The 112594-nt window shown below is 71.1% G+C and carries 100 protein-coding genes and 3 tRNA genes (2 of these 103 only partly in view); 39 read left to right on the top strand and 64 right to left on the bottom strand.

Annotated elements, in window-relative coordinates; genetic code table 11:
- Positions 1–584, bottom strand: the 5' portion of a protein-coding gene (locus tag HHX35_RS33130; RefSeq protein WP_182902602.1) for a TetR/AcrR family transcriptional regulator. 52 nt of this gene lie to the left of the window's left edge; 584 of the gene's 636 nt are visible here — the first part of the coding sequence; the start codon lies at positions 582–584; its stop codon lies beyond the left edge, outside the window.
- Between the two features lie 90 nt (positions 585–674).
- Here HHX35_RS33130 and HHX35_RS33135 point away from each other — a divergent pair, with 90 nt between their 5' ends.
- A complete protein-coding gene (locus tag HHX35_RS33135; protein ID WP_182902603.1) occupies positions 675–1796 on the top strand; it encodes a Gfo/Idh/MocA family protein in 1122 nt (373 codons plus the stop codon).
- A gap of 4 nt (positions 1797–1800) precedes the next feature.
- Here HHX35_RS33135 and HHX35_RS33140 read toward each other — a convergent pair whose 3' ends face one another.
- Together HHX35_RS33140 and HHX35_RS33145 are read right to left on the bottom strand one after the other, a co-directional pair.
- Positions 1801–2427 carry an NADPH-dependent F420 reductase gene (locus HHX35_RS33140; RefSeq protein WP_182902604.1) on the bottom strand — a complete coding sequence of 209 codons (627 nt, stop codon included), beginning with the start codon at positions 2425–2427 and terminating at the stop codon, positions 1801–1803.
- Positions 2428–2455: 28 nt separating this feature from the next.
- Positions 2456–2917: a MarR family winged helix-turn-helix transcriptional regulator gene (locus HHX35_RS33145; RefSeq protein ID WP_182902605.1), complete on the bottom strand. Its 462-nt coding sequence runs from the start codon at positions 2915–2917 to the stop codon at positions 2456–2458.
- A 120-nt stretch (positions 2918–3037) separates the two neighbouring features.
- Between HHX35_RS33145 and HHX35_RS33150 the strand changes: the two genes are divergently transcribed.
- Positions 3038–4549, top strand: coding sequence for an MFS transporter (locus HHX35_RS33150; RefSeq protein ID WP_182902606.1), 1512 nt, complete (start codon positions 3038–3040; stop codon positions 4547–4549).
- 11 nt (positions 4550–4560) lie between these two features.
- Positions 4561–5367 carry an alpha/beta fold hydrolase gene (locus HHX35_RS33155; protein WP_182902607.1) on the top strand — a complete coding sequence of 269 codons (807 nt, stop codon included), beginning with the start codon at positions 4561–4563 and terminating at the stop codon, positions 5365–5367.
- 111 nt (positions 5368–5478) lie between these two features.
- Here the strand turns inward: HHX35_RS33155 and HHX35_RS33160 are convergent, their stop codons facing one another.
- Together HHX35_RS33160 and nrdR are read right to left on the bottom strand one after the other, a co-directional pair.
- A complete protein-coding gene (locus HHX35_RS33160) occupies positions 5479–8370 on the bottom strand; it encodes a vitamin B12-dependent ribonucleotide reductase (protein WP_182902608.1) in 2892 nt (963 codons plus the stop codon).
- A gap of 119 nt (positions 8371–8489) precedes the next feature.
- Entirely contained in the window at positions 8490–8954 is a 465-nt protein-coding gene (nrdR, locus tag HHX35_RS33165; protein ID WP_076434421.1) for a transcriptional regulator NrdR, read from the bottom strand.
- A gap of 431 nt (positions 8955–9385) precedes the next feature.
- Between nrdR and lexA the strand changes: the two genes are divergently transcribed.
- A complete protein-coding gene (lexA, locus tag HHX35_RS33170) occupies positions 9386–10102 on the top strand; it encodes a transcriptional repressor LexA (RefSeq protein WP_167538760.1) in 717 nt (238 codons plus the stop codon).
- Between the two features lie 93 nt (positions 10103–10195).
- Here lexA and HHX35_RS44000 read toward each other — a convergent pair whose 3' ends face one another.
- From HHX35_RS44000 to leuS, 3 genes are all read right to left on the bottom strand, one after another.
- Positions 10196–11842, bottom strand: a complete 1647-nt coding sequence (locus tag HHX35_RS44000; protein WP_259405636.1) for a cellulase family glycosylhydrolase — start codon at positions 11840–11842, stop codon at positions 10196–10198.
- Positions 11843–12057: 215 nt separating this feature from the next.
- A complete protein-coding gene (locus HHX35_RS33180; protein ID WP_182902609.1) occupies positions 12058–15207 on the bottom strand; it encodes a S41 family peptidase in 3150 nt (1049 codons plus the stop codon).
- An 81-nt stretch (positions 15208–15288) separates the two neighbouring features.
- The gene (gene leuS / locus HHX35_RS33185) at positions 15289–17751 is read right to left on the bottom strand and encodes a leucine--tRNA ligase (RefSeq protein WP_182902610.1); all 2463 of its coding nucleotides are present in this window, start codon (positions 17749–17751) and stop codon (positions 15289–15291) included.
- Positions 17752–18191: 440 nt separating this feature from the next.
- On the opposite strand from leuS, the gene HHX35_RS33190 reads away from it, so the two are divergent.
- Positions 18192–19559: a hypothetical protein gene (locus HHX35_RS33190; protein ID WP_182902611.1), complete on the top strand. Its 1368-nt coding sequence runs from the start codon at positions 18192–18194 to the stop codon at positions 19557–19559.
- A gap of 27 nt (positions 19560–19586) precedes the next feature.
- On the opposite strand, the gene HHX35_RS33195 is transcribed toward HHX35_RS33190, so the two are convergent.
- Together HHX35_RS33195 and HHX35_RS33200 are read right to left on the bottom strand one after the other, a co-directional pair.
- Positions 19587–20861 carry a cytochrome P450 gene (locus HHX35_RS33195; RefSeq protein WP_182902612.1) on the bottom strand — a complete coding sequence of 425 codons (1275 nt, stop codon included), beginning with the start codon at positions 20859–20861 and terminating at the stop codon, positions 19587–19589.
- A gap of 62 nt (positions 20862–20923) precedes the next feature.
- Entirely contained in the window at positions 20924–21937 is a 1014-nt protein-coding gene (locus HHX35_RS33200; RefSeq protein WP_182902613.1) for a hypothetical protein, read from the bottom strand.
- 253 nt (positions 21938–22190) lie between these two features.
- Between HHX35_RS33200 and HHX35_RS33205 the strand changes: the two genes are divergently transcribed.
- Positions 22191–22610: a hypothetical protein gene (locus HHX35_RS33205; RefSeq protein WP_220506191.1), complete on the top strand. Its 420-nt coding sequence runs from the start codon at positions 22191–22193 to the stop codon at positions 22608–22610.
- Between the two features lie 9 nt (positions 22611–22619).
- On the opposite strand, the gene HHX35_RS33210 is transcribed toward HHX35_RS33205, so the two are convergent.
- Positions 22620–23888, bottom strand: coding sequence for a cytochrome P450 (locus HHX35_RS33210; protein WP_182902614.1), 1269 nt, complete (start codon positions 23886–23888; stop codon positions 22620–22622).
- A 148-nt stretch (positions 23889–24036) separates the two neighbouring features.
- On the opposite strand from HHX35_RS33210, the gene HHX35_RS33215 reads away from it, so the two are divergent.
- Entirely contained in the window at positions 24037–25563 is a 1527-nt protein-coding gene (locus HHX35_RS33215; protein ID WP_182902615.1) for a long-chain fatty acid--CoA ligase, read from the top strand.
- Between the two features lie 6 nt (positions 25564–25569).
- Here HHX35_RS33215 and HHX35_RS33220 read toward each other — a convergent pair whose 3' ends face one another.
- The 3 genes from HHX35_RS33220 to HHX35_RS33230 all read right to left on the bottom strand — a co-directional run bounded on the left by HHX35_RS33220 (position 25570) and on the right by HHX35_RS33230 (position 29397).
- Positions 25570–26826 carry a class I SAM-dependent methyltransferase gene (locus HHX35_RS33220; protein WP_182902616.1) on the bottom strand — a complete coding sequence of 419 codons (1257 nt, stop codon included), beginning with the start codon at positions 26824–26826 and terminating at the stop codon, positions 25570–25572.
- Positions 26827–26851: 25 nt separating this feature from the next.
- Positions 26852–28222, bottom strand: coding sequence for an FAD-binding oxidoreductase (locus HHX35_RS33225; protein ID WP_182902617.1), 1371 nt, complete (start codon positions 28220–28222; stop codon positions 26852–26854).
- Positions 28223–28410: 188 nt separating this feature from the next.
- Entirely contained in the window at positions 28411–29397 is a 987-nt protein-coding gene (locus tag HHX35_RS33230; protein ID WP_182902618.1) for a 2-hydroxyacid dehydrogenase, read from the bottom strand.
- A 75-nt stretch (positions 29398–29472) separates the two neighbouring features.
- Here HHX35_RS33230 and HHX35_RS33235 point away from each other — a divergent pair, with 75 nt between their 5' ends.
- From HHX35_RS33235 to HHX35_RS33260, 6 genes are all read left to right on the top strand, one after another.
- Positions 29473–30591, top strand: a complete 1119-nt coding sequence (locus HHX35_RS33235; RefSeq protein ID WP_182902619.1) for a CaiB/BaiF CoA-transferase family protein — start codon at positions 29473–29475, stop codon at positions 30589–30591.
- 175 nt (positions 30592–30766) lie between these two features.
- On the top strand, positions 30767–31414 hold the full coding sequence (locus tag HHX35_RS33240; RefSeq protein ID WP_182902620.1) for a nitroreductase family protein: 648 nt from the start codon (positions 30767–30769) through the stop codon (positions 31412–31414).
- A gap of 96 nt (positions 31415–31510) precedes the next feature.
- Positions 31511–32383 (top strand): ABC transporter ATP-binding protein, encoded by an 873-nt coding sequence (locus HHX35_RS33245; protein ID WP_182902621.1) that lies wholly within the window; start codon positions 31511–31513, stop codon positions 32381–32383.
- Positions 32380–33153: an ABC transporter permease gene (locus tag HHX35_RS33250; protein WP_182902622.1), complete on the top strand. Its 774-nt coding sequence runs from the start codon at positions 32380–32382 to the stop codon at positions 33151–33153. The genes HHX35_RS33245 and HHX35_RS33250 overlap by 4 nt, the downstream gene beginning before the upstream one ends.
- A gap of 30 nt (positions 33154–33183) precedes the next feature.
- The gene (locus HHX35_RS33255; protein ID WP_079316115.1) at positions 33184–33417 is read left to right on the top strand and encodes a helix-turn-helix transcriptional regulator; all 234 of its coding nucleotides are present in this window, start codon (positions 33184–33186) and stop codon (positions 33415–33417) included.
- Positions 33414–33983, top strand: a complete 570-nt coding sequence (locus HHX35_RS33260; RefSeq protein WP_182902623.1) for a hypothetical protein — start codon at positions 33414–33416, stop codon at positions 33981–33983. Before HHX35_RS33255 ends, HHX35_RS33260 begins: the two co-directional genes overlap by 4 nt.
- On the opposite strand, the gene HHX35_RS33265 is transcribed toward HHX35_RS33260, so the two are convergent.
- Positions 33965–34474 (bottom strand): GyrI-like domain-containing protein, encoded by a 510-nt coding sequence (locus tag HHX35_RS33265; RefSeq protein WP_182902624.1) that lies wholly within the window; start codon positions 34472–34474, stop codon positions 33965–33967. The genes HHX35_RS33260 and HHX35_RS33265 overlap by 19 nt on opposite strands.
- A gap of 104 nt (positions 34475–34578) precedes the next feature.
- On the opposite strand from HHX35_RS33265, the gene HHX35_RS33270 reads away from it, so the two are divergent.
- From HHX35_RS33270 to HHX35_RS33290, 5 genes are all read left to right on the top strand, one after another.
- Positions 34579–36018, top strand: a complete 1440-nt coding sequence (locus HHX35_RS33270; RefSeq protein ID WP_182902625.1) for a GuaB1 family IMP dehydrogenase-related protein — start codon at positions 34579–34581, stop codon at positions 36016–36018.
- Positions 36019–36101: 83 nt separating this feature from the next.
- Positions 36102–36797 carry a general stress protein gene (locus HHX35_RS33275; protein ID WP_220506192.1) on the top strand — a complete coding sequence of 232 codons (696 nt, stop codon included), beginning with the start codon at positions 36102–36104 and terminating at the stop codon, positions 36795–36797.
- 145 nt (positions 36798–36942) lie between these two features.
- Positions 36943–37317: an FKBP-type peptidyl-prolyl cis-trans isomerase gene (locus HHX35_RS33280; RefSeq protein ID WP_079316111.1), complete on the top strand. Its 375-nt coding sequence runs from the start codon at positions 36943–36945 to the stop codon at positions 37315–37317.
- A 191-nt stretch (positions 37318–37508) separates the two neighbouring features.
- Entirely contained in the window at positions 37509–39038 is a 1530-nt protein-coding gene (locus HHX35_RS33285; protein WP_182902626.1) for a glycosyltransferase family 39 protein, read from the top strand.
- Between the two features lie 52 nt (positions 39039–39090).
- Entirely contained in the window at positions 39091–40617 is a 1527-nt protein-coding gene (locus HHX35_RS33290; protein ID WP_182902627.1) for an ATP-dependent DNA ligase, read from the top strand.
- Positions 40618–40636: 19 nt separating this feature from the next.
- On the opposite strand, the gene HHX35_RS33295 is transcribed toward HHX35_RS33290, so the two are convergent.
- A complete protein-coding gene (locus HHX35_RS33295) occupies positions 40637–41176 on the bottom strand; it encodes a DUF1707 and DUF4870 domain-containing protein (protein WP_182902628.1) in 540 nt (179 codons plus the stop codon).
- A gap of 200 nt (positions 41177–41376) precedes the next feature.
- On the opposite strand from HHX35_RS33295, the gene HHX35_RS33300 reads away from it, so the two are divergent.
- The gene (locus HHX35_RS33300) at positions 41377–41727 is read left to right on the top strand and encodes a hypothetical protein (protein ID WP_139576300.1); all 351 of its coding nucleotides are present in this window, start codon (positions 41377–41379) and stop codon (positions 41725–41727) included.
- A gap of 7 nt (positions 41728–41734) precedes the next feature.
- Here HHX35_RS33300 and HHX35_RS33305 read toward each other — a convergent pair whose 3' ends face one another.
- Positions 41735–42817, bottom strand: a complete 1083-nt coding sequence (locus HHX35_RS33305) for a DUF4192 domain-containing protein (protein ID WP_182902629.1) — start codon at positions 42815–42817, stop codon at positions 41735–41737.
- A 219-nt stretch (positions 42818–43036) separates the two neighbouring features.
- Between HHX35_RS33305 and HHX35_RS33310 the strand changes: the two genes are divergently transcribed.
- Positions 43037–44629, top strand: coding sequence for an ABC-F family ATP-binding cassette domain-containing protein (locus tag HHX35_RS33310; RefSeq protein WP_182902630.1), 1593 nt, complete (start codon positions 43037–43039; stop codon positions 44627–44629).
- Here HHX35_RS33310 and HHX35_RS33315 read toward each other — a convergent pair.
- Both HHX35_RS33315 and HHX35_RS33320 read right to left on the bottom strand, forming a co-directional pair.
- Positions 44602–45441, bottom strand: coding sequence for an EI24 domain-containing protein (locus HHX35_RS33315; protein ID WP_182902631.1), 840 nt, complete (start codon positions 45439–45441; stop codon positions 44602–44604). The genes HHX35_RS33310 and HHX35_RS33315 overlap by 28 nt on opposite strands.
- A 10-nt stretch (positions 45442–45451) precedes the next feature.
- Positions 45452–46039 carry a nucleoside triphosphate pyrophosphatase gene (locus HHX35_RS33320; protein WP_139576296.1) on the bottom strand — a complete coding sequence of 196 codons (588 nt, stop codon included), beginning with the start codon at positions 46037–46039 and terminating at the stop codon, positions 45452–45454.
- Between the two features lie 56 nt (positions 46040–46095).
- On the opposite strand from HHX35_RS33320, the gene HHX35_RS33325 reads away from it, so the two are divergent.
- Positions 46096–47967, top strand: a complete 1872-nt coding sequence (locus HHX35_RS33325) for a CASTOR/POLLUX-related putative ion channel (protein WP_220506193.1) — start codon at positions 46096–46098, stop codon at positions 47965–47967.
- 19 nt (positions 47968–47986) lie between these two features.
- Here the strand turns inward: HHX35_RS33325 and HHX35_RS33330 are convergent, their stop codons facing one another.
- Both HHX35_RS33330 and HHX35_RS33335 read right to left on the bottom strand, forming a co-directional pair.
- Entirely contained in the window at positions 47987–48616 is a 630-nt protein-coding gene (locus HHX35_RS33330; protein WP_139576437.1) for a response regulator transcription factor, read from the bottom strand.
- 71 nt (positions 48617–48687) lie between these two features.
- Entirely contained in the window at positions 48688–50661 is a 1974-nt protein-coding gene (locus HHX35_RS33335; RefSeq protein ID WP_182902633.1) for a sensor histidine kinase, read from the bottom strand.
- A gap of 144 nt (positions 50662–50805) precedes the next feature.
- Between HHX35_RS33335 and HHX35_RS33340 the strand changes: the two genes are divergently transcribed.
- Positions 50806–51702 carry a CPBP family intramembrane glutamic endopeptidase gene (locus HHX35_RS33340; protein ID WP_182902634.1) on the top strand — a complete coding sequence of 299 codons (897 nt, stop codon included), beginning with the start codon at positions 50806–50808 and terminating at the stop codon, positions 51700–51702.
- Here HHX35_RS33340 and HHX35_RS33345 read toward each other — a convergent pair whose 3' ends face one another.
- Entirely contained in the window at positions 51703–52629 is a 927-nt protein-coding gene (locus tag HHX35_RS33345) for an alpha/beta hydrolase (RefSeq protein WP_182902635.1), read from the bottom strand. It abuts the gene before it with no gap.
- 149 nt (positions 52630–52778) lie between these two features.
- On the opposite strand from HHX35_RS33345, the gene HHX35_RS33350 reads away from it, so the two are divergent.
- Positions 52779–53654 carry a helix-turn-helix domain-containing protein gene (locus tag HHX35_RS33350; protein WP_182902636.1) on the top strand — a complete coding sequence of 292 codons (876 nt, stop codon included), beginning with the start codon at positions 52779–52781 and terminating at the stop codon, positions 53652–53654.
- A 24-nt stretch (positions 53655–53678) separates the two neighbouring features.
- Here the strand turns inward: HHX35_RS33350 and HHX35_RS33355 are convergent, their stop codons facing one another.
- Positions 53679–54230, bottom strand: coding sequence for a TetR family transcriptional regulator (locus HHX35_RS33355; protein WP_182902637.1), 552 nt, complete (start codon positions 54228–54230; stop codon positions 53679–53681).
- Positions 54231–54383: 153 nt separating this feature from the next.
- Between HHX35_RS33355 and HHX35_RS33360 the strand changes: the two genes are divergently transcribed.
- Positions 54384–57140, top strand: coding sequence for a helix-turn-helix transcriptional regulator (locus HHX35_RS33360; protein WP_220506194.1), 2757 nt, complete (start codon positions 54384–54386; stop codon positions 57138–57140).
- A 7-nt stretch (positions 57141–57147) separates the two neighbouring features.
- Here the strand turns inward: HHX35_RS33360 and HHX35_RS33365 are convergent, their stop codons facing one another.
- On the bottom strand, positions 57148–57921 hold the full coding sequence (locus HHX35_RS33365; protein ID WP_182902638.1) for an alpha/beta hydrolase: 774 nt from the start codon (positions 57919–57921) through the stop codon (positions 57148–57150).
- A 271-nt stretch (positions 57922–58192) separates the two neighbouring features.
- Between HHX35_RS33365 and HHX35_RS33370 the strand changes: the two genes are divergently transcribed.
- Positions 58193–59251, top strand: coding sequence for an alpha/beta fold hydrolase (locus HHX35_RS33370; protein WP_182902639.1), 1059 nt, complete (start codon positions 58193–58195; stop codon positions 59249–59251).
- 141 nt (positions 59252–59392) lie between these two features.
- On the opposite strand, the gene HHX35_RS33375 is transcribed toward HHX35_RS33370, so the two are convergent.
- Positions 59393–60832, bottom strand: a complete 1440-nt coding sequence (locus HHX35_RS33375) for a tannase/feruloyl esterase family alpha/beta hydrolase (RefSeq protein WP_220506195.1) — start codon at positions 60830–60832, stop codon at positions 59393–59395.
- A 521-nt stretch (positions 60833–61353) separates the two neighbouring features.
- Between HHX35_RS33375 and HHX35_RS33380 the strand changes: the two genes are divergently transcribed.
- The 3 genes from HHX35_RS33380 to HHX35_RS33390 all read left to right on the top strand — a co-directional run bounded on the left by HHX35_RS33380 (position 61354) and on the right by HHX35_RS33390 (position 62969).
- Positions 61354–61527 carry a hypothetical protein gene (locus HHX35_RS33380; RefSeq protein WP_220506196.1) on the top strand — a complete coding sequence of 58 codons (174 nt, stop codon included), beginning with the start codon at positions 61354–61356 and terminating at the stop codon, positions 61525–61527.
- A gap of 28 nt (positions 61528–61555) precedes the next feature.
- Positions 61556–62002, top strand: coding sequence for a VOC family protein (locus HHX35_RS33385; protein ID WP_182902641.1), 447 nt, complete (start codon positions 61556–61558; stop codon positions 62000–62002).
- Positions 62003–62126: 124 nt separating this feature from the next.
- Positions 62127–62969 carry an oxidoreductase gene (locus HHX35_RS33390; protein ID WP_182902642.1) on the top strand — a complete coding sequence of 281 codons (843 nt, stop codon included), beginning with the start codon at positions 62127–62129 and terminating at the stop codon, positions 62967–62969.
- A 78-nt stretch (positions 62970–63047) separates the two neighbouring features.
- Here the strand turns inward: HHX35_RS33390 and HHX35_RS33395 are convergent, their stop codons facing one another.
- The 3 genes from HHX35_RS33395 to HHX35_RS33405 are packed head-to-tail and all read right to left on the bottom strand — an operon-like array spanning position 63048 to position 66029.
- Positions 63048–64052: a hypothetical protein gene (locus HHX35_RS33395; protein WP_182902643.1), complete on the bottom strand. Its 1005-nt coding sequence runs from the start codon at positions 64050–64052 to the stop codon at positions 63048–63050.
- Between the two features lie 46 nt (positions 64053–64098).
- Positions 64099–64773, bottom strand: coding sequence for a peptidyl-tRNA hydrolase (locus HHX35_RS33400; RefSeq protein WP_310739479.1), 675 nt, complete (start codon positions 64771–64773; stop codon positions 64099–64101).
- Complete coding sequence (locus tag HHX35_RS33405; RefSeq protein WP_220506197.1) at positions 64770–66029, bottom strand: MFS transporter; 1260 nt, start codon at positions 66027–66029, stop codon at positions 64770–64772. The genes HHX35_RS33400 and HHX35_RS33405 overlap by 4 nt, the downstream gene beginning before the upstream one ends.
- Positions 66030–66100: 71 nt before the next feature.
- On the opposite strand from HHX35_RS33405, the gene HHX35_RS33410 reads away from it, so the two are divergent.
- The gene (locus HHX35_RS33410; RefSeq protein ID WP_182902646.1) at positions 66101–67063 is read left to right on the top strand and encodes a GlxA family transcriptional regulator; all 963 of its coding nucleotides are present in this window, start codon (positions 66101–66103) and stop codon (positions 67061–67063) included.
- Between the two features lie 23 nt (positions 67064–67086).
- Here HHX35_RS33410 and HHX35_RS33415 read toward each other — a convergent pair whose 3' ends face one another.
- Both HHX35_RS33415 and HHX35_RS33420 read right to left on the bottom strand, forming a co-directional pair.
- Complete coding sequence (locus tag HHX35_RS33415; RefSeq protein WP_182902647.1) at positions 67087–67293, bottom strand: DUF6203 family protein; 207 nt, start codon at positions 67291–67293, stop codon at positions 67087–67089.
- 45 nt (positions 67294–67338) lie between these two features.
- The gene (locus HHX35_RS33420; protein ID WP_182902648.1) at positions 67339–68043 is read right to left on the bottom strand and encodes an SDR family oxidoreductase; all 705 of its coding nucleotides are present in this window, start codon (positions 68041–68043) and stop codon (positions 67339–67341) included.
- Between the two features lie 117 nt (positions 68044–68160).
- Between HHX35_RS33420 and HHX35_RS33425 the strand changes: the two genes are divergently transcribed.
- On the top strand, positions 68161–68613 hold the full coding sequence (locus HHX35_RS33425; RefSeq protein ID WP_182902649.1) for a helix-turn-helix domain-containing protein: 453 nt from the start codon (positions 68161–68163) through the stop codon (positions 68611–68613).
- A gap of 75 nt (positions 68614–68688) precedes the next feature.
- On the opposite strand, the gene HHX35_RS33430 is transcribed toward HHX35_RS33425, so the two are convergent.
- The 3 genes from HHX35_RS33430 to HHX35_RS33440 form a co-directional block, all read right to left on the bottom strand.
- Positions 68689–69237, bottom strand: coding sequence for a nucleotidyltransferase domain-containing protein (locus tag HHX35_RS33430; RefSeq protein WP_220506198.1), 549 nt, complete (start codon positions 69235–69237; stop codon positions 68689–68691).
- A tRNA-Ala gene (locus HHX35_RS33435) sits at positions 69237–69312 on the bottom strand. The genes HHX35_RS33430 and HHX35_RS33435 overlap by 1 nt, the downstream gene beginning before the upstream one ends.
- Positions 69313–69383: 71 nt before the next feature.
- Positions 69384–69839 (bottom strand): rhodanese-like domain-containing protein, encoded by a 456-nt coding sequence (locus tag HHX35_RS33440; protein ID WP_182902650.1) that lies wholly within the window; start codon positions 69837–69839, stop codon positions 69384–69386.
- A 72-nt stretch (positions 69840–69911) separates the two neighbouring features.
- On the opposite strand from HHX35_RS33440, the gene ftrA reads away from it, so the two are divergent.
- Positions 69912–70880 carry a transcriptional regulator FtrA gene (ftrA, locus tag HHX35_RS33445; RefSeq protein WP_182902651.1) on the top strand — a complete coding sequence of 323 codons (969 nt, stop codon included), beginning with the start codon at positions 69912–69914 and terminating at the stop codon, positions 70878–70880.
- Here the strand turns inward: ftrA and HHX35_RS33450 are convergent.
- Both HHX35_RS33450 and HHX35_RS33455 read right to left on the bottom strand, forming a co-directional pair.
- Positions 70877–72316 (bottom strand): ATP-binding SpoIIE family protein phosphatase, encoded by a 1440-nt coding sequence (locus tag HHX35_RS33450; RefSeq protein ID WP_182902652.1) that lies wholly within the window; start codon positions 72314–72316, stop codon positions 70877–70879. The genes ftrA and HHX35_RS33450 overlap by 4 nt on opposite strands.
- A gap of 39 nt (positions 72317–72355) precedes the next feature.
- Positions 72356–73021 (bottom strand): class I SAM-dependent methyltransferase, encoded by a 666-nt coding sequence (locus HHX35_RS33455; RefSeq protein ID WP_182902653.1) that lies wholly within the window; start codon positions 73019–73021, stop codon positions 72356–72358.
- 179 nt (positions 73022–73200) lie between these two features.
- Between HHX35_RS33455 and HHX35_RS33460 the strand changes: the two genes are divergently transcribed.
- A complete protein-coding gene (locus tag HHX35_RS33460; protein ID WP_182902654.1) occupies positions 73201–74088 on the top strand; it encodes a dihydrodipicolinate synthase family protein in 888 nt (295 codons plus the stop codon).
- A gap of 8 nt (positions 74089–74096) precedes the next feature.
- On the opposite strand, the gene HHX35_RS33465 is transcribed toward HHX35_RS33460, so the two are convergent.
- Positions 74097–74750, bottom strand: a complete 654-nt coding sequence (locus HHX35_RS33465; protein WP_182902655.1) for a GntR family transcriptional regulator — start codon at positions 74748–74750, stop codon at positions 74097–74099.
- Positions 74751–74773: 23 nt separating this feature from the next.
- Positions 74774–76483: an IlvD/Edd family dehydratase gene (locus HHX35_RS33470; RefSeq protein WP_182902656.1), complete on the bottom strand. Its 1710-nt coding sequence runs from the start codon at positions 76481–76483 to the stop codon at positions 74774–74776.
- A gap of 89 nt (positions 76484–76572) precedes the next feature.
- Between HHX35_RS33470 and HHX35_RS33475 the strand changes: the two genes are divergently transcribed.
- Positions 76573–77727, top strand: a complete 1155-nt coding sequence (locus HHX35_RS33475) for a low temperature requirement protein A (RefSeq protein WP_182902701.1) — start codon at positions 76573–76575, stop codon at positions 77725–77727.
- On the opposite strand, the gene HHX35_RS33480 is transcribed toward HHX35_RS33475, so the two are convergent.
- On the bottom strand, positions 77724–78287 hold the full coding sequence (locus HHX35_RS33480; RefSeq protein ID WP_310739480.1) for an XRE family transcriptional regulator: 564 nt from the start codon (positions 78285–78287) through the stop codon (positions 77724–77726). The genes HHX35_RS33475 and HHX35_RS33480 overlap by 4 nt on opposite strands.
- A 67-nt stretch (positions 78288–78354) precedes the next feature.
- On the opposite strand from HHX35_RS33480, the gene HHX35_RS33485 reads away from it, so the two are divergent.
- Positions 78355–79065 carry an AzlC family ABC transporter permease gene (locus HHX35_RS33485; protein ID WP_182902658.1) on the top strand — a complete coding sequence of 237 codons (711 nt, stop codon included), beginning with the start codon at positions 78355–78357 and terminating at the stop codon, positions 79063–79065.
- Positions 79065–79373 (top strand): AzlD domain-containing protein, encoded by a 309-nt coding sequence (locus HHX35_RS33490; RefSeq protein WP_182902659.1) that lies wholly within the window; start codon positions 79065–79067, stop codon positions 79371–79373. The genes HHX35_RS33485 and HHX35_RS33490 overlap by 1 nt, the downstream gene beginning before the upstream one ends.
- A 68-nt stretch (positions 79374–79441) precedes the next feature.
- Here HHX35_RS33490 and HHX35_RS33495 read toward each other — a convergent pair.
- Positions 79442–79514, bottom strand: a tRNA-Ala gene (locus tag HHX35_RS33495).
- 93 nt (positions 79515–79607) lie between these two features.
- On the opposite strand from HHX35_RS33495, the gene HHX35_RS33500 reads away from it, so the two are divergent.
- Together HHX35_RS33500 and HHX35_RS33505 are read left to right on the top strand one after the other, a co-directional pair.
- Positions 79608–80522, top strand: a complete 915-nt coding sequence (locus HHX35_RS33500) for an RNA polymerase sigma-70 factor (RefSeq protein ID WP_182902660.1) — start codon at positions 79608–79610, stop codon at positions 80520–80522.
- Positions 80519–81682, top strand: coding sequence for an NAD(P)-binding protein (locus tag HHX35_RS33505; RefSeq protein ID WP_182902661.1), 1164 nt, complete (start codon positions 80519–80521; stop codon positions 81680–81682). The genes HHX35_RS33500 and HHX35_RS33505 overlap by 4 nt, the downstream gene beginning before the upstream one ends.
- A gap of 88 nt (positions 81683–81770) precedes the next feature.
- Here the strand turns inward: HHX35_RS33505 and HHX35_RS33510 are convergent, their stop codons facing one another.
- From HHX35_RS33510 to HHX35_RS33565, 12 genes are all read right to left on the bottom strand, one after another.
- Entirely contained in the window at positions 81771–83981 is a 2211-nt protein-coding gene (locus HHX35_RS33510) for an immunoglobulin-like domain-containing protein (RefSeq protein WP_182902662.1), read from the bottom strand.
- Complete coding sequence (gene araA, locus HHX35_RS33515; RefSeq protein ID WP_139576262.1) at positions 83981–85462, bottom strand: L-arabinose isomerase; 1482 nt, start codon at positions 85460–85462, stop codon at positions 83981–83983. Before araA ends, HHX35_RS33510 begins: the two co-directional genes overlap by 1 nt.
- Positions 85459–86118 (bottom strand): L-ribulose-5-phosphate 4-epimerase, encoded by a 660-nt coding sequence (locus tag HHX35_RS33520; RefSeq protein ID WP_079316089.1) that lies wholly within the window; start codon positions 86116–86118, stop codon positions 85459–85461. Before HHX35_RS33520 ends, araA begins: the two co-directional genes overlap by 4 nt.
- Positions 86115–87764, bottom strand: a complete 1650-nt coding sequence (gene araB, locus HHX35_RS33525; RefSeq protein WP_182902663.1) for a ribulokinase — start codon at positions 87762–87764, stop codon at positions 86115–86117. Before araB ends, HHX35_RS33520 begins: the two co-directional genes overlap by 4 nt.
- A 106-nt stretch (positions 87765–87870) precedes the next feature.
- On the bottom strand, positions 87871–89130 hold the full coding sequence (gene mmsB / locus HHX35_RS33530; protein WP_182902664.1) for a multiple monosaccharide ABC transporter permease: 1260 nt from the start codon (positions 89128–89130) through the stop codon (positions 87871–87873).
- Positions 89131–89135: 5 nt separating this feature from the next.
- Entirely contained in the window at positions 89136–90665 is a 1530-nt protein-coding gene (gene mmsA / locus HHX35_RS33535; RefSeq protein ID WP_182902665.1) for a multiple monosaccharide ABC transporter ATP-binding protein, read from the bottom strand.
- 50 nt (positions 90666–90715) lie between these two features.
- Positions 90716–91834 carry a multiple monosaccharide ABC transporter substrate-binding protein gene (chvE, locus tag HHX35_RS33540; RefSeq protein ID WP_182902666.1) on the bottom strand — a complete coding sequence of 373 codons (1119 nt, stop codon included), beginning with the start codon at positions 91832–91834 and terminating at the stop codon, positions 90716–90718.
- Between the two features lie 75 nt (positions 91835–91909).
- Positions 91910–92908, bottom strand: a complete 999-nt coding sequence (gene yjfF / locus HHX35_RS33545) for a galactofuranose ABC transporter, permease protein YjfF (RefSeq protein WP_182902667.1) — start codon at positions 92906–92908, stop codon at positions 91910–91912.
- The gene (locus HHX35_RS33550; protein WP_182902668.1) at positions 92905–93951 is read right to left on the bottom strand and encodes an ABC transporter permease; all 1047 of its coding nucleotides are present in this window, start codon (positions 93949–93951) and stop codon (positions 92905–92907) included. Before HHX35_RS33550 ends, yjfF begins: the two co-directional genes overlap by 4 nt.
- On the bottom strand, positions 93948–95459 hold the full coding sequence (locus HHX35_RS33555; RefSeq protein WP_182902669.1) for a sugar ABC transporter ATP-binding protein: 1512 nt from the start codon (positions 95457–95459) through the stop codon (positions 93948–93950). The genes HHX35_RS33550 and HHX35_RS33555 overlap by 4 nt, the downstream gene beginning before the upstream one ends.
- Before the next feature lie 75 nt (positions 95460–95534).
- Positions 95535–96530: an ABC transporter substrate-binding protein gene (locus HHX35_RS33560; RefSeq protein ID WP_285780904.1), complete on the bottom strand. Its 996-nt coding sequence runs from the start codon at positions 96528–96530 to the stop codon at positions 95535–95537.
- A 74-nt stretch (positions 96531–96604) separates the two neighbouring features.
- On the bottom strand, positions 96605–97591 hold the full coding sequence (locus HHX35_RS33565; protein ID WP_182902703.1) for a LacI family DNA-binding transcriptional regulator: 987 nt from the start codon (positions 97589–97591) through the stop codon (positions 96605–96607).
- Between the two features lie 254 nt (positions 97592–97845).
- Here HHX35_RS33565 and HHX35_RS33570 point away from each other — a divergent pair, with 254 nt between their 5' ends.
- On the top strand, positions 97846–101631 hold the full coding sequence (locus HHX35_RS33570; RefSeq protein ID WP_182902670.1) for an alpha-L-arabinofuranosidase C-terminal domain-containing protein: 3786 nt from the start codon (positions 97846–97848) through the stop codon (positions 101629–101631).
- 94 nt (positions 101632–101725) lie between these two features.
- Here the strand turns inward: HHX35_RS33570 and HHX35_RS33575 are convergent, their stop codons facing one another.
- The 8 genes from HHX35_RS33575 to HHX35_RS33610 all read right to left on the bottom strand — a co-directional run bounded on the left by HHX35_RS33575 (position 101726) and on the right by HHX35_RS33610 (position 109132).
- On the bottom strand, positions 101726–102778 hold the full coding sequence (locus HHX35_RS33575; protein ID WP_396781332.1) for a LacI family DNA-binding transcriptional regulator: 1053 nt from the start codon (positions 102776–102778) through the stop codon (positions 101726–101728).
- A gap of 161 nt (positions 102779–102939) precedes the next feature.
- Entirely contained in the window at positions 102940–103800 is an 861-nt protein-coding gene (locus tag HHX35_RS33580; protein ID WP_182902671.1) for a DMT family transporter, read from the bottom strand.
- 220 nt (positions 103801–104020) lie between these two features.
- Entirely contained in the window at positions 104021–104812 is a 792-nt protein-coding gene (locus HHX35_RS33585) for a dienelactone hydrolase family protein (RefSeq protein ID WP_310739482.1), read from the bottom strand.
- Between the two features lie 160 nt (positions 104813–104972).
- Positions 104973–105635, bottom strand: coding sequence for an SRPBCC family protein (locus HHX35_RS33590; protein WP_182902673.1), 663 nt, complete (start codon positions 105633–105635; stop codon positions 104973–104975).
- Between the two features lie 73 nt (positions 105636–105708).
- On the bottom strand, positions 105709–107070 hold the full coding sequence (locus HHX35_RS33595) for an MFS transporter (RefSeq protein ID WP_259405639.1): 1362 nt from the start codon (positions 107068–107070) through the stop codon (positions 105709–105711).
- 155 nt (positions 107071–107225) lie between these two features.
- Positions 107226–107612 (bottom strand): hypothetical protein, encoded by a 387-nt coding sequence (locus HHX35_RS33600; protein WP_182902674.1) that lies wholly within the window; start codon positions 107610–107612, stop codon positions 107226–107228.
- Positions 107609–107962: a hypothetical protein gene (locus tag HHX35_RS33605; protein WP_182902675.1), complete on the bottom strand. Its 354-nt coding sequence runs from the start codon at positions 107960–107962 to the stop codon at positions 107609–107611. Before HHX35_RS33605 ends, HHX35_RS33600 begins: the two co-directional genes overlap by 4 nt.
- A 75-nt stretch (positions 107963–108037) precedes the next feature.
- Positions 108038–109132 carry a glutamate--cysteine ligase gene (locus tag HHX35_RS33610; protein ID WP_139576248.1) on the bottom strand — a complete coding sequence of 365 codons (1095 nt, stop codon included), beginning with the start codon at positions 109130–109132 and terminating at the stop codon, positions 108038–108040.
- 145 nt (positions 109133–109277) lie between these two features.
- On the opposite strand from HHX35_RS33610, the gene HHX35_RS33615 reads away from it, so the two are divergent.
- Positions 109278–110663 (top strand): peroxidase, encoded by a 1386-nt coding sequence (locus HHX35_RS33615; RefSeq protein WP_182902676.1) that lies wholly within the window; start codon positions 109278–109280, stop codon positions 110661–110663.
- A 16-nt stretch (positions 110664–110679) separates the two neighbouring features.
- Here the strand turns inward: HHX35_RS33615 and HHX35_RS33620 are convergent, their stop codons facing one another.
- The 5 genes from HHX35_RS33620 to HHX35_RS33640 form a co-directional block, all read right to left on the bottom strand.
- A complete protein-coding gene (locus HHX35_RS33620; protein WP_220506200.1) occupies positions 110680–110913 on the bottom strand; it encodes a hypothetical protein in 234 nt (77 codons plus the stop codon).
- Between the two features lie 116 nt (positions 110914–111029).
- Positions 111030–111102, bottom strand: a tRNA-Ala gene (locus tag HHX35_RS33625).
- A 91-nt stretch (positions 111103–111193) separates the two neighbouring features.
- Positions 111194–111829: a histidine phosphatase family protein gene (locus HHX35_RS33630; protein ID WP_139576245.1), complete on the bottom strand. Its 636-nt coding sequence runs from the start codon at positions 111827–111829 to the stop codon at positions 111194–111196.
- A 25-nt stretch (positions 111830–111854) separates the two neighbouring features.
- Positions 111855–112259 carry a ribosome silencing factor gene (gene rsfS, locus HHX35_RS33635; protein WP_139576244.1) on the bottom strand — a complete coding sequence of 135 codons (405 nt, stop codon included), beginning with the start codon at positions 112257–112259 and terminating at the stop codon, positions 111855–111857.
- A gap of 131 nt (positions 112260–112390) precedes the next feature.
- Positions 112391–112594, bottom strand: the end of a protein-coding gene (locus HHX35_RS33640) for a transcriptional regulator (RefSeq protein WP_182902677.1). The gene runs 318 nt beyond the window's last position; 204 of the gene's 522 nt are visible here — the last part of the coding sequence; the start codon falls outside the window, past its right edge; its stop codon occupies positions 112391–112393.

Consider the following 112594-nt stretch of genomic DNA (forward strand, 5'->3'; position numbering starts at 1 on the left):
TCGAGCACGATCCGCAGGTTCCGGCCCCACTGCTCGTCCCCGGCCCGGAGTCTGAGCGTGCGCGGACCGGTCGCCACGGCCGCCAGCAGGAACGGCACGTCCTGCCAGGCCACGTCGGCCCGCATCACCCCGGCCTCCTGCGCGCGCTCCACCAGGAGCCGCAGGCCCTCCTGGATCTGGCCGAGAACCGGGTCGAGGTTCGGCCCGCAGGCGCCGCCCACGGCCTCGCGGATGCCGCAGCTCTCCGCACGCAGCCGCACGTACGCGGCGGCGAAGGTCTCGAATCCGCGCCAGGGGTCGGGGTCGGCGCCGGCGTTCGCGGCCAGGTCGGCCATTTCGGCGAGCACCTCGTCGAGGACCGCCTCCAGCAGCGCCTCGCGGGAGGACACGCGCCGATAGAAGGTCCCGATGCCCACACCGGCTCTGCGGGCGATCTCGTGCGCCGTGACCTCGACTCCGATCTCGGCCACCGCCGCCCGCGCGGCCTCCACCAGCCGCTCCATGTTGCGCCGCGCGTCGGCCCGGGGCGTCCGCCCCGGCTCCGCCGACAGCAGCACGCCGACCGCTCCGTCCCGACCGCTCATGAACGCAGCCTACCAACCGGACTCGGCGCGTCCGGTTATGCTAGGGTCGCAACCGGACGCACTGAGTCCGCTTATTGCGTGGAGGCGGAAATGAGCAGAATCCGTGTGGGCATCGTCGGCGCCAATCCCGAGCGCGGCTGGGCGGTGCGCGCGCACGTGCCGGCGCTGCGGGCGCTGCCGGACTACGAGATCACGGCCGTGGCGACCAGCCGGGAGGACAGCGCCCGGGAGGCCGCGCGCCGGTTCGGCGCCGAGCACGCGTTCACCGATCCCCGGGCCCTCGCCGCGCACCCCGAGGTGGACCTCGTCGCCGTCACGGTCAAGGTCCCCCACCATGCCCAGCTCGTCGGCGCCGCCCTGGAGGCCGGCACCCACGTGCTGTGCGAATGGCCGCTGGCGCGGACGACCGCCGAGGCGCAGGACCTGCTCGACCAGGCGCGGACGGCCGGCGTGCGGCACGCGCTCGGGCTGCAGGGCCGGTTCGCCCCCGCAGCGGCCTACGCCCGCGACCTGCTCCGGGACGGCGCGGTGGGCCGGGTCACCTCGGTGAACGTCCACTCGGCGGTCGGCAAGGGCGCGAGCGGAAGGCTGCCGTCCTGGTCGGCGTACACGGTCACCCGTGCCGGCGCGGCCGGGCTGCTCGAGGTCGTGGGCGGGCACACGCTCGACGTCGTGGAGCATCTCCTGGGCGGCGTCGCTTCCCTGTCCGCCGCCCTCTCCGTCCAGCGGGGGAAGTACGTCGTCGAGGAGAGCGGCGAGACGATCGAGGCCGACGCCCCCGACCAGCTCCTGCTCTCCGCCACCATGGCGAGCGGCGCGGTGGTCTCCCTGCACCTCCACAGCGGCAAGGTCACCGAGCCGGGCACGCGAATCGAGATCTCCGGCACGGAGGGCGACCTCTCCCTCGTGTCCACCGGCCCCGGCAGCCCGTACGGCGTGCAGATCAGTGAGCTGCGCCTCTACGGGACGGCGGGCGGCGCGTGGAAGGAGCTGCCGGTTCCCGAGGAGTACGTCCGGGTGCCCGGGGCGGCGGGCGACGCGCGCAACGTCGCCGAGCTCTACGCCGCGCTCGCCGCCGACCTCCGGACGGGCGGAGGGCGGGTGCCGGACTTCGCCCACGGCCTGCGCCTGCACGGTCTGCTCGACGCGATCCGCCGCTCCGCCGAGACCGGCACCCGTCAGACGGTCGTCCCCATCGGCGCCCCCGTCTGACCGGTCAGCCCCGGGCGAGGGCGTCGCGCAACTCGCCGGTCGTCAGGCGTACGTTGTAGGCGGGCTTGTCCCGCTGGAAGCGCCGCCCCTCCGCGAGCGGGCCCGCGTCGACCACGTCGAAGCCGAAGGAGTCGATCAGTTCGGCGACCGTCTTCTTGGCCTCGGCGTCGTCGCCGGCGATGGGCAGCGCCCGACGGCCGGCCGTACCCGCGGGCAGTCCCTGCTCGGCGAGGTGGACGTAATAGATGGAGTTGAACGCCTTGACGACGCGGGCTCCCGGCACGTGCGCGGCCAGCACCTGGCTATCGGTGGTCTCGCCCGCGTCGATCTCGGGGAAGTGACCGTCCCGCTCGAAGTAGTAGTTGTTCGTGTCGATGACGATCTTCCCGTCGAGCGGCTCGACGGGGACCTCCCGGTACCGCGCGAAGGGGATCGTGACGACCACGATGTCGCCCGCTTCCGCGGCCTCGGCCGCGGAAGCGGCGCGTGCGTCCGGGCCCAGCCGGGCCACGAGTTCGGAGAGCGTGTCCGGCCCGCGGGAGTTGCTCAGCACCACCGAGTGCCCGGCGTCGACCGCCAGCTTCGCCAGGGTGCCGCCGATCTTCCCGCTGCCGATGAATCCGATGACCATGGCTGCGGCAACACGCCCGCCGCCACGGTCATTCCCCGGGCGGGTCCTGCAGGACGACGACGGCCCGTTCCAGGAGATCCCGTAGCCGGTCGGCCTCGTCGGGCGTGAACTCCTCCACCAGCCTGCGCTCCACGGCAACGGCCGCCGCGTCGGCCTTGCGCAGCAGCGCCTGCCCGGCGCGGGTGAGCCGGGTGACGAGCACCTGGGCGTGATCGCTGGAGGGACGCCGCTCCACCAGCCCACGCGACTCCAGCGTCTTGAGCACGGTCGTCATGCTCTGCGGGGTGACCGAACAGAACCGCGCCAGCTTCGCCCCCGAGATGCCGGGCGCGAGCGACAGCGCGTACATCGCCGCATACTGCGGGACGGTCAGCCCGAACGGCCGCAGCACGCGGCTCTTCTCCACGATCAGCGCCTGTTCCGCGCGCTTGATGGCGTTGCCGGGCCGCCACGCCACCGCCTCGGCGATCCTCGCCTCCTCGGCTCCCATCACTACGCTCTCCCGGGCCGTCAGGGTTCTGACATGCGGACCCTACCACCGGTTTGACAGGCCTTCCGCTATTCATCCATCCTCTGATGTCCATCAGAGTTCTTATGGTTATCAGAGTCGATGCCTGCGGATCGTCCTGGCCCACGACGGCGGGCGCCGTCCCTCGCCGTGGTCTGCGCCGCGGTGCTGCTCGTCCCGGTGACCGCCACGGGCACCGCCGAGGCGCTCGGCGACATCGGCGCGGACCTGCGCGCCGGGCTGGACGCCACCCAGTGGGTGGTCAACGCCTTCTTCCTCACCTTCGCCGCGTTCATGGCGAGCACCGGGGCGCTGGCCGACCGGATCGGGCGGCGCAGGATGTTCGCCCTCGGCGCCGGCGTGTTCACGGCGTCGATGCTCCTGGCCGCCGCCGCCCCGGACATCGGCGTACTGATCGCGGCCAGGGCGCTCGCGGGCGCGGGCGCCGCCGCGGCCACCACCGGCGGCACCGCGCTGCTCGCGCACGCCTACCCCGCGGGCCCCGGCAGGACCAAGGCGTTCGCCTGGTTCGGCACCACGCTCGGCCTGGGACTTGCCTTCGGCCCGGTGATCGCCGGAACACTGGTCGGCGCCGTCGGATGGCGCAGCCTGTTCGCGGCGGCCGGGATCGCGCTGCTGCCGGTGCTGCCACTGAGCGCGTTGCCGGACGAGTCGCGCGCCCCCCTGGACGGCCCCATGGACTGGGGCGGGGCTGCCGCCTTCACCCTCGCGCTCACCGCCTTCACCTTCGGCGTGATCGAGGGGCCGGCTCTCGGATGGACGCACCCGGCGGTGCCGGCCGCCTTCGCCGCCTGCGCCGTCCTGTCGGCGGCCTTCGCCATGGCCGAACGGCGTCATCCCGCGCCGCTGGTGGATCTGTCGCTGCTGGCCCGGCCCCGGTTCGCGGCGATCGCGTCCATGCCGTTCCTGCTCGCCTTCGGCTTCGTCGCGCTGACGATCGTGCTGCCGCCCTACCTCATGGCCACTTCCGGTTACTCGGCCCGGCAGGCGGGTCTGACGTTGATGCTGCTGACCGGGCCGACGCTGGTGATGCCGCCCGTCACCGGCGCCCTGACCCGCCGCCTGTCGCAGCGCGTCCTGCTGGTGACCACGCTGCTGCTGGTCGGGGCCGGGACCGGTCTGCTGGCGGCGGTGCCCGCCGGATCGGGCCCGGCGCGACTCGCCGTGCCGTTGCTGCTGATCGGGACGGGTTTCGGCATGTCGCTGGCCGTGGTCGACGGGGCGGCGGTCTCCTCCGTCGAGCCCGCGCGGGCCGGCATGGCGGCAGGGCTGTTCAACACGGCCCGCATCACCGGTGAGGTCGTCGCCATCGCCGTGCTCGGCGCCATGCTGTCGGCGCTGACCCGGGCGAGCCTGACCGGCCGGTACGGCGAGGCGCGGGCGGCCCGGGCGACCTCCCGCCTGCTGCAGGGCGACCTCGCGGGCGCCGCGCCGGCGGGGGCCGGGCGGCTGGAGTTCGCCCGCCTGGCGAGCGCCGGCTACGCGGACGCCCTGCACACCGCCCTGTGGCTGCTGACCCTCCTGTCACTGGCCGGCGCGCTCGCCGTCGGTCTCCTGATGTCCGTCCGCGAACCCGCGCGGGTCACCACGTGAAAGGAACGACCATGCCTGTCGTCACCGTCGGCTCCGGCACCGTCAACTATCTCGTCACCGGAACCGGGCCCGGCCTCGTACTCGTCCACGGCACCGGCGCCACCGGCGAGACCAACTGGGCCCCGCTCATCGAGGCCGTCGCCGATCGCTTCACCGTGGTCGCCCCCGACCTGTCCGGCTCGGGCGCCACCGTCGACGGAGGCGGCCCGATCCACGTGGAGGACCTGGTCGCCCAGGTGCTCGGCGTGGCCGGGCACGCCGGCCTGGAGCGGTTCCACCTGGTCGGCCACTCGCTCGGCGCCGTCGTGGCGCTGGCGGCGGCCGGCATCCGGCCGGAGAAGGTGCTGTCGCTGACCGCGCACGCCGGATGGGCCAGGACCGACCCGTGGATGGCCTTCCAGATGGACCTGTGGATCCGCCTGGTGCGCACCGACAGGGAACTGCTCGCCCGGCTGCTCCAGGTGACCGCGATGGGCGACGCCACGCTGCGCGCCCGCTCACCGGAGGACTTCGAGCAGGCCGCCGCCGCGTTCACGGCCTCTCTCGACGGGACGGAGGAGGGGTTCGCCAGGCAGGCTCTGGCCGACATCTCCGTCGACATCACGGAACTGCTGCCACGCGTGTCCGCGCCGACGCTGATCGTCTCCAGCGCCGACGACCGGATCGTGCCGCCGCACCACCAGCGCGGGCTCCACCGGCTGATCCCGCACGCGGACCTCGTGACGGTCCCCGGCGGGCACGGCCTGCCGTTCGAGGACCCCGCCGCGTTCACCGCGGTCATCACCGACCACCTGGACCGCGTGACCGCTACGGTCTGAGGTTCCCGAAAACGATCGCACGGAGGTACGACAGTCGGATCGACGGATGCCTCCCACCCGAACCCGGGTGGGAGGCATCCGTCATGGAGAGACCACGCGCGATCGCCTGTCTCAGCTGCAGCCGCTGGTGCTGCCGCAGCCCTCGCAGACGTAGCAGCTGCCGGCCGGGCGCATCTTGGTGCCGCAGGTCATGCACAGCGGCGCGTCCGCCGTACGGCCCTGGTGGCTCTCCAGCGAGGCGCCGACCCGGCGCGGCTCCGGCACCGCCACCGGCACGACCTGCCCGGCGGACGGCCCCTCGGCGGGCTTGGCCTCGACGGGCGCGGACTGCGCCTTCTCGATGGGCGCAGACTGCGCCAGGGCGGCGGTGTCCACGTCCTGGAGCGCGGCCGGGTCCTCGCCGCGCTGCTGCGCGGCCCGCTCGGAGGCGGAGAAGATGCCCAGGGCCGCCCGGTCCTCGTACGGCAGGTAGTCGAGCGCGAGCCGCCGGAAGATGTAGTCCATCACGGACTGCGCCATCCGGACGTCGGGGTCGTCGGTCATGCCCGCCGGCTCGAAGCGCATGTTGACGAACTTCTGCACGTACGTGTCGAGCGGCACGCCGTACTGGAGGCCGATCGAGATCGCCACGGAGAAGGCGTCCATCACGCCCGCGAGCGTGCTGCCCTGCTTGGACATCTTGAGGAAGACCTCGCCCAGGCCGTCGTCCGGGTAGGACGAGGCGGTCATGTAGCCCTTGGCGCCGCCCACGGTGAAGCGGGTGGTGGTGCTCGGCCGCTGGTTCGGCATCCGCCGCCTGGTCGGCCGCGCGACCTCCACGACCTGGACGATCGGCTCCTTCTCGGCGGAGGTCTCGGCGGGGACCTCCTCGGAGGTCTTCTTCGCGACCGACAGCGGCTGGCCGACCTTGCAGTTGTCGCGGTAGACGGCCAGGGCCTTCAGGCCGAGCTTCCAGCCCTCCAGGTAGACCTGCTCGATGTCGTCCACCGTGGCCGACTCGGGCAGGTTCACGGTCTTGGAGATCGCGCCGGACAGGAACGGCTGGACGGCCGCCATCATCCGGACGTGGCCCATCGGGGCGATGGCCCGCTCGCCCATCGCGCAGTCGAACACCTCGTAGTGCTCCGGCCGCAGGCCGGGGGCGTCCACGACGTGGCCGTGCTCGGCGATGTACTCGACGATGGCCTCGACCTGCTCCTCGAGGTAGCCGAGCCGGCGCAGCGCCCGCGGGATCGTCTGGTTGACGATCTGCATCGAGCCGCCGCCGACGAGCTTCTTGAACTTCACCAGCGCCAGGTCGGGCTCGATGCCGGTGGTGTCGCAGTCCATCATCAGGCCGATGGTGCCGGTCGGGGCGAGCAGCGACGCCTGGGCGTTGCGGTAGCCGTTCTTCTCACCGAGCCTGAGGCACTCCTGCCACTGCCGGGTGGCCTCTGTGTGCAGGCTCTTGTCCATGTCGTCGAGGGTGCGCAGGTCGTCGTTGGCCGCGGCGTGCTTGCGCATGACCCGCTTGTGCGGCTCGGCGTTGCGCTGGTAGCCGTCGTACGGGCCGACGATCCCGGCGATCTCGGCCGAGCGGCGGTAGGACACGGCGGTCATCAGCGAGGTGATCCCGGCCGCGATGGCCCGGCCGCCGTCGGAGTCGTACGCGTGCCCGGTCGCCATGAGCAGCGCGCCCAGGTTGGCGTAGCCGATGCCGAGCTGGCGGTACGCCCGGGTGGTCTCGGCGATCTTCTGCGTCGGGAAGTCGGCGAAGGTGATCGAGATGTCCATCGCGGTGATGATCAGCTCGGTGACCTTCACGAAGGTCGCGACGTCGAAGGAGTCGTCGTCGCGCAGGAACTTCAGCAGGTTGATCGACGCGAGGTTGCACGAGGAGTTGTCCAGGTGGACGTACTCCGAGCAGGGGTTGCTGGCCGTGATGCGCCCGGTCTCGGGGCAGGTGTGCCAGTCGTTGATCGTGTCGTCGTACTGCAGGCCGGGGTCGGCGCACTCCCAGGCGGCCTTGGCCATCTTGCGGAACAGCGACCGCGCCTCGACCTCCTCGATGACCTCGCCGGTCAGCCGGCCCCGCAGGCCGAACTGCCCGCCGTCCTCGACGGCCCGCATGAACTCGTCGGAGACCCGCACCGAGTTGTTGGCGTTCTGGTACTGCACGGACACGATGTCCTTGCCGCCGAGGTCCATGTCGAACCCGGCGTCGCGCAGCGCACGGATCTTGTCCTCCTCGCGCGCCTTGGTCTCGATGAACTCCTCGATATCGGGGTGGTCCACGTCGAGGACGACCATCTTGGCCGCCCTGCGGGTCGCGCCGCCCGACTTGATGGTGCCGGCGGAGGCGTCGGCGCCGCGCATGAAGGAGACCGGGCCGCTGGCCGTGCCACCGCTGGACAGCAGCTCCTTGGACGAGCGGATGCGGGAGAGGTTGACCCCGGAGCCGGAGCCGCCCTTGAAGATCACACCTTCTTCCTTGTACCAGTCGAGGATCGACTCCATCGTGTCGTCCACGGCCAGGATGAAGCAGGCGCTCACCTGCTGGGGGGAGCGGGTGCCGACGTTGAACCACACCGGGGAGTTGAAGCTGAAGGTCTGGTGGATCAGCGCGTGCTTGAGCTCGTGGTCGAAGATCTCCGCGTCCTCCTCGGAGGCGAAGTAGCCGTTCTCGACGCCGGTCCTGGTGTAGACGCCCACGACCCGGTCGACGAGTTGCTTGAGGCTCGACTCGCGCTGCGGGGTGCCCACCGCCCCGCGGAAGTACTTGGTGGTGACGATGTTGGCCGCGTTGACCGACCAGAAGTCGGGGAACTCCACGCCGTGCTGCTCGAAGTTGACCGAGCCGTCCCGCCAGTTCGTCATCACGACGTCGCGCCGCTCCCAGCGGACCTCGTCGTACGGGTGGACACCCGGGGTGGTGAAGATGCGCTTCATCTTCAGGCCCTTGCGCGGGCGCTTGCCCGGCCGGCCCCCCACACCCGACACGGTGCCGCTCACGGTCTCCGTCATGACTTCCCCCTCCCAGGGCCCGATGGAGCCCCTTCTCCGACCACGCTCGTTATAACCACATCGTCGCGCCGCGCCGTCGCGCGCCGCCGCCCGCCTCGTCCCGGCCCCCCGGAAGGCGCCTACTCCTCGCCCACCGTGCTGTGGGCCGCGCGGAGCCGCTCGATCTCCGCCTCGAAGTCCGCCAGCGTCTCGAAGCTGCGGTAGACCGACGCGAAGCGCAGGTAGGCCACCTCGTCGAGGTCGCGGAGCGGGCCCAGGATGGCCAGGCCCACCTCGTGGGAGGCGATCTCGGCCGCGCCGGTGCCCCGGATGCTCTCCTCGACGCGCTGCCCGAGCTGGGCGAGGGAGTCCTCGCTGACCGGGCGTCCCTGGCAGGCCCGCCGCACGCCGGCGATGACCTTCTCCCGGGAGAACGGCTCGGTGACCCCGCTGCGCTTGCTCACCATCAGCAGTACGGTCTCCTGCGTGGTGAACCTGCGCCCGCACTCGGGGCAGGTGCGCCGACGGCGGATCGCCGCCCCGTCCTCGGCCGCACGGCTGTCCACGACCCGGGTGTCCGGGTGGCGACAGAACGGACAGTGCACTTCATCGCCTCCCTGAACGCACATCCGGAACACAAGGTGTGGTGAACTTACACAGCTGTGACTACTAGATGTTGTGGTCCAACCGTAGGAGCGCCCGACCTTGAACGCAAGTCGAACCGGCCCTGGGTGAGGAAGTGCCTGCTCGGCGCGCGTGTCGCACCTCCAGTCACGGCCGCGTCAACTGCCCCGCCCGTCGTGGAATACGCCCTTTACGCGCCTTTCCCTGCCGATTTCCGTACGGCTTCTGACCTGGGCGTACTACGACCAGAGAAGATCGGGTAAATCGAACACGGGATCGATCGAACTCCCGTACGATGAGACGGACGGCGAGATCGGCGATTTCGCTGGATATCGAACAATTGTTTGACGGTGATCTTGAATCGCGGTACGGTCGCTCTGTGCGACATGAGGAACACGGATTGAGAGGTGGCATCGTGAGTGACCGAAGTGAGCAAGCGGATGGCGTCAGCGACCTCGCGGTTCGCAGGCGCGACTCGCTTGGCCTCACCCCGAGGCAGCGGAAGATCCTCGAGGTGATCCGCGACTCGGTCCAGCAGCGCGGCTATCCGCCCTCCATGCGGGAGATCGGGGAAGCGGTCCAGCTGACCAGCACCTCCAGCGTGTCGCACCAGCTCACGGCGCTCCAGCGTAAGGGCTACCTCCGGCGTGATCCGCATCGGCCCCGGGCCCTGGAGGTCCGGCTGCCGGGCGAGCCGGTGCTGTGGGTGGACCCGGACGCCACCTCCGAGGAGGAGGCCGGATTCAACCGGCCCACCGCGGCCTACGTGCCGCTGGTCGGCCGCATCGCGGCCGGTGGTCCCATCCTCGCCGAGCAGAGCATCGAGGACGTGTTCGCGCTGCCCAAGCAGCTCGTGGGCGAGGGCACGCTGTTCCTGCTCCAGGTCTCCGGCGACTCGATGATCGAGGCCGCCATCGCCGACGGCGACTGGGTCGTGGTGCGGCAGCAGCCGGTCGCCGACAACGGCGACATCGTGGCCGCCATGATCGACGGCGAGGCCACCGTGAAGACGTTCAAGCGCAAGGACGGGCACGTGTGGCTGGTGCCGCACAACCCCAACTACGAGCCGATCCCCGGTGACGAGGCCACCGTGCTCGGCAAGGTCACGGCCGTCCTGCGCAAGCTGTAGCAGCAGCGGCTCGCCGGTTCCGGACGCCGCACAGGGACAAGCCCGGCGCTCACGAGAGCGCCGGGCTTGTGCTGTGCCGTGTTCGGTCCGCCGTCAGGAGGCGGTGCAGCTCACCGGCGAAGGAACGCCGTTGGTGCCCGACCAGCTGCCGTTGAAGCCGAAGGTGGACGAGGCCCCGGCGCCCAGCGCGCCGTTGTAGGACAGGTTCGTCACCGTGACGTTCGACCCGCTCGCGCTGAGCGTGCCGTTCCAGAGCTGGCTGATGCTCTGGCCGTTCGGGAAGGCCCACTTCACGGTCCAGGCCGAGATGGCCGAGGAACCCGCCTTCACCGTGACCTCACCCTGGAAGCCGCCGGAGTACTGGTTGACGACCTTGTACGTGGCCGTGCAGGTCTTCCCGCCCGGCGACGAGGGAGACGCGGACGGAGACGCCGACGGGGAAGCCGACGGGGAAGCCGACGGAGACGCCGACGGCGACACGCTCGGCGAGGCCGAGGGCGACACCGGCGGCGTCGGGTTACCGCCACCGGTCGGCGGGATCAGGTAGGGCGAGATGATGCTCTGCTTGGCCTGGTCGACCGTCGCCCAGTCGTCCTTCAGGATGCCGCCCGTGTCACCCGAGTTGGGGTTCCACGACCAGTAGGTGAACGACATGCCGTTCACCCCGCTGCCCATGTACTTCATGAGCTCCTGGAGCCAGATCTTGTCGGTGTTGCTGGCGAGCGTGGTGCCGAACTCACCCACCATGATCGGCGCGATGTTCTGCTTGTACAGGTAGCCGAAGTACTTGTCCCAGATGGCCGGCATGTTCGCCGGGTACGACGGGTCGTCGAACCACGCCTGGTGGTAGACCGACGTGGCGTACTCGTGGGGCGAGTAGACGAGCCGGTTGGCCACGTTCAGCCGCACCGGGTACTGGCCCGCCTTGGTGAGGTTGCCGCCCCACCAGCCGCAGTCCTCGTCGTTGCTGGTGTCGTTGTCCCAGACGTTGGACAGGCCGCCGCTCGGGCAGCTCACGCCCTCCACGAAGATCAGCCAGTTGGGCTGCACGGACAGGATGGCGTTGCCCGCACGCTCGGCCGCCAGGCGCCAGTCGCGCGACTCGTCGCCGCAGCCCCAGCAGGAGCCGGTCGCGTTCGGGTTGGTGCCGTCGGCGTGCGGCTCGTTGTGCAGGTCGGCCCCGATGACGGTGGTGTTGCCGGCGTAGTGCTGGGCCAGCGACTTCCAGTCGCTGATCCAGGTGGACTCGGGGACGCCCGAGGTGTACCACAGCGCCGTCTGGCCCGCGCTGGTCGGCCGGTGCCGGTCGAGGATGATCCGCATGCCCTTCTGGCCCGCGTAGTCCACGACCTTGTCGAGGATCTGCAGCGGGGACAGGCCGATCAGGTCGGGGTTGGAGTAGGTGTTGACGCTCGTCGCCTGCGCGCCCGGCTTCAGGGCGTCGTCCGAGAACGGCACCCGGATGGTGTTGTAGCCCAGGCTCGCCATGAGGTCGAGCTGGCTCTTCCACGGGTTGTTCGCCCACAACCCGTGGAAGGTCTTGTTGTCGGTCTCCATGCCGAACCAGTTGATGCCGGTCAGCCGGACCGTGGCGCCGGTGCTGTCGACGATCTTGTTCCCGCTGGTGTGCAGGTAGCCGGTGCCCGTGCCGGCGGCGTTCGCCGGCGACCCGGTGACGACGAGAACGGTCGCCGCCATCGCGGCGGCCGTCGCCAGCCCGCCGAGAATTCGTCTGTACAAGACGTGCCTCCCACGCGGGGCGCACGCCGACGCCGAGCCATACGGTCAGGCGCGCACCCCAGACCACCGCCGGAGCGGTGGTGGTCGCGGCATGCCCTGACCGCACGCCTACATCGATATGACTAGTTTGTGGCTCGGGCGTAATTTTGTCCGGAAGGCCAGCCGATCGTCAACGTCCCGTCACGGCACGATGCCGACGAGCTTCGGCGCCAGGATCACCGCAGCGGCGGCAACTCCGGCGGGGTGGCCGGATGCCTCTCCTGCAGCGCCGCCAGGGCCAGCTCCACCGCCCGTGCCAGCTGCGGATCCCGCCCGGCGACCAGGTCCTGCGGCGTCACGACGACCTCGACGTCCGGGTCGACGCCGTGGTTCTCGACGCCCCACCCCTCGCCTTCGAGCCAGAACGAGTACCGCGGCTGCGTGACGACGGTCCCGTCCACGAGCGAGTAGCGCGAGTCGATGCCGATCACGCCACCCCAGGTCCTCGTGCCCACGAGCGGTCCGATGCCACGGTTCTTGATCCCGGCACTGACGATGTCTCCGTCCGACCCGGCGAACTCGTCGGTGACCCCCACGATCGGCCCGCGAGGCGAGTCCTCCGGGTATCGCGCCGGCTCGTAGCCCCGGGCCAGCGACCACCCGGTCACCCGCCGCTGCAGTTTCTCCAGCACCAGCTCGGAGACATGCCCGCCGCCGTTGTCGCGGATGTCCACGATGAGCCCGTCGAAGCCCATCTCGACACGCAGATCCCGGTGGAACTGCGCCCACCCGGTGGACATCATGTCCGGCACGTGCAGGTAGCCGAGCCGCCCGCCCGACGCCTCCCGAACGAACGCCCGCCGTCCCACCACCCAGTCGTGGTACCGCAGCCGCGTCTCGTCCGCGACGGGCGTGACGACGACCCGGCGGGTCTCGCCGCCGGAACCGGGCTGGACGGTCAGCTCCACAGGCCGCCCCGCCGTACCGGACAGCAGTGCCAGCGGCCCGCGGACCGGATCGACCGGGCGCCCGCTCACGGCGACGATCGCATCGCCCTCCCGGACGGCGACGCCGGGCGCGAGCAGCGGCGAGCGGGCCTCGTGGTCGGAGGACTCCCCGGGCAGGATGCGGCTGATCCGCCACACCCCGTTCCCGTCCCGGGCGAGGTCGGCGCCGAGCAGGCCCTGGCGGCGCCGGGGATCGCGGCCGGCACCGCTCGGCCGCGCGTACGCGTGGGAGGTGGCCAGCTCGCCCTGGACCTCCCAGAGCAGGTCGATCAGCTCGGAGTAGGCGCCGATCCGCTCCACGAGGAGTGCGTAGCGGTCGAGCGTGGCCGGCCAGTCCACGCCGTTCATGTCCGCCCGCCAGAAGTGGTCGCGCATGAGCCGCCCGGCCTCGTTGTAGGCCTGCCGCCACTCGGCGACCGGGTCGACGGTCACGGCCACGCGGTCCAGGTCGATGGTGACGACCTCGTCGTCCTCCCCGGTCGCGCGGGTCTGCAGGCCGTTGCCGCCGCTGGTCACCAGGCGCGTGCCGTCGCCGCTGACCTCGAAGGCCGCGAACTCCCTGCCCAGCTCGCTGACCTTGCGCTTGACCAGGTCATAGCGTTCAAGGACCGGCTCGCCGGACTCGGTGCCGTCGCCGATCTCACCGGTGAGCGGATGGCGCAGCCACAGCAGGCCGCCCTTGGCGGCACGCAGGTTGGAGTAGGTGCCCGCGGGCACCGGCACGGGCACGATCCGCGCCGCCAGCCCGTCGGCGTCCACCTCGGTCGCACGCGGAGGGTCGGGCTTGCCGTCGTCCGTGGCAGCCTCACCGGTGTCGTCCTCCCCGCCGAAGCCGCGGCCCGCCAGTGAGGGATCGAACGGCGAGGGCGTCGTGGCCTTGAGCGGCACCAGGTAGGGCCGGCAACTGGTCGGGAAGGACAGGTCGAAGACGTGACTGTCGTAGACCGGGTTGAACGTGCGGTCCGACAGGAAGGCCAGGTACTTGCCGTCCATCGTGAAGGACGGGCTGTAGTCGTTGAAGCGTGGCGGGGTGACCTCGATCGCGGTGCTGCCGTCCACGCGGGCCAGCTTGAGGTGGCAGCGCCAGGGCTGATAGGCATGCGCCCACGCGAGCCAGGCCGAGTCCGGCGAGAACGTCAGGTGCTGCACGTCGCCGTGGGTGGTGCGGTCCACCTCGCGGATGTTCCCGGAGTCGAGATCGACCACCAGCAACCGTCCGTCGTGGGTGGCGACCGCGGCGTGTTTGCCGTCCGGCGCGGCGGCCAGGTCGAGCACCCGGCCGAGCCGACCGGCGGCCAGCATGCTGATCTCACCGCCAGGCGTGCCGATCTCCAACCCGTCCTCGCCGGAGGCGTCCGACACCCAGACGGCCCGGCCGGCGTCGTCAAGAGGCCGCGGCAGCCGTACCCGGACGCCGGGCTCGGCGCGCAGCGCGCCGGCGGGGCCGTCGCGGTGGGGCAGCCAGTGGGCGGTGCCGCGGATCTCGACCACACTGGCTCGCCCGATGCGGTCCGGCGCGAAGCCGCCGACGTCGTTCGGCGCCGGGTGCCTGGCCCTGGCCGGGCGCGGCCCGCTCAGGGTGATGTCCAGCTTGTACGGCTCGGCGTCCAGGCTCTCCAGCAGCCACAGGTCGCCGCCGAGACTGTAGACGACCCGGGAGCCGTCCGATGCGGCATGCCGCACGTAGAAGCCGCGGTGCGTGGTGTGCTGCCGCAGGTCCGAGCCGTCGGGCAGGCAGGAGTAGAGGTTGCCGTCGCCGTCGGTGTCGGCGAGGAAGGCCAGGCGCTCCCCCACCCACGTGACCGACCAGTGCTGCGCGGGGTTGTCGGCGAACAGGCGGGTGAACTCGCCGCCGCCCGTGGCGTCCACCCAGATCTTGGCCGCGGTGCCGCCCCGGTATCGCTTCCACTGCGACGGCTCGCGCCACACCGCCGAGACGGTCGCCACCCTGCGGCCGCTGACCGCGGCCTCGCTGACCCTGCCGTACGGCAGAGCCGTCGCCGGGCCGCCGTCCAGCGGAACCGCGTAGGCCCACTGCAGGGACCGTGAGCCGTGGCCCGCGGCGGTGACGGCCAGCACGTTCCCGTCCTCGGTCCAGCCGCGCACGCCCGTCATGCCGTTGCCCCAGTGCGTGAGCCGCTCGCCCTCGGCCCCGTCCAGATCGGCGGCGAACACCTCGGGATCGCCCTCGCGGGTGCTCGTCCACGCGATGCGCGTGCCGTCGGAGGAGAACCGGGGGTGGGAGACCGGCACCCGGTCGGCCGTGAACCGCCACGCCCTGCCGCCGCTCGTGGGTGCCAGCCAGACGTCGTCGTCCGCCACGAAGGTGAGGAGGTCGCCGTTCAGGTGGGGGTATCTCAGGTACGCACCATTCGCCACACCCGCACCCTATGCCGGGTGGCGGCGGCTCCGCCGTACCGGACAGGTTCGTTCACGGTACGGCGGAGCCGGGGTCACCCGCTACGGGACGATGTTGACGAGCTTCGGCGCCCGCACGATCACCTTGCGCGGCTCGCCGTCCAGGTAGGGCCGGACCTTGTCCGATGCCAGGGCCAGGGCCTGCAGGTCCGCCTCGGAGATGTCCGGGGAGACCTCCAGCCGGTCGCGGACCTTGCCCGCCACCTGCACCACGGCCGTGACCGACTCCTGGACCAGCAGCGCCGGGTCCGCCTCGGGCCAGCCGGCCTTGGCGACCGACGGCGCGTGCCCGAGCCGCTCCCAGCCCTCCTCCGCGACGTACGGCGCGACCAGCGACAGCATGATCGCCAGGGTCTCCGCGGCCTCGCGGACGGCCGGGTCGGCCGCGCCGGGCCCGGTGTCGATCGCCCGGCGGGCGGCCGTGGTCAGCTCCATCATGCGGGCCACCGCGACGTTGAACCGGTAGCTCTCGACGAGCTTGGTCACCTCGTCGATGGTCCGGTGGGTGACCTTGCGCAGCTCGACGTCGCCGCCGGAGAAGCCGATCCCCGGGGCGGACGCCGCACCGGCCTCGGCCATCACGCGGAACGCGCGGGCGAGGAACTTCTGCGACGCGGCCGGCGAGACGTCGGCCCAGTCGATGTCGTCCTCCGGCGGCCCGGCGAAGATCATCGTCAGCCGGACGGCGTCCACGCCGTACGCGTCGATCTGCTCGCCCAGGTCGACACCGTTGCCCAGCGACTTCGACATCGCCTTGCCCCGGTTGATCACCTGGCCCTGGTTGAGCAGGCGCAGGAACGGCTCGGTGAAGCCGACCAGGCCCATGTCGTGCAGGACCTTGGTGAAGAACCGCGAGTACAGCAGGTGGAGCACGGCGTGCTCGACGCCGCCGACGTACTGGTCGATCGGGCCCCACTTGCGGACCTTCTCGACGTCGAACGGCCCGCCCTCGAAGTGCGGGTCGCAGTAACGCAGGAAGTACCACGACGAGTCGACGAACGTGTCCATCGTGTCGGTGTCCCGCTGGGCGGGTCCGCCGCACTTGGGACACTCGACGTTGACCCACTCGGTGGCCGCGGCCAGCGGCGAGACGCCCTTCGGCTGCAGGGCCGCGCCGCGCAGGTCGGGCAGCGTGACCGGGAGCTGGTCGTCCGGCACCGGGACCTCGCCGCAGTCCACGCAGTGGATGATCGGGATCGGCGTGCCCCAGAACCGCTGCCGCGACAGCAGCCAGTCGCGCAGCCGGTAGTTCACCGCGGCCCTGCCGGTGCCGCGCTCCTCCAGGACCTCGATGATCTTCTGGATCCCCTCGGTCTTCGTCAGCCCGTCCAGCGGGCCGGAGTTGACCAGCGTGCCCTCGCCGGGGGTGGCGACGCCAGTCTCGCCCGGGTCGGCCAGGCCGGTATGCACGACGACCTTGACCGGCAGGCCGAACTTCCGCGCGAAGTCGAGGTCGCGCTGGTCGTGCGCGGGCACCGCCATGATCGCGCCGTGGCCGTAGTCGGACAGCACGTAGTCGGCCGCCCAGACCGGGATGCGCTCCCCGTTGACCGGGTTGATCGCGTACGTGCCCAGGAAGACGCCGGTCTTCTCCTTCTCCGTGGACAGCCGCTCGATGTCGGAGAGCTTGGCGACCTCGGCGCGGTAGGCGGCCAGCGCCTCCGCCTGCTCGGGGGCGACGATCTCCTCCGCCAGCGGGGCGTCGGCGGCCACGACGAAGAACGTCGCGCCGTACAGCGTGTCGGGGCGCGTGGTGTAGACGGTGACCGGCTCGTCGCGGCCCTCGACGCGGAACTGGACGTCGGCTCCGGTGGAGCGGCCGATCCAGTTGCGCTGCATGGTGAGGATGCGGTCGGGCCAGCCGCCCTCGATCTGCGCCATGTCGTCGAGCAGCCGGTCGGCGTAGTCAGTGATCTTGAAGTACCACTGCGTCAGCTCGCGGCGGATGACGTCGGCGCCGCAGCGCTCGCACTTGCCCGCCACGACCTGCTCGTTGGCGAGCACGGTCTGGTCCTGCGGGCACCAGTTGACCAGGCCGCCCTTGCGGTAGGCCAGGCCCCGATCGTAGAAGCGGGTGAACAGCCACTGGTTCCAGTGGAAGTACTCCGGGTCGCTGGTGTGCAGGCGCCGCGACCAGTCGAAGGAGATGGCGTACCGCTTGAACGAGTTCGCCTGGGTGTCGATGTTGGTGTACGTCCACTCGGCGGGGTGGGCGTTGCGCTTGATGGCCGCGTTCTCCGCGGGCAGCCCGAAGGAGTCCCACCCGATCGGATGCAGGACGTTGTAGCCCTTCTGGAACCAGTAACGCGCGACGACGTCGCCGATCGCGAAGACCTCGCCGTGCCCCATGTGGAGGTCGCCGGAGGGGTAGGGGAACATGTCGAGCATGTACTTGCGCGGCCTGGTGTCCGCGAGGTCCTCGACCGCCGCGAAGGGGTTCAGCTCCTCCCACCGCGGCAGCCACTTGGCCTGCAGCGCCTGCGGGTCGTACACCGGCTCGTCCACTTCCACTCCTCGCCAGGCGGCTGGAATCACTCAGATGAAGGCGCTCGCCGGGGGCAGGTCCCTGCGTCACGGTCCGAGGCAGCCGCGGTCTCCGCGCTCTCACGCTCCGAGACGGCTGCCCGCACAACAGGGCGGCGGCACGCGTGTCAAGCGTAGCGCAGACCGCAACCGGGACGCGGATCGATCTTGCGGGCTGACCTCGCGTGTCAAAGTGCGATACACGATGGTGATAGTTCCGTTGTGGGCTCTTATGTCCATTCCCCTACTGTGCTGCCGTGGCCAACTCATTCCCGCCCGCGGATTTGCCGATGCAGGACCCGCCCACCGACCCCACCGGTGAGCAGTTCCGCGAGGCATTCCGCGGTTTCGCTGCGGCAGCCCCCGGCGCGCATGAGATCATGCCAGGCACCCCTAATTCGGGCATGATCTCGGGAGGTACCGTGCCCACGGACCGCAGCGAACACCAGCGGGAGCCGGCGTGGCCGGAGATCCCGCCGGCCTGGCCCGAGGTGCCTCCGCCCTCGTCCTTCACCCCCACCGTCCGCTCCTTCGTGGAGGGGCCGCCGCAGCAGCCCGCGGACGCGACCGCGACCATGGCGGGCCCGCTTCCCGGCACGGCTCCGAGCCGGCCCGCCCCCGCGTTCGGCGGCCAGGACCGCTCCGGAAGCGCAGCGGGCTTCGGCGGCCCCGCGCCGGCCTACGGCACGCAGGGCCCCGCGGGCCCCGGTCAGGACCAGCGTCAATACCAGGGACAGGGGCAGGGGCAGGGACAGGGACAGGGGCAGGGGCAGGGGCAGGCCGGCCCGCACGGGGGCCCGTTCCCTGGCGGCCCGGACCGCTCCCGCCCCTCTTCTTCGCCGTTCACCCCTTCGGTCCGCTCGTACGCCGAGTCCGCCCCGCCCTCCTCCTCCGCGCCTCCCCCGCCCCCTCCCCAGCCGGAGGACCCGTACCGGCCGTTCGTGACGGCGGGACAGATCAGCGGACCGAAGACGCCTCCCGCGCACCGGCAGCAGGAGCTGTGGAACACGGTGTTCGGCGAGAACTACCAGGCCATCGACGAGTACGAGGAGGACGAATCCGGCCGGCCGGTCTGGCTGTACGCGCTGGTGGCCTCGGTCGTCGCCGCGCTCGTCGGGGTGCTCGTGTGGGCGTTCGCCGCCGGGCCGCTCAGCTCCGGCGACACGGCCGAGGCGGCGACGTCCGCGAAGCCCTCCTCTGTCAAGTCCGGCGCCACGACCAAGCCGCAGGCGCAGACTTCGTCACGGCTGCCTGTCTACAAGGGCACCGCCTCCCCCGTGAGCGGCGTGCTCACCGACACCGCGGGCCGGATCACGCTGCCCAAGCTCGGCGGCCCCTGGCAGGCTGACGCCGACCCGGCTCAGATCAAGGCGACGTACGGCTTCACCAGCAGGCAGTACGTGCCGGCCGGCATGACCACGAAGGGCAAGCGCGAGTTCGCCCTGGTGATGTCGGGCCCGCTGGCGCAGTCGCTGGCCGTGAAGTACACCACGCCCGACAACCTGGGCCCGGTCGTCAGCGCCGTGATGTTCCGGGCGCGGCAGACCCAGTTCCCCAAGGACAACAAGGTCACCAAGGTCGCCCAGCAGCGCCTGGCGCGCAACAACCTCACCGGCCTGGCCGCCGTCTACAAGGTGACCGCCGACGGCGGGGCCACCACGGTCGTGGTCGCGGCCGTGAACACCGGCGCCGACCTTCCCACGATCGTCTACATGGCCGTGCCCCAGCTCAAGGACGAGCTGCTCCCCGACATCAACACGGTCTTCCGGTCGATCAAGCCCCTCCGCTGACCACCGGCAGGACCGGGGTCCGACCGGTCAGAACTCGCAGGTCATGTGCTTGATGCCGTTGATGAAGCTGGACAGCAGGCGCTCCGGCTCGCCCGCCTCGATCTGGGGGACCCGCCGCAGCAGCTCGCGGAACATCGCGGTGATCTCGCGGCGGGCGAGGTGGGCGCCGAGGCAGAAGTGGGGACCCGGGCCGCCGAAGCCGACGTGTGGGTTGGGGTCGCGCAGGATGTCGAAGCGCAGCGGGTCGTCGAACACCCGCTCGTCGCGGTTGGCCGCCCAGTAATACAGCAGGACCTTCTCGCCCTTGCGGTAGAGGTTGCCGTTCATCTCGTGGTCGCGGGTGACCTTGCGGCGCATGAAGTTGACCGGCGCGGCCAGCCGGACGATCTCCTCGATCGCGCGCGGCGCCCGGCCCTCGAAGTCCTCCAGCCACAGCCGCCGCTGCTCCGGGTTGACCGTGAGCAGGCGCATGCCGTGCGAGATGGCGTTGCGGGTGGTCTCGTTGCCGGCCACGACGAGCAGGATGAAGAACGAGCCGAGCTCCTGGGCCGTCAGCCGCTCCCCGTCGATGTTGGCGTTGACCAGGGACGAGGTGAGGTCGTCGGTGGGCGTCTCCATCCGCAGCGCGGCCAGGTCCTGGACGAGCTGCTGCAGCTCCATCCCCGCGGTGAGCAGCGCGTGGGCGATGTCCTCGCGCTCGCTCACATACTCGGGGTCGGTGGCGCCGAGGACGATGTTCGAGCGGTCGAAGACGAACTGGTAGTCCTTCTCCGGGATGCCCATCATGTCGCAGATGATCTTCAAGGGCAGCCTGGCGGCCACCTCGGTGACGAAGTCGCACCCGGGGCCGGTCTCCAGCAGCTCGTCCACGATGCGCGAGGCCGCGGCGTCCACGTCGGACTCGAACTGTTTGATCATCCTCGGCGTGAAGGCGCGCGACACGATCCGCCGCAGGCGCGCGTGCCGCGGGTCGTCCATGTTGATCATCGAGCCGAAGTATTCGGCGAACTCCGCCGGCAGGTCCGGGATGTTGGTGGCCCCGCCGTCGCCCGAGCAGAAGACCTCGGGATTGCGGCTCGCCTCGAGGATGTCGGCGTGCCGGACGAGCGCGTGGTAGCCCGGCCCGGTGATGCCGCCCAGACTGAACTCGGGTTCCGGGAAGAAGGCCGGTTTGTCCAGGTCGCGCAGCAGCCGGAACGCGCGCTCCCGCTCCTCGTCCGGCCGGCCCCAGAATTCCCAGTCGTTCAGGTCGATGTCCGCCGCCGAGGTGATGGGCGCGCGCTCCGCGGGCTCCATGGTCATGGGCCGGCCCCTCCGAGGTGACTAGAACCAAATTCGGTTGTCAGTCTGCCACATCCGCCGGTTCAGCCACAGTGGGTCAGGCGGGCATGCTCGCGCCGGCAGCGCGGATCCCAGTGGGCACCAAACCGCATCAGTGAGGCGGCCAGCTCCGGGTGCGCGGCGGCCCAGACGTCGTCGAAGAGGAACCACTGCCGGTAACCGAAACGTTCGTCCATGTGGATCGCCATCTGGGCCAGGTGGTCGTCGCACCGGATGAGCGTGCGACCTGGGTCGCGTCCGTCCGCCGGGACGCCGTCCTCCAGCAGGCGCAGCGCATGCCCGTGCGCCCGGGAGTGCGGAGCACTGATCTCGGGCAGCCACTCCTCCAAAGGCCCCCAGCGGTTGCAGCGCTCCAGTGCGGGCCCGATGTCCTCGTCGCCGGGAGCGATCAGGGCGCGCAGGGCACACAACTCGCCGGAAAGGAGATCGGGGTCCGCCGCGCGCAGCGCCGCCGCGAGCCCGGGCAGCCGCACACCAGGAAACGCCTTCGGCCATGAACATCCCACGCTGGCGAAGGTGGCATGGAATGTGATCAGTACGGCATACGTCACGCCCTCCCCGCCGAGCGGCGCGGACGTGATGACGTCGACCGGCCCCGGAGGCGTGAACGCTTCCCGGGCGGGAGGCGCGTTCAGGGGCAGTTCCCAGTCCTCATGCAGGAGGTAGGCCCACCGATCCGGCTCGGATGCCACCACGTGGTCGTCCACGAAGAAGTACGCCAGCTCGACCTCGTCGTCATCGGTGAGCACCCGCACGCTGTGCCGGTCCACCCGCAGCGTCCGTTCGACGTACAGATGCTCCTTGAGCATCCGGCGCAACTCGTTATGGGTGCGGGGGGCCGGCAGCCCGGTCTCGAAGATGGTGTGCAGACCGTAGACGTTCGCGCCGAGTTCGCGCTCCACCCACTTGTACGCGTCCTCCGACGCGGCGTCATCCCATACCCTGCGAAACCAGTCGAGCACGGTGGCATCGGGGAAGTGCCGGACGAGCCGGCCGGACGGCCCCTCGTAGACGCTGCGGTAGACGAAGTAGACCACGCCGCCACCATCGCAGGCGGCACCGACAGAATCGACCGTGTGTAGCACGGGGACGCGCCATGAGCGTTCGCCATGATCAGGCTCGACGTCACACACGCGATGTCCACGAGCTCCGCCGCGTGATATCAGACGACGACCATGCGCCGTTGGGTCATGACACGACTGCAGGCCGGACGGACGGAGAGCCCAGGATTTCGGACCCGTCCCCGTCTCCCTCCTTGGCGCGTCTGCGGGCCGCCCGGACAGTTGGGCCATGACTCACACCACGCCTGAAAGGCACACCGGTGACCACCCCGCCACACGGCGATGGGGCCGTTTCGCCCTGCACTACCTCGAGATGGTGGTCGCGATGTTCGCGGGGATGTTCGCACTCGGCCTGCTGTGGTCCGCCCTGGGGATCGACCCCTCGTACGCCCGCGATCCCGAGCTCGCCTACCTGCTGATGGCGTTCGACATGTCGGCCGGAATGGCCGTCTGGATGCGCGTGCGCGGCCACGCCTGGGCTCCGGTCCTGGAGATGTGCGGCGCGATGTTCGTCCCGATAGTGCCGTTGTTCCCGGTCCTGTGGCTGGGCCTGATCGACGGCATGGGCCTGATGGTCGCGGCCCACGTCGCGATGTTCCCGCTGATGCTGGCGGCCATGTTCCGGCGCCGCGACGAGTACGCACACTGACGCGGGCGTTCAGAAGCGATAGCTCATGTGCTTGACGCCGTTGATGAAGTTGGACAGCAGGTAGGACGGCTCGCCCACGGAGCGGATGGCGGGCATGCGGTCGAACAGTTCCCGGAACATCACGGTGATCTCCCGGCGGGCGAGGTGGGCACCCAGGCAGTAGTGGGGGCCGTGGCCGCCGAAGCCGACATGGGGGTTGGGACTGCGGGTGATGTCGAAGACGTCGGGATCGCGGAAGACCGCCTCGTCCCGGTTCGCCGAGTTGTAGAACAGCAGGACCTTGTCCCCCGCGCGGTAGTCGTGGCCGTTCATGGTGTGGTCACGTGTCACGGTGCGCCGGAACTGGATGACGGGGCTGGAGTAGCGGACGATCTCCTCCACGGCGCCCGCGATGCGCCCGTCGAAGTCCTCCAGCAGCAGCGCACGCTGGCCGGGATGGTCGGTGAGCAGTTTGAGCCCGTGGGCGATGGCGTTGCGGGTCGTCTCGCTGCCCGCGACCACCAGCAGGATGAAGAACGAGCCGAGTTCCTGGGCGGTCAGGCGCTCCTCGCCGTTCACGAGCTTGCTCGTCAGGTCGTCGGTGGGCCGCCGGCGGCGCTCCCCGGCCAGGCGACGGGCCAGCGCGTTCAGGTCGTGCCCGGCCCGCAGCAGCGCGGCCAGGCCGCGGGCCGTGGTCCAGCGGCCGAAGGAGGCGTCCGGCCGGGACGGGTCGACGGTGACGCCCGAATACTCGGAGTCGGCGTTGGCCAGGATCGTGTTCGTACGGCGCAGCACCCGGTCGTGATGTCCGGCCGGGATGCCCATCATGTCGCAGATCACCCGTACGGGTAATCGGGCGGCGATCTGGGTGACGAAGTCGCCCGGCCCCTCTCGCACGGCCCTGTCGACGATCTCGCGGGCGGCCCGGCCCAGATCCTCCTCCATCTTGGCCAGGATGCGCGGGGTGAACGCCCGCGAGACGATCCGCCGCAGCCGGGCGTGCCGGGGATCGTCCATGTTGATCATGGAGCCGAAGTAGACGGCCAGCCAGCGCGGCATGTCGGGGATGCTGTTGGCCGTCGGCTCGCTGCTGAAGACGACGGGGTCGCGGCTCGCCTCGGTCACGTCGGCGTGCCGTACGAGCGCGTAGTAGCCGGGGCCGTGACCGATGAAGGGGATCTTGTTCTCGCGGAAGAAGACGGGCCGGCCGAGCGCGCGCAGGCGGCGGAACGCCTCGTGCCGCTCGGCCTGGGGCAGTCCCCAGAACGGGATGTGGGACAGGTCGACAGCCGTGTCCATGCCGCCCACTCTTGTGCGGGGGCACAGCCTCGTCAAGGGTCGAGAACACCCTTGTCACCGGACCCTCAAAATCCGCTCCCCGAGCCGTTACGCTGAGGTACCTACCGGTTGGTATGGACCGAGGGTCCGATAGAAGAGGGAGCGGCAGATGCTCAACCTGGCCGTCGTGCTGGAAGACAGCGCACGGGAGAAGCCCGACGCCACCGCGGTCGTCTTCGGCGACATGCGCCTGCCGTACTCGCTCGTGAACACCATCGCCAACCAGGTCGCCAACCTGCTGGTCTCACGCGGCATCGGCAGGGGCGACAAGGTGGCGCTGGCCTGCCCCAACCTGCCGTACTTCCCGTTCGTCTACTACGGGATCCTCAAGGCGGGCGCGACCGTCGTCCCGCTGAACGTGCTGCTGCAGGCCAGGGAGATCGCCTACCACCTGGACGACTCCGACGCCAAGGCCTTCTTCTGCTTCGAGGGCTCGCCGGAGCTGCCGCTGGGCCAGCGGGGCCGGGCCGGCTTCGCCGACGCCGAGCGCGCCGAGCACTTCTTCGTGCTGCCGGCCACGCCGTTCGCCACCGAGTCCGAGCTCGGCGAGACGCTGTGGGCGGCCCTCGAAGGGGTGTCCGGCGAGTTCGAGACCGTGCAGACCTCCGCCGACGACACGGCGGTGATCCTCTACACCAGCGGCACCACCGGCCAGCCGAAGGGCGCCGAGCTCACCCACCAGAACATGGTCATGAACGCCATCGCCAGCGACGAGATGTTCCCCCGGCAGACGGAGAACACCTACCTCGTCGCGCTGCCGCTGTTCCACTCCTTCGGGCAGACGGTGCTGATGAACGCCGGGTTCCGGCGCCGCGGCGCGCTCGTGCTGCTGCCGCGCTTCGAGCCGGCCGAGGCTCTCACGCTGATGAAGCGCGAGCAGGTCACGCTGTTCGCGGGAGTGCCGACCATGTACTGGGCCATGCTCACCGCCGTGCACGCCGGAACGGCCGAGGTGCCGTCCTCGCTGGTCACGGCGGTCTCCGGCGGCTCGGCGCTGCCGGTCGAGGTGCTCAAGGACTTCAGCGCGACGTTCGGCGTGGACATCCTGGAGGGCTACGGCCTGTCGGAGACCTCGCCCGTGGCCTCGTTCAACCAGCCGGGCAGGCCCGCGAAGGCCGGCTCGATCGGCACGCCGATCTGGGGCGTGGAGATGAAGCTGGTCGACGCCGACTGGAACACGGCCGACGACATCGGCGAGATCGCCGTCCGCGGCCACAACATCATGAAGGGCTACTACAACCGGCCCGAGGCGACGGCGCAGGTCATGAAGGACGGCTGGTTCCGCACCGGCGACGTGGCCCGGCGCGACGAGGACGGCTACTACTTCATCGTCGACCGGGCCAAGGACATGATCATCCGGGGTGGCTTCAACGTGTACCCCCGGGAGATCGAGGAGGTCCTCATGACCCACCCCGCGGTCTCGCTCGCCGCGGTCGTCGGGGTGCCCCACGACTCCCACGGCGAGGAGGTCAAGGCGTACGTCATCCGCAAGCCCGGCGCCACGACCACCGAGGAGGAACTGGTGGCGTGGTGCCGGGAGACGATGGCGGCCTACAAGTACCCGCGGATCGTGGAGTTCCGCGAGTCCCTGCCGATGACCGCCACCGGCAAGATCCTCAAGCGCGAGCTGCGGTAGAGACCTTTACGGCCAGTCGAGGGACGGGCGCAGCTCGACGTGCGACTGTCCCTCGTCGAGCCGGACGCCGAGCACCTGGTGCAGCTGCACCTTGTTGCGCTCGAACCCCACGACGCAGCCGGCCATGTAGAGCCGCCAGACCCGGGCGGTGCCCTGGCCGACCTCCTCGACCGCGTCCTCCCAGTTGGCGTCGAGGTTCTTGCACCACTCGCGCAGCGTCAGCGCATAGTGCTCACGCAGGTTCTCCTCGTGGCGGACCTCGAAGCCGGTGTCCTCCATCTGGCGGATCAGGTAGCCCACCGACTCCAGCTCGCCGTCAGGGAAGACGTAGCGGTTGATGAAGCCGCCCTTGTTGAGGGTCTTCTCGGTGCTGGTCGGGCGGGTGATGCAGTGGTTGAGCAGGCGCCCGCCTGGCTTGAGCTTGCCGTACAGGAAGGAGAAGTACGACGGCAGGTTGTCCTTGCCGATGTGCTCGGTGAGGCCGATCGAGCTGACCCGGTCGAAACCGGTCTCCGCGACGTCGCGGTAGTCCATGTAGCGGACCTCGGCGAGCTCGGAAAGCCCGGCCTCCGCGATGGCCTTCTGCGCCCACTCGGCCTGCTGGCGCGACAGCGTGACGCCGAGGCCCTTCACGCCGTACTCCTTGGCCGCGTGCATGACCATGCCGCCCCAGCCGCAGCCGACGTCGAGCAGCCGCATGCCGGGCTTGAGGTCGAGCTTCCTGGCGACCAGGTCGAACTTCGTGTACTGCGCCTCCTCCAGCGTCGCGTCCGGCCGCGGGAAGACCGCGCAGGTGTACGCCATGGAGGGGCCGAGCACCCACTCGTAGAAGCGGTTGGAGACGTCGTAGTGGTGGTGGATCACTTCGGCGTCGCGCTGCTTGGCGTGCCGGCTGCCCAGCTTCGCCAGCGTGCTCTGCCGCGCCTCCTGCGGCGGCGGCGGCACCCGCATCAGCAGCGGCTTGATCCCGAGCGAGCGGACCGCGGCGACCTTCTCGCTGAGCGGCAGGTCGTTGAGCGTCAGCGACCACATCCGGTCGAGCAGGGTGTACATGTCCCCGTGCACGTCGATGTGCCCGGAGATGTACGCGCGGGCGAGGCCGAGCTCTCCCGGCGCCTGCGCGAGGTAGGCCACCGCCGCCGGCGACTTCACCTCGATGCGGACGTCCGCTCCCGAGGACCCGGCCTTGCTGCCGTCGTAGGCGACGAACTCGACGCCCGCGTCAGGACCGACGATCTTTTCGAAGATCTCCGCAAGAGTCATTGCACCTCTCCCGACGTAACGACGCCTACCGGCCTCTGACGCACTTGTCATAGAGGTCCAGCAGCCGGCCGCCCGGGTCGTAGGCGCGCTTGACCGGCCAGTAGGCGTCTCCGTTGTAAAGCCGCCAGAACTCCTCACGCTCATAGAAAGAGGTGGAGTACAGCGACTTGTGGCCGTCGAGCGAGTGCACCGCACGCTCGATCAGCCGGTTGTAGTACCCGTCGTACTGTCCGCGCGGCAGCGGAACCATGCCCCAGAAGCCGAAGTTCACGTACAGGCGGCCGGGCTCCAGCGGATAGAGCGCCCACTGGCCGGTCGCCTTGAGCGGGCACATCCACACCGGGGTCATGCCGACCTCGTCGTGGAAGACCTCCAGGAACTCGGCGCCGCGCTCGATCGGCACCTCGACGTCCTGGATGACCGACTCGTGCACGGGGTTGTTCCGCCAGCGGTCGATCCGGGCGGTCACGCCGTACCTCTGGTCGAGGCCGACGAGCTTGCGATAGACGTCCGACCGCAGGTAGCGGCGCGGGAGGAGCGAGCGGACCAGCGGCTGCTGCACGCCGAACGCGCGCGAGCACCAGAACCAGTCGGTGTCCCAGCGCCACAGGTAGTCGCGCACGGTCAGCCAGTCGCGGACGCGGCTGCGGATCGACTGGTAGTAGATCCGCATGCCCGTGTAGTCGGACGTGTAGGGCGCCCGCTCGGAGAACGAGCCGACCGTGATGTACAGCTCGTCGGGACCGAAGAACGTGCCGTCGACGAAGTCCACCTGCTCGCCGTCGTGCTCGCGGCTCTCGCAGATCTCCTGCATGGCGAGCATGCACTTGTCGGCGTCGCTGAAGCGGATGTGCGTCAGCTTGACGTACGGCTTCACCCGGGCCAGCTTGATCCGGATCCGCAGCGCGTAACCGAGCGTGCCGTAGGAGTTGGGGAACGCGTGGAACAGGTCCGCGTGCTCGTTGTCGGCCCGGGCCACCACGATCCGCCCCTCGCCGGTGAGGATCTCCAGTTCCTCGACCGACTCGTGCGGCAGCCCGTCCTTGAAGCTCGTCGACTCGATGCCGAGACCCGTGACCGCGCCGCCCAGCGTGATCGTCTTGAGCTGCGGCACGACGTACGGCATGAGCCCGTGCGGCAGCGTGGCGTCCACCAGGTTCTCGTACGTCGTCATGCCCTGGACCTCGGCCGTCATGGTCACCGGGTCCACGTGGATGACCTGGTCCAGATCGCGGGCGGACAGCGTGGCCGTCTTGGCCGGCGCGCGGAAGCGGAACAGGTTCGTCGTCGCCTTCGCCAGCCGGGGAGCGGAGTCCTCGGGAATGGCCGCGTAGGAGTCCCTGATCTGCTCGACGGCCTTCTGATGGGCGGTCATACTGGCCGTGCGCTCTGGCATGACACCACCCCCATGGATCGTAGAGATCGCCTCTTGGCACGCTATCCCCGGAGGGGAACGCAGACCAGAGTAGACACGTTACGGCCGCGAAAACTATCTGGAATTCCCGCGGCGCCCCGTCGGCGTAGATCGTATCCTGCCCTTTTTCATCGCCTCCGCCGCCCCTGCCGTAACTGAGGAAACCGTCATCACCTGGGCGGACGCCGGCGGACGCGCGGGTCGGCGCCGTTGACCACGTTGACGACGGGACGGCCCTCTATCGCGGCGGTGAGGTTGTCCAGCACGCACCGGATCAGCCGGGTCGTCGCCTCGGGCGTGACCCCGGCCGCGTGCGGCGACAGCAGGACCCCCGGGCAGGAGCGCAGCGGGTCGTCGGGCGCCGGGGGCTCGCTGTCGTACACGTCCAGCGCCGCGCCGGCGAGGTGGCCGGACTCCAGTGCGGCCTGCAGCGCCGCCTGGTCGACCACCCCGCCCCGGGCCGCGTTGACCAGCACCGACCCCTTGGGCATGCGGGCGATCCTCTCCGCGCCGATCAGCCCGCGGGTCTCCGGCGCGAGCGGCACGGCCAGGACGAGCACGTCGCTCCCCGCCACCAGCGCGTCGAGGTCCAGGTAGGCCGCGCCGTACGACTCGGGCTTGGGCGTGCGCGACCAGTAGGAGACCCGGCAGCCGAGCGCGCCGAACAGGCGGGCGCAGGCCGCGCCGATCGGCCCGAAGCCGATCACTCCCACGCGGCATCCGGCGAGTTCACGGCGCTGGTAGGCGAACTGCGGCCACTCCCCCGCCCGCATGTCCCTGTCGCCGTCCGCGAGGTGGCGCAGCAGCGCCAGCGCGGCGGCCAGGCACCATTCGGCCACCGCGTCGGCGTTCACCCCCGCGGTGTTGGCGAGGGGCACCCCGGCGCGGGCCAGCGCCTCCGGGTCGTGCCCGTCCACACCGACCGACGGCTGCTGCACGAACGCCAGGCGCGGCGCCAGCCGTACGGCCTCCGCGTCGAGGGCCAGGGCCCCGCTCCAGTCGCCGACGACGATCTCGGCCTCGGGCAGCGCGTCCAGCAGCGCCGCGCGGTCGCGGTGGGCGGGGACGCGCACCGCGACGCGGCCGTCGAGGTCGGCGAACAGGCCGCGCACCGCGTCCTCAGGAAGCGGCGGCAGCGCGAGAACATTCCACGTCACGGGCGCAGTCTCGCACGCCTACAGAAACATGTTCTACTTAGCGCGTGAAGTGATGCCGCTCTGAGGAGGGTTCGGATGGAGGAGTCGCGGGGACCGCTGGGGGGGATCCGGGTGCTGGAGCTGGCCGGTCTCGCGCCCGGGCCGTTCGCCGGGATGATGCTCGCCGACCACGGCGCCGAGGTGCTGCGGATCGACCGGGTGAAGGCCGTGAGCGACACCCCGCGCCGCGACGTGATGGACCGCGGCAAGCGCACGATCGGCCTCGACCTGAAGTCGCCCGAGGGCGTCGCCGCCTTCAAGCGGCTCGCCGAGCGGGCCGACGTGGTGATCGAGGTGTTCCGGCCCGGGGTCGCGGAACGGCTCGGCATCGGGCCCGCCGACCTCCACGCGGTGAACGAGCGGCTGGTCTACGGCCGCATGACCGGCTGGGGCCAGGACGGCCCGCTCGCCTCCGCGGCCGGGCACGACATCGACTACATCGCGATCGCCGGGGTGCTGTCGATGCTGGGCCGCGAGGGCGGCAAGCCCACCCCGCCGATCAACATCCTCGGCGACTTCGCCGGCGGTGGGCTCATGCTGGCGTACGGCGTGCTGCTGGCCCTGCTGGAGCGCGAGCGCACCGGCCGCGGCCGGGTGGTGGACGCCGCGATGGTGGACGGCGCGGCGCTGCTGTTCTCGATGTTCTACGGCGGGGTGCACTCCGGCCACTGGGGCCCGCGCGGCACCAACCTCCTCGACACCGGCGCCCCCATGTACGACACGTACGAGACGGCCGACGGCGGCTATCTCGCCGTGGGCGCGCTCGAGCCGCAGTTCTGGGCGGAGATGCTCGCCCGGATGGGCATCGGCGACATGCCCGACCGCGACGACCGGGCGAACTGGCCGGCCATCAGGGAGCGGCTGACCGAGGCGTTCCGGTCGCGCACCCGGGCCGAGTGGGAGGCGGTCTTCGAGGGCTCCGACGCCTGCGTCTCCCCCGTGCTCGACCCGCGCGAGGCCGTCCGGCATCCGCACAACCAGGCGCGTGGCACGTTCGTGGAGGTCGGCGGGCTGCCGCAGGCCGCGCCCGCGCCCCGGCTGGCCGGCGCGCCGCGCGGCGACCTGTCCCCGGCCACCCGGCTGCACGACCTGAGCGCCTGGGGCCTGCCCGGCGACGAGGCGAAGGCCCTGCGCGCCGCCGGCGTGCTGGCCTGACCCCGCCGGCCCGACCGCCTCGCCCTGACGAGGTCGCCCTGACCACCTCGCCCTGACCATGCCGCCCTGACCATCCACGTCGCCTGGCCGCGTCGCCCTGACCGTGCCGGCCTGGCCTCCGCTCCCCTGACCCCCGCTTCCCCTTCCCCCTTGACAATCGAGGAGTCCCCCGCACATGGACCTTTTCGAGGCCCTCTACACGACCCGCGCCATGCGGCGGGTCAAGCCCGACCCGATCCCGGCGGAGGTCCAGGAACGCATCCTGGACGCCGCCGTCCGCGCCCCCAGTGCCGGCAACACCCAGGGCTGGCGGTTCCTGCTGGTGGACGACTCCGAGGTGAAGTCCCAGCTGGGGCCGCTGTACCGGGACGCGCTCGGCAGGCTGTTCGAGGGGCACTACAAGCCGATGCGCGAGCAGGCCGAGGCGACCGGCGACACCCGCACGCTCAGCGTGCTGCGGTCGGCCCAGCACCTGGCCGACCACTTCGAGACCTACCCCCTGCTGATGTTCGCGTTCACCCGCAACGACCCGAGCGGCGGTTCCATCTACCCCTCGGTGTGGAGCGCCCAGCTGGCCGCCCGCGCCTTCGGCGTGGGCAGCGCGCTGACGTCCGTGCTGGGGCTGTTCCACGGCGCGGAGACGATGCGGATCCTCGGCGTGCCCGAGGACAAGGGCTGGCAGGTGGCGTGCATGGTCACCTTCGGCTACCCGACCGGCCGCTGGGGGGTGGCCCCGCGCCGGCCCGCCCACGAGGTCGCCTACCGCAACCAGTGGGGCGAACCGGTCGGCTTCGAGATTCCCGAACCCCTCTGGGCGCCCTGAGTCGATCACGCTGACCGCCCTTCGATGAAGCAGCTCTTGAATCGAATGTAGTACACCTACTACATTCGAGAGCACAGCTACTTCATTGGAGGGCGCATGCATGACGTCGTCATCCGCGTACGCGGGCTCCGCATGGCGTACGGGCCCATTCAGGTCCTGAACGGCGTCGACCTCGACCTGCGCAGGGGCGAGGTGTTCACGCTGCTGGGCCCCAACGGCGCCGGCAAGACCACGCTGGTGGAGATCCTCGAGGGGTTCCGCACGGGCTGGTCGGGCGAGGCCGAGGTGCTCGGCGAGAACCCGGCGCGCGCCGGGGACGCCTGGCGTGCGCGGCTCGGCGTGGTCATGCAGTCGTGGCGCGACCACCCTCGCTGGCGGGTGCGCGACCTGCTCGCGCACGTCGCGGCGCACTACGAGAAGCCGCGCGACGTCGACGAGCTGCTCGCCACGCTCGGCCTGGCCGAGGCGGCGCACAACCGGGCGGGGGTGCTGTCCGGGGGCCAGCGCCGCCGGCTGGACGTCGCGCTCGGCATCGTCGGCCGTCCCGAGGTCCTGTTCCTCGACGAGCCCACGACCGGGTTCGACCCCGAGGCCCGGCGGGAGTTCCACCTGCTGATCGAGCGGCTGGCCGGAGAGGAGGGGCTGACCGTGCTGCTCACCACGCACGACCTGGCCGAGGCGGAGCGGCTGTCCGAGCGGATCGCCGTGCTCGCGGCCGGGCGGGTGGTCACCTGCGGCAGCCCGGCCGAGCTGGCGCGCGCCGTGCAGGTCCCGTCGCTGGTGCGCTGGGAGGACGGCGAGCTGGAGACCGCCGACCCCTCCGGCGTGGCCTGGGACCTGCACCAGCGGTACGGCGGCCCGGTCCCCGGGCTGGAGATCAGGCGGCCGACCCTTGAGGAGAGCTACCTGGATCTCATCGAGGAGGCGCGCGGAACCCGCGAGACGGCGACCGTGGGAGGGACGCGATGAACGCGACGACTCTGGGACTGCGGAGGGGCTGGACCGAGCAGCTCAACCTCTGGAGCGACCGCAAGGAGCTGCTGAACGCCCTCATCGGGACCGTCGGCACCTACGTGGTGCTCGTCCTGTTCATCGGGGGGAACGACGTGCCCGGCACGTCCGTGTCCATGGCGGCGTTCATGACGCCGGGGTTCCTGGCGTTCGCGGTGTTCTCGACCGGGCTCACGGTGCTGCCCATGTTGATCGCCGCGGACCGCGAGGAGGGCACGCTCATGCGAGCCCGCACGCTGCCCAGGGGCATCCGCGTCTACCTGACCGGGCGGGCCGTCACGACGCTGCTGACGATCGCGCTGAACGCCGCGCTCGTCCTGCTGGTCGCCGTGCCGCTCGCCGGGGTGGCCGCGCCGGCGACGCCCGCGCGGTGGTTCACGCTCGTCTGGGTCCTGGTGCTCGGCGCACTGGCCGTCGTGCCCATCGGCGCGATGATCGGCAGCCTGGTCTCCGGCCCGAAGACGGCCGCGGCGATGCTCCTGATGCTCATCTCCGGGGTGATGTTCCCGCTGGAGTCGCTGCCCGGGGTGGTGCGCGGCATCGCCCAGGTCTTCCCGCTCTACTGGCAGGGCCTCGGACTGCGCGCGGTGTTCCTGCCCGATTCCGTCCTCGCGGCCGAGCTCGGGCACAGCCGGCCGCTCGGCCGGGCGGCGGCCGTTCTGGGAGCGTGGGCGGTCGGCGGTATGGTTCTAGCCCCCTGGCTGCTGCGCCGGGTCCGCGGAAGATGAGCGGACTCATGGGCCCGACGGAGGTGAGACGTGGCCGAGGAGCCGGTGTTCAACCGCATCGCGGTGCTGAGGGCCGACCGCGGCGTCTCGCGCCGGGATCTGGCCGCCGCGCTCGGGGTGCATTACCAGACGGTGGGCTACCTGGAGCGCGGCGAGTACAGCCCCAGCCTCCACCTGGCCCTGCGGATCGCCGAGTTCTTCGAGGTTCCGGTGGAGGTCGTCTTCTCCCTCAAACCGTTTCCCAAACTGGGGAGCGCGTCGTGAACCTGCGCGAACGCTGGAACCTCCACGTGGCCCGCGCGATGGAGCAGGACCACCTCGTGGCGCTGCACCGCACCCGGCGGCGGCGCCGCCTGCTCGTCGTGGCGGGCGCGGCGAGCGTGCTGCTGCTGTGGGCGGACGCCGCGGTGTCGTGGGCGATCGCCCCGAGCGACACCGCCGTCCGGGTCAACCTCGTGCTGCTGGTGGTCATGCTGGCGATCTACATCCCGGTCGTGACCGCGCTGAACAGCGCCACCCGCGGGCTCGCCTCGCTGCCGGAGAGCCACCTCGACGAGCGGCAGGTCGCCGAACGGCTCCGGGCGCACACGTACGCGAACAGGGTGATGCGGCTCATCCTGGCCGGCCTCGCGGCGTTCGTCGTGGTCGCGACCTGGAGCGAGGGAGAGAAGTCCCATATCCCCGCCGCGGCCGTGTTCCTCGGCGTCTTCGCCCTGTGGTGGACGCACTTCCTGCTACCGCTGCTGGTCGCGGGGTGGCGGCTGCCCGACCCGCCGCCCGACGACGACCAGGACGACGACCAGGACGACGATCAGGCCGGCGTCGCCTGAACCTGCGCCGGGGGCCCGGAGGGCTCGCCGAACGACGGCAGCGTGGCCACGAAGAGGTCGACGCCCCCGGGGTGGTGAATCTCCAGGTCGGTGGTGAAGGCGCGGGCCGGCGCGGCGCCCGACTCGGTGTGCTTCCACACCTGCTGCCAGGTGTCGAGAAGCGCCCCGGGCATCGGTCCCCGCGCCTCGAACAGCAGCGCGGGCACGCCGGGCACCCGTACGGCGACCATGCCCTCGGGCAGTCGCGCCGCCGTGCGGACGGCCACGCCGACGATCTGCGTGTAGGCGCCGTTGTGGTCGCTCTCGTAGTCGGTCAGCACGGCGTACAGGTTCTCGTCGATCCGGCCGGGCACGTGCGCGAAGGCTCCGGTCGCTCCGGCGCGGCCCCACAGGCCCGGCAACTGGGCGCGGGCCGGGTCCGCCTCCGCCGCGTTGGTCGTCCGTACGGCATAGCCGACGACGAGCGTCTCCGGACGGTCAACGATGATCACATGCTCTCCCTTCAGGCGAGGTCAATGTATCCCGTGTCCGGGTCTGCTCCGGCGTCGGCCGGGAATGCCGGGTATGACCCGCTCACAACGTAGGCTGGACAAACGTGCGATTCCTCAATGATGTGACGCCGCCCTACGATCTCACGTACAGCGATGTCTTCATGGTGCCGTCTCGTTCCTCGGTCGGGTCGCGCCTCGCCGTGGATCTGTCCGCGGGCGACGGAACCGGCACCACGATCCCCGTCGTCGTCGCCAACATGACGGCCGTCGCGGGCCGCCGCATGGCCGAGACCGTCGCCCGGCGCGGCGGCATCGCCGTCATCCCCCAGGACATCCCGATCGACGTGGTGGCCGACGTCATCGAATGGGTGAAGAGCCGTGACCTCGTCCACGACACGGCCATCACGCTCACCTCCCACGACACCGTGGGCGAGGCGCTCACCCTGCTGCCCAAGCGCGCGCACGGCGCGGTCATCGTCGTCGACTGGGACAACCGCCCGGTCGGCGTGGTGACCGAGGCCGACTGCCACGGCGTCGACATGTTCACCCAGCTCTCCCAGGTCATGACCGAATCACCGCAGACGCTGCCGCGCGGTGTCGATCCGCAGGCCGCGTTCGAGGCGCTGCACGAGGGCCGCCACCGGCTGGCGCCCGTGGTGGACGAGAACGGCCGCCTGGTCGGCATCCTCACCCGCACCGGGGCGCTGCGCTCCACCCTCTACCAGCCCGCCGTGGACGCGCGCGGCCGGCTGCGCGTCGCGGCGGCGGTCGGGGTGAACGGCGACGTGGCCGCCAAGTCCAAGGAACTGCTCGACGCCGGCGTCGACGTGCTCGTGGTCGACACGGCCCACGGCCACCAGGAGAAGATGATCTCAGCGCTGCGGGCCGTGCGGGCGCTGGAGCCCTCCGTGCCGGTCGCGGCGGGCAACGTCGTCACCGCGGAGGGCGTACGCGACCTCATCGAGGCCGGCGCCGACATCGTGAAGGTCGGCGTGGGCCCGGGCGCCATGTGCACGACCCGGATGATGACCGGCGTGGGACGGCCGCAGTTCTCCGCCGTGCTGGAGTGCGCGGCCGAGGCCCGCCGTCTGGGCCGGCACGTATGGGCCGACGGCGGCGTGCGCCACCCCCGCGACGTCGCGCTGGCGCTCGCCGCGGGAGCCTCCAACGTCATGATCGGCTCGTGGTTCGCCGGCACGTACGAGTCGCCCGGCGACACCCGCACCGCCCCCGACGGGCGCAAGTACAAGGAGAACTTCGGCATGGCCTCGGCCCGCGCCGTACGGCTGCGCACAGCCGAGGACTCGCCGTTCGAGCGCGCACGCAAGGCGCTGTTCGAGGAGGGCATCTCGACCTCGCGGATGTACCTCGACCCGGCGCGGCCCAGTGTGGAGGACCAGATCGACGCCATCGTGGCCGGTCTGCGTTCCTCCTGCACGTACGCCGGCGCCACCACCCTGGAGGAGTTCCACGAGCGGGCGGTGGTCGGCGTGCAGAGCGCCTCCGGCTACAGCGAGGGCATGCCACTGCACCAAAGCTGGTGACTCCTCCTATTCCGTAGAGGAATATCGGGCTCTCCGGGGGTAGTGCGTCCGTGTACCGACCGCACTACCCCGCGGAGGCGATCATGCAGTACTCCCCGGCCGGAGGGCCGGTCAGTCCGGCGGCCGACAGACGGCTGCTGGTCAGTTACGACAACTACGCGGCGGCGCAGCGCGCCGTCGACACCCTGTCGGACGCCGGGTTCCCGGTGGAGAACACCGCGATCGTCGGCAGCGACCTGCGTCTGGAGGAGACCGTCACCGGGCGGCTCACCAACGGCAAGGCGGCGCTGTCCGGCCTGATCACCGGCGCGGTGTTCGGACTCATCGTCGGCCTGTTCCTCGGGCTGTTCACCTCGGCCACGACCTCGTTCTTCGGACTGGTGCTGTGGTCGATCCTCTGGGGCGCCATCGCCGGCGCCGCCTTCGGCTTCACCAGCCACGCCTTCACCGGCGGGACGCGCGACTTCTCGTCGAGGAGCTCGATCGTCGCCGGGCGCTACGACGTGCTGGTGGCCTCTCCCATGCTCGACCAGGCCCAGGCGCTGCTGCAGGGCGGCGTGCAGCCGGCCGACACCGTCGTGGTTCAGCGTCCGCCGTCGGCGGGGCCGGTCACGACGTCACCTGCCGCGGCGGGTGACACCGCTCCGCAGGACACCGGCTACCCGCTGACCGAGGACCGGGCGGAGGCCCGTGCGGAGGAGGCCCGTGCGGAGGAGGTGCGCGCCGAGGAGGCGCGCGACGACGACCGGGCGGGCCTGTCGAGGGGCCGTCGCCCGTAATCCTCGTCGGCTCCGGAGTTGCGACGCCTTCCCCACCCCGCGTGGGGAAGGCGTTCTCGTGTCGGCCGTCCCCGGTAGAGTCGTCAGCCTGCCGGAACTCCCGGCACAGGAAGCGCTTCGGGAACACAGAGAACAGGAGACCCACGTGGCACTGGAGAAGCCGGAGATCGACTTTCCCGAGGGCGCGCCGCCCGCGGACCTGGAGATCGTCGATCTCGTCGAGGGCGACGGGCCGGAGGCCAAGCCCGGGCAGAACGTGACCGTCCACTACGTCGGGGTGGCGTTCTCCACGGGTGAGGAGTTCGACGCCTCCTGGAACCGCGGCCAGCCGTTCCAGTTCCCGCTCGGCGGCGGCCGGGTCATCGCCGGCTGGGACCGCGGCGTGGCCGGCATGAAGGTCGGCGGACGGCGCCGTCTGACGATCCCCCCGCACCTCGGGTACGGCAACCGCGGCGCGGGCGCCCTCATCAAGCCCGGTGAGACGCTCATCTTCGTCGTCGACCTGCTCGGCGTCGGCTGACCGGGACACCGGTGCGGCGACGGCGGCGTTTCGGTTACAGGGGTAGGAGGGCCGGAGCGGTTCGAGGATGATGGCCGCGTGGACGATGCCCTCCCGAACCGCCTCCTCATGAACCCCCTCGATCGGGGTCCCTCTCCTCACGGCCGCCCGCAGGACGGCCCCCTGCGAACGCCGGCTTCCGGGAGGCCGGCGTGACCACGGACGACGAGGTGACCGGCGGCACGCCGGCGGCGCACGACGACACCGACGGGGCGTCCCCCAGCGGGGACGTCCGTGCGGGCGCTCCCCTCACCGGGCAGCCCCGGGCCGTGGTCGCGATCGCCGCCGCGACCGTGGCCGTGCTGCTCGCGGTGAGCCCGTGGTACGGCTACCACCGCGACGAGCTGTATTTCCGCATGCTGGGCGAGCGGCCGCGGCTCGGATACTTCGACACTCCGCCGCTGACGCCGATGATCGCCCGGGTGTCCACGGCGATCTTCGGGGACACGGTCGTCGCGTTGCGGATCGTGCCCGCCCTGTGCGCCGGGGCTCTGGTCGTGCTGGTCGCACTGGCCGCCCGCGAACTGGGTGGCGGCCGTGCGGCCCAGATCCTCGCCGCGGCCGGGACGGCCACCTCCGTGCTGCCTCTGCTGGCCGGTCACTCGCTGCTGACCCTCACTCCCGACCTCGTGCTGTGGAGCGCGGTCACGCTGTGCCTGCTCCGGGTGCTGCTCAGGGGGGACGGGCGTTACTGGCTCTGGACGGGAGCGCTGTGCGGGATCGCGGCGTACAACCGCGATCTGATCGTGGTGTTGCTGGGCTGCGTCGGGCTGGGCGTCCTCGTGGCCGGGCCGCGCGAGGTGCTGCGGGACAGGCGACTGTGGGCCGGTGCTCTCCTGGCTCTGGCGATCGCCTCACCCAACCTGCTCTACCAGGCGACGCACGACTGGCCGCAGTTCCAGATGGCCGACGCGCTGAAGATCGACGAGGGCGCGGACAACCGCGCGTCCTTCTTCCCCCTTCAGCTCGTGCTGCTCGGGCCCGCGCAGGCGGTGGTCTGCGTGGCTGGCTGGCTGCGGTTGTGGCGGAACCGGCGGGTCCGCTCCCTCGCCATCGCCTACCCCGTGGCGTGCGCGCTGGTCCTCTATTCGGGAGGCCGCCCCGACTACACCGGCGGGTTCCTGCTCTACCTGTTCGCGGCCGGCTGCGTCACTGCGGCCGGGTGGCGGTGGAGAAGAGTGTTGGTCGCGGCGCTGGCGGTCGACGCCGTGGTCGCCGTGGTCGTGGCGCTGCCGGTCATCCCGGCGGCGTCGCTCGCCGGTACGCCGGTCGCCGCCATCAACGAGGTGGCCCGTGAGTCGGTGGGCATGCGCGATGTGGCGGCGCAGACGGCCCGGGTGGTGAACGGTCTGCCCGCCGGCGAGCGCGCCGGCGCGGTGCTGCTCGCGGCGAACTACGGCGAGGCCGGCGCGCTGCGTCGCTGGGCGGGCGAGTTCGGGCTGCCCGCGGTCTACAGCGGCCACAACGAGCTGTGGTGGTGGGGACCGCCGCCGGAGGGGACACGGGTGGTCGTCTCCGTCGGCTACCCGCCCGCCGACCTCGCCACCGTCTTCGCCCACTGCGTCCCGGCGGGCAGGCTGAGCGGGATGCCGGGCGAGGAGCAGGGTGTGCCGATCATGGTCTGCCGCGACCCCGTCCGGCCCTGGCGCGAGCTGTGGCCGCGCGCGCGCCACTACAGCTAGTGTCCGACCCCCGGCCTGGGCATCTGCCGCCGCGGTGAGGCAGGATTACGGTGTGTTGCTGATCGACCTTGCCAGGACGTCCGCGGCCGTCGCCGCGGACTCGGCGCGGCTCGCCAAGATCAGGCACCTCGCCGAGCTGCTCGGCAGGGTGGGACCGGACGAGGCCGAGATCGCCATCGCCTACCTGTCGGGCGAGCTGCCGCAGCGCCAGATCGGGGTGGGCTGGCGGAGCCTGTCCGACCTTCCCGAGCCGCGTCAGATCGCCACGGCGACCCTGACGCAGGTCGACGCGCTGCTCGAACGCGTCAAGTCGCAGTCCGGCGCCGGTTCGCAGGCGGCGCGCCGTGAGCTGCTCGGCGAGCTGTTCGGCGCCCTCACCCGGCAGGAGCAGTCGTTCCTGCACCGGCTGCTGACGGGCGAGCTGCGCCAGGGGGCGCTCAACGGGGTGATGATCGAGGCGGTCGCCTCGGCCGCGAACGTGCCCGCGGCCGAGGTGCGCCGGGCCCTGACCCTGCGCGGCTCGCTGCCCGCCGTCGGCGCGGCCGCGCTGCGCGGCGGCGTCGCGGAGCTGAAGGCGTTCCACCTGGAGGTCGGGCGGGCGGTGGCGCCGATGCTCGCGCAGAGCGCGCCCAGCGTGACCGCCGCCCTGGAGAAGGCCGGCACCCCTGCCGCCGTGGAGTGGAAGCTCGACGGCGTGCGGGTCCAGGCCCACCGGTCGGGCGACCGCGTCGCCGTCTTCACCCGCACGCTCGACGACATCACCGCGCAGGTCCCCGAGCTGGTCGAGGCCGTGCTCGGCCTGCCCGGGACCGATCTCGTGCTCGACGGCGAGGTCATCGCGCTGCGCCCGGACGGCCGCCCCGAGCCGTTCCAGGTCACCTCGGGCCGGGTGGCCAGCAGGACCGACGTCGCGTCGCTGCGCGCGACCGTGCCGCTGACCGTCTTCTTCTTCGACGCCCTGCGCGTGGGCGGCGCCGACCTGCTCGACCTGCCGGACGAGGAGCGGCACGCCGCGCTGGAGGCCGCGGTCCCGGCCGAGCTGATCACCCCTCGGCTCGTCACGGCGGACGCCGAGGAGGCCGCGGTGTTCTTCGGCGACGCGGTACGCCGGGGCCACGAGGGCGTCGTGGTGAAGTCGCTGCGCACGCCGTACGCCGCCGGGCGGCGGGGGGCGGGCTGGGTCAAGGTGAAGCCGCGGCACACGCTCGACCTGGTCGTGCTGGCCGCCGAGTGGGGCAGCGGACGGCGCCGGGGCTGGCTGTCCAACCTGCACCTCGGCGCCTACGACCCGGAGACGGGCGGTTTCGTGATGCTCGGCAAGACGTTCAAGGGCCTCACCGACGAACTGCTGACCTGGCAGACCGAGCAGTTCCTGCCGCTGGCGGAGGGGCCGACGGACGACTACGTCGTCACGCTCAAGCCCGCGCTCGTCGTGGAGATCGCCTTCGACGGCGTGCAGCGGTCGAGCCGGTATCCCGGCGGCATGGCGCTGCGGTTCGCCCGGGTGTTGCGCTACCGGCCCGACAAGCGGCCGGAGGAAGCCGACACCGTGGCCGCGGTCCGCGCGCTCATGCCCTGACCGGGAGCCGCTTCACGAATTACTTGATCAGACGGATGGTCAGCGGGTAGCGGAACTCGGTGCCGGCGAGCGCCGACACCCCGCCGACGACGCACAGGACCAGTCCGACGACCCAGATGACCGGCAGCAGGACGAAGCCGACGACGGTGAACGGCAGCAGCACCGTCGCTCCCAGCACGGTGAGGTGGAAGTTGAGCGACTCCACCGCGTGCTTCCTGATGTAGGGGGACGTCCGTCCCGCGGTCACCATCATCAGCAGCGGGCCGATGATGAACAACCCCAGCAGCGCGAACAGGTGCGAGGCCGCCGCCCCGACCCGGTCTCCCCCGTCCGGAACCGCGGCCCGGTACGAGGGCGGCCGGGGGACGTACGCCGGGCGGGTGCCGTACAGGTCGTTCATGATGGGCACGAGATCGGCGTGCGTGCGCGCGGTCATCGCCAGGTGCAGCCGCTCGTCCATCTCGTGCTTGTCGAGCCTGCCCTCGGCGTAGGCCGCTTTGACGTGCTCGACCACCTGCTCGCGGTCCTGGTTGGTAACGCGCAACTGAGGGTGTGGCATCGGGGCATGGCCCGGCCACGATGGTGTCGCTGCCGCGGGCATCACAGCATCGCCTTCCGTCGATCGACTGCTCGGCTCTCTTCGAGTCTGCCTCCATCTTGTTCCGCGTATGCGCCCGCCGGCATCAGGGACATCCCCGACATCGCCCCGAGACCGTCTCCTTAACGCCATCGTGATCCACGGCGATGTATACAAGCACTATGAGATGGCGAGATCGCTACGGGCTCCGGCGGCGCCGGGGTGCCCGCGTGGCCAAATTCGACCGCGAGGCGACCGACGCCGACATCGAGGCCCTCATCGAGTTCGCCAAGACCCGGCGTGGAGTCGAGTTCTACGTCGAACCCGAGACCTTCGCGACCGACACCACCGCGGTGGCCGTGGCCCACGACGGGGAGTGGACCCGTCGCCGTGTCGGAGCTCCCGCGGTGATCGCCAAGGTCGCCAGAGATCTCGCCCTCCCTGTGTACGACGTGCAGCTCACCGGTTATCCCGGCCGGATGCGGGCCTACAACGAGCGCCGCCGACAGGCTCAGGGCGGCGACCCGGTCTGACGGCCGCTCAGGGTCGTCGCAGAGCCGATGCGGAGGCCGGACCGGGCAGGTCCCGGGCCAGCAGTGCGCGCAGCGGCGCGAGCCAGATGGCCCGGGGAGGGCCCATCTCGTCGTCGAGTTCCTCCGGTGTCGGCATGCGGTCGCGGAGCATGGCGGGGGACATCATGTGCGTCAGTGCCTGCCGGAGAAGGTGCGCCATCGAATAGCCGGGGTCGGCGGCGAGCGCCCGCTCCAGCGCCATCCCGGCCAGCGCGCACTCTCCCCGATGCCAGGCGGCGGCCGCCAGAAGTGAGGCCGCGGGCGCGACGTGGCCCGGCTCCAGCCGGCGGGTGAGGTCGCGCCACAGCGCGACGTGCGCGTCACGGTCGTCCATCAGCGCCCAGGCCTCGTCGCGCACCCTGACCACGGCGAGGTCGAGCCCGAGCCGGGCGGCGCCCTCGTCGTCCAGCCGGCCTCCCGAGTCGTACAGGCCGATGGCCCTGCGCACCCGCGCCAGCCCCTCGGCCACGAACCGCGCGGCCAGTTCGTCCGCGACCGGCCCCCCGGACTCGGGCATCGTCCGCAGATCGGCCATGACGCGGGAGGTGGCCTGCCGCATCGCCGCTCCGCCGCACCGCTGGACCGAGCGCCGCAGACTGCCCCGGTCGGGCAGGGCGACCAGCCCGTGCATCACGGCCTCGGCGGCGACGTGGCTGCGCTCGGTGTCGTACGGCGTGCCCTCCGCGGGACAGCAGCTCGCGCTGCCGCAGGAGTAGGACCAGTAGCGCCCGCCTTCGGCCCGGAGGCTCTCGGCCACCCGGATGCCTCCGGCGCGCAGCAGCCGGGCCACCGTGTCGACGGCGGGGGTCACCAGGGCGCCGGGGCCGTATCCGACGACGAAGACGGCGGTCACCGCCTCGCGGCGTAGCAGCGCGACCAGCCGGTCGAGGTCTCCGGAGGCGACCGGCAGGTCCCAGCGTGTCGTCAGCCGCACCTCGGGGCCGGCAACGCCGGCCACGACGAGGCTGTCGGTGGGGTGGAACCCGACGAGGTAGGGCACGGCGGCGAGGATGTCCGCCGGCGAGGAGAGCACGAGCTTCGGGATCGTCATGGCCGCAAGCCTCGCCGGACGACCGCGCCCCCAAGACGGCCGAAGCGCGTTCTGGGGACAGCCGTCCCCCTGTGGACAACCCGGCAGCCGGAAAACCGTTGGCACCGGGCCGGGCGCTCGGCCTACACTCGGCGCCATGTCTCTGCCCCGGATCTCTTAGCTCGGACACCCGCTTCCACGCCACCCGTGTGTCCTTGAGCTTCTCCGGAGCATCAACAAATGATCACCCTTCGCGGTGTCGACGTGCGCGTCGGCGCCCGTCTCCTGCTGTCGGACGTCACCGCCCACGTCGCCCCCGGCGACCGCGTCGGCCTGGTCGGCCGCAACGGCGCGGGCAAGACCACCCTGTTGAAGACCCTGGCCGGCGAACTGCAGCCTGCCGCGGGCGCCATCACCCGGACCGGCGAGGTCGGCTATCTCCCGCAGGATCCCGCGGCGGCCGATCCGTCCCTCTCCGTCGCCGCCCGCATCCTGTCGGCCCGCGGCCTCGACGAGGCCGAGCGCGCGCTGCGCGCCGCCGAGGCGGCCATGGCCGACCCCGCCGAGCAGGAACGGGCGATGCGGCGGTATGTCCGGGCCGAGGCGGAGTTCGAGGCCCGCGGCGGATATGCCGCGCAGGCCGAGGCCGCCCGCATCGCCGCCGGGCTCGGCCTGCCCGACCGGGTCATGACCCAGCCGGTCGGCACCCTGTCCGGCGGGCAGCGCCGCCGCGTCGAACTCGCCCGCATCCTGTTCGCCGGGCAGGGCACGCTGCTGCTCGACGAGCCCACCAACCACCTGGACGCCGACTCCGTGTCCTGGCTGCGGTCGTTCCTCGCGAGCCGCACCGGCGGGCTGGTCCTGATCAGCCACGACACCGCGCTGCTCGGCGACACCGTGAACAGGATCTGGCGCCTCGACGCAGACCGGGCCGCGCTGGAGGTGCACAACACCGGCTGGCGCACCTATCTGGCCGACCGCGACGCCGCCGAGCGCGGACGCGCCCGGCAGCGGGCGGTCGCGGAGCGCAAGGCCGCCGCACTGCACGCCCAGGCCGACAGGATGCGCGCCGGCAAGTCGACGGCCGTGCGGGCCAAGGAGATGGCGCGCCGAGCCGACCGCATGCTGGCCGCGGTGGAGCCGGTCCGCCGCGCCGAGAAGGTCGCGCGCATCCGGCTGCCCGAGCCCGCCCCCTGTGGACGCACCCCGCTCGGCGCGATCAGCCTGACCAAGGCGTACGGCGACCTGCGGGTGCTGACCGGTGTGGACCTGGCCGTGGACCGGGGCAGCCGGCTCGTCGTGCTCGGTCTCAACGGCGCGGGCAAGACCACGCTGCTGCGGATCCTGGCCGGGCGGGAACGCCCCGACTCCGGCCGCGTGGTGCACGGTCCCGGTCTGCGGCTGGGCTACTTCGCGCAGGAGCACGACACCCTCGACCCGGCGCGCACCGTCGCCCAGAACCTCGCCGCCGCCGCGCCGCACCTGGGCGACGGCGAGGTGCGCCGGATCCTCGGCTCGTTCCTGTTCACGGGGGACGACGCGGGCAAGCCCGCGGGCGTGCTGTCCGGCGGTGAGAAGACCCGTCTGGCGCTCGCCACCCTGGTCAGCTCGCAGGCCAACGTGCTGCTGCTCGACGAGCCCACCAACAACCTCGACCCGGCGTCGCGGGACGAGGTGCTGGCGGCGGTCGCCTCTTACCAGGGCGCCGTCGTGATGGTCACCCACGACGAGAAGGCCGTGGAGGCCCTGCGTCCCGACCGCGTCCTGCTGCTGCCCGACGGGGTCGAGGACATGTGGAACGCCGGTTACGCCGGTCTCGTGTCCCTGGCCTGACCTCCCGGCGCCTGACCTCCCGGCGCCTGATCTTCTGGTGCGGGCGCCGGCGCCAGCCGCATGCGGACGAGCATGGCGGCGCCGGCGACCGCGCCGGGCATCGCGACGACGCTGACGAGCGGCACCAGGAACGCGAGGAAGAGCGGCACGCCGAACCCGAGCGAGACGGACAGGTTCGACCGGAGCAGGGCGAAGCGCTCCTTGCGCCGCAGACCCCGGCGTTCCATCGCCAGGGCGGTCAGTTCGACCGTGAGGAAGAACCCGGAGACGAACGCCCCCACCACGGGCACCACGGTCTGTCCGACGACCGGCACGAAGCCGAGCACGAACAACGGCACGGAGAACAGCAGGACCCACCAGAGCGTGACGAGGCTGTCGCGGATCGACCGGAACAGGGACGCCCAGAAGGGCAGGTCACCGCCGCCGGGAAGCCCGCCGAGGTCCTCCTCGACCCGCTCCGACAGCTTCTCGTAGAACGGGTCGCCGATCACGAGCGTGACGGCGGTGAACGTCAGCACGGCGAGCGCGAGACCCGCCACGAAGATCATCACGCCGACCAGCGTGCGGAACCCGTCGCGCCAGCCCCAGTCGTCCGCGAACGGCGTCGCCCAGGCCGCCACGTCGGTCGCGTGCGTGCCCAGCCAGACCAGCGCCAGGGCGTAGAGCACCAGGGCGATCAGAGCCGGGATCAGCCCGAACACCCACCAGCGGGGATGCCGGGAGACCCACCCGAGACCCCGGAAGCAGAAACCGATTCCCTCGGCGAGACCGCCGACGCCGCGCCGTCCGGCGGGCCGCCCGATGCCACTCATGGCGGGCAGGCTAGCGCCACAAGGTCGTCACAGGCACGCCCAGATCGGCGAAAAGGCGGCGAAGCAGGGGCAGCGAGATGCCGAGCACGTTGCCGTGGTCGCCCTCGATGCCCTCCACGAACCAGCCGCCCAGGCCGTCGAGCGTGAACGCCCCCGCCACACGCAGCGGCTCCCCGCTGGCGACGTACGCCTCGATCTCCCTGTCGGACGGCGTGCCGAACCGCACCACGGTCGCCGCCACCTCCGACACCCTGCGGCCCGCGGACACGTCGACCACGCAGTGCCCGGTCAGCAGCCGGCCGGTCCTGCCCCGCATCATGTGCCAGCGGTCCTTCGCGTTCTCCGGCGTTCCCGGCTTGCCGTACGCGACGCCGTCGAGTTCGAGCACCGAGTCGCAGCCGATCACGATGCCGTCGCCGAGCGTCCGGGAGACGGCGTCCGCCTTGGCCACGGCCAGCTTCAGGCACAGCTCCCCGGGGGTGCCGGCCGTGATCGCGTCCTCGTCGACGCCGCTGACGATCACCTTGGGATCGAGCCCGGCCGCCCTCAGCACACCGAGGCGGGCGGGCGAGGCCGAGGCGAGCACCAGTTCCGTCACACGGTCAAGCCTAGTCGCTTCTACTATGTCTGACGTTTACCGATCACGTGCGGGGGATGCCGGTGTCAAAAGCCACGGTCAAAGAGCGTGCGCGCTACTGGTTCGACAACACCATGTCCAGGGGCACGGGCGCCCTCATCGGCTGGCTGGCCCTGGTGTCGGTGGTGCTCATCGTGGTGGTCAGCGCGCTGACGGTGTGGCTCACCCCCGACGAGGCGCTCCGGCACGACGGCTGGCCCGGGGTGCTGTGGCTGTCGCTCATGCACGCCCTCAGCCCGGGCAAGATCGCCGGCGACGCCGGCACCGCGCCCTTTCTCGCGATCATGCTGGGCGCGTCCCTCGGCGGCATCTTCATCGTCAGCATCCTCGTGGGCGTGCTCTCCGCCGGTCTGCGCGGCAAGATCGAGGAGCTGCGCAAGGGCCGCTCCCGCGTCATCGAGAGCGGCCACACCGTCATCCTCGGCTGGTCCGAGCAGCTCTACACGATCGTCTCCGAACTCGCGAAGGCGCACGCCAGCCAGCACGGCTCGGTCATCGCGATCCTGGCCGACAGGGACAAGCCGGCCATGGAGGACGCCATCCGGGCCCGGGTGGGCGACACGGGCAGGACGCGCCTGGTGTGCCGCACCGGCCGGCCCACCGAGCCGACCGACCTCGATCTGTTGAGCCTGAGCACCGCGCGAACGATCGTGGTGCTGTCCCCCGAGAAGGAAGACCCGGACGCGCACGTCATCAAGACCCTGCTCGCGCTGGCCAAGCGGGCGGGGGAGCATCCTCCGGTGGTCGCCGCCATCGCCTCCTCGCGCAACATGGCCGCCGCCCGGCTGGCCGGAGGGCCCGGCGTCCACCTGGTCGACAGCGACGACATCGCCGCGCGGCTGATCGTGCAGTCGTCCCGGCAGTCCGGCGTGTCCGTCGTCTGCATGGATCTGCTGAACTTCGACGGCGGTGAGATCTACCTGCGCCGCGATCCCTCCCTCACCGGCAGGTCGTACGGCAAGGCCCTCGACGCGTACGCGACCGCGACCGTCCTCGGCCTGCGCACACCCGGCGGTGTGGTGCTCAACCCGCCGCCGGACACGGTGATCGGGACGTCCGACGAGATCGTCGTGCTCGCCCAGGACGACTCGCTCATCCGCCTGGCGAACGGAACGGCTCCCGCGGACGAACGGCACATCGTCCCCGCGACGGCCCCGGCGGCGGCCCCCGAGCGAACCCTGATGCTCGGCTGGAACGGCCGGGCCGCGCGGATCATCCGCTACCTGGACGGCTACGTGACCCCCGGATCGGTGCTCGACGTCGCCGGCGACCACCCCGGCGCCGGCGCCGGCCTGGCGGACCTGCGCAACCTGACGGTGAACGTCAAGGAGTGCGACGGCACCGACAGGTACGCCCTGGAGTCCCTCGGCGTCGGCGTCTACCAGCACGTCATCGTGCTCTCCGACGACCGGTACGATCCCCGCCACGCCGACAACCGGACGCTGATGACGCTGCTGCAACTGCGCGACATGCAGGCGACCCTCGGGGAGAAGTACTCGATCGTGAGCGAGATGCACGACGAGAACAACCGGGCGCTCGCCGAGGTCACCGAGGCCGACGACATCGTGATCAGCGACACCGTCATCGGCCTGCTGCTCGCGCAGCTCGCCGAGAACCCGCACCTCGCCGAGGTCTTCGGCTACCTCTTCGACTCCGCGGGCTCGGAGGTCTATCCCCGGCCCGTGGAGAACTACGTGACGACCGGCGGGCCCGTCGCCTTCCGCACGATCGTGGAGTCGGCCCTGCGGCGTGGCGAGACCGCGATCGGATACCGCGTGGCGGCGAAGTCCGGGAACCCGCCCCACTACGGCATCATGCTCAACCCGGACCGGTCACGGACCGTGACGTTCGCTCCCGGGGACTCCGTGATCGTCCTCGCCGAGCGCTGAGCCCGGTCGTCCCCACGGCTCACTCGCCGAGGCCGGCGCGGCGGGCGCGCACCACGGCCTGCGCCCGGTCGGCCACTTGGAGCTTGGCGAAGACGGAAGTCAGGTGGTTCTTCACGGTCTTCTGGCTGAGGAACAGGGCGCGGGCGATCTCCGCGTTCGACTTGCCGGACGCGAGCAGGTCGAGGATCTCCCGCTCCCTGGCGGTCAGCTCGGGGAACGGCGTGACGTCCGGGCCCGGCGCCAGGAACCTGCGGATGCGCCGGGCGACCGCGGGGCCGTACACGGCCTCGCCCCGGGCGACGGCCCGGACGGCGGCGATGAACTCCGCCCCGCCCGTGCCCTTGAGGACGTAGCCGCGCGCGCCCGCCCGCAGCGCGGCGAACACCGACGCGTCGTCCTCGCTCATCGTCAGCACGAGCACGCCGAGGCCGGGATCGCGGTCGATCAACCGGCGGGTGGCCTCGATCCCCGAGGTGCCCGGCATCACCAGGTCCATCACGACCACGTCGGGCCGCAGCGACAGGGCGAGGGCGACGGCCTCCTCACCGTCCCCCGCCTCGCCCACCACCTGGGCGCCGCCGACCTGTTCGAGCAGCGCCCGCAGGCCGTGCCGCAGCAGCGGGTGGTCGTCCACCAGCAGGACGCGCACCGGCGCGGCGGCCGCGGAATCGGCCGTGGAATCGGCCGTGGAATCGGCCTCAGGGTCGGCCTTGGGGTCGATCACAGCGGCAGCACCGCCTCCACCGTCGTGCCCGCCCCTGAGGCGGACGTCCTGCGCAACACGCCGCCGAGTTCCGCGGCGCGCTCTCTCATGCTGCCCGATCCCACGCCCTCGACGAGCGGCTCGGGCAGTCCCCTGCCGTCGTCGCGGACGCGCAGGACCAGTCCGTCCCGCTCGGTCCGGGCGACGATCTCGATGGTCCGGGCCCGCGCGTGACGCAGGGCGTTGGCCAGGGCCTCCTGGGCGATGCGGTAGGCCGCCACCTCGACGGCGGCGGGCAACTCCGGCAGCGGCTCCGGCACCCGGACCGTGACGGCCGGGCCGGCCTCCACCGCCTCCTCCGTGTCCAGCGCCAGGTCCTCCAGGGCGCCGGCCAGCCCGAGCTCGTCCAGTGCCGGCGGGCGCAGGTCGTGGACGATCCTCCGCACGTCGCCGACGAGGCCCTGGACGAGCTGCCTGACCTCCGACAGCGACGAGCGCACGGCCGGCGACATGTCCGGGGCGGTGGCCTCGATCACGTCGAGCCGTACGCCGATGGCGGCCAAGCCGGGCCCGAGACCGTCGTGGAGGTCACGGCGGAGCCTGCGCCGTTCCTCCTCCCTGGCGATGACCAGCCGCTCCCGCGACGTCTGCACCTCCCTGGCGAGACGCACGGCGGCGAGGGCGACCGCGAGCTGGCGGGCGAGGTCGTCGAGCACGGCCAGGTCGGCCGCCGACAGGGCTTCGCCCGGCGAACGGGGGGCCGCGCGCAGCTCCCCCTCCGCGCGTCCGCCGACCACGAGCGGAAGCCGCACGCCGTCGGCGGGGACACCGCCCTCGGCGCAGACCGGCGTGCCGTCGGCGGCGAGCACGGCGACCGCGGGCAGCCGCAGCGTGTGCGCCACGGTCTCCGCCGCGCGGTCGAGCAGCCGGGTCGGGTCGGCCGACGACTCCAGGCGCTGGCCGAGCAGGGACAGCGCGGCGGCCGGGTCGCCCCGGTTGCCGAACAGCAGACGGCCGACGGCCCGCTGCGCGGCGTCGCGTGCGGGCGCGAACGCCACGGCGACGACGGCGGTGGCGGCGAGCGGCTCGAGCAGCCCGCTCCCGGTCCGCAGGAGCGTGCCGATCGTGGCCACGGTGACCAGATAGGCCCCCAGCAGCACGACCGTGACCAGCGCGTACACGACGGTGCGCCGGATCAGCACCTCGATCTCGAACAACCGGTATCGGAAGATCGAGACCGCCGTGGCCGCGGGGAACAGCGGCAGTGCCGCGGCCTGCAGCCACACCCCCACCGGCGGGTCGGGCGGCAGCAGGTTGTCGGCGACGACCGAGAGCCCCACCGCGACGACGGCCGCGAACACCGGCAGGAGGCGGCGCCTGTTGTCCGAGCGCGTGACCCGGGTGGCCAGCGCCGCGACCCCCGACAGGGCCAGCCCGGTCACCACCACGCCGAAGGCGACCTCCGCGACGGGATCCGTGGGGACGAACCCGAATGAGCTGGGCACCTCGTGTCCCCAGACCCAGACGCGATCGCGGAGCATGAGCATGATCTGGAGCACCGTCATCGCGGCGACGGCCGCGACCAGCACCGGCCGCCACCGGGGCGACGGCAGCCGTCCGTCGGGCAGCAGCAGTGGCAGCAGCAAGAGCGGCCCGAAACCGGTGAAGAACACCCAGTTCGTCACCCATGCGGCGAGCAGGGCGCCGGGCAGCCCGTACGACTGGGCGTACGCGGCGTATCCCCCGGACAGCGCCTGGAGTGCCAGCCCCGCGCCGCTCAGGCAGAACAGCCGCCCGATGGGGTGCCGTGGCCACCGCGACAGGATCAGCACGCCGACCGCGGGGTAGGTCATGCCGACGACCGCGTCGAGCACCAGATAGGTGCTGTCGGGCACGCGCACGGCCGTGGTGAGCGCGATGCCGGCGACGACGGCCGCCCCGCACAGGACGGGGATCACCCAGAGCCATTGGGGCCTCGCACCGCTTCGCATCAGGACATCATTGGACATTTCCCACTCGAAGGGAATGGGACCAGGGTCCCGTCCCACCCGGGACCCCCTCGGGCCCGGACGCCGGGACGGGAACGGGACCCGGCCCTCAGGCGGACGGGACCGCCGGGGCGCTGGAATCGGCCCATGCGAACGAACACGTCACCCACCGTCCCCGACGAGGCCGCCGCTCCCGCCGCCCGCGAGCCACGGCTCGCCGTATACGGCGTCACCCTGGCCGCCCTCGTGCTGCCCGTCGTGGCCCTCGCCGTCTCACAGGGCGCCGACCTCAACCGGATCGGCGACGCCCCGATCGGCACCCAGATCGCCGTCTACAGCCAGGCGTTCATGCCGGCGCTCGCCGCGCTCGTCGCGTGCCTGGCAGGTGGCGGTGTCCGTGCCGTGGACTGGGGTTTCCACCGGGTGCCCTGGCGCACGCTCGCCGCCGCGTGGGCCGTGCCCGTCCTCGGCACCGGCCTCGCGTACGGCACGGCCTGGCTGACCGGCGCCGCCCGCTTCGATCCGGGCAACCTCGCCGCGTCCACCGGGCTGCATCCGGCGCTCGGCGTGGTGCTCGGCCTCGTTCCCGGCGTGGCGCCGTTCGTGGTCCTGGCGCTCGGCGAGCAGCTCGGCTGGAGTTCCCTGCTCGTCACGAGGCTCGGCGCCCGCAGGAGCCCGGCCGCGACGGCGGTGATCCTCGGCCTGGCCTGGGCCTCGTTCCACTACCCGCTGATGCTGTTCGTGCCGGGTGCGGTGGAGGAGGGCGTGCCGGTGCCGTACGCGCTGCTGATGTTCACGCTCCAGACGGTCACGCTGGCCTTCCCGCTCGTGTGGCTGCGCCTGCGCACGCGGAGCATCTGGCCGGTCCTGGTGCTCCACGCCACGATGAACGCGTCGCTGTACTTCGTGGCCGAGGCGATGACGTCGGCGCACGACAGGTCGGCCTGGATGGTCGGCGAGGGCGGCGCCCTCACCACCGCGGGGCTGGCCGTGGCCGTGCTCCTGACCAACCGCCTGTGGCGGCGCCCCCGCTCGTCCCGCTGACTAGGCCGTCCGGCTCAGGTTCTCGCCGAAGAACCGGGCGATCCTTTCGACGGCGTGATCCACGTAGTTCTTCTTGTCATAGAGGTCGACGTGGCTGGCGCCGTCGAGCCAGTAGATCTCCTTGGGGCCGGTGGCACGCTGGAAGGCGTCGATGCTCATCCAGGACGTGACGGCGCGGGTGCCGACGATCATGAGCAGCGGCCGGCGCCCGATCAGCGGGATCGGCGCGAAGGCGTCGAAGGCCGCCATCCTGTCGATGCTGTTCCAGGTGAGGGAGCCCGCTGAGCGGGGGTGTCGGCCGCGTTCGGTGCGGTAGTACTCGAAGCCCTCGGCACCGTGCTCTCCGCCGAGCGCGTAGGCCTCCTCGACGGTGTCAGGGAAGAGGGTCAGCACCGGCGGTTCCTCGCCCCGGGCCTCGACGGTGCGGGCGCGGGCCGCGGCGTCCAGCATGCCGAGGAACACGGCCGGGTCCTGGGCGCCGTCCGCGCCCAGGCGGAACTGACGGGCGACGTCGACGGCGCTGACGGTGGCGACGGCCTTGACGCGGCGATCGCCCGCGGTGGCCGAGAGAGCGTAGCCGCCGGAGGCGCAGATGCCGAGCACGCCGATGCGCTCCGGATCGACCTCGCCGCGGCTGGTCAGGAAGGAGACGGCGGCCTTGAGGTCCTCGACCCGCTGCGCTGGGTCCTCCAGTCCGCGCGGTTCGCCTCCGCTCTCGCCCTGGAAGGCCGCATCGTAGGCGAGCGCGACGAACCCCCTATCGGCCAGGTGGCGGGCGTAGAGGCCGGCGGCCTGCTCCTTCACACCGGTGCCGGGGTGCCCGACGACGATCGCCGGACGCGGCCCCTCGACCGGGGTGTCGGGAAGGTGGAGATGGCCGGCGAGCGGGATGCCGGCGCTGTGGAAGGTGATGTCGATCTTCGCCATGGAACTCTCCGAGTGGTCAGCCGGCCCGGCACGATGCCGGGCACGTGTCCACAGTCGTCGCGAGCCTGGACAGGCAGAAGCGGCGAGTTCTTGCCTGGGAAAAAACCTGCCCCTCATCCCCGCCACCGCAGGTCCGCACAATGGAGGACATGACCAGCGCATCCGGCCCGGGCGAACTCGGCGCCTTCCTCAAGGCCCGCCGGGCAGAACTGGCACCACAGGACCTCGGCCTGCCCGAGCAGGACTCCCGGCGCAAGGTCGCGGGGCTCCGCCGTGAGGAGGTCGCCCAGCTGGCCGCGATCAGCGTCGACTACTACACCCGGCTGGAGCAGGGCCGTGTCCGAGCGTCCGCTTCTGTCCTCGCCACGCTGGCCCGCGCACTGCGCCTCGACGACGACCAGCAGCGGTACCTGTATCAACTGGCCGGCAAGACCGACGCCCGGCCTCGCAGGCGCCGGCCCTCGCAACGCGTGCGCCCTGCCATGCGGCGCCTGCTCGACCAGCTCACCGCGACCCCCGCCATCGTTTTGGGCAAGCGGCTGGACATCCTCGAGTGGAACGCCTGCGCCGCCGCCTTGTACATCGACTTCTCGCAGCTCCCGGTGGACCGGCGCAACTACCTCTATCTGCTGTTCTCCGACCCGATCATGCGGAGCATGCACCTGGAGTGGGAGCACGACGCCCGCGACGCCGTCGCCGCCCTGCGCATGGAATCCGCGGCCGATCCCTGCGACCCGGAGCTCGCCCGGCTCGTCGGCGAGTTGTCCGTGCGGGACGCCGACTTCCGTACCTGGTGGGCGGAGCGGCGCGTCAACAACGCCGCCTACGGCACCAAGCGCTACCGGCATCGGCTGGTCGGCGACCTCACCCTCGACTGCGACACGTGGAGCAGTCCCGACGGCTCGGGACAGCGCCTCATGGTCCTCACGGCCGAGTCCGGTTCGCCGTCGGATGACGCGCTGCGCATCCTCACCTCGTGGGCGCCCGGGCAACCGAGCGGGAGCCTCTCCCCCACGTCCGGATGACCCGCACGCCACCACCGAGCGGGGTCAGCGCGCCCGCGGGACGCCGACGCCTCGCAGCAGCGTGTCAACCACGACGTCGGCGGCCTGCGCGGCGCTCAGCTCGGACAACTCCTCGGCGGCCTGTTCCATCAGCGGCGGCAGGACGGTGGCCACCCAGCCGGGCGGCAGGTCGGAGCGCAGCAGGCCCTCGTCGGTCGCGCGCCGCAGGAAGGCGTCGACATCGTCGATCAGGCGGCGGCGGCGCTCGCGGAGCGTCACTTCGCGGAGCATTCGGCTCGTTTCCACGGGCCATTTGCGGTTGACGGCGATGATGCCCTCGACGTAGAGATGCAGTGCGACCGCGACCGGGGCCTCGTGCAGCCTGGCGGCCTTGATGACCTCCTCGACCGCGTCGTAGCGCGCTGCGTAGACGGCGGCCATGAGGTCTTCGCGGGAGGCGAAGCGGCGGTAGACGGTGCGGCGGTCCACTCCCGCCGCGGCCGCGATGGCGGCGACGGTCACCGAGGGGTCGTCGGCGAGCATGCGGGCGCCCGTGCTCAGGACGCGTTCCAGGTTACGCGTCGCGTCTGCTCTCACCCGCCCAAGATATCCCTTCACGTAGCACATGGCGGAACTTAATGTCACAATCAGGGAGACATTGTGTCGTTAAGTGCTACAGGTATGAGGCAGTTAAAGCGTCGGTCCGATGACGTGCTCATGATCGGCCATACCGGAGGAAGTGAGGGAAGCGTGGAGTCGCTCGTCTCGACGATGGTGGGCCGGGATGACGTCCGAGGGGAACTGTCCGCGTTCATGACGGCCGCCGGGGGGCGGGCCCTCATCCTGAGGGGCGAGACCGGGGTGGGCAAGAGCGCCCTGCTCGACCACGTGGCCGGCCTCGCATCCGCGGAGAACCACCGGGTGATCCGCGCCGCCGGGGTCGAGGCGGAGGCGGAGCTGCCCTTCGCCGGCCTGCACCAGCTCGTGTACTCGCTGCTGCCCCGCTCGACCGAACTCGGCGAAGGCCGCCGTGTCGTCTTCGACGTCGCCTTCGGGCTGCGCGAGGGCACGGCGCCGTCGGTCATGTCCCTCGGCATCGCCGTCCTCGACCTGTTGTCTTCGGCGGCATCGGAGAAACCGCTTCTGCTGTTGCTCGATGACGGTCAGTGGATGGACGCCTCCAGCGCCGAGGTGTGCGGGTTCGTGGGGCGCCGGCTCACCGGCGGTTCCGTGAAGCTGCTCATCGCCGTACGGTCCGACGTCGGCTCGCGGTTCGACACGGCCGCGCTTCCCGAGCTCCCCGTGGCGGCGCTGTCGGAGGAGGCCGCCGGGCAACTGCTGGACATGCGCCATCCGCAGCTCGACACGCAGACCCGGCGCATCGTGCTGGAGCACGCCATGGGCAACCCCTTGGCGCTCTTGGAGCTGCCCGCCTACCTGGACGGCGGCCACACCGGCCGCGCGGCCGAGGAACGCCTCGGATTCGGCGACGTCCCGCTGTCGCGCCGTCTGCAGCACGTCTACGGCGTCCGCATCGAACGGCTGCCCGGTCCCGTACGCGAGGAACTGCTGCGCGGCGCCCTCGACGGTGTCGGGGCGGGATCGGGCGGCAACCGCGCCCCCGGCGCCCGCTACCGCATGCGCGGGGCCGACGAAGCGGTCGCGGCGGGCCTCCTGGACACCGACCCCGCCACCGGCGACCTCGTCTTCCGGCATCCGCTGGTCCGCACCACCGTCGTCCAGCTGGCGACCCCCAACCAGCGCCGCGCGGCACACGCCGAGCTCGCGCGGGTGCATCGCGACGACGTCGAGCGGCGCGCCCGCCACCTGGCGGTCTCGGTCGTGGATCCCGACGAGGAGGTGGCGGCCGCGTTGGAGGCTGCGGCCGACTCGGCGACCCGGCGCGGCGGCGCGGTCGCGGCCGTGGCCTGGCTGACCCGCGCGGCGGAGCTGAGCGAGAGCCCCGCCGACCGCTCCAGGCGGCTCGGCGACGCCGCCTTCATCGCCGGACATGCCGCGCTCCTGGACCAGGCGCAGCAACTCGTCCGCTCGGACTCGCCGCCGGGCGCGAGCGAGTCCCCCGCCACGGTCGTCACCTCCGCCTACGTGGCGCTGTACGAAGACGGCGACGTACGCTCCGCGCATCGCCACGTCGCGGCGGCGATCGAGAGCCTGCGGAAAGACGGCGTGCACGAGCCCACCGAAGAACTCACCCGGCTGGTGAACGTGCTGCTGGCCGTCAGCCAGTACGCGGGCGACGCCGCGCTGTGGGACCGCACCGGCCAGCTCATGGACGCTCTGGGGAACCGAGTCGACATGCGCTCGGCGATCTACCGCGACGCGTGGAGCGACGTCGTCCGTCACGGCGCGGGCGTGCACGAGCGCGTCGAGCGGGCCTTCACCGGCGTCTCGGAGCTGGAACCGTGGGACGTCACGCGCCTGGCCGTCGCCGCCTACCACGTGGACACGCTGAACCAGTACCGCCCCTACCTGCAGCGGGCCGTCGACCGTGAGGTGGAGACCGGCGCCGTGGCCAACGGCATGACCATGCTGCACCTGATCATGCTCGGCCAGCTGGCCGCCGGCGAGTGGGACGACGCCGAACGGACGGGACAACGTGCGCTGGAGCTGACCACGTCCCGCGGAAACGCGCTGTTCACCCATCACACCCGCGCCTATCTGGGGCTCCTGGCCGCCATGCGCGGCCAGGTCGAGCGGGCCCGGGAGTCGCAGGCCGTCCTGGACGCCTGGGCCCGCCCGCGCGGCGTGGGCTTCCTGACCCAGATCGCCGACGCCATCGGCACGGCGGCGGCGTTGAGCGAGGGTGACTACGAAGCCGCCTATCTGTACGCCATCGGCATCACGCCGCCGGGATCGTTCGAGCGCTGCGCCCATCAGGCCGCACGCACGCTGCTCGACCTGGTCGAGGCCGCCGTGCACACCGGGCGCCTGGAGCAGGCCCGCCGGCACGCCCAGGCCGCATCCGACGCCGGCCTGCCCGCCGTCTCCCCCCGGCTGGCCCTCATCACGTACGGCGCCCTGGCGATGACGGCCGCCGATGAGAAGGAGGCCGAGGACATGTACGCCCGGGCCGAGGCGCACCCTGCCGGAGCCGGCTTCCCGTTCGAGCTGGCGCGCATCCGCCTGGCCCACGGCGTCCGGCTCAGGCACACCCAGGGGCCAAAGGCCGCACGGCCCGTCCTGGTCCGCGCCGCCGAGTCCTTCGAACGGCTCGGTGCCGCAGGCTGGGCCGTACGCGCCCAGGCCGAGCTGCGCGCCTCAGGGTCGCCCGCCCGCACGTCGCTGTCGCACCTGACCACGCTGACCTGGCAGGAACGCCGCATCGCGGAGCTGGCCGCAAGCGGGCTGACGAACAAGGAGATCGGCGAACGCATGCACCTGTCCCCGCGCACCGTCAGCTCTCACCTCTACCGCGTCTTCCCGAAATTAGGCATCACCTCGCGCGCCGCACTGCGCGATGCCCTCGGCAAGGCCCGCGACGCCTGAACCCTCTTCACCACTCCGACGGGTCGGCGCGCACCCCTCGCTCGGCGAGCCAGGCCAGTACGTAGTCGGCGACCGCCCGCCAGCCGCTGTCGACGACCAGCGAGTGGGCCCGGTCCGGGAACTGCTTGAAGCTGCTGGTGGCCGTCGAGTCGCCGTACAACTTGTAGACGGTCCGGGTGACGTGGTCGGGCACCAGCCGGTCCTCCTGCCCCGAGATCAGCAGCAGCGGGCCGCGGCCGGTGTTGCCGTGGTCCACGACCGCCCGCGGGTGCCGCACGGCGCCGCCATGTCCCAGCTCGGCCAGCAGCCGGCGTGACCCGGGGACGATGTGGCGCTCGAACAACTCGGCAGACTCCTGCTCGGTGACCGCGTTGGCGAACAGCCGCCGGAACCTCCCGGCGTCCATCGACACCGGCCACGGCTCCCCGGGCGCGGGAGCGGTCGCGTGATCGACCGGGGCGGGGGCGATGGCGACCGCGGCGCGGCCGGCGTTCGTGCCGAGGAGGTGCTGCGCGATGAGCCCGCCCACCGAGTGGCCGACGATCACGGGCGGGGTGTCGAAGGAGCGGACGATGCGCGCGTAGTGATCCGTGAGTTCGCCGAGCCCCACCTCCTGGAGCGCCTCGGGACGCCGGCGGGCCTCGCCCACCGTGGCGGGCTCTCCAGGCCAGCCCGGCGCGCAGACGGCGAACCCGAAACTGGAGAAGCGCCCGGTCCATGATTCCCACGACGACGCGTGGAGCCACACGCCATGGATGAAGACGACGGGAGTGGGGTTCACGGATCCTCCGGAAAGGCTCAGGACCAGGCCTGACCAAGGATTGTCCGGATGCGCCCGGAGCGGAACAGTCGAATGACTGAACGTTCCCGTCCGCCCTGCGTCACCTCTCCGGCGAGGTCTGCCCGGACACCGCGCTCGGGGGAATGTCTCGCGTGGCCGGCACGGCTGCCGTTCGCGAAGTCTCACCGTCATGTGACTGATGTGCCGGGTTCCCCCGCCAGAAACAGTAAGCGATGCCGCATTCCCTGTTACAGGACACGGAGGACTCCACATGATCGACAGGCGCACCTTCGGCAAGGTCGTCGGTTTGGCCACCGGCGCGACCGTCGCCTCGCTGGCGGGCTTACCGGCGTCCCCGGCCGCCTCCGCCGCCCCGCGCGGGGCGGCTCCGACGTTGCCGGCGATCACGCCCGGCACGCACACGTCCTTCGCCTCGCTGAAGCAGGTCAAGGCCGGGCTGCTGGACGTCGGTTACGCCGAGGCCGGCCCGGCCCGCGGGCCCGTGGTCATCTGCCTGCACGGCTGGCCGTACGACATCCACAGCTTCGTCGACGTCGCTCCGCTGCTGGCGGCGCAGGGCTACCGGGTGATCGTGCCCTACCTGCGCGGTCACGGCACGACGCGGTTCCTGTCCGCCGAGACGTCCCGCAACGCCCAGCAGTCGGCGATCGCGCTCGACATCGTCGCCCTGATGGACGCCCTCAGGATCGACAAGGCCGTTCTCGCCGGCTTCGACTGGGGGTCGAGAACCGCCGACATCATCGCGGCCCTGTGGCCGCGGCGGTGCAAGGCCCTGGTGTCGGTGAGCGGCTACCTCATCACGAACCTCGAGGCCAACCTCGAGCCGCTGCCGCCGAAGGCCGAATACGCCTGGTGGTACCAGTACTACTTCGCCACCGAGCGGGGCCGCAAGGCCATGGAGAACGAGGACAAGCGCCACGACCTGACCCGGCTCGTCTGGGACACCGTCTCCCCTACATGGGACTTCGACGACGCCACCTTCGAGCGCACGGCCGCGGCCTTCGACAACCCCGACTACGCCGCCATCGTGATCCACAACTACCGCTGGCGGCTGAGCCTGGCCGACGGGGAGCGCCGTTACGACGGTCTGGAGAGGCGGCTCGCCGACCGGCCGGTCATCGCGGTGCCGACCATCACCCTGGACGCCGAGCGCGACCCCTTCACGGCGTCGCCGGGCGACGGCTCGTCGTACCGCGACAAGTTCACCGGCCCCTACGAACACCGCACTCTTAAGGGCATCGGCCACAACCTGCCGCAGGAAGCGCCCACGGCCTTCGCCCAGGCCGTCGTCGACGTGGACCACCTCTGACGAACGCGACAACGGCCCCCCGCCTGAGATCAAGCGACAGCCTGCCGGATGTGATCCGGCAGGCTGTCGCTGCTTTCATGCCCCTCAGGGTGCCGTCAGACGGTCTGCGTCCGCGCGGCGGCCGGGTGATCCCGAGGGTCGTCAGTGCCGCGCCGGGGCGCAGGAGTAGCTGCGCGCGTCGGCCGGGTCGCCGTGGCCGACGTAACGGGAGACGGACGGATACCGGCACAGCTCACGCGTCACCGTCTTGCCGGAGGAGTCCGTGACGGAGGCGCTCAGCGTCTGCGGGGCCCTGCCCTGTTCGACCCAGGCCGTCAGCGCGCCGAGGGCGTCGGTGGGCTTCGGACCGGTGCTCGTGTCGCCGGCGCAGTGGGCGACGCCCGGCGCCAGGAACAACCGGTAGAAGTCGTCGGCCCGCCGCGCGCCTCCCATGGCCAGCTCCACCCGCCTGCGGTAGTCCACGGTGCCCTGGGCGGGAATCAGCTGGTCGGCCTGGCCGTGCCAGGTGAGCAGCTTGCCGCCGGACCTGCGGAACGCGGACAGGTCGGGGGCGTCGGTGCCGATGATCGTGTCGTACTCGGCCTGGGACTGCGCGAACAGCTCGGCGAACTCGGCGTACGTGATCGTCGAGAGGTCGTAGGAGGGCCGACGCTTCAGGAACTTGGAGACCCACGTGGCCGGCACGGGGAACGGCGCGCCCACGCGGGTGCCGTCCGCGTCGATGCGGGTGCCGGCGAGGTCGAAGCCGGCTCCGATCGGGATGCCGGCCCACAACTTCTCACCGGACGGGGTACGCGGGCCGTCCCAGATCTTGCGTACGACGGCGGCGTCGGCCGCGGTGATGGTCTCCTGCTCGCCGTCGCATTCGACGCTCTCGCCGATGAGTTTCCGCGGGTCGAAGGTGCACGTGGCGGGGTCGCCGATCAGCCCGTCGGGCGCGCCGTCGAGCGGGTCGCAGGCCTTGACGGCAGCCTTGTTGAAAGCGTCGAACTCACAAGGAGAGGGGAAGGTGTTCTCCTCGTTCATCACCACCTGCGGCCACAGGGTCGCGACCTCGAATTCGTCCCAGTTGATCGCCGGAGCGGCGGCCAGGATGCCGTCGAAGTCGTCAGGGTGGCGCTGGGCCTCCATGTAGCCCTGGCGGCCGCCGGTCGAGCAGCCGTTCCAGTATGCGTAGGAGACGGGCCTGCCGTAGACCTCGTCGACGACCTGCCTGCCCACGACCGCCATCTCGTGCTGGGACCGGTCGGCGAAGTTGTTCAGCAGCTCGGTGTCGACCTCGCCGTCGCCGTTCAGGGCCCAGCCTGTGTCCAGGTACGTGCCGACGCCGGCGTCGGTGGTCGCGGCGGCGTAGCCGCTTTTGATCGCACCGGCCAGGCCCGCGCCGTAGTCGCCGGCGGCGAAGGCGCTGCCGCCCAGCGCCTGGAAACGGCCGGTCCAGCCCGTCTCAGGCAGCCAGACCCGCACCTTGGCGTGGTCGCCGACGCCCGGATGGGTGAGCGTGACCGTGACATCGCAGTAGGCCGGCACATCCGGGATCTCGGCCACGTCGGTCAGCGGCGGCACCGGAGGGATGGTCACAGTGCCTCCCTCCCGTCTCACCGTCGTCACGGACTCCACCGCGGCGCCTACCGGGGCCTTCACCGAGACGGACGAGCACGTGAACGGGACGGTGGCGGACCTCGCGGCGCCGGCCGAAGCCGCCGCCGGCAGGCACGCCACCGCCACTCCGGCCGCGAAAATGATCAAAAGGCGTTTCATGACGTTCCTCTCACTGAAGTGCTGGGTCGTCAGCCGTTGGGATGCGTCTCACTGTCGTTCGCGGCCGGCACCCGGCACATCAGTCAGTTGACCGTCAGCAGCCGCGAGCCGCTCGGGCGCACCTCGGCACACACCGGGGCTCAGGTCCGCGGGCCGCATACGGGGACATCCACGCACGGCCAGGTAGCGCCGTGACCAGCGCCGTCGTGCTGCCGGACGACGGTCCGGCCGGCATCTCGTGACTGACCGTCAAGTGACCGATGTGGCCGCGTCCTTCCCGGACGACAGTGATGACGCCGGATTCACCACCTTCGTCGGAAGCTTCCTGAAAGGGGAATCTCGTGGTCAGCAGCAAGGGTGTACGCAGCCGGGGGCTGATGGTGGGCACCCAGCGCTACATGGCCAAGCGCGCCCACGCGCACTCCGTCGAAGTACGCGCCTCTCATTCCGTCGCCGTCTCCCAGCCCAAGACCGTGGCCGGCGTCATCGAGAAGGCCGCACGCGCCACACGATAGCCCGCAACGTGAAAGAAAGATCACGACCATGGACATGAAGCTCGAAGTCGTCGTCCTGCCTGTATCCGACGTCGACCGCGCCAGGGACTTCTACACCCGGCAGCTGGGTTTCCGCCTCGACGCGGACTTCCCCATCGTCGACGGCTACCGGATCATTCAGGTCACTCCCCCCGGTTCGGCCTGCTCGATCATCTTCGGCGACGGCCTCACCGACGCCCGACCCGGCACGATCCAGGGACTGCACCTGATCGTGTCCGACATCGAGCAGGCCCACGAGGAACTGACCGGCCGCGGCGTCGACGTCACCGGCCCGTTCCACGACGCGACCGGCGCCTTCCATCAGGCCGGCGAGACCGGCCGCGTCATGGGCCTGCACCCGCAGCGTGCCAGCTACGGCTCCTTCGCCTCGTTCGCCGACCCCGACGGGAACCGCTGGTTCCTGCAGGAGATCACCGAACGACTGCCCGGCCGCTGACCGACGGCATCCCGGGGCCGGTCACATCACGGAGAGGCTCGTGTCACATCAACGCGAACGTTAATCCTCTAAGTGCTACGTTAGTGAGACAGTTCTCTGAATATCGACCGCAGAGGAACCATCCATGGTCAAGACATGGCTCATCACCGGAGCATCACGCGGCATCGGACGCCGCCTCACCGAAGCCGTACTCGAAGCAGGCGACCAGGTCGTCGCCACCGCGCGCAGCCCCAGGCACCTCGACGACCTGGTGACCCGCCACGGCGACCGCGTGCGAGCGGTCGCACTGGACGTCACCGACGCCGCCGCGGCGTCCCGGGCGGTCAAGGCGGCCACCGACGCCTTCGGCAGCCTCGACGTGGTCGTCAACAACGCCGGCTACGGCAACAGCGCGCCGATCGAAGAGATGGCCGAAGACGACTTCCGCGCTCAGATCGAGACCAACCTCTTCGGCGTCGTGAACGTAACGCGGGCCGCCCTGCCCGTCCTGCGTACCCAGCGGTCAGGAGTCTTCGTGCAGTTCTCCTCCATCGGAGGACGCGTCGGCGGCACCCCCGGGATGGGCGCCTATCAGACCGCGAAGTTCGCCGTCGAAGGCTTCTCCGAAGTCCTCGCCAGCGAAGTCGCGCCCTTCGGCATCAAGGTCATCATTGTCGAGCCGGGCGCCTTCCGCACCGACTGGCAAGGCTCCTCCATGGAGATCCACCCCGTCGGGCCCGACTACGAGCAGACCGTGGGCGCCATCCACCGCTACCGGCGCGACACCGACGGCACGCAGCCCGGCGACCCGGCCCGCGCGGCAAGGATCATCATCGACGTCGTCCGCGACGACGACCCACCCCGGCGACTCCTCCTCGGCAGCGACGCCGTCGCCTCCGCCCGGAAAGCCGCCGAGATCCGAGCCGCGGAAACCGAGAAATGGGCCGACGTGAGCCGCTCGGCCGACTACCCCACCGATGAACGCTAGTCAGGAGCCCCGCCGAACGCCGGAACCCGACGGCGGCGGGGTGATCCGGAACTATGCCCGCGAAACCTGGCTGTAGCGCTAGAGCGCCTTGACCGAGGACATCACCTTGTTGATGTCGTGCCAGCGCTTCTTCTGGCTGTCGGGGATCGTGACGAACACGACGGCGGGCTTCTTCTCCGGCACGTCCACGAGGGCCAGCGCCGCGGCGGAGACCCGCTTCCTGCCCTTGAGCGTGTAGTGCACCGTGTAGCCGAGCAGCCAGCCCTTCCGCTTGCCCGCCTTGATGGGCTGCGAGGCGGTCCAGGTGATCGTCGCGCCCGACGGGTGGTGGTTGAGCGTCCATCGGGCGGCCAGGAAGGCGGTGTCGCGCAGCGTCTTCTGCTTGGGGATCGGCACGGGGCAGGAGACCAGCATCCCGCGGTACGACGCGCCCTTGGCCTTGGGCAGCAGCTGGCGGGAGGCGAACGGCGCGGGCGTGGCCAGCGCCCACGTCTTGGTGAAGCGGGGCAGGGCGACGCCGGAGCGCCGGTCCTTGATCAGACCGTGGGTGGCGGCCGCCCGGCCGGGCAGGCCGCGGAGCCGGCGGCCGTCCTTCGGGAGGGCGGGCACGCGGGGGTCCTTGAGGGCCGCCGCCAGCGCGGGATCGACCGCGTCCGCACTGGCCGCCGGACTCGAGACGGCGCTCACGGCCGCGCTGGGCGTCGCACTCGTCCCGGTGCTGGACAGGGGGCTGAGACCGGGCGTGGCCACCGCGCCCGCGGCCGGTGCGGCGGCGCCCGACGCGAACGAGGCCGATGCGGCCGAGGGGACGGCGGCGGCCGCGGAGTGCCGCGACGCGGCGGTCGCGGTGGCGGAGTCGCCCCGGTTCAGCAGCACGACGGTCGCGCCCGCCCCCAGGACGACGACTCCCGCGGCGACCGCGATCGCCCGGTAGACCACCCGCATCGGCAGGTCCCCGAAGCCCTTGGACGAGCTCGCCGGTGGCGCCGCCACAGGGACCGTGATCTTCGGTAGCGGAGTGGTCTCGGCCTCGGCCGCTATATAAGAGGGAACGGCCTTCGTCCCATAGTCCCCAGGTGACACGATCGGGAGCGTACGGCATATCCCGTTATTTCGGGTGCCTTCCCCATCACACTTCGGGAACGCCGACCCGCAGCCACGGCGCGTCGGCCACGACCGTCGCGGAGCCCGGCTCGATCTCCGTGAATCCGGCGTCCCTGACCACCGGCAGCCCACTCGCCGCCAGCGCGTCCCACCGGGCCGGGCCGGCCGTCCTGACGCGTACGGCGAAGCCGCGCTCGCGCCAGGCGGCCCTGTCCGCCTCGCCCGCGCCCCACCAGGCGAACTGGGCGCCGTGGCCCGCCTGGGCCATCGCCTTGCCCGCCGTCATCTCCAGCCGTGGGTTGATCCAGAGCACCACGTCGTCGGGGCCCGCCTCCGGTGGGGCGGCGTCGTCGGAGAGATCCGTACCCGACACCTGGAGCCGGGCGAGGTCACGCGGCCAGTCGTCGAGCGGCACGGGAGGATGCACCCGCACCTCGGCGGTGCGCACGGTGACGGTGATGCCGGGCAGGGCGAGCGCCCGCCGCCATTCGGCGCCGCGTGCCCGCCTGACCACCTTCCTGATCCGGCCGTCCTGCCACTCGGCGACCTCGTCGAGCCACTCGCCTCCGTCCTCGGCACGGTTCCCGGCACGATCGAGGAGGCTCACCACGGCCGTCGCCGCCGCCTCCAGCGCGTCGGTGCGCTGCGGCGGCGCGGCCCGTTCGATGCGTACGACCAGGGGAAGAACGCGTTCGGTCACCCGACAAGGATCGCAGCTTCGCGGCGATCCCGGACACGCGTGACGATACGGGACGACATGAGCGCGGCGAACAGGCACAGCACGCCCGCGCCATACCATGCCAGGTCGTAGTTCCCCAGGTGGTCGCGGGTGACCCCGGCCACGGTGGCGACGACGGCCGCGCCGACCTGGTGGGAGGCGAAGACCCAGCCGAACACCACCGCGCCGTCCGCGCCGAAGATCCTGCGGCACAGCGCGACGGTCGGCGGCACGGTGGCCACCCAGTCGAGGCCGTAGAAGACGATGAAGACCAGCATGCTCGGCTCGGTCGTGGCGGCGAACAACTGCGGCAGGACCAGCAGCGACAGCCCGCGCAGCCCGTAGTAGACGACGAGCAGGAGCCGCGGGTCCACCCGGTCGCTCAGCCAGCCGGAGAAGACGGTGCCGGCGATGTCGAAGACCCCGATCACGGCGAGCAGCGAGGCGGCGACGGTCTCGGGCATGCCGTGGTCGTGGGCGGCCGGGATGAAGTGGGTGCCGACCAGGCCGTTCGTGCTCGCCCCGCAGATGGCGAAGCCGACGGCGAGATACCAGAAGTGCCGGGTGCGGGCGGCGTCCCGCAGCACGCGGACGGCCCGCGCGGCGGCGCCCTTGGCCGGCGTGCGCACGACCGGCTCGGTCGCGCCCAGCGCGGTCAGGCCGATCTCCTCGGGGGTGTCCCTGAGCAGGAACCACACGAGGGGTACGACGGCGAGCGCGGCTCCCGCCACGGTGACCGAGGCCCACCGCCAGCCCTGCATCTCGGCCAGGTGCGCGAGCACCGGCAGGAAGATCAGCTGCCCGGTCGCGCCACCGGCCGTCAGGACGCCGGTGACCAGGCCCCGGTGCCGTACGAACCAGCGGTCGGTCAGCGTGGCGGCGAAGACGAGCGCCATCGAGCCGGTGCCGAGCCCGACCAGGACGCCCCACAGCGCGACGAGCTGCCAGCTCGCGGTCATGAACACGGTCAGGCCGCTGCCGACCGCCACCAGCAGCAGGGCGCAGGCGACGACGCGGCGCATGCCGAAGCGGTCCATGAGCGCCGCCGCGAACGGCGCGCACAGCCCGTAGAGCATGAGGTTCACCGAGACCGCGAGCGAGATCGTGCCCCTCGTCCAGCCGAACTCGTCCTCCAGCGGCGTGATCAGCACGCCCGGCGTGGCGCGGAACCCGGCCGCCCCGATGATCGCGACGAAGGCGACGGCGGCGACGATCCACGCACGATGCAGCGACTTCATGGCGAGCATCCTCTGTTGTGCCCGCCTTCGGGGACAGTGGCCGGGAGGTCAACATGTGAAAGAATCGGGCCATGCACCGCGTCGCCGTACTGGCCTTGGACGACTTCTCCACACTCGATCTGGGCATCCCCGGGCAGGTGTTCTGGGCCGCCCGCGATCCCGGCCCGCTGTACGAGGTCGTCACCTGCACCCCGGAAGGCCGCCCGGTGCGCGGCCCGGCGGGCTACAGCGTCGTCCCCGATCACGACCTGAGCGTGCTCGCGACGGCCGACACGGTGGTCGTGCCGGGCATCCACAGCGGGACGCCGCTGGAGAACGGCACGCTCGGCGAAGAGGTGCGCGCGGCGCTGTGGGGCGTCGCGGGGCGCGCCCGGCTCATCTCGATCTGCACCGGGGCCTTCGTGCTGGCCGCCGCGGGACTGCTCGACGGGCGTCCGGCGACCACTCACTGGCGCAACGCCGCGGACTTCCGTGCGCTGTTCCCCCGCGTACGGCTCGATCCCGACGTGCTGTTCATCGACGACGGCGACGTGCTGACCTCGGCCGGCGTGGCGGCGGGCATCGATCTGTGCCTGCACGTCATCCGGCGCGACCACGGCAGCGAGGTGGCCAACCGCACCGCCCGCCGCTGCGTCACCCCGCCGTTCCGCGAGGGCGGGCAGGCCCAGTACATCGAGCGGCCGCTGCCCGATCCCGCCGGGACCACCACCGCGCCCACCCGATCGTGGATGCTCGAACATCTGGAGGAGCCGGTCAACCTGGCCGCCCTGGCAGCGCACGCCCGCATGAGCGTGCGGACGTTCACCCGCAGGTTCCGCGAGGAGACCGGCCTCAGCCCGGCCAGGTGGCTCGCCGGGCAGCGGATCGCGCACGCCCGGCATCTGCTGGAGACCACCGACCTGCCGGTCGACGCGATCGCCAGGAAGGCCGGGTTCGGCAGCGCGGTCTCGCTGCGTCAGCACCTCCACGCCGCCGTCGGGGTGTCCCCCCTGATCTACCGGCAGACGTTCCGCACTCCCGCCGTTCTCGGCTGATCGGCGTCAACGGCTCATCGGCGTCAGCGGCGGTCGCCCGCGGCGGGGCCGCGCCAGGCGTACGGGTTGCCCGACCGGCGTCCGGGCCGGCGGAGCTCCGGGGAGTTCGCGGGCTGCTGCTTGCGTGCCCGCCGCCTGCGCGTGAACAGCCAGCCGAGGCCGAGCAGGATCATCCCGATCGGCGTGCGGGCCAGCCAGCGGGTGACGACGAGCTGCAGGATCCTCTTCATGACATCCGCCACTACCCGGCACGGATGTGATCATGTGCCCGCCGTTCAGGATGCCAGCTGCGGATACAGGCCGGCCACGTCGCCGGACAGCTTGGCCCGCACCCGGCGGCTCGTGTCGTCGGCGACCACCTCGAACCTCCCCTGCTCGATCCCCTGCAGGGCCTGGGCGGCGACCTCCGCCGGGTCGATCTTCGGGCCGTCGACGTGGGCGGCCATGTCGGTGTCCATGTATCCGACGTGCAGCGCGGTGACGAGCGTGCCCTGCTCCTTCAGTTCGAGGCGGAGGCCGTTGGTGAGCTGCAGCTCGGCGGCCTTGGCCGCGGAGTAGCCGGCCACCTGTGGGGCGGTGAACCACGACAGCACCGACAGCACGTTGAGGATCGCGCCGCCCCCGTTGCGGCCCAGGACCGGGGCGAACTCACGAGCCATGGCGAGCGTGCCGAAGTAGTGCGTCTCCATCTCCAGGCGGATGTCATCGAGCGCGCCGGCGAGGAACGACGAGCCCGTGGAGATCCCGGCATTGTTGATCAGGAGGTCCACGTCGCGGGCACGCTCGGCGGCGGCCCGGACGGACGCGGGGTCGGTGATGTCCAGGGCGAGCGGCACCACGCCCGGCAGGTCGACCGTCTCCGGCCTGCGTGCCGCCGCGTACACCTTGGCGGCGCCACGGTCCAGCAGCGCGGCCGCGAAACACCGTCCCAGCCCGCGGTTCGCGCCCGTGACCAGCGCGACCGATCCATCGATCCTCATTGTGGCCTCCATCCCTCGACGGCTTCTCGTCCACGATAGGGACCTGACTTTAAAGTTGCAAGTTAGCTTCCCCGGGCTAGCCTGGATCCCACCGGCGACGAGCGAGCGAGGCGCGCGATGACGACCACCGAACTCTCCGACTCGATGACGTGCTCCATCGAGCGGGCGGTGACCCTCCTCGGAGAGCGGTGGACGCCGCTGATACTGCGGGAGCTGCACACGGGAGTCGTCCGCTTCGCCGACATGCAGCAGCGCCTGGGGATCGCCACGAATCTGCTGACCACCCGGCTGGCGACGCTCGCCAATGCGGGCGTCGTCGAGAAGCGGCCCTACCGCGACACCGGGGCCCGCACCCGGTACGAGTACCACCTGACCGATTCTGGCCGTGACGCCCTCGTGATCCTCGGAGCGCTGCAGCAGTGGGGGGACCGCCACGTGCCCCGGCTCGCGGGACCGACGGTCGAACGCCGCGATCGGCGGACCGGGGCGCGGCTGGACGTGTCCTTCACCGACCCCGAGGGGCACGCCGTCCCGCTGGACGCGGTCGCCTTCGTACGCACCGGCCACTGACGGCCGGGACGCCGGCGGCGTAGCGGTGGAGTCGCCGCGTGGGTAGCCCGGGCCTCTCGGGAAAGGACGTCGCGACTATCGACGATGAGTAGGCGGGACCTCGAAGCCGAACGCTTCACTCAGCGCGTGGACGTCCTCGCGGTCCTTTTCTGCCGGGCTGTAGGCCGTCTTGAACGCGAACATCCACTGCGGGGCGACGCAGTCCACGGCATGGCCGTTGATCCTGCCCTGTCCGGTGAGCGAACCGTAGGGATACGCGATCCCGTACACGTTCCGCCCTGAGTCGTCGTACTCGAACACGTGCACGTCGACGCTGCGGCCCCGGTCGTCGGTCAGGACGTAGTTCCATGCAGTGTCACAGCCGTCGCGCCTCTTCGCGTACCCCAGGCCCTTCATGTGTTCGACGAACTCTTCTTCGTCCTTGCGCTCAAGCGCCAGATCGAGGTCGGGGTGCTCTCTCGTCTGCCTTCCCAGCAGGGCGTCGACGCACCAGCCGCCGTCGATCCAGATCTTCACTCCGCGTTCGGCGAGATATGCGTAGATGCCGGTGACCGTTTCACCGTCCATCAGAACGCCGAGAGCCGCCCTCCGGATGGAGGACGGCTCTCGGGATGGTTCATTCATGGTGGAGCTATGGGGATTCGAACCCCAGACCCCTTCCATGCCATGGAAGTGCGCTACCAGCTGCGCTATAGCCCCTTGCCACGCCGCGTCGGCGGTGCCTCGCCAGTGTATAGGACTTCCGCGGCGTGGGTGTAACCGAGAAGACCTCAGCAGGCGCAGGCGGCTCCCGCGGGCGCGGTGAGCGGGTCGGCCGGCCGGGTGCGCACTCCGGAGGGCTCCACGACCGGGAAGCCCTCACGCACCCAGTATTCGAACCCGCCGATCATCTCCTTGACCCGGTAGCCCAGCCGGGCGAACTCCAGCGCCGCGCGGGTCGCGCCGTTGCAGCCCGGCCCCCAGCAGTACGTGACCACGGTCACGTCATGGGGGATCAGCGCGGCCGCCCTGGCGGCGATCTCCGCCGTGGGCAGGTGGACGGCCCCCTCGATGTGGCCCTGCCGCCAGCTCTCCGCGCTGCGGGAGTCGACCACCACGATTGCCGGCTCCCCCGAGAGCAGGTCGGCGCGTACGTCGGACACGTCGGTCTCGAGGGCCAGGCGGGCGGAGAAATGGGCGACGGCGGCGGCCGGCTCTGCGGCGGGCGTGTGCGTAACGGCGGACATGCCGACCAGCGTGCCCGGCCGCCTTGCCGCGCCAGAAGAGGCATGAACGCCCGATATCGCTAATATCCCGCCATGCTCGCGCTCTCCGACCGGAGCCGGACCATGTCGGTGCTGGCCTTCGACGGCATGAGCCCCTTCGAACTGGGCTGCGTCGTCGAGGTCTTCGGGCTGCCCCGCCCGGAGCTGGACGTCCCGTGGTACGAGCTGGCCGTGTGCGCGGAAAGGCCCGGCCCGCTGCGGGCGGTCGGCGGGTTCACGATCGAGGCGGCGCACGGGCTGGACGTCTTCGCCGGGGCGCGCACCGTGATCGTGCCCGGCGTCCCGGACGTGAGAGCGGAGATCTCCCCCGCGCTCACGGCCGCCCTGCGCCGAGCGCATGACGGCGGGGCCCGGATCGTGTCGATCTGCTCGGGCGCCTTCGCCCTCGCCGCCGCCGGGCTGCTCGACGGGCGGGCCGCGACGACCCACTGGAGATATGCCGCGCTGCTGCAGCGGCGCTTTCCCGAGGTCCGGGTGGATCCCGGGGTGCTGTACGTGGACGAGGGCGACGTGCTGACCAGCGCGGGCAGCGCGGCGGGCCTCGACCTGCTCGTCCATCTGGTGCGGCGCGACCACGGGCCGAGCGTGGCCAACGCGGTGGCCCGCAGGCTGGTCGTGCCGCCGCACCGCGAGGGCGGGCAGGCGCAGTTCGTCGAGGCGCCGGTCGCGGAGGTGCGGGACGACGACCCGGTGGGCCGGGCGATGGACTGGGTGCTCGCCGATCTCACCCGGCCGGTCACGGTGGCCGCGCTGGCCCGGGTCGCCGGGATGTCGGAGCGGGGCTTCATCCGGCACTTCGGGCGCCGCACCGGGACGAGCCCCCTGCGGTGGGTGATCGTGCAGCGGATCGCGGCCAGCCTGCCGCTCCTGGAGACGACGGCGGCTCCGATAGAGGAGATCGCAGCCGCCGTCGGGTTCGAGAGCCCGGTGACGTTCCGCCACCATTTCGGCCGCTCGATGCGTACGTCGCCTTCGGCGTACCGCAAGGCGTTCCGGCATTAGGGGATCGCCAGTGAGAACCAGACGGTCTTGCCTCCGGCGACCCGGCTGGTCCCCCAGTGCTCGGCGAGCTGGCTGACCAGGTAGAGCCCCCTGCCGTCCTCGTCGAGCAGGCCGGGCTCGCGCACCATCGGCAGCCGGTGGTCGTCGTCGCTGACCTCGCACAGCAGGTGGTCGGTGCGCAGCAGCCTGATGGTGATGGGCCGCTGGGTGTGGCGCACGGCGTTGGTGACGAGCTCTCCTGCGAGCAGCTCGGCCACCGGGATCATCGCCGTGAGGCCCCACGAGCCGAGCGTGCGGCGGACCAGACCGCGTACGCGTGACGGCGTCGTCGGCTGGGGCTCCAGCAACCACTGGGCGACGTGCTCACTGGGGATGCCGCGGAACCGGATGGCCAGCACGGTGACGTCGTCGGTCCTCCCGGCGGACAGCACGTCGTCGCTCAGCGCCTCGATCGAGATGCCGTTCGCGAGCCTGCGGCGCAGCGACTCCACGCTCAGCCCGATGTCCTGCCCGCGCTCCTCCACGAGCCCGTCGGTGTAGAGGACGAGCATGCTGCCGTCCTCCGCCGCGATCTCCATCGTCTCGAACGGCGTGCGGCCCAGCCCGATCGGCGGGCACCGGGGCGGCGACAGGACCTCCGCCTTGCCGTCCGGTCCCAGCAGGATCGGCGGCAGGTGCCCGGCGCTCGCGATCGTGCACCTGCGCAGCACCGGGTCGTACACGCAGTAGACGCAGGTGGTGAGCGTCTGCGCGGCCAGCCGCTGGGCCATCTCGTCGAGCGAGTGGAGCACCTGCTCGGCCGGCAGGTCGAGCGAGGCCAGGGTCTGCACGGCCGTGCGGAGCTGGCCCATCACGGCCGCGGCGGCCAGCCCGTGTCCCATCACGTCGCCGACGACCAGGGCCACCCTGCTGCCCGGCAGCGGGATGACGTCGTACCAGTCACCGCCCACCCGTTCCGCGGCGGGCTTGTAGCGGTAGGCGATCTCCAGCCCGGGCAGGGCGGGTGGGTCGCCCGGCCGCATCCCGCGCTGGAGGGTCTCCAGGGTCTCGTCCTGCTGGCGGTCCCGCCGCCCGTGGTAGATCGTGAGCGCGACGGGCACGGCGAGCTGTCCCGCGGCGAGCACGTGGGCCTCCCCGAAGGGCGGCCGCCGGGCGTCGCGCGCCAGCAGCGCGCAGCCGACGTGCGTGCCGTACGCCCTGAGGGGCACGGCGAGCAGGTGCCCGTCGAGCAGGGCCGCCTCACGGATCCCGTCGCCGGCCCAGCGCGGCGGCAGCCGTCCGTCGGGATCGACCCGGTGCCAGACGGCGCCGTCCACGTAGACCGCGGCGGCGTCGGCCAGCTTCGGCACCACCGCCTCGCAGAGGACCCTCGTCGCCTCCTCCGGGCCCGGGCTCTCGCCCATGGCCCGGACGACCCCGCTGACGTGACTCAGCACAGAGAACGGTTCCCCGTCTCCTGACACGGGTGTGGCCGCTCAGAATTGGTCACGCCGGCAGTTGACGAAGAGCTGGATTTCCGGCGGCGCCTGCGTGGTCGCCGGAGCGTACGAAAGGTGATTCTCCGACAGCACGCTGAACCCGGCGGCTTCGATGACCTCGCGCAACTCGTCGCGCAGATATCCGGTCACCCGCACCGGAGCGCCGAGAAACTGGAAAGGCACGTCGTCGAGGTCGATTTCCACCATGCTCAGCGAGAACAGGGCGCCGGGGGCCAGCACGGCGTGGATGGCGCGGAGCGCCTGCTCGATTTCGGCCCGCGGCAGCATGAGCAGGCTGAAGAAGGCCGTCACGGCGTCGAACACGCCGAGCGAGTCGTCGAGGTCGAGCACATCGCGTTCGAGGAACGTCCCGATCGGCACGTTCTTACGCGCCAGGTCCAGCATGACCGGGGAGATGTCGATGCCGGTCACCTCGCAGCCGGCCTCGGCGAACTGCTGTGCCGTGGGCGAACCCGTGCCGCAGCCGACGTCGAGGACGCGCGACCCCGGCTTGAGCTGCTTGATCATCCATTCACCGGCGGCCACCTGGCCTTCCTTGTGCGGAAACGCCTCGTCGTACCGGCCGCCGATGCGGTTGAACGCCTCGGCCTGGATGGCCCGGTACTCCTGACGCGGATTGTCCGGTCCTGATTCGATTGTCATGGTCGCCGCCGTTAATGATCAGCCGTCTTTTGCCTTCTTCTAGATAGGGGACCACACCCGAACAAGTCAAGACATTGCGCGGTTAAATGGGCATTTCGGCCATCAATTGTGTCAAAGATCGTTGTCAACTTCACCAGGTTGGCATACTGATATACCAGATACCACACCGGGAGGTTCACATGATCGACGAGGTCCGCGAGGCGCTGCGCGGCGTGGTCGCCGTCACGGTCACCCCGTTCGACGACGGCGGCCGGATCGACGAGCCGGCACTCGCGGCCGTCGTCGAGCGGCTGACGAAAAGCGGAGTGCGCGCGCTCACCCCCAACGGCAACACCGGGGAGTTCTACTCGCTGGACGACGACGAGCTGTCCCGGGCCGTCGCAGTCACCCGGAGTGCCGCGCCGGACGCCGTCGTGATCGCGGGCGTGGGCCACGAGGTGCGCCGGGCCGTACGGCTGGCCGGGGACGCCGCCCGGCAGGGCTGCCAGGCCGTCATGGTCCACCAGCCGGTGCACCCCTACCAGTCGGAGGCCGGCTGGACGGCCTACCACCGGGAGATCGCCCAGGCGGTGCCCGACCTCGGCGTGGTCTGCTACGTGCGCTCCCCCGCCGTGACCGAGCGCGCCCTGCGGGACCTGCTGCGCGAGTGCCCCAACGTGGTGGGGATCAAGTACGCGGTGCCCGACCCGGTGGCCATGGCCGTCCTCGCCGCCGCCGTCGAGGGGCCGGTCTGGCTGTGCGGGCTCGCCGAGACCTGGGCGCCGTTCTTCTGGCCGGGCGGCGCGGAGGGCTTCACCTCCGGGCTGGCGGCGATCGCCCCCGAGCTGTCGCTCGAGCTGCACGCCCTGCTCCGGGCGGGCGACCGGACGGGCGCCGCGAAGGTGTGGCGGCTGCTCAAGCCCGTCGAGGATCTGCGCGCCGCGAACGGCGGCGAGCACAACGTCTCGGTGGTCAAGGAGGCGCTCGCGCAACTCGGCGTGTGCGGCAGGGCCGTACGCCCGCCGATGACCGAACTGACCGGCCCCGCCCGGCAGAGGGTTTCGGACATTCTGCGTACGCTCGCCTGAGCCCGTCTCTAGGCGAGGCGGGCGACGGAGCGCTCGATGTGGCGGCGGGTCAGCCGCTCGGCGAGCGCGGCGTCGCCCGCCTCGACGGCGGCGAGGACCGCCTCGTGCTCCTCGTGCTCCTCGGGCCACGTGGGCCGGTCCCGCCACAGCACGGTGACGCTGCCGAGCGCGGCGAGGTCCTGCACAGTGTCGAGCTGGGCGACCACCAGTTCGTTGCCGCACCGGGCGTAGAGCTCACGATGGAAACGCCGGTTGGCCAGGCTGAGGGCCGCCGTGTCGGTGCCCGCGAGCAGCGCCCGCGCCTCGGCGAGGGCCGCCCGCGCGCCGTCCGCCGCGGGTCCGGAGGCCGCCGTCCGGCCGATCGCCCACGGTTCGAGCAGCAGCCTGACCTCGTACGCCTTCCGGAGGTCGGCGCGGCCCACCACGCGCACCGTCACCCCCCGGTTGGGGCCGATCACGACCAGCCCGGTGGCGGCCAGTCCGATGAGCGCCTCCCTGACGGGCGTCTTGGAGACGCCGAGCCGCTCGGCCAGGCGGCGCTCCACCAGCGTCTCCCCCTGCGCGAGGCGCCCGGACAGGATCGCGGTGCGGATCGCGTCGGCGACCAGGTCGGTGCGGGTGGTCGATCTGGCCACCGGACTCAGCACGTGCTCAGCGGTCATGCGTACCGGTATACCAATCCCGATCAGTCGACGTCCGGCTCGGGCGCCCCGCCGGATCCCCGCATGAAGTCGAGGTCGCATCCCTCGTCGGCCTGGAGGATGTGCGCCTCGTGCAGCGCGCCGTACCCTCGGGTGTAGCGCGGGGGCGGCGGCGTCCAGGAGCGCCGCCTGCGGTCGAGTTCCTCGTCCGGAACCTCCAGCGTGAGGCGCCGCGCCTCGACGTCCAGCGTGATCGGGTCGCCGTCCCGCACGAGTGCCAGCGGCCCGCCGACGTGCGACTCCGGGGCGACGTGCAGCACGCAGGCGCCGTAGCTGGTGCCGCTCATCCGCGCGTCGGAGATCCGCACCATGTCGCGCACGCCCTGCTTCAGCAGCCGCTCGGGGATCGGCAGCATGCCGTGCTCGGGCATGCCGGGGCCGCCCTTCGGCCCGGCGCCGCGCAGCACCAGCACGCTGCCGGGCGTGACGTCCACCTCGTCGATGCGGCGCAGCAGGTCCTGGTGTCCCTCGAACACCACGGCGGGCCCGGTGTGCCGCAACAGCCGCGGCTCCGCGGCCACATGCTTGATCACGGCACCGCCCGGCGCGAGGTTGCCGCGCAGCACGGCCAGCCCGCCCTCCGGCGACACGGGGTCGTCCCTGCGCCTGATGATCGTGTCGTCGTACGGCTCCCGCGTCGCGAGGCCGTGCCCGTGCACGCGTCCGTACACGGTGGGCCGGTCGAGGTGGAGCAGGTCCGCGATCCTGTGCAGCAGCGCGGGGACGCCGCCCGCCCGGTGGAAGTCCTCCATCAGGAACGCTCCGCCCGGCCGCACGTCCGCGAGGACGGGCACCCGGCGGGAGGCGGCGTCGAAGTCGTCGAGCGTGAGGTGCACCCCGCTGCGGCGGGCCATCGCGATCAGATGGATCACCGCGTTGGTCGAGCCGCCCAGGGCCAGCACGGCGGTCACCGCGTCGCGGTAGGCCCTCGCGTCCAGCACCTGCGACGGCCGGGGACCGTGCCAGGCCAGGTCCACCGCGAGGCGACCGCTCGCGGCGGCCATCCGGGTGTGCGCCGACAGCACGGCCGGGATCGAGGCGGCGCCCGGCAGCGTGAGCCCGAGCACCTCGGCCACCGAGGTCATCGTGGACGCCGTGCCCATCGTCATGCAGTGGCCGGGCGAGCGGGCGATGCCCTCCTCGATCTCCGCCCACTGCTCGTCGCCGAGCCGCCCTGCCCGTCGTTCTGCCCAGTATCTCCACATGTCGCTGCCGCTGCCGAGTCGCTGCCCGCGCCAGTCACCGGGCAGCATCGGCCCGCACGGCACGAAGACGACCGGCAGGTCGGCGCTGATCGCGCCCATGACGAGCGCCGGGGTGGTCTTGTCGCACCCGCCCATGAGCACGGCCGCGTCGACGGGATAGGAGCGGAGCACCTCCTCGGTCTCCATCGCGAGCAGATTCCGATAGAGCATGGCCGTCGGCTTCTGGAACGTCTCCCCCACCGCCATGACCGGCAGCTCCACGGGGTAGCCCCCGGCCTGCCAGACGCCGCGCCGGACGTCCTCGGCCCGCTCACGCAGATGCGTGTGACAGGGGTTGAGCTGGCTCCAGGTGTTGAGGATGCCGACGACGGGCTTGCCGAGGTGCTCCTCCGCCGCGATGCCGAGCTGCCTGGTGCGCGCCCGGTGGCTGAACGACCTGAGGCTGTCGGTGCCGTACCAGCGATGGCTGCGCAGCTCTTCCGCTCTCATCCGCTCGAACGTATGCCAGCGGATCCTGGTATATCAAGATATCTTCTTCCCTTTCGGCGGAAAGATCCCTAGCGTGGGCCGCCGTGACGATGCACACGGGCACGCTCCGCCCGCGCGGCGGGGAGCAGCGGGTCACGTTCACCGAGCTGTTCTTCGACCTCGTGTACGTGTTCGCGGTCACGCAGCTCTCCCATCTGCTGCTCGGCCACCTGTCGTGGCGCGGCACGGCGCAGACCCTGTTGCTGCTGCTCGCCGTCTGGTGGGCGTGGATCTACACCGCCTGGCACACGAACTGGTTCGACCCCGACCGCCCCTCGGTGCGGATCGTGCTGGTCGCCGTCATGCTGGCGAGCCTGGTCATGTCGGCGGCCCTCCCCCGGGCCTTCGGCGAGCACGGCCTGATGTTCGCCGCGGCGTACGTGGCCGTCCAGGTCGTCCGTACGGCGTGCTCGGTGGCCGCCGCGCCGCGGGGCCCGCTGCGGCGCAACCTGGCGCGCGTGCTCGCCTGGGCGATGCTGTCGGGGGCGTTCTGGATCGCGGGCGGCCTGGCGCACGGCCTGTCCAGGGAACTGCTCTGGGCGGCGGCGGTGGGCGCCGACCTGCTGGCGCCATGGGTCGGATTCGTCACGCCGGGCCTCGGCAGGTCGGCGACCACGGACTGGTCGATCGACGGCGCCCACCTGGCCGAGCGCTGCCAGCTCTTCCTGATCATCGCGTTCGGCGAGTCGATCCTGGTCACCGGGGCGACATTCGCCGCGCACCCGTCGCCCGCAGCCGGCGCGGCCCTTCTCACCGCGTTCGGCGCGAGCGTCGGCCTGTGGTGGACCTACTTCGGCAGCAGCGCCGAGGCGGGCAGCCGGGTGATCGCCGCGGCGAAGGACCCGGGGCGGCTCGCCCGCTCGGCCTACACCTTCCTCCACCTGCCGATGGTCGCCGGCGTCGTCGTGTCGGCCGTGGCCGACGAACTCGTGATCCACCACCCGGGCGGCCACACCGCGCCCGGGACGGCGATCGCCGTGCTGGGCGGCCCCGCGCTTTTCCTCACCGGGCACGCGCTGTTCAAGCGGGCGGTCTGGGGACGCGTCCCGAGGGCGCATCTCGCGGGGGTGCTCGTCCTCGCCGCCCTCGGGGCCCTCACGCCGCTGGTGCCGCCCCTGGCGCTCGCGGCCTGCGCCACCGCGACCGTGGCGGGCGTCGCCGCCCGCACGGCCGTCGCCCGCCGGGGGAAGCCGCAGGAGGGCTAGATGTGCTCCATGACGATGACCGCGGTCGTGTCTGGCTCTAGGGCCTCGAAGACGTGGGGGGCGTCGCCGGGGTAGGCGATGTAGTCGCCCGGCCCGAGCTCGACCGGCTCCTCCGCGGGCCCGGCCAGGGCGCGGCCGGTGCCGATCAGGAGGTGCTCGACGGTGCCGGCCATGTGCGGGTCGGAGGTGCGCGGCCGGCCCGGCTGGGCCGAGATCCGGTACAGGTCGCGCCGCGCGTTCGGCGGGCACGAGGCCAGCAGGGTGGCTGAGTAGCTGGCCTGCTCGGAGTACGTCGCGGGCCCCTCCCCTGCCCGGATCACCCGTACGGCCGGCCGGGGTGGGTCCACCAGGCGGCTGAACGGCACGCCGAGCGCGACCCCGAGCGCCCACAGCGTCTCCACGCTCGGGTTGCCGACGCCCGACTCCAGCTGGGAGAGGGTGGACTTGGCGATGCCCGCGCGCTTGGCCAGCTCGGTCAGCGACAGGCCGGCACGCTCGCGCTCTTTGCGGATCGACGCCGCGATGAGCGTGATCAGGTCGAAGGACGGCCTCTCAGCCACGTGTTCGCTCCACACTTCCGTTTGTTCGACTTGACGAACCCCATCATCGTTGTTCACTCTACTGGACATGCATTCGCTCTGGCGAACACTCGATCGCGGCACGCTCCGCGACATCGCCCTGGTATGCCTCGCCGACGCCATGGTGGGCGCCGCGTTCGGCGCGATCTCCGTGTCCGGCGGCCTGCCTCCGTGGGTGCCGGTCGTCATGTCCCTGGTGGTGTTCGCCGGAGGAGCGCAGTTCGCCGCGGTCGGCGTGGTGCTGTCCGGCGGCGCCCCGATCGCCGCCGTCGCGGCCGGTCTGGTGCTGAACGCGCGCCTGCTGCCGTTCGGCTTCGCGATCGGCGACGTCCTCGGCGGCCGGTGGTGGACACGCCTCACCGGCGCGCACCTCATGACGGACGAGGCGGTGGCCTTCGTGCTGCGCGACGGCGATCCCCGCCGGCGTCACGCCGCGTTCTGGGCCTGCGGGCTCGGTCTGTTCGTCAGCTGGAACGCGGCCGTCGTGCTCGGCGCGCTGGCCGGGCGCGGCATCGGCGACACCGGCGCCCTGGGGCTGGACGCGGCCTTCCCCGCGGTGCTGCTCGCCCTCGTGCTGCCCTCGCTCGCCGAACGGAATGTCCACAACGCCGCCCCGCGCCGGGCCTCCGCGTTCGGTGCGGCGGTCGCGGTGGCGGCCACGCCGTTCCTGCCCGCAGGCCTGCCGGTGCTGCTCGCCCTGACCGGCCTGGTGCTCGCCACGCGCGCACCGGCGCCGCTGCCCGACCGGGAGGTCCACTGATGCCCCTGCTCGCCATCGCCGCGCTGGCCGCAGGCACCTACGCGTTCCGCCTGGCCGGGCCGGTGCTGCGTCACCGGCTCCGGCTGCCCGGCCGCCTGCGCCACCTGCTGTCCGTCGCCGCGACCGTGCTGCTCATCGCCCTGGTGGCCACCTCGGCCCTCACCGAGGGGCACGGCTTCGCCGGATGGGCCAGGCCCGCCGGGGTGCTCGTCGCCGGGATCCTCACGCTTCGGAAAGCACCGTTCCCTCTGATCGTCGTCCTCGCCGCCGCCACCACGGCGGTCCTCCGCCTCCTCGGCGTGCCCTGAGGGGACCTGAGAACGGGCCGCCTTCTGACATGAAGAAGGGCGGTCGATCGACCGCCCTTGAGGTGTTGTGGAGCTATGGGGACTCGAACCCCAGACCCCTTCCATGCCATGGAAGTGCGCTACCAGCTGCGCTATAGCCCCTTGCGACGCAGTCAGTGTATAGGAGTCCGCGCGGGGACGGTAACCGGACGAGCCGATGTCACACGACGGCGGGCATGATACGTCTGGCATGACATGACCATCGAAGTCTTCACCGCGCACAGGAGCCTGCTCGTCGGTGTGGCCTACCGCATCCTCGGCGGTGCCGCGGACGCGGAGGACGTGGTCCAGGAGGCGTGGCTGCGCTGGGCGGAGGTGGACGCCGCGTCGGTGGCCGACCCGAAGGCCTACCTCGTGCGCGTCACCACCAACCTCGCCATCGACCGGCTGCGCCGGGTGCGGGCCAGGCGGGAGGCGTACGTCGGGCCCTGGCTGCCCGAGCCGGTCGTCACCGCGCCGGACTCCGGGGAGCCCGCGGAACGCGCCGACAGCGTCGAGCTCGCCCTCCTCGTCGTGCTGGAGACACTGTCCCCGCTGGAACGGGCCGTGTTCGTCCTGCGGGAGGCGTTCGGCTTCTCCCACGCCGAGATCGCCGAAATCCTCGGCCGGGGCGAGCCTGCCGTACGACAACTCGCCAGGCGCGCCCGCGACCACGTGCGCGAGCGCAGGCCGCGCTTCGACGTGGACCGGCGCGCGCGGCGCACGATCACCGAGCGCTTCGTCGCGGCCTGCGCGGAAGGGGACATCGAGGGCCTGACGGCGCTGCTCGCCGCGGACGTCCGCATGGTCGGCGACGGCGGCGGCAAGGTCCGGGCGCCGCTGCGGGAGCTGGCCGGCGCCGTGCCGGTCGCCCGCTTCCTCGTCGCGATCGCGAGCCGGGAGGGCCGCCGGCGCTTCCTGGCCTCCCTGGGCGCTCCCCCTGGCTTGGAGATGGACTTGGAGATCGCCGAAGTCAACGGCGGGCCCGCGATCGTCGCCCGCCTGGAGGGCCGTCCCGTCACGGTCGTCTCGCTGATGATCGGCGACGGTCTGATCCATACCGTCTACCTCATCGCCAACCCGGACAAGATGTCACGAATGGCGACCCCGGACGCGTCCGGGAGTGCATGAGAGAAACCATCACGATCGTGGGCGGCGGGCTTGCCGGGCTGACCGCCGCCATCGCCTGCGCCGAGGGCGGTGCGGCCGTCGTCCTGCACGAGGCGCACCACACCCTCGGCGGGCGCGCCCGCTCCACCGCTGCGCCGTACGTCGCCAACGACGGCACCCACGTCTTCTACTCCGACGGCCTGCCGTGGCGGTGGCTGGACGAGCGGGGGCTGGTCCGGCCGTACGCTCTGCCACGGCCGGGGCACCTGGCCCGGGCGCGGTTCCGCCGGGACGGGAGGCTGACCGGGCGGCCCCCGGCCGGGCTGCTGCGGATGATCGCCCGGCGCGGCCTGCGGGCGCCGGTGGACGAGGACTTCGGCTCCTGGGCCACCCGCCGCTTCGGCGCCGAGGCCGCACGGGCCGCCGCCGGGCTGCTGGGAGTCGTCACCTACGACGCCGACCCCGGCCGGCTGTCGGCGGCCTTCGCCTGGGAGCGGCTCCTGCGCGTCACCGCTCCGCGCTACCCGTCCGTCCGCTATGTGGCCGGCGGCTGGGGGCGGGTGATCGACCGGATGGCCGCGCGGGCGCGCGACCTCGGCGTACGCATCGAGACCGGGTCGAGGGCCGACCGGCTGCCGGAGGGACCGGTGATCGTCGCCACCTCCCTCGACGCCGCCCGCGGCCTGCTGGGCGACGACTCGCTGCGCGGGGAGAGCGGCCGCGCGGTCCTGCTCGATCTCGCGGTACGCGCCGACCCGCGGGACCTGTTCCTCGTCAGCGACCTGGACGAGGGCGGCTTCCTGGAGCATTACTCGCTGCCCGACCCGTCCCTGGCCCCGCCCGGGGAAAGCCTCGTCCAGTTGGAGATGCCGATGCGTCCCGGCGAGCCGAAGGCCGTCGCGCTCGGGCGGCTGGAGCGGATCGCCGACCTCGCCCTCCCGGGCTGGCGCGGGCGGACGACCTGGCGCCGCGACGCGGTGGCCGCCGGGCGCAGCGGCGCGCTCGACCTGCCCGGCACGTCGTGGCGCGACCGGCCGGCGGTCCAGCGCGGCGACGGCGTCTGGCTGACCGGCGACCAGGTGGCGGCGCCCGGCCTGCTCGGCGAGGTGTCGATCAACAGCGCACTCGCGGCGGCCCGGGCCGCCCTCGCCTCCCGATCGCTGTCCCGGCGGGCGGCCTGACGCACAGCGTCTGACACACGAACGGGCCCTTCCCCTGGGGGAAGGGCCCGCGCGCGATCAGCGAGACCGGATCAGCCGAGAGCCCGGATCAGCCGAGAGCGGAGAGCAGCCGGTCGTACTCGGCCTGCGTGACGCCCAGCACCGTGCCGTGACGCGGACGGCTCGGGAGCTGGTAGTCGGCCGGGACGGTCCAGTCGCCCTTCTCGAGGTCGGTCGACTCGAACGGCACGTAGCCGCGGCCGCCGTACTCGTCGATGAACAGGTACCACTTGTCCTCGGTGTTGGACTTGAAGATCGTCGGCCCCTCACCGCGCGACAGCACGCCGGAGCCGATGCACTCCTTCAGGAAGCCCCAGTTCGTGTCGGTCAGCGAGGTGGACTTCTCCTCGATGATGTACTTGCTGCACGGGCTGGAGGAGGTGTTGTTCCTCTCGTCCTTCGTGAAGCGGTAGTAGGTCCCGTTGTGCTCGATCACGGTCGAGTCGATGACCGAGTAGCCCGGGTCCTTCCAGATCTTCGGCTCGGAGAAGGTGTAGAAGTCGCGGGTCGTCGCGTACACCATCTTGTTGTACGTGTCCCCCGTGTGCTGCGGGTTGTCGTACAGCTTGGACGCCCAGAACACCACGTACGCGCCGAGGGTCTTGTCGTAGTACGCCTCCGGCGCCCAGGTGTTGCCGGCCTCAGGCGGGGAGACCTGGACGAGCCGCTGGTTCGTCCAGTGCACCAGGTCGGTCGACTCGGCCACCATGATCGAGCGGCTGCCGCCGCGCTGCGCGCGGTCCCAGTCGCCGTTGCCGTAGATCTTGAGGTCCGTGGCGATCAGGTAGAACCTGTCGCCCTCGGGCGAGCGGATGACGAACGGGTCGCGCAGGCCCTTCTCTCCGACGTCGGAGGTGACGACCGGCCGGCCGCCGTTGAGCTCCTGCCAGTGCAGCGGGTCGTCGCCCTTGCTCAGCGCGTTGTAGATCTGCTCGCCGTTCGAGTAGCCCTCGCCGGTGAAGTAGGCGAACAGGTAGCCCTTGTACGGCTCCTTGGCGGGCAGCGCCGGCACCTCGGGCTTGAAGACGCGCACGGCCTGGTGGCCGCCGCGCGAGACCGTGGCCTTGAGGTTCACCTTCACGGCTTCGGCGCCCGGCGCGGGACGGTTGACCTCGCCGGTCTCGCTGAGCGTGTCCGGCTTGCTGGACCGCCAGGTGATGGTGGTGCCGTTCTCGCCCTTCGTCGGCAGCGTCAGATTGCCGCGGACGTCGCCGATGTTGTGCACGACGAGCTTGCCTGCGTCGGTCTCGACGGCCCGCTTGTCGGTGTAGATCGCCTCGACGGTGACGTCGAACGTCTTCGTCTCGGTCGCCGTGCCCTTGGTGAGCGTGGCGGTGAGGGTGACGTGGGCGTCCGCCGCGCCCGCCGGCGGCCGGGTGACCGCGCCGGTCGTGCTGACGACGGACGGGTCGCTGGAGGCCCAGGTGATCGTGGACCCGGACGTGCCCTTGGCCGGCAGCGTCAGGTCGGACCGGACCGCGCCGGTGTCGCCGAGGTCGAGCGCCGCGGCGTCCTGCTTGACGATCTCGGCGTTGACCGGCCCCGCGAGCTGGGCGATCTCGGACGCGCCGAGGGCCCGGCCGTAGACGCGGAAGTCCTTGACCCTGCCCTTGAGGTACTTGTCGCCCGAGTAGAGCGAACGGCCGATGTAGTCGGCCGTGGTCGTGCCGCCGCCGATCGAGCCCGGGGTGAGCGTGACGGCGGTGTTGCGGGCGACCTCGTCGCCGTTCTGGTACAGCACCCCGACGCCGCCGCCGAGCGTGTACGCGATGTGCTGCCAGCCGCCGCGCGGCAGGTTGACGCCGGCGTTGGCGTTCTGCTCGGTCGACCAGTTGCCCGAGGCGATCGACGTGCGGAAGGTGTTGCCGGTGGTGAACAGATAGCCGTTGCCGCTCGACCCGCTCGAGTTGCCGAAGCCGTAGACGAAGTACGGCGTGGCCTGCGTGGGGTCGATCCAGACGTCGAGCGCGACCGTGATCGAGGTCATGCCGCGCATGAGGTTGTCGGGCAGCTTCACGTACCCGTTCGTGCCACCGAGCTGGAGGCCGTCGCCCCAGCTCGCGTCACCGCCGAGCGTGCCGTTCCTGCCGTTGCCGGAGGAGTCGGCGGCCACGGTGCCGGAGGTCTCGTCGAGCTTGTACCAGAGAGCGAGGCCCTCGTCCGCCGCCGAGGCGGCGGACGGGACGAGTGCCCCCGCTCCGAGTGTGAGGGCGGCCAGGCCGCCCACCACCCCCCGGAGCAGATGAACACGTTTTCCCATCAAAATCCTTGCGCGAGCCGATAGTAGGCCTGGTTCCACCGCAGTTCCTTGACGAACTGGCGGGAGGTGGTCGCCTCGTCGATGACGAGCAACTCGACGCCGAGCATGTCGGCGAAGTCGTTCAGCTCCTCGGACCCGATGGCCGAGGAGAGCACCGTGTGGTGCGGGGCGCCCGCCGTGATCCACGACTCGGCGGAGGTGCGCATGTCGGGCCGGGGCCGCCACACCGCGCGGGCGACCGGCAGGGCGGGCAGCGGCTCGGGCGGGGCGACCACGTCGATCTCGTTGGCCACCAGCCGGAACCGCTCGCCCATGTCGGACAGGCCCACCACCACGGCGGGGCCGGGGGCCGCGTCGAACACGAGCCGAACCGGGTCCTCCCGGCCGCCGATGCTCAGCGGGTGGATCTCGCACGCGGGGGTGTCCGCCGCGATCGTCGGGCAGACCTCCAGCATGTGCGCGCCGAGGATGAGCTCCTCGCCCGGGGTGAGGTGGTAGGTGTAGTCCTCCATGAACGAGGTGCCGCCGGGCAGGCCCGCCGACATGACCTTGAGCGTGCGCAGCAGCACCGAGGTCTTCCAGTCGCCCTCGCCGCCGAAGCCGTAGCCCTCGGCCATGAGCCGCTGCACGGCCAGGCCGGGAAGCTGGCGCAGCCCGCCCAGGTCCTCGAAGTTCGTGGTGAACGCCTTGAAGCCGCCGCCCTCCAGGAAGTGCCGCAGGCCCAGCTCGATGCGGGCCGCGTAACGCAGCGACTCGTGCCGCTCCCCGCCCGCGCGCAGCTCGGGGGCCATCCGGTAGAGGTCCTCGTACTCCTTGACGAGGGCGGACACGTCGGCGTCCGCGGCGGCGTCCACGGCCTCGACCAGCTCGTTGACGCCGTAGGTGTTCACCGACACCCCGAACCGCAGCTGCGCCTCGACCTTGTCGCCCTCGGTCACGGCGACGTCGCGCATGTTGTCGCCGAAGCGGGCCAGGCGCAGCGAGCCGACCTCGGCCCGGCCGGCCGCGGCGCGGGCCCAGGTGGCGATCCGCGCCGCCACCGCCGGGTCGCTCACGTGGCCCGCGACGGTCTTGCGCGGCACGCCGAGGCGCGTCTGGATGTAGCCGAACTCGCGGTCGCCGTGGGCGGCCTGGTTGAGGTTCATGAAGTCCATGTCGATGGAGCTCCACGGCAGTTCCACGTTGGCCTGCGTGTGCAGGTGCAGCAGCGGTTTGCGCAACGCGTCCAGGCCGGCGATCCACATCTTGGCCGGGGAGAACGTGTGCATCCACGCGATCAGGCCGATGCAGTCGTCGTCACCGTTGGCCTCAAGGCACACGCGGCGGATGGCCGCCGCGTCGGTGAGCACGGGCCGCCACTCGAGCTCGAACGGCAGCGCCTCGCCCAGCTGCTCGGCGATGCGCTGGGACTGCTCGGCCACCTGCCGCAGCGTGTCCTCGCCGTACAGGCCCTGGCTACCGGTCAGGAACCATAGCTTCACAGGTGACTCCTCTGTCCATAGACGTTCTGATACCGGTCGTACAAGCGGTCGATGTCGCCCTGCGCGATCGGCAGGGGCTCGCCGAGCTGCCGGGAGACGTGCACGGTGCGGGCGACGTCCTCGCACATCACGGCGGCCTTGACGGCCGCCTTCGGCGACTCGCCGATGGTGAACACGCCGTGGTTCTGCATCAGCACGGCGCGGGAGCGGTGACCGGTCAGGGTCGCGACGATCCCCTTGCCGATGTCGTCGTTGCCGATGAGCGCGAACGGCCCGAGGGGGATCTCCCCGCCGAACTCGTCGGCCATCGCGGTGAGCACGCACGGGATCGCCTCACCGCGGGCCGCCCACGCCGAGGCGTACGTGGAGTGGGTGTGCACCACGCCGTTGACCTCCGGCATGTGCCGGTAGACGTAGGCGTGCGCCGCCGTGTCGCTGGAGGGAGACAGGTCGCCCTCGACCAGGTTGCCGTCGAGGTCGCAGACCACGATCGACTCGGGGGTCAGGTCGTCGTACGACACGCCGCTGGGCTTGATGACGAACAGGTCCTCGCCCGGCACCCGGCCCGACACATTGCCGGCCGTCCAGGCGACGAGGTTGTATCGCACCAGTTCGGCGTGGAGCCGGCAGACTTCCCTGCGAAGTTCATCGATCATGCACTGGCCTCGTTCCTGATAGCGCGGAGCCGGTGGAGCATCCCGCCGTCCGCGAAGTGGTCGTGCAACCTGCGGTACTCGGCGTACAGCCGGTCGTAGGCGTCGGCCCGCTCGGCGTCGGGCGCGTACGCGGCGGCCTGGCGCTTGCCCATGGCCGCCCCGGCGGCGGTGATGTCGGGGTAGGCGCCCGCGGCGACGGCCGCGTGGATCGCCGAGCCGAGGGCCGGCCCCTGGTCGGAGCCGATCACCGACAGCGGGCGGCGCAGCACGTCGGCGTACGTCTGCATGAGGAAGCCGTTCTTGAGCAGGCCGCCGGCGACCACGAACTCCTCCACCGGGACCCCGGCGGCCTCGAACGTCTCCACGATCGTCCTGGCGCCGAACGCGGTGGCCTCGATGAGCGCCCGGTAGACGTCCTCAGGCCGGGTGGCGAGCGTCTGGCCGACGACGACGCCGGAGAGGGTGTGGTCGACCAGGACCGAGCGGTTGCCGCCGTGCCAGTCGAGGGCGACCAGCCCGTGCTGCCCGACCTTCTGCCCGGCGGCGAGGGAGGTGAGGTACTCGTGCAGCCCGAGCCCCGCCTCGGCGGCCCGTTCCGCGTACGACGCGGGCACGCAGTTGTCCACGAACCAGCCGAAGATGTCGCCGACGGCGGACTGGCCCGCCTCGTAGCCCCACAGTCCGGGGACGATGCCGTCGCGCACCACGCCGCACATGCCGGGAACCTCGGCGAGCTGGTCGGAGCACATGACGTGGCAGGTGGAGGTGCCCATGATGGCGACCATCTGGCCCGGCCGCACGGCGTCGGCCGCCGCGGCGGTGACGTGGGCGTCGACGTTGCCGACCGCCACCGCGATCCCCTCGGGCAGGCCCGTCCACTCGGCGGCCCGCGCGGTCAGGTGGCCAGCGAGGCCGCCGAGCGGAACGAGCTCCTGGCCGAGCTTCCGGGTGAAACCGGAGAAGGCGGGATTGAGCGCGGTCAGGAAGTCCTCGGACGGATAGGCGCCGTCCTGGTGGACGGCCTTGTAGCCGGCGGTGCAGACGTTTCGGGTCTCCACCCCGGTGAGCTGCCAGATGATCCAGTCGGCGGCCTCGATCCAGCGGTCGGCCCGGTCGTACATCTCCGGGTCCTCCTCCAGCAGCTGCAAGCCCTTGGCGAAGGCCCACTCGGAGGAGATCTTGCCGCCGTACCGCGGCAGCCACGCCTCGCCGCGCTCGGCGGCCAGCGCGTTGATGCGGTCGGCGTGCGGCTGGGCCGCGTGGTGCTTCCAGAGCTTCGGCCAGGCGTGCGGCCGCTCGGGGAACTCCTCGCACAGCGGGTGGCCGTCGGCCGTGGCGGGCAGGATCGTGCAGGCCGTGAAGTCCGTGCCGATGCCGATCACCTGCTCGGCGGGGACCTGCGCGGCGGCCAGCGCCTTGGGCACCGCGTGCCGCAGCACGTCGATCCAGTCCGCGGGCGACTGCAGGGCCCAGTCCGGTCCGAGGCGGACGCCGGAGCCCGGTAACGCGTCCTCGATCACCCGGTGGGCGTACTCGTGCACGGCGCTGCCCAGCTCCGCGCCATCGCTCACCCGGACCACCACGGCGCGGCCGGACAACGTGCCGTAATCCACACCGACCACATAACGGTCACTGTTAACGTTCACACTCAACCTCCAGAGGCTCTTGCGCCGCCCATGCCCGGAGCGGGGGGCCGCCGGCCGGCGATGCGGCCGGCGGCCCGAAACCGGTTTCTATCGATGTCCGCGGGCATCAGCGCGCGGTGCCGGCCCTGCGCTTGGTCCACACGTCGAACGCCACCGCGGCGAGCAGCACGGCACCCTTGACGAGCATGACCCGCTCGCTGGGCGAGCCGATCAGCGACATGCCGTTGTTGATGACCGCCATGATCAGACCACCGGTGATCGCCCCGACCACCTTGCCCACGCCGCCCTGCACCGCCGCGCCGCCGATGAAGGCCGCCGCGATCGCGTCCAGCTCGAAGCTGTTGCCCGCGGTGGGGCCCGCCTGGTTGAGCCGGCCGGCGAAGATGACACCGGCGATCGCCGACAGCACCCCCATGTTGACGAAGATCCAGAAGACCACCGACTTGACCTTCACGCCGGACATCACGGCCGCGTGCAGGTTGCCGCCGATGGCGTAGATCTGCCGTCCGAAGACCGTGCGGTTCGCCATCAGCGAGTACGCCAGCACGAGCACCGCCAGCAGCACGAGCACCCACGGCAGGTTCTTGAAGCGGGCGAGCTGCACGACGAGGAAGAGGATCACCGCGGCTCCTGCCGCGATCTTCAGCGCGAACAGCGCCAGGGGATCGACCGCCTGCCCGTAGCCCTTGCGGGCGCTCCGGGTGCGCCACTGCGCGAGGACCATGCCGGCGATCGCGACGATGCCGACCAGCAGGCTGAACAGGTCGGCGCCCCCGAGCGGGCCGAGGCCGATGTTGCCCAGCCAGCCGTCGGTGAAGCCGTTGGCCAGTGTGCGGACCTGGTCGGGGAACGGGCCGATGCCCTGGTTGCCCAGGACGGTGAGGGTCAGTGCCCGGAACAGCAGCATGCCGGCCAGCGTGACGATGAAGGCGGGGATGCCGAAGTACGCGATCCAGTACCCCTGCCAGGCCCCGATCAGGGCTCCGGCCACGATCGTGATCAGCACGGCCGCCGGCCAGGGCACGCCCATGTTCACCATCAGCACCGCGGCCAACGCGCCGGTGACCGCGACCACCGAGCCGACCGACAGGTCGATGTGCCCCGCGATGATGACCAGGATCATCCCGATCGCCAGGATCAGGATGTAGGAATTCTGGACGATGATGTTGGAAATGTTCTGCGGCTGCAGCAGTGCGCCGTCGGTCAGCACCGAGAACAACACGATGATCAGTGCGAAGGCGATGTAGATGCCGCTGGAGCGCAGGTTTACCGACAGCCCGCCGAGCGACACCCGGCCCGGCCGCCCCGGCGCTCCCCCGCCGCCCTTGGCGCCGACCTCGACGTCGGCGGGCGTGATGCTGCTCATGCGAGCTACTCCTGTCCCTTGGTCATGAGATACATGAGGCGTTCCTGCGTGGCCTCCTCGCGCGGCACCTCACCGGTGACGCGCCCCTCCGAGAGCGTGTAGATGCGGTCGCAGAGGCCGAGCAGTTCGGGCAGCTCAGACGAGATCACCAGCACGGCCTTGCCCTGCTCCGCCAGACGGTTGATGATCATGTATATCTCGTACTTGGCGCCGACGTCGATGCCCCGGGTCGGCTCGTCGAGGATCAGCACGTCCGGCTCGGTCAGGATCCACTTGGAGAGCACGACCTTCTGCTGGTTGCCGCCGCTCAGCTTGCCGACGACGCTGTCCACACTGGGCGCCTTGATGTTCATGCTCCCGCGGAACTGCTGGGCGACGCGGTATTCCTCGTACTCGTTCACCCAGCCGCGCTTGGACAGGCCCTTGAGCCAGGCCGCGCTGATGTTGCGCTTGATGTCCTCGATGAGGTTGAGGCCGTACCTCTTGCGGTCCTCGGTGGCGTAGGCGACGCCGTGCCTGATCGCGTCCTGCACGGTGCGCAGCTCGATCCGCTCGCCGCCCTTGAAGATCCTGCCGGAGATGTGCACGCCGTACGTCCGCCCGAACACGCTCATCGCCAGTTCGGTGCGCCCGGCGCCCATCAGCCCGGCCAGGCCCACGATCTCACCACGCCGCAGCATGAGCGAGGCCCCGTCGACCACCTTCCTGCCGGGCTGGCTGGGGCTGTAGACCGTCCAGTCCTCGATCCGGAAGGCCTCCTCGCCGATCGCGGGCGTGCGCGGCGGGAAGCGGTTGTCGAGTGCGCGGCCGACCATCCCGGAGATGATGCGGTCCTCGGTCACGCGGTCGACGGCCATGTCCAGCGTCTCGATCGTGCGCCCGTCACGGAGGATCGTGACGGAGTCGGCGATCGCCGTGACCTCGTTGAGCTTGTGCGAGATGATCACGCACGTGATGCCCTCGTCCCTGAGCCCGCGCAGCAGGTCGAGCAGGTGGGCCGAGTCCTCGTCGTTGAGCGCCGCGGTCGGCTCGTCGAGGATGAGGAGCTTGACCTCCTTCGACAGCGCCTTGGCGATCTCCACGAGCTGCTGCTTGCCCACGCCGATGTCGGAGACCGTCGTCGTGGGGTTCTCGCGCAGGCCGACCCGCTTCAGCAGCTCGCCGGCCTCGTAGTTGGTTCGGTTCCAGTCGATGACGCCACGCGTCGCCCGCTCGTTGCCGAGGTAGATGTTCTCCGCGATCGACAGCTGCGGGCACAGCGCCAGCTCCTGGTGGATGATGACGATGCCGGCGTGCTCGCTGTCGCGGATGCCGCCGAACTCGCAGCGTCTGCCCTCGAAGGTGATCTCGCCGTCGTACTGGCCGTGGGGATAGACCCCGGACAGCACCTTCATCAGCGTCGACTTGCCGGCGCCGTTCTCGCCGCAGATAGCGTGGATCTCACCCCGCCGTACCGCCAGGTTGACGTCCTGCAGGGCCGTCACTCCGGGGAATGTCTTGGTGATCCCGCTCATTCGCAAGATGTGCTCGGTCATGTGCCCCCCGCTCAGGGAGGGCCCGGGGACTGCTCCCCGGGCCCGGATCCCTACTTGAGCTGGTCCTCGGTGTAGTAGCCGCTGCCGACGATGACGTCCTTGTAGTTGTCCTTGTCGACGACCACCGGGTCGAGCAGGTACGACGGGACGACCTTGTTGCCGTTGTCGTAGTCCTTCTCGTTGTTCACCTCGGGCTTCTGACCCTTCAGCACCGCGTCCGCCATCTTCACGGTCTGCTCCGCGAGCTTGCGGGTGTCCTTGAAGATGGTCGAGTACTGCTCACCCGCGACGATCGACTTGACCGACGCCAGCTCGGCGTCCTGGCCGGTCACGACCGGGTACGGCTGGCCGCTGGTGCCGTAGCCGGAGCTCTTGAGCGCCGACAGGATGCCGATGGAGAGCCCGTCGTACGGCGAGAGCACGCCGTCGACCTTGGCGTCACCGGTGTAGGTCTTGGTGAGAATGTCCTCCATGCGCTTCTGCGCCGTGGCGGGGTCCCACCGCAGGATGGCGGCCTGCTTGAAGTCGGTCTGGCCGCTCTTGACCTTCAGCGTGCCGTCGTCGATCTTCGGCTTGAGCACCGACATCGCGCCGTTCCAGAAGAAGGTGGCGTTGTTGTCGTCGGGCGAGCCGCCGAACAGCTCGACGTTGAACGGGCCCTTCTTGCCGCTGTCGACGCCGAGGCCCTTCAGCAGCGAGGTCGCCTGCTGCACGCCGACCTTGAAGTTGTCGAAGGTGGCGTAGTAGTCGACGTTCGGGCTGTTGCGGATGAGCCGGTCGTAGGCGATGACCGGGATCTTGTTGTCCGCGGCCTCCTGGAGCTGGGAGGTGATCGCGGTGCCGTCGATCGAGGCGATGATCAGGAGCTTGGCGCCCTTGGTGATCTGGTTCTCGATCTGGTTGACCTGGGTGGGGATGTCGTTCTCGGCGTACTGGAGGTCGACCTTGTAGCCGAGGCTCTCGAGCTGCTGCTTCACGTTGTCGCCGTCGTGGATCCAGCGCTCCGACGACTTGGTGGGCATGGTGACGCCGATCAGGGCGCCGGCGGTGCCGGCCCCGGAGGACGCGGACGCCTCGGTGTCCACCGTCTTCTGGCTGGAGCCGCAGGCCGTCATTGTCGCGGCGAGCGCGATGGCGGACACCACGCCCCCGATTCGTAGCAACCTCATATGCATCTCCTTGGTTGGGGGTCGCCGCACAGCTCGATGCGGCCGGTAGAAGGGACTGGGGGACGTTTCTGCACGTCAAGAAGTTCGGCGGCGCGATCCACCGGAGAACACGCGCTGTAGGAGGATGAAGACGAAGAGCAGCAGACCAATGAAGATCCTGGTCCACCAGGAGCTGAGCGTGCCCTCGAAGCTGATGATCGTCTGAATCAGCCCCAGCACGAGCACGCCGAGCACGGTGCCGAGTAGGAAGCCGCTCCCGCCGGTCAGCAGCGTACCGCCGATGACGACCGCGGCAATCGCGTCCAGCTCCATGCCCACGGCGCTCAGTCCGTAGCCCGACAGCGAGTAGAAGGCGAACAGCAGGCCGCCGAGGGCCGAGCAGAAGCCGCTGATCGTGTAGACCGCGATCTTCGTACGGGCCACCGGGAGACCCATGAGCAGAGCCGACTGCTCGCTGCCGCCGGTCGCGTAGACGTTGCGGCCGAGCCGGGTGTAGTGCAGCACGTACGCCGCGATCAGCACGACCACCACCGCGATCACCGCGCTCGGGGAGACCGACAGGTCGCCGCCGAGGTTGATCCGCGTCTGGGCGATGTCGGTGAACGTCGGGTTCTCGATCGGGATCGACTCGGTGCTGATCGTGTAGCACAGGCCACGGGCCAGGAACATCCCGGCCAGCGTGACGATGAACGGCTGGATCTCGAAGTAGTGGATGATGGCGCCCATGGCCAGGCCCAGCACCGCGCCGATCACCAGCACCAGGGCCATGACCGCGTACGCCGGCCAGCCGTCCTTCAGCAGGCTGGCGCTCAACATCGTGGCGAGCGCGACCACCGAACCGACCGACAGGTCGATGCCGCCGGTGAGGATCACGAACGTCATGCCGACCGCGACGACCAGCAGGAACGCGTTGTCGATGAAGACGTTGAGGATGATCTGCCCGGTGGCGAAGTTCTCGTAGCGGATGCCGCCCGCCACGAACATGGCCACGAACAGGCCCGCGGTCACCATGACGGGGATGTACTTCGACGGGACCGTACGGCGGAGGTCCAGCAGACCGGTGACGCTCGTCATGCCGAGACCCTCACCTTCTCTTCGGCCGACGGGCGCGCCGCCATCGGGCGCCTGCGGCGGTGGAACACCTTCCCGCGGAAGGCCGGGGACTGAATCAGGCAGACGATCGTCACCACGAGCGCCTTGAACAGCAGCGTCGTCTCCGGCGGAACGCCGATCGAATAGATCGTGGTGGTCAGCGTCTGGATGATGAGGGCGCCCAGCACCGTGCCGCTCAGCGAGAACCGGCCGCCGGACAGCGGGGTGCCGCCGATGACGACGGCGAGGATCGCGTCCAGCTCGATCCACAGACCGGCGTTGTTGCCGTCGGCGCTGGAGACGTTCGAGCTGATCATGAGGCCGGCGATGCCGGCGCACAGCCCGCAGAACGCGTACACCGTCATGAGCACGCCGCGGGCGCTGATGCCGGCCAGGCGGCTCGCCTCGGCGTTGCCGCCGACCGACTCGATGAGCAGGCCGAGCGCCAGGCGCCGGGTGAGGAACGCGGTGAGCGCGAGCACGACCGCCACGATGATGATCCCGAACGGCAGCGTCAGCCAGTAGCCGCCGCCGATCAGCTTGTACGGCGAGCTGTTGACCGTGGTGATCTGGCCGTCGGTGATGAGCTGGGCCAGGCCGCGCCCGGCGACCATCAGGATCAGCGTCGCGATGATCGGCTGGATGCCGATGCCCGCGACGAGGAAGCCGTTCCACGCGCCGAGGACCACCGACAGCACCAGCGCGAGGCCCACGGCCCCGAGCACGCCGCCCACCGAGTTCTGGTCGGACAGGCCGCTGATGCGCAGGCAGGCCAGCGCGCCGGCGATCGCCACGACCGAGCCGACCGACAGGTCGATGCCGCTGGTGGCGATGACCAGCGTCATGCCGAGCGACACCAGGATCAGCGGCGCGCCGAACCGGACGATGTCGATCAGGCTGCCGTAGAGGTGCCCCTCCTTCATCTGGATCCTGAAGAAGTTGTCCGTGAAGAAGAGGTTCAGTGCCAGCAGCGCGACCAGGATGACCAGAGGCCAGAACAGGCGATGCTTCAGGATCCGGCTCATGATCGAGCTCCGCTCGCGATCGTCTCCGTCAGTTTGTCGGTGGTCAGCCGCTCGTCATTGTCCAGTTCCGCGACGAGCCGGCGGTCGCGCAGCACCCCGACCTTGTGGCTGAGCCGCAGCACCTCCTCCAGCTCGGCGGAGATGAACAGCACTGCCATCCCGCCGTCCGACAGCTCGGCGACGAGCCGCTGGATCTCGGCCTTGGCGCCGACGTCGATGCCGCGGGTGGGCTCGTCGAGGATGAGCAGGCGGGGCTCCAGGATGAGCCAGCGGGCCAGCAGCACCTTCTGCTGGTTGCCGCCGCTGAGGTTCCTGATGAGCTGGTCGGGGTTGGCCGGGCGGATGTTCAGCGCGGAGATGTACTTGTCGACCAGTTCGTCCTGCTTGCGCCGGGGGATCGGCCTGGTCCAGCCGCGGGAGGCCTGCAGGGCGAGGATGAGGTTCTCCCGGACCGTCAGGTCGGGGATCAGCCCCTCCGCCCGCCGGTTCTCCGAGCAGAAGGCCAGCTTCCGGGAGACCGCGGATCGGGGCGTGCGCAGGCTGACCTGCTCGCCGCCGATCTTCAGCGATCCGGTGCCGGCGTGGTCGGCCCCGAACAGCAGCCGGGCGATCTCCGTGCGGCCCGAGCCGAGCAGCCCGGCCAGGCCGACGACCTCACCCTCGCGGATGGTGAGCGTGAACGGCTGGATGGCGCCGGCCCGGCCCAGCTCCTCGGCCTGGACCAGCGGCGCACCCTCGCCGGCCGGCGGGCGTTCCTCCAGCTTCTCGAGGTCGGCCAGCTCGCGGCCGATCATCTTGCCGATCAGATCGACCTGGCTCAGCTCGCTGGTGAGGTACTCCCCCACGAGCGTGCCGTTGCGCAGGATCGTCATCCGGTCGGAGATCTCGTAGATCTGGTCGAGGAAGTGCGAGACGAACAGGATCGCGATGCCCTGCTCCTTGAGCCTGCGCATCACCGTGAAGAGCTGGGCGACCTCCCCGGCGTCCAGGCTGGAGGTGGGCTCGTCGAGGATGAGAACCTTCGCGTCGATGTCGACCGCCCGCGCGATCGCGACCATCTGCTGGAGCGCCAGCGAGTACGACGACAGGGGCGCCGACACGTCGATGTCGAGGTCGAGCCGGGCGAGGAGCTCCTCGGCCCTGCGGCGCATCGCCTTCCACTGGATACGGCCGAGCCGGCGGGGCTCACGTCCGATGAAGATGTTCTCCGCCACCGACAGGTTCGTGCAGAGGTTGACCTCCTGGTAGACGGTGCTGATGCCCGCCTGCTGCGCGGCGAGGGGGCTGGAGAAGGCGACCGGTCGGCCCTCCAGCTCGATCTCGCCGGCGTCGATGTCGTAGACGCCGGTGAGCACCTTGATCAAGGTGGACTTGCCGGCGCCGTTCTCCCCCATCAGCGCGTGAACCTCGCCCGGCAGCAGCCGGAAGTCGACGCCGTCCAGTGCCTTCACGCCGGGGAACTGCTTGCCGATCCCGCTCATCCGCAGGATCGGCGCGGGTGCGGCCATGCGGCGCCCCTCTCATCCTCGTAACTCGTCGTCGCGGGTGAGGCCGCCCCCGTTACGGGGGCGGCCAGGAACCGATCAGTACTTGCGGTTGGGCAGGGCCTCCTTGGCCTGCTCCTGGGTGAAGGTGGTCTCCTCGGTGACCACGCGCTGGGGCACCTGCTCGCCCTTGACGACCTTCTTGGCGAGGTCCATGAGCTGGGTGCCGAGCAGCGGGGAGCACTCGACGATGTAGTTGATCTTGCCGTCGGCGAGGGCCTGCATGCCGTCGTGGACCGCGTCAACCGTGATGATCTTGATGTCCTTGCCCGGGACCTTGCCCGCGCCCTCGATCGCCTCGATGGCGCCGAGGCCCATGTCGTCGTTGTGCGCGTACAGCACGTCGATCTTGGGGTTGGACTTCAGGAAGGCCTCCATGACCTCCTTGCCCTTGGCGCGGGTGAAGTCGCCGCTCTGCGAGGCGATGACCTTGAACTTCGGGTCGGCCGAGATGACCTGCTGGAAGCCGGCCTTACGGTCGTTGGCGGGCGCGGAGCCGGTGGTGCCCTCCAGCTGGACGATGTTCACGTCGTCCTTGCTGTCCTTGTACTGGTCGACCAGCCACTGACCGGCCTTCTTGCCCTCCTCGACGAAGTCGGAGCCGAGGAAGGTCTTGTACAGGCTGGTGTCCTTGGAGTCCACGGCCCGGTCGGTGAGGATGACCGGGATCTTCGCGTTCTGCGCCTCCTTGAGGACGGTGTCCCAGCCCGACTCCACGACCGGCGAGAAGGCGATCACGTCGACCTTCTGCTGGATGTAGGAGCGGATGGCCTTGATCTGGTTCTCCTGCTTCTGCTGCGCGTCGGAGAACTTCAGCTCGACGCCGGCCGCCTTGGCCGACTCCTGAATGTCCTTGGTGTTGGCGGTGCGCCAGCCGCTTTCCGCGCCGACCTGGGCGAAGCCCATGACGAGCTTTCCGTCGTCGGCGCCACCGCCGGACGAACCGCCGCTGCCGCCGCTGTCACTGCTGCTGCAACCGGCCATCGTCAGGGCCGTGGCACCGGCCAGGATCAGTGCCGAGATCCTCTTCAACACTGGGGGGATCCTTTCTACCTGTTAGCGCTAACACCTACGGCGCAGCGCTGATCATCGAATGTGATTCCGTGCGGCTAGCGCGCGGCTGTGCTTCCCCTGAGCACGAACTGGGGAGGCACGACGAGACGCTCATGAGGCAGCCCCTCGCCCGACTCGATCTGCCGGAGCAGCACGTCGATGCTGCGCCTGCCTACGGCCCCGAAGTCCTGTCTGATGGTGGTGAGCGGCGGGGAGAAGAACTCCGACTCAGGGATGTCGTCGAAGCCCACGATGCTGATCTGCTCAGGGACCTTCACCCCCTCCTCCGTGAACGCGCGCAGGAGGCCGAGCGCCATCTGATCGTTGGCGACGAACACCGCGGTGACGTCGCCGGCCATGGCGGCGAGCTCCTTGCCGGCCCGGTAGCCCGATCGGGGGCTCCAGTCACCGGTCAGCATGCCGGGAACGGGCCGCCCCGCGGCGGTCAGAACCGCGCGCCAGCCCTCGATCCGGCCCTCGGCCTCCAGCCAGTCCGCCGGGCCGCTGATGTGCCAGACGGTCTCATGCCCCAGCTCGAGAAGGTGCGAGGTCGCCAGCCTGGCGCCCTCGACCTGGTCGACGCTGACCGCGGAGACGTCGCCCTGGTGCCAGCCCTCGACGGCCACGGCGGGCATGCCCGCCGGCAGGTCGTCGAGCGCCCGGGCCGCCGACCGCTGCGGGGCGACGACGACTATGCCGTCCACGCCCTGCTCGGCGAGGTAGCCGATCGCGTCGTTCACGCCGGCCCTGTCGATGGTCCGCAGGCTCACGATGCTCACGAAGTAGCCCGCGTCTCTCGCCGCCTGCTCGATTCCGTATACCGTGCTTGCCGGGCCGTACAGCGTCGTGTCGAAGCTGACCACGCCCAGCGTGCGCGAGTGCTTGGTGACCAGAGCCCGGGCGACGAGGTTGCGGCGGTAACCGAGCTGGTCGATGGCCCGCATGACCCGGGTGCGGGTCTCGGCGCGGACGTTCGGATGGTCGTTGAGCACCCGCGAGACCGTCTGGTGCGACACTCCGGCCAGCCTGGCCACGTCGGCCATGACGGGCGGGCGGCGGTCGACGTTGGGTCCCACTGGCGCTCCTCTCAACTGCTTGGGAAGACTGTGAGCGTTAACACGACCCCCCGTCAAGGTGGTGGCCGATTACGGTCCGGTCACACCGAAACATCGCGTTAACGCCCTATTGACGGACATGCCGCACGGCCTTTAACTGGTGGCCGAATCCAGCTTGTTAGCGCTCACTTCGCGACCATCCCGTGATGTTAGCGCTAACAGAAACCGGAGGAGCCCCCCAAATGAGCAGAAAGGCCTGGTCACTGGCCTTATCGGCGGCCATGGTGAGCGGTGTGGTGGGCGGCATGCTCTCCACCACGCCGGCTCAGGCCGAAACCGCCGACCCGATCCCCGCCGGCGCGTCCGTCGACCAGTTCGACGCCGCCGCGCTCGGTCCCGACTGGCAGGTCCTCAACCCCGACAACACCCAGTGGTCCCTCGGCGAGCAGCCCGGCAGCCTGCGGATCCACTCGTTGAAGGGCGACACCTACCAGACCGACAACTCGGCCAAGAACATCTTCCTCATGGACGTCCCCGCCGGGGACTTCGAGGTCGTCACGAAGTTCAGCGCCCCGGTCGCGCTCGACTACCAGAGCGCCGGCGTCTTCGCCTGGCAGGACTGGGACAACTACGTCCGCGCCGGTCTCGCGCACGTCGGCTCGTCCGGGGGCAACGTCATCGAGACCGACACCGAAGTGAAGGCGGCGTTCACCGCGGCCTTCGCGAGCCGCTCCGGATCCACGGGCGAGATCCTCAAGCTGACGAGGTCGGGCGACGAGTTCACCTCGTCCTACTGGGACGGCTCCGCCTGGGTGCAGGCGTCCAAGGTCACCGCCGCGCTGGACGTCAAGCAGGTCGGCCTGTTCGCGCTGTCCGCGCAGAACGGCACGCCGATCGCGGCCGACTTCGACTACTTCGCGGTCAAGGCGGCCGAGGGCAGGACGATCGTCCCGTCCGGCCCGTTCACGCTGCGCGCGGCCGGCTCCGCGCCCTACCTGTCGGCCGCCAAGGACGGGCAGGTGGTCGCCTCCGACGCCCCGGGCATGACGAGCCTCGCGGTCACCGCCGAGGACAGGGGCGACGGCACGGTCGCGCTCAAGGACCTGGACGGCAAGGGCTACCTGGGGGTCGCCGACGACTCCACGCTGCGCCTCGGCTCGACGACTGGAGCGTTCCAGCTCCACGACGCCGGCGGAGGCAAGGTGTACCTGTCGGCCGGGGACAGGCGAGTCGCGGTCAGCGACGGCAGACTCGTCGCCACAGGCCAGAACACAACGGCCCAGGACATAACAACGCAGGGGACGAAGTTCCAGGTCGAGGGGTACGCCAAGGACGTCGGCGAGCTCAAGGTGGACACCACCGCCGCCGGCACCAAGGTCAGCCCCAACCTGTACGGCATCTTCTACGAGGACATCAACCACGCGGCCGACGGCGGCCTGTACGCCGAGCTCGTGCAGAACCGGTCCTTCGAGTTCAACTCGGTGGACAACCGGAACTACAACGGCCTGACCGCGTGGACCAAGGTCGGGCGCGGCGGCGCGGCCGGGACGGCCGCGGTGTCCGGCGACCAGCCGCTGAACAGCGACAACCGCAACTTCCTGCGGCTGGACATCACCAGCCCGGGCACCGGTTTCGGCGTGAGCAACGCCGGCTTCAACAAGGGCGTCGCGGTCCAGGCCGGCAAGACCTACGACCTGTCGCTGTTCGCCCGGCGCACCAGCGGCGGCCCGATCACCGCGTCCATCGAGAGCGCCGACGGCTCCAAGGTGTACGGCACCGCCACGATCGACGCCCAGTCGGCCGACTGGAAGAAGTACACCGCGACGATCACCGCGAGCGAGACCACCGACGCGGCGCGCCTGGTCGTGCTGGCCGGCGGCAGCGGCCGGGCCGACCTCGACATGATCTCGCTGTTCCCCGAGGACACCTTCAAGGGCCGTCAGAACGGCATGCGCAAGGACATCGCCGAGACGATCGCCGCGCTCAAGCCGCGCTTCCTGCGCTTCCCCGGCGGCTGCGTGACCAACGTCGGCACCTACGACCCGTACTCGCTCAACCAGGACCGGCGCCGCATCTACCAGTGGAAGGAGACGATCGGCCCGGTCGAGGAGCGGCCGACCAACTTCAACTTCTGGGGCTACAACCAGACGTACGGCATCGGCTACTACGAGTACTTCCAGTTCGCCGAGGACATCGGCGCCGAGCCGCTGCCGGTGCTGTCGGTGGGCGTCAACGGCTGCAACGAGAACCGGCCGCTGACCGACGAGGCCAAGCTCCAGCGGTGGGTCCAGGACACGCTCGACCTCATCGAGTTCGCCAACGGCCCGGCCGACTCCACCTGGGGTTCCAAGCGGGCCGCCATGGGCCACCCCAAGCCGTTCGACCTGAAGTACATCGGCCTCGGCAACGAGGAGATCTACACCGAGTTCTTCACGAACTTCCCCAAGTTCGCGAGCGCGATCCGGGCCGAGTACCCGAACATCGAGATCCTCTCGAACGCCGGCCAGACGTCCCAGGGCAGCTGGTTCGATCGCATGTGGCAGTTCGCGCGTGACCAGAAGGCCGACCTGGTCGACGAGCACTACTACAACGACCCGAGCTGGTTCCTGGCCAACAACCACCGCTACGACACCTACGACCGCAGCGGCCCGCACGTGTTCGTCGGCGAGTACGCCTCGAAGGGCAACACGTACTGGAACGCGCTGACCGAGGCGTCGTACCTGACCGGCATCGAGCGCAACTCCGACGTCGTCGAGCTGGCGTCGTACGCGCCGCTGCTGTCCAACGTCGACTACGTCAACTGGACGCCGGACCTCATCTGGTTCGACAACGACCAGGTGTACGGCTCGCCCAGCTACTACGTGCAGCGCCTGTTCTCCCGCAACGTGGGCGACACCGTGCTGCCGAGCACGTACAAGGCGAGCCCGCTGCCGGTGGACGACATCAAGGGCGCCATCGGCCTCGGCTCCTGGAGCACCCAGGTCCGCTACGACGACGTCAAGGTGACCGGGGCCGACGGCACGGTCCTGTTCGGCGACGACTTCTCGAACGGCACGGGCAAGTGGACTCCCGGCCAGGGAACATGGGCGGTGCAGGACGGCGCGTACGTCCAGACGGCCAACGTGACCGACGCCCGCTCCACGGCCGGCTCGACGGACTGGTCCAACTACACGTTGGAGGTCACGGCACGCAAGACCGGCGGCGCCGAGGGCTTCCTGGTGATGTTCGGCGCGAAGGACACCGGCAACTTCTACTGGTGGAACATCGGCGGCTGGAACAACACCCAGTCGGCCGTCGAGAAGGCGACGAACGGCGCCAAGTCGTCGATCGCGACGTCGAGCACCACGGTCCAGACCGGTCGCGACTACAAAATCAAGATCCAGGTCTCCGGTCGCCACATCACCACGTGGCTGGACGGCCAGAAGATCAACGACTTCACCGACAACGCCGCCGTCGAGCCGCTCTACCAGGTGGTCTCGAAGGACAGCGACACCGGCGACGTGGTGATCAAGGCCGTCAACGTCCAGGACACCGCCGTGCGCAGCACGGTCGACCTCGGCACCGCCGCGATCGCGCCGAAGGCCCTCGTCACCTCGCTGACCGGTGACCCGGCCGCCGTGAACTCGCTCACCGAGCCCACGAAGATCTCTCCGGTCGAGCGGGAGGTGAGCGGATTCTCCTCCGCCTTCACCTACGACTTCCCGGCCCACTCGGTGACGTTCATCCGCCTCGGCAAGGACACCCGGGCCGGCACCACCGTCACCGCCCACGCGTCGCCCGAGCAGGTGAAGCAGGGCAAGAAGGTCCAGGTCCACTACAGCGTGGACCCGGAGGGCGCGACCGGTGAGGTGACCGTGTCCGAGGGCGCGACGATCCTCGGCGACGGGACGCTCAACCCCGGCGGCCAGGGCAAGACCGAGCTCGGTCTCGACCTGCCGGCCGGCACGCACGAGCTCACCGTCTCCTACTCCGGCGACGCCCGCTTCCGGCCGTCGGCCACCACGGTGACGCTGGAGGTGAAGCCGTAACAAACGGCCGTCCGGGGTGCGCCATCGCCCCGGGCGGCTCCTCGCGAGCGGCGGCAGGCGTGGACACGCCTGCCGCCGGCGGGGCGGAAGCTTTTCAGGGGCTGACGCCGGTGCTCTCCCTCACCACGAGTTCGGGCTCCACCATGCGCCTGGCCTCGCCTTCCACCCCGGCGATGCGGTCGAGCAGGAGCTGGAACGCCTGCCGGCCGACCTCGCCGAAGTTCTGCCGTACGGTGGTCAGGGGCGGCCAGAAGTAGGCCGCCTCGGGGACGTCGTCGAACCCGACGACGCTCACGTCCTCGGGGACCCGCCGGCCCGCCTCCCGCAGGGCTCGCAGCACGCCCATCGCCATGTGGTCGTTGGCCACGAAGATCGCCGTCACGTCGGGCTCGCGGGCGAGCCGCTTGCCGATCTCGTAGCCGGAGTGGGCGGTCCAGTCGCCGACCAGCGGCTCGGGGACCTCCCTGCCCTCCGCCTCCAGCACCGACCGCCAGCCGGCCACCCGGCCGCTCGCGTCGATCCAGTTGGGCGGGCCCGACAGGTGCCAGACGGTGCGGTGACCGAGACTGAGCAGGTGGCGGGTGGCGCGGGCGGCGCCGGCGTACTGGTCCACCGCCGCCACCGGCACCGGCAGATCGGTTCCTCCGCCGACGTCGACCGCCGGGAGGCCCGGGGGAAGGTGCCGGAGCCCCTCGGCGGCCGACTCGTGGGGCGCGACGACGATGACGCCGTCCACCGACTGGGACCGCAGGCGGTCGATTCCCCTGGCGATCCAGGTGCGGTTGAGCGCGGGCAGGCTGGCGATGCTGACCAGGTAGTCGCTGTCCCTGGCGGCCTGCTCGATGCCGAACAACGTGGAGGCCGGGCCGTACAGGGTGGTGTCGAAGCAGACGACCCCCAGCACCCCCGAGCGGCCGGTCACCAGGACCCGCGCCGCCGAATTGGGCCGGTAGTCGAGCTCGCGGACCGCCGCGAGAACGCGCGCCCGGGTCTCCGGGCGCACCTTCTCCGGAGCGTTCAGCACTCTCGACACCGTCATCGCCGACACTCCTGCCAGCTCCGCGACGTCCTCCATGACCGCCGCCTTCGGGCGTTCGGTCGGGCTCTCTCCAGGCCGGACCTTCGTCATCCGCCGCGCCCCGCTCATTCTGATCAGGTTCCCGAGTGTTTGCGATAACAGCAAGCCGTGTCAATACCGTGGTGACCACCGTCGCGTCACGAGCCCCGCGAGGAACGTTCCGCCTGGTAACCGCGTACGCGCACTGCCCCCAGATCATGGTATCGCTAACAGGTACTCCGGCCCCTGAGTTAGCGTGGGACGCCCCGAAGTTCCCCCCTGGCGAGCCAGGCGAGGGCGCACAGAAGCACGATCGCCCCGCCCACCTGCACGGCGGACAGGCGCTCCCCCAGCAGCACGACGCCGATGACGGCGGCGACCAGCGGTTCGAGCAGGGAGAGGACCGCCGCCGTGGTGCCGCCGACGACGCGCAGCCCCGCGAAGAACAGTCCGTACGCGAGCGCCGTCGGCACGGCCGCCAGGTAGCCGAGCAGCAGCACGTTGGTCACGGTGTGCCCGGCGGGCAGCAGCCCTCCGGCGGCGGCGAGTGGGAGCAGGCAGGCCGCGCCCCCGGCGAACCCCCATACGGCCACGCCGTCGGCGGGCATCCGGCGGGTCGTGAGGGTGACGAGGGAGTAGGCCGCCGCCGACAGCAGCGAGTAGCCGGCGCCCGCCGGAGTGACCGTCTGCGCGCCTCCCGTGAGCATGGCCAGACCGGCGACGGCGAGCGCCGCGCATCCGAGGCCGGTACGGCCCAGCGGCTCGCCCAGGAAGATCCGGCCACCGGCCGCCACCAGGAGCGGAGCGGCGCCCATCGTGATCATCGTGGCGACCGCGACCCCGGCCTCGGCGATGGCCGCGAAGTAGGCCGCCTGGCACACCGCCATCGCCGGGCCGACGAGCAGCACCGCCCGCCAGGAGGGGCGGCTGCGGGCGACGGCGAGCAGGAGCGCCGCGCCGCAGGCGAAGCGCCAGAACGACACGGCGACGGGACTCAACTGTCCCGCGCCGTGCAGCAGCGCCCCCGCCGCGCCCCCGGTTCCCCAGGCGACCGCGGCGGTGGACACGTAGACGAGACCCTGCCGTACGGACAGGGCTGGAGCATGGTTCATCGATGTCTCTCCAGTGAGGTGGGCCCGATTGCCGCAGGCGGGCAGGGGCCACCGGCCGGGCCGCCCAGGCCCGGCTCACCGGATGGCGCCGCCCGCTAGCGAGCGGGCGGCGGAGAGACGATCAATGTCACGCGGGCACCGTAACGTGTCCGCGCGTTCGGCCGCATCACCATTTAGGCACTTTCGGGGGTGCCGGTGCGCGCGGCGGGAGCCGGAAGGCTTAGTCTTGCATCGTGGCAGCCCGAGGCGAGGTCAGGTCGCCTCGGGCTGTCCGCTTCAGGAAGCCGAGGATGCGCGACCAGGCGTCGGCACAGGACTCGGCCAGCTCCGGGCGGCCCAGCTCGAAGAAGCTGTGCGGCGCTCCCGGATAGGTGACGAACTCGTGCGCCACCCCCGCGCCTTCCAGCGCCTCGCCGAACGCGCTCACCACCTCGGGGGAGATGCCCTCGTCCGCGCCGCCGAACAATCCCAGGATCGGTCCGCGCAGCTCGCCCGCCATCTGGGTGGGGCCGGGGTTGCCGAACAGCACGTCCGGATATCCGTACAGGCCGATGGTGCCGGCGAGCCCGAAGGCCGGCCGGGCCGTCATGAACGCGAGCCTGCCGCCGAAGCAGAAGCCGAGGGAGACGATTTCCTCGTCGCTTTCGGCCCGCAGATGTGCGGCGCCGGCGGCGATGTCGGCGAACAGCCCGTCCTTGTGCGCCTTGCCCAGGTGCTCCATGAAGGGGAAATCGTCGGTCCGCGGGCCGGTCCCGGCCGTACGCCCGAAATAGTCGATGGCGAGCGCGATGTGCCCCTGCTCGGCGAGCCGTTCTGTGAGGCGTTCGTAGAATCCCGACAAGCCCCGGTTGTCCGGCAGGATGAGCACCGCAGGACCGGACGCGCGGCCGGGGCGGGCCAGATGAGCCGCGAAGTCCGCGCCGTCGGCCGAGGTCAGCACGAGGCGTTCGGACGCGACGGTCGTGATCGGAGAACCGTAGACGGGCGGCACGGCATCGGGCTCGTAGCACACGGGCGACATCCCTTTCGGTTGATTCAACGAGATACGCCCGAGAGGCTACAACACGGTTTTTCCATCATATCAGTGCTAAATAAATTTCCGATCACTCGAATATAACGAATAGGCCCGTCTCTCGATTCACGAGAGACGGGCCTATTCGTGTGGTGCCTGATCAGATCACCGGACCGGGCGTGTCGCGCGGCGGCACCGGGCCGGTGCCGGGGGCGGGACCCGTGCCGGGAGCGGGCGGGATCGGGCCGGTGCCGGGCGGCGGCAGCGGCGTCTCGCGCGGATACTCGGGGTTCACGGTCCGGGGCGGCATCGGCTCGTCGATGTCGTAACCCGTGCCGAAGCCGCCGGTGCCCGTGCCGCCCTGCTGGTGCGGGCCGGGGACCTCACCGCGCCAGCCGCCGGTCTCGCCGCCGCGCGACTCGATGAACGTCTTGAAACGCTCCAGGTCGCCCTTGACGCGCATGCGGACGATCTGCAGGGCGTCCGCCGCCTTCTCCAGGAAGCCCTCGGGGTCGTACTCCATCTGCAGCGTGACCCGGGTCGTGTTGTCGTCGATCCGGTGGAAGGTGACGACGCCGGCCTGCCGCGGCGTGTCCACCGAGCGCCAGGCCACCCTCTCATCGGGGTGCTGCTCGGTGATCTCCGCCTCGAACTCGCGGCGGACGCCCGCGATCTCGACGACCCAGTCGGTGCGCGTGTCACCGATCTGCTTGACCGACTCCACGCCCTCCATGAACTCCGGGAAGCTCTCGAACTGCGTCCACTGGTTGTACGCGGTGCGGATCGGGACATTCACATCGACGGACTGTTCGATCGAGCTCATGCCTTCTCCTTCTCTCGTGGGTTTCTGCACTACGCCTGCCCCGAGAGAAGGGCGTAAACCCAGGTGCGCGGCCTCAGCGGGTGGCCGACCTGCGGCGCTCGTCTCCCCGGCCCGCACCGTGCCGTCCGGCCGGGCGGGCCAGGCGCGGCCGGGCCGCCTTGTCCCCGTCGCCCGACCGCGCACGCCGCGCCTTCTCGGCCGACCGGCGCGCCCGTCCCGCGACGAGGTCGCGCACGCCCCGCGAGACGTGGTCGTCCCGCCGCCCACCGGGCACGGACGACGTCTCGTCTTCCAGGGTGCGGTCGGCCGCCGCGTACCAGCCGGTCACCACCTGTACGGCGAGCGCGGCGAACAGCAGCCCGAACGGCAGCACCCACCCGCCGCTCACCTGGTGGAGCAGGCCGAACGTGATCGGTCCTGCGCCCGCGATGAGATACCCGGTGCTCTGCCCGAAGGCCGACAGCGCGGCGGTGCCCGCCGCCGTGCGGGTCCGCATGGCCAACAGCGCCAGCGCGAGCGGGAACGTGCCCCCGCCGACGGCCACGAGGATCGACCACGCCCACAGCGCCTGCCCGGTGAGCAGGCCCGCGAAGCCGGCCGTGTAGAGGACGGCGAAGGCGATCACCAGCGGGCGCTGTCCGGACAGCCGGGCCGCCAGGGCGGGCACCGCCATGGAGACGGGGATCCCGAGCCCGGTGAACACGGCGAGGACCAGGCCGGCCTGGCCGGCGGTGTAGCCGTTGTCCCGCAGCAGCAGCGGCAGCCAGCCGAACATCACGTACGCGATGAGCGACTGCGAGCCGAAGTATCCGGCCACGGCCCAGGCGAGCCTGCTGCGCAGGAGGCCGTCGGCTCCGGCCCTCGCGGATGTGTCGCGCCGCTCCGGCTCACCGCGCCTGAGCGCGAGCCACGGAATCGCGGCCACGGCGGCCAGGGCCGCCCACACCCCGAGTGCCACATGCCAGTTGCCTCCCGCGGCCTGCTGCACGGGAACGGTCGCGGCGGCGGCGACCATCGTCCCGGCCGCGAGCGCCGTCGAGTAGACGGTGGTCATCGCACCCGCCCGCCGGGGGAAGTGCCTCTTGATCAGCGCGGGGATGACGACGTTGCCGACCGCGCCGCCCGCCAGTGCGACCGCGCTCGCGGCCATGAACGGCACGGCCGAGTCGACGAGGGAGCGCGCGGCCTGCCCCGCCGCGAGCAGGACGATCGCGCCCAGCAGCAGCCGGTGCTCCCCCATCCTGCGGGACATGGCCGGCGTCAGGGCGCCGAACAGGGCGAAGCTCATCACCGGCAGCGTGGTGAGGAGCCCCGTCATCGCCCCCGACAGGCCCAATCCCGCGCTGACCTGGTCGAGGACGGTCCCCACGCTGGTGACCGCGGTGCGCAGGTTCAACGCGGCGAGGGCGATGCCCCCGGCGATCAACCACGCCATCGATCCGCCTTGTGCTCTCCATGGTGCCCGGAGCACGCCCCTCCGCGTCACGACGGCACTCATCGCCGCAACATCTCCCCTCATCGGGTCATCCTACGATTGACACCATACCAAAGCCCCCATCGCTCTCATTTGTTCCAGCTTCGGAGAACTCGTTACGAACGCCGGGCACCGCGAAGCAGCCACAGGAGGCCGATCACGGGCAGCGCGAGCGGCACGTACCCATACCCGCTGCCGTACCCCGACCATACGGTGGCCTGCGGAAACGCGGCGGGGTCCGCCAGGCTCAGGGTGCCGACGACCAGCACCCCGGCCAGCTCGACCAGGCAGGCGGCGACCGCGACGCGCCGTGCGCCCCGGGCCAGCGCCACCGTGAGCACGATGTAGACCACTCCGGCGAACGCCGACAGCACGTACGCCAGCGGCGCCTCGGCGAACCTCGTGGCGATCTGCACGGCGGCGCGGGAGGTCGCGGCCAGTGCGAAGATCCCGTACACGGCCACGAGCACGCGTCCCGGCCCTGTGCCGGAAGGGGCGCTCATGCGCCGGCGTTCCAGATCTGCAGCAACCGCCCGGTCATGACGGCCACGGTGAAGGCGGCCACGGCGATGACCCCCGGGCCCCAGCGCGTACGCTCCGCCCGGCCCCACCACATGGCGGCGGGCGGGATCACCACGGTGCCCGCCAGGTAGCCGATGAAGGTCGCCTTGTCCACCACGTGGCCGAGCCCGGCCAGCGCGAAGCCCGCCTGCGCGAGCACGGCGAGCTCCAGCAGTCCCAGCCCGGCCAGCAGCACCGGCCCCATCGGCCGATCCCGAATGGCGGTGACGACGCCGACAAGCGCCAGCAGCAGGGCGGCGCCGATCAGCCAGCCCGAATAGGCGCCGTTCATGCCGCGCTCAGGGCGGGGATCGCAGACATGGCCAGTAGGGTATCGGCCCGCACCCCCGCCCTGCCGCACGCCCTCCTAGCGCTGCCGAGTCTCCGCGAGCAGCAGGTCGACCGCGTCCTCCGGCTTCCCGTTGACCGCGTACGCGCCTCGCTGGCGCGAGGCGGAGCTGCCCCGGCGCAGCGCCGCGTCGGCGAGCTCCGAGACGATCTCCCAGTCGCCCAGCTCCTCCAGGGTCGGCCGCAGTTCCTCCAGCATCCCGGTGATGAGCCGCGGGGCCGGCTCGGGCCTGCTCGTCACCGGCGACAGCAGGTCGCCCTCCAGCCCGTCGCGGGCCGCCCGCCAGTTGGCGGCCCGCAGCAGCGCCAGGCGCTGCTCGCCGACCGGCGGCTCGCCGCGCTCCACGGCCTCCGTCTCCCTCGTCATGAGGGCGCGGAAGAGACCGGCGAGCAGCACCACGTCGTCCGCGAGCGGGCAGGAGTCGCAGATGCGCATCTCCACCGTCGGCACGTGGGCGCTCAGCCGCAGGTCGAAGTAGACCATGCCCCGGTCCTCGATGACGCCGGAGGCCACCAGGTCCTCGGCCGTCCTGTCATACTCGGCCGCGTCGGCGAACGGGCCGAGCGGACCCGCCGTCGGCCAGCGCTGCCAGGTCAGCGCCCGGCTGCTGGCATACCCGCTGTCCTCGTCCATCCAGTAGGGCGAGCTGGCGCTGAGCGCGAGAAGCGGGGGGAGCCACGCCTCCACGCGCTGGGCGGCGAGCACCGCCACGTCCCTGTCGTCGATCTCCACGTGCACCTGCGCCCCGCAGATGAGCTGCTCCTGGGCGAGGAACCGGTAGGACTCCGACAGGTACTCGTAGCGCTCCCCCGGGGTGAACGTGTAGCCCTCGATGCCGGTGATCGGTGTCGTGCCGGAGGCGATCACGCCCACCCCCAGCGGCTCACCGGCCGACACGAGCGCCTGGCGCAGCCGCACGATCTCGGCCCGCACGTCGCCCAGGTCCTCCATCGGGGTGCTGTTGGTCTCCACCACCGAGCGCTGCAGTTCGGCCGCGAACCCCTCGTCCGGCAGCCGCTCCAGCATCGACTCCGCCAGCGGTGTCAGCCGCCGGGTCTCGAGATCGACGACAAGGAACTCCTCTTCAACGCCGACAGGCCGTCTCTTCGTCATGACCGGTCACTACCCCGGTCGTGCGGAATAGGCCTGACCTGGCCCGTTCTCGTCCAGGTAAAGCCGGAGCGCCCCGAACCTTTTCCGTGGATGATGGCTCTTATCGGTGGGGGTCCGACATTTCCACTACGGGGAAGGATTCGACATGCCAGTCGACCTGTCCAACGGCAAACCGCTCGCATGGGACTCGGCGAAACTCGACGCCGACACCAAGGCGATGCTCGACAACCTGCAGCCGAACATCCTGCAGGCGCACGTACGGGAGAACATGTCCCTGCTGCTCGTGCACTTCGGCGACGGCCCGGACGGCAGGCGCTTCCTGCGCTCCCTCGTGCCGCTCATGAAATCGGCCAGGAAGCACCTGGAGGAGGTCCGCGACTTCAACCGCGCCAAGAAACCCGGCACGCCGTACGTGGGCGTCGGAATCAGCAAAATCGGCTATCTGAAACTGGGTGACTCCACCAGCAAATTCACCGACAACGCGTTCAAATCGGGGATGAAACGGCGCAAGGACACGTTGAGCGACCCGGCGGTCGGCGCCTGGGAGAAGCACTACCAGGAGGAGATCCACGCGATCGTGCTGATCGGCGACGCCACGCCCGAACCGGTCGCCGCCACCCGCGAGCGCGTCCTCGCGCTGCTGCCGAAGACCGCGAAGATCGTCGGCGAGGAGAAGGGCGAGGGCCTGCGCGACGCCCAGGGCCGGGGCATCGAGCACTTCGGCTACGTGGACGGCCGCAGCCAGCCGCTGTTCCTCGCCGACCAGGTGGCCGCCGAGTCCGGCACCAACTGGAACCCGTTCTTCCCGCTGAGCCACGTGCTCGTCCCCGATCCCCTCGCTCCCCACCCGAGCCGGCACTTCGGCAGCTATCTCGTCCTGCGCAAGCTGGAGCAGAACGTCCGCGCGTTCCGCGAGGCCGAGGAGGCTCTCGCCGACGCGCTCGGCCTGAAGGGGGACGACCGGCCGCTCGCGGGCGCGATGCTGGTGGGCCGGTTCCGCAACGGCACCCCGCTGCGGCTGCACGGCAAGCCGAGCTCCGAGGGCCACCCGGTGCAGAACGACTTCAGCTACCGCGACGACCCCGGGGCCAAGTGCCCGGTCGGCGCGCACATCCGCAAGGCCAACCCCCGCGACTCGCGGGACGGCGGCCTGGAGCGCGCACTCGGCGTGATGATGGCCCGGCGCGGCCAGACGTACGGCAGGCGCGCCGACAAGCCGTGGGACGACGCGCCCGCGACGACCCGGCCGACCGGCGGGGTGGGCCTGCTGTTCATGGCGTTCAACTCCAGCCTGCAGGGCCAGTTCGAGTTCACCCAGCAGACCTGGGCCGACAACGCCGATTTCCCGGCCGGGGACACCGGCCACGACCCCGTGATCGGCCAGGGCAAGCGGGACGTCAAGGTGCGCTACCCGACGGCGTGGGGCAGCGCGAAGCTCAGCGCCCCCCAGCGCCAGGTCCCCCAGACCGTGACGATGAAGGGCGGCGAGTACTTCTTCATGCCGTCGCTCGCCTACCTCAAGAGCCTGTGATCCTCCGACGCCCGCGTCAGGCGCGGGAGCGGCCGACGTAGACGTTCCGGGCCCGGTAGTAGGTGCTCGGGCCCGGGGAGCCGGACGAGCCCTCCACCTGAAGGTTGATGATCAGCAACATCGGCTTGCCGACGAAGCCACGGGCGTGGTGGACGGCCATGTCCACGTCCGTGGCGCTCACCTTGGTGATCCACGCGCGATAGGTGTGCCAGGAGCCGGGCGACGACACGCCCACGACCGTGCTGTCCACGTCGGACGAGGTGCGGAACGGTTACAGGTGAGACAGGGAGTCAACGTCCGCGCCCAGGCCCTGAGCGGGACCGCAGGTCATGCGAGAGGCACGCGTGAGAGTTCCAGCCGTGTGGGTGGAGCTATGGGGACTCGAACCCCAGACCCCCTCCATGCCATGGAGGTGCGCTACCAGCTGCGCTATAGCCCCTTGCCACCGCCCCGGGTGTTCCCGGCGCGGCGCTCGGAGAGCATATAGGTATGCCCGTCCGTTTACCTAATCGTCACCGGCCTCACACGCCTCAGCCGTCGGCGGTGGCGGCGGGGCTGTCGTCGCTGCTGATCGGCTCGGGGAGCGTCCCCGCGTTGTGCTCAAGCAGGCGCCAGCCGCGGCGGCCCTCCTCCAGCACCGACCACGAGCAGTTGCCCAGGCTGCCGAGCGCCGACCACAGCTCCTGCGGCAGCCCGAGCAGACGGCAGATGCCGAGCCGCAGCGCGGCTCCGTGCGAGGCGACGACCAGCAGGCCGTCCTCGTCGAGGCGGGACGCCCAGCGCCCGACGGCGTCGGCCACACGGTCGGCGACGTGCGCCACGTCCTCGCCGCCCGGGGCCTCCCACGCCTCGTACTCGACCGGCCAGCCCGCCCTGATCTCGTCGCGGGTCAGGCCCTCCCACTCGCCGCCGCCGCGCTCGCGCAGGTCCTTGTCCACGGCCACGTCGAGGCTGGTGAGCCGGCCGAGGGCCGAGGCCGTGTCGTACGCGCGCCGCAGGTCCGAGGAGACGAGCATGGTCGGCCGCAGGGCCGCGAGCAGGGAGGCCGCCCGGGCCGCCTGCGCGATGCCGGTCTCGTCCAATGCGATGTCGGTGTGCCCCTGGAAGCGCTTCTCGACGTTCCAGAGCGTCTGCCCGTGCCGCAGGCAGACGACGCGACGGCTCATCGCGCCGCCCCGATGATGGCGTTGGTCACCGGGCCGCTCCGTGCCCGCGCTGCTCGGCGACGCGCTTGACGCTCTCCGGCAGCTCGATGGACGGGCAGTCCTTCCACAGGCGCTCCAGCGCGTAGAAGTTGCGGTCCTCCTCGTGCTGCACGTGCACCACGATGTCGAGGTAGTCGAGCAGGACCCAGCGGCCCTCCCGCTCGCCCTCACGGCGTACGGGCTTGGCGTCGGCCTCCACGCGCATGCGCTCCTCGATCTCGTCGACGACCGCGCGGACCTGCCGGTCGTTGGACGCGGAGCAGAGAAGGAAGGCGTCGGTGATGACGAGCTGGTCGCTCACGTCATAGGCGATGATGTCGTCGGCCAGCTTCTCGGCGGCGGCCTCGGCCGCCACCCGCACGAGCTGGATCGATCTCTCGGATGCTGTCACGATTCGGTTCTGTCCTCCGTTGACGGGTTCTTCCAGGGTGCACAGTCCGCGTGTCCCGTACAACCGGCTTTCCCGGGGAGACCCTACCGGCACACCCTGTCGATTCCGGTGTTATGCCCGGGATCAGGAGTTCAACGTCCTTCAGAGCCCGCGGATTCCGTCAGGGGGAAGGCGGCGACAGTGGCGCCGACCCGGATCGTCCCCGGCGTACGGGGGGTCGCGGCGCCCTCGTGCAGGTCGACGATCGCGGCGAGGATCCTGCTGCGGACGTCGTTCCACAGCTCGGGATCGACCCACAACTCGGCGTCGGCCGTCACCCCCTCCTCGCCCGCGCG

The sequence above is a fragment of the Microbispora sp. H10830 genome, assembly GCF_014161375.1.
GTDB lineage: Bacteria > Actinomycetota > Actinomycetes > Streptosporangiales > Streptosporangiaceae > Microbispora > Microbispora catharanthi.

What these genes read in the sequence shown, in the direction of transcription:
- HHX35_RS33575 (WP_396781332.1), bottom strand. Translation starts at nt 102,778, where the DNA reads ATGAGCGGGGCGCGGCGGATGACGAAGGTCCGGCCTGGAGAGAGCCCG.
- HHX35_RS33390 (WP_182902642.1), top strand. Translation starts at nt 62,127, where the DNA reads ATGGTCAAGACATGGCTCATCACCGGAGCATCACGCGGCATCGGACGC.
- HHX35_RS33430 (WP_220506198.1), bottom strand. Translation starts at nt 69,237, where the DNA reads ATGAATGAACCATCCCGAGAGCCGTCCTCCATCCGGAGGGCGGCTCTC.
- HHX35_RS33520 (WP_079316089.1), bottom strand. Translation starts at nt 86,118, where the DNA reads ATGATCGATGAACTTCGCAGGGAAGTCTGCCGGCTCCACGCCGAACTG.
- HHX35_RS33340 (WP_182902634.1), top strand. Translation starts at nt 50,806, where the DNA reads ATGCGAACGAACACGTCACCCACCGTCCCCGACGAGGCCGCCGCTCCC.
- mmsA (WP_182902665.1), bottom strand. Translation starts at nt 90,665, where the DNA reads ATGACCGAGCACATCTTGCGAATGAGCGGGATCACCAAGACATTCCCC.
- HHX35_RS33510 (WP_182902662.1), bottom strand. Translation starts at nt 83,981, where the DNA reads ATGGGAAAACGTGTTCATCTGCTCCGGGGGGTGGTGGGCGGCCTGGCC.
- HHX35_RS33345 (WP_182902635.1), bottom strand. Translation starts at nt 52,629, where the DNA reads ATGGCGAAGATCGACATCACCTTCCACAGCGCCGGCATCCCGCTCGCC.
- HHX35_RS33335 (WP_182902633.1), bottom strand. Translation starts at nt 50,661, where the DNA reads ATGCGAAGCGGTGCGAGGCCCCAATGGCTCTGGGTGATCCCCGTCCTG.
- HHX35_RS33235 (WP_182902619.1), top strand. Translation starts at nt 29,473, where the DNA reads ATGGAGGAGTCGCGGGGACCGCTGGGGGGGATCCGGGTGCTGGAGCTG.
- HHX35_RS33305 (WP_182902629.1), bottom strand. Translation starts at nt 42,817, where the DNA reads ATGACGATCCCGAAGCTCGTGCTCTCCTCGCCGGCGGACATCCTCGCC.
- HHX35_RS33600 (WP_182902674.1), bottom strand. Translation starts at nt 107,612, where the DNA reads ATGAGCGCCCCTTCCGGCACAGGGCCGGGACGCGTGCTCGTGGCCGTG.
- HHX35_RS33295 (WP_182902628.1), bottom strand. Translation starts at nt 41,176, where the DNA reads ATGCCACACCCTCAGTTGCGCGTTACCAACCAGGACCGCGAGCAGGTG.
- HHX35_RS33220 (WP_182902616.1), bottom strand. Translation starts at nt 26,826, where the DNA reads ATGACTCTTGCGGAGATCTTCGAAAAGATCGTCGGTCCTGACGCGGGC.
- HHX35_RS33565 (WP_182902703.1), bottom strand. Translation starts at nt 97,591, where the DNA reads ATGGCCGACGTGGCCAGGCTGGCCGGAGTGTCGCACCAGACGGTCTCG.
- HHX35_RS33140 (WP_182902604.1), bottom strand. Translation starts at nt 2,427, where the DNA reads ATGGTCATCGGATTCATCGGCAGCGGGAAGATCGGCGGCACCCTGGCG.
- HHX35_RS33415 (WP_182902647.1), bottom strand. Translation starts at nt 67,293, where the DNA reads ATGAAGAGGATCCTGCAGCTCGTCGTCACCCGCTGGCTGGCCCGCACG.
- HHX35_RS33145 (WP_182902605.1), bottom strand. Translation starts at nt 2,917, where the DNA reads ATGGGAGCCGAGGAGGCGAGGATCGCCGAGGCGGTGGCGTGGCGGCCC.
- HHX35_RS33150 (WP_182902606.1), top strand. Translation starts at nt 3,038, where the DNA reads ATGCCTGCGGATCGTCCTGGCCCACGACGGCGGGCGCCGTCCCTCGCC.
- HHX35_RS33580 (WP_182902671.1), bottom strand. Translation starts at nt 103,800, where the DNA reads ATGAACCATGCTCCAGCCCTGTCCGTACGGCAGGGTCTCGTCTACGTG.
- HHX35_RS33410 (WP_182902646.1), top strand. Translation starts at nt 66,101, where the DNA reads ATGCACCGCGTCGCCGTACTGGCCTTGGACGACTTCTCCACACTCGAT.
- HHX35_RS33555 (WP_182902669.1), bottom strand. Translation starts at nt 95,459, where the DNA reads ATGGCCGCACCCGCGCCGATCCTGCGGATGAGCGGGATCGGCAAGCAG.
- HHX35_RS33325 (WP_220506193.1), top strand. Translation starts at nt 46,096, where the DNA reads ATGCCGGTGTCAAAAGCCACGGTCAAAGAGCGTGCGCGCTACTGGTTC.
- HHX35_RS33370 (WP_182902639.1), top strand. Translation starts at nt 58,193, where the DNA reads ATGATCGACAGGCGCACCTTCGGCAAGGTCGTCGGTTTGGCCACCGGC.
- HHX35_RS33505 (WP_182902661.1), top strand. Translation starts at nt 80,519, where the DNA reads ATGAGAGAAACCATCACGATCGTGGGCGGCGGGCTTGCCGGGCTGACC.
- HHX35_RS33300 (WP_139576300.1), top strand. Translation starts at nt 41,377, where the DNA reads ATGAGATGGCGAGATCGCTACGGGCTCCGGCGGCGCCGGGGTGCCCGC.
- HHX35_RS33160 (WP_182902608.1), bottom strand. Translation starts at nt 8,370, where the DNA reads ATGACGGAGACCGTGAGCGGCACCGTGTCGGGTGTGGGGGGCCGGCCG.
- HHX35_RS33215 (WP_182902615.1), top strand. Translation starts at nt 24,037, where the DNA reads ATGCTCAACCTGGCCGTCGTGCTGGAAGACAGCGCACGGGAGAAGCCC.
- HHX35_RS33615 (WP_182902676.1), top strand. Translation starts at nt 109,278, where the DNA reads ATGCCAGTCGACCTGTCCAACGGCAAACCGCTCGCATGGGACTCGGCG.
- HHX35_RS33570 (WP_182902670.1), top strand. Translation starts at nt 97,846, where the DNA reads ATGAGCAGAAAGGCCTGGTCACTGGCCTTATCGGCGGCCATGGTGAGC.
- HHX35_RS33475 (WP_182902701.1), top strand. Translation starts at nt 76,573, where the DNA reads ATGCACACGGGCACGCTCCGCCCGCGCGGCGGGGAGCAGCGGGTCACG.
- HHX35_RS33205 (WP_220506191.1), top strand. Translation starts at nt 22,191, where the DNA reads ATGACTCACACCACGCCTGAAAGGCACACCGGTGACCACCCCGCCACA.
- HHX35_RS33135 (WP_182902603.1), top strand. Translation starts at nt 675, where the DNA reads ATGAGCAGAATCCGTGTGGGCATCGTCGGCGCCAATCCCGAGCGCGGC.
- HHX35_RS33500 (WP_182902660.1), top strand. Translation starts at nt 79,608, where the DNA reads ATGACCATCGAAGTCTTCACCGCGCACAGGAGCCTGCTCGTCGGTGTG.
- HHX35_RS33605 (WP_182902675.1), bottom strand. Translation starts at nt 107,962, where the DNA reads ATGAACGGCGCCTATTCGGGCTGGCTGATCGGCGCCGCCCTGCTGCTG.
- HHX35_RS33470 (WP_182902656.1), bottom strand. Translation starts at nt 76,483, where the DNA reads ATGAGAGCGGAAGAGCTGCGCAGCCATCGCTGGTACGGCACCGACAGC.
- HHX35_RS33485 (WP_182902658.1), top strand. Translation starts at nt 78,355, where the DNA reads ATGCATTCGCTCTGGCGAACACTCGATCGCGGCACGCTCCGCGACATC.
- HHX35_RS33385 (WP_182902641.1), top strand. Translation starts at nt 61,556, where the DNA reads ATGGACATGAAGCTCGAAGTCGTCGTCCTGCCTGTATCCGACGTCGAC.
- HHX35_RS33465 (WP_182902655.1), bottom strand. Translation starts at nt 74,750, where the DNA reads ATGACCGCTGAGCACGTGCTGAGTCCGGTGGCCAGATCGACCACCCGC.
- HHX35_RS33245 (WP_182902621.1), top strand. Translation starts at nt 31,511, where the DNA reads ATGCATGACGTCGTCATCCGCGTACGCGGGCTCCGCATGGCGTACGGG.
- HHX35_RS33455 (WP_182902653.1), bottom strand. Translation starts at nt 73,021, where the DNA reads ATGACAATCGAATCAGGACCGGACAATCCGCGTCAGGAGTACCGGGCC.
- HHX35_RS33195 (WP_182902612.1), bottom strand. Translation starts at nt 20,861, where the DNA reads ATGACCATGGAGCCCGCGGAGCGCGCGCCCATCACCTCGGCGGCGGAC.
- HHX35_RS33590 (WP_182902673.1), bottom strand. Translation starts at nt 105,635, where the DNA reads ATGAGCTCGATCGAACAGTCCGTCGATGTGAATGTCCCGATCCGCACC.
- HHX35_RS33315 (WP_182902631.1), bottom strand. Translation starts at nt 45,441, where the DNA reads ATGAGTGGCATCGGGCGGCCCGCCGGACGGCGCGGCGTCGGCGGTCTC.
- HHX35_RS33225 (WP_182902617.1), bottom strand. Translation starts at nt 28,222, where the DNA reads ATGCCAGAGCGCACGGCCAGTATGACCGCCCATCAGAAGGCCGTCGAG.
- HHX35_RS33350 (WP_182902636.1), top strand. Translation starts at nt 52,779, where the DNA reads ATGACCAGCGCATCCGGCCCGGGCGAACTCGGCGCCTTCCTCAAGGCC.
- HHX35_RS33240 (WP_182902620.1), top strand. Translation starts at nt 30,767, where the DNA reads ATGGACCTTTTCGAGGCCCTCTACACGACCCGCGCCATGCGGCGGGTC.
- mmsB (WP_182902664.1), bottom strand. Translation starts at nt 89,130, where the DNA reads ATGAGCAGCATCACGCCCGCCGACGTCGAGGTCGGCGCCAAGGGCGGC.
- chvE (WP_182902666.1), bottom strand. Translation starts at nt 91,834, where the DNA reads ATGAGGTTGCTACGAATCGGGGGCGTGGTGTCCGCCATCGCGCTCGCC.
- HHX35_RS33275 (WP_220506192.1), top strand. Translation starts at nt 36,102, where the DNA reads ATGCAGTACTCCCCGGCCGGAGGGCCGGTCAGTCCGGCGGCCGACAGA.
- HHX35_RS33250 (WP_182902622.1), top strand. Translation starts at nt 32,380, where the DNA reads ATGAACGCGACGACTCTGGGACTGCGGAGGGGCTGGACCGAGCAGCTC.
- HHX35_RS33610 (WP_139576248.1), bottom strand. Translation starts at nt 109,132, where the DNA reads ATGACGAAGAGACGGCCTGTCGGCGTTGAAGAGGAGTTCCTTGTCGTC.
- HHX35_RS33595 (WP_259405639.1), bottom strand. Translation starts at nt 107,070, where the DNA reads ATGGCGTGGTTGATCGCCGGGGGCATCGCCCTCGCCGCGTTGAACCTG.
- HHX35_RS33420 (WP_182902648.1), bottom strand. Translation starts at nt 68,043, where the DNA reads ATGAGGATCGATGGATCGGTCGCGCTGGTCACGGGCGCGAACCGCGGG.
- HHX35_RS33630 (WP_139576245.1), bottom strand. Translation starts at nt 111,829, where the DNA reads ATGAGCCGTCGCGTCGTCTGCCTGCGGCACGGGCAGACGCTCTGGAAC.
- HHX35_RS33425 (WP_182902649.1), top strand. Translation starts at nt 68,161, where the DNA reads ATGACGACCACCGAACTCTCCGACTCGATGACGTGCTCCATCGAGCGG.
- ftrA (WP_182902651.1), top strand. Translation starts at nt 69,912, where the DNA reads ATGCTCGCGCTCTCCGACCGGAGCCGGACCATGTCGGTGCTGGCCTTC.
- HHX35_RS33440 (WP_182902650.1), bottom strand. Translation starts at nt 69,839, where the DNA reads ATGTCCGCCGTTACGCACACGCCCGCCGCAGAGCCGGCCGCCGCCGTC.
- HHX35_RS33155 (WP_182902607.1), top strand. Translation starts at nt 4,561, where the DNA reads ATGCCTGTCGTCACCGTCGGCTCCGGCACCGTCAACTATCTCGTCACC.
- HHX35_RS33405 (WP_220506197.1), bottom strand. Translation starts at nt 66,029, where the DNA reads ATGAAGTCGCTGCATCGTGCGTGGATCGTCGCCGCCGTCGCCTTCGTC.
- HHX35_RS33550 (WP_182902668.1), bottom strand. Translation starts at nt 93,951, where the DNA reads ATGAGCCGGATCCTGAAGCATCGCCTGTTCTGGCCTCTGGTCATCCTG.
- HHX35_RS33460 (WP_182902654.1), top strand. Translation starts at nt 73,201, where the DNA reads ATGATCGACGAGGTCCGCGAGGCGCTGCGCGGCGTGGTCGCCGTCACG.
- HHX35_RS33310 (WP_182902630.1), top strand. Translation starts at nt 43,037, where the DNA reads ATGATCACCCTTCGCGGTGTCGACGTGCGCGTCGGCGCCCGTCTCCTG.
- yjfF (WP_182902667.1), bottom strand. Translation starts at nt 92,908, where the DNA reads ATGACGAGCGTCACCGGTCTGCTGGACCTCCGCCGTACGGTCCCGTCG.
- HHX35_RS33210 (WP_182902614.1), bottom strand. Translation starts at nt 23,888, where the DNA reads ATGGACACGGCTGTCGACCTGTCCCACATCCCGTTCTGGGGACTGCCC.
- HHX35_RS33490 (WP_182902659.1), top strand. Translation starts at nt 79,065, where the DNA reads ATGCCCCTGCTCGCCATCGCCGCGCTGGCCGCAGGCACCTACGCGTTC.